This window comes from Citrobacter amalonaticus Y19 (assembly GCF_000981805.1).
Lineage (GTDB): Bacteria > Pseudomonadota > Gammaproteobacteria > Enterobacterales > Enterobacteriaceae > Citrobacter_A > Citrobacter_A amalonaticus_C.
In genome coordinates, this window is record NZ_CP011132.1 from 1,379,593 (window position 1) to 1,494,935 (window position 115,343).

The 115,343-nt window shown below is 54.3% G+C and carries 113 protein-coding genes, 2 tRNA genes and 1 pseudogene (2 of these 116 only partly in view); 44 read left to right on the forward strand and 72 right to left on the reverse strand.

The annotated features are described in order from the left end of the window. The 4 genes in view from F384_RS06335 to F384_RS06350 are tightly spaced (at most 1 nt apart) and all read right to left on the reverse strand, a layout consistent with a single transcriptional unit that may run on beyond the window. Positions 1-117, reverse strand: partial view of an amino acid ABC transporter permease gene (locus F384_RS06335; RefSeq protein ID WP_046480457.1) — the 5' portion only. The gene continues 561 nt to the left of window position 1, outside the view; only the first 117 of its 678 coding nucleotides appear in the window; its start codon is at positions 115-117; its stop codon lies off the left edge, out of view. Then, positions 107-889, reverse strand: coding sequence for an amino acid ABC transporter permease (locus F384_RS06340; protein ID WP_162200262.1), 783 nt, complete (start codon positions 887-889; stop codon positions 107-109). The genes F384_RS06335 and F384_RS06340 overlap by 11 nt, the downstream gene beginning before the upstream one ends. Next, positions 886-1,704: an amino acid ABC transporter ATP-binding protein gene (locus F384_RS06345; RefSeq protein WP_046480460.1), complete on the reverse strand. Its 819-nt coding sequence runs from the start codon at positions 1,702-1,704 to the stop codon at positions 886-888. Before F384_RS06345 ends, F384_RS06340 begins: the two co-directional genes overlap by 4 nt. Before the next feature lies 1 nt (position 1,705). After that, entirely contained in the window at positions 1,706-2,539 is an 834-nt protein-coding gene (locus tag F384_RS06350; RefSeq protein WP_046480462.1) for an ABC transporter substrate-binding protein, read from the reverse strand. 231 nt (positions 2,540-2,770) lie between these two features. Between F384_RS06350 and F384_RS06355 the strand changes: the two genes are divergently transcribed. Beyond that, the gene (locus F384_RS06355; protein WP_046480464.1) at positions 2,771-2,962 is read left to right on the forward strand and encodes a hypothetical protein; all 192 of its coding nucleotides are present in this window, start codon (positions 2,771-2,773) and stop codon (positions 2,960-2,962) included. Between the two features lie 118 nt (positions 2,963-3,080). Here the strand turns inward: F384_RS06355 and F384_RS29780 are convergent, their stop codons facing one another. Both F384_RS29780 and F384_RS06360 read right to left on the reverse strand, forming a co-directional pair. Further along, positions 3,081-3,221 (reverse strand): hypothetical protein, encoded by a 141-nt coding sequence (locus F384_RS29780; RefSeq protein WP_155403979.1) that lies wholly within the window; start codon positions 3,219-3,221, stop codon positions 3,081-3,083. 83 nt (positions 3,222-3,304) lie between these two features. Continuing rightward, positions 3,305-4,915 (reverse strand): FAD-NAD(P)-binding protein, encoded by a 1,611-nt coding sequence (locus tag F384_RS06360; protein WP_046480466.1) that lies wholly within the window; start codon positions 4,913-4,915, stop codon positions 3,305-3,307. A 164-nt stretch (positions 4,916-5,079) separates the two neighbouring features. Here F384_RS06360 and F384_RS06365 point away from each other — a divergent pair, with 164 nt between their 5' ends. Beyond that, positions 5,080-5,877, forward strand: a complete 798-nt coding sequence (locus F384_RS06365; protein WP_046480467.1) for an MBL fold metallo-hydrolase — start codon at positions 5,080-5,082, stop codon at positions 5,875-5,877. Between the two features lie 36 nt (positions 5,878-5,913). Here F384_RS06365 and F384_RS06370 read toward each other — a convergent pair whose 3' ends face one another. Further along, entirely contained in the window at positions 5,914-6,219 is a 306-nt protein-coding gene (locus tag F384_RS06370; protein ID WP_046480469.1) for a monooxygenase, read from the reverse strand. A gap of 241 nt (positions 6,220-6,460) precedes the next feature. Between F384_RS06370 and F384_RS06375 the strand changes: the two genes are divergently transcribed. Both F384_RS06375 and F384_RS06380 read left to right on the forward strand, forming a co-directional pair. Then, a complete protein-coding gene (locus F384_RS06375) occupies positions 6,461-7,525 on the forward strand; it encodes a hypothetical protein (protein ID WP_046480470.1) in 1,065 nt (354 codons plus the stop codon). Positions 7,526-7,570: 45 nt separating this feature from the next. After that, complete coding sequence (locus tag F384_RS06380; protein ID WP_046480472.1) at positions 7,571-9,301, forward strand: phospholipase D-like domain-containing protein; 1,731 nt, start codon at positions 7,571-7,573, stop codon at positions 9,299-9,301. Positions 9,302-9,338: 37 nt separating this feature from the next. On the opposite strand, the gene F384_RS06385 is transcribed toward F384_RS06380, so the two are convergent. From F384_RS06385 to mdtK, 3 genes are all read right to left on the reverse strand, one after another. Next, a tRNA-Val gene (locus F384_RS06385) sits at positions 9,339-9,415 on the reverse strand. 14 nt (positions 9,416-9,429) lie between these two features. Beyond that, a tRNA-Val gene (locus tag F384_RS06390) sits at positions 9,430-9,506 on the reverse strand. Between the two features lie 151 nt (positions 9,507-9,657). Next, the gene (gene mdtK / locus F384_RS06395; protein WP_046497819.1) at positions 9,658-11,031 is read right to left on the reverse strand and encodes a multidrug efflux MATE transporter MdtK; all 1,374 of its coding nucleotides are present in this window, start codon (positions 11,029-11,031) and stop codon (positions 9,658-9,660) included. Positions 11,032-11,249: 218 nt separating this feature from the next. Between mdtK and F384_RS06400 the strand changes: the two genes are divergently transcribed. Then, positions 11,250-11,891 (forward strand): riboflavin synthase, encoded by a 642-nt coding sequence (locus F384_RS06400; protein WP_046480473.1) that lies wholly within the window; start codon positions 11,250-11,252, stop codon positions 11,889-11,891. A 38-nt stretch (positions 11,892-11,929) separates the two neighbouring features. Here the strand turns inward: F384_RS06400 and cfa are convergent, their stop codons facing one another. Together cfa and punC are read right to left on the reverse strand one after the other, a co-directional pair. Beyond that, the gene (gene cfa, locus F384_RS06405; RefSeq protein ID WP_046480475.1) at positions 11,930-13,078 is read right to left on the reverse strand and encodes a cyclopropane fatty acyl phospholipid synthase; all 1,149 of its coding nucleotides are present in this window, start codon (positions 13,076-13,078) and stop codon (positions 11,930-11,932) included. Positions 13,079-13,369: 291 nt separating this feature from the next. Continuing rightward, on the reverse strand, positions 13,370-14,575 hold the full coding sequence (punC, locus tag F384_RS06410; protein WP_046480477.1) for a purine nucleoside transporter PunC: 1,206 nt from the start codon (positions 14,573-14,575) through the stop codon (positions 13,370-13,372). Positions 14,576-14,686: 111 nt separating this feature from the next. Between punC and punR the strand changes: the two genes are divergently transcribed. After that, positions 14,687-15,619: a DNA-binding transcriptional activator PunR gene (gene punR / locus F384_RS06415; protein ID WP_046480479.1), complete on the forward strand. Its 933-nt coding sequence runs from the start codon at positions 14,687-14,689 to the stop codon at positions 15,617-15,619. Here the strand turns inward: punR and purR are convergent. Further along, positions 15,616-16,641: an HTH-type transcriptional repressor PurR gene (gene purR, locus F384_RS06420; protein WP_046480481.1), complete on the reverse strand. Its 1,026-nt coding sequence runs from the start codon at positions 16,639-16,641 to the stop codon at positions 15,616-15,618. The two genes, punR and purR, sit on opposite strands and share 4 nt — an antisense overlap. Before the next feature lie 294 nt (positions 16,642-16,935). Here purR and F384_RS29785 point away from each other — a divergent pair, with 294 nt between their 5' ends. Then, positions 16,936-17,025, forward strand: a complete 90-nt coding sequence (locus F384_RS29785; protein WP_086512609.1) for a YnhF family membrane protein — start codon at positions 16,936-16,938, stop codon at positions 17,023-17,025. Positions 17,026-17,193: 168 nt separating this feature from the next. Then, positions 17,194-18,360, forward strand: a complete 1,167-nt coding sequence (locus F384_RS06425; protein WP_046480483.1) for an MFS transporter — start codon at positions 17,194-17,196, stop codon at positions 18,358-18,360. Positions 18,361-18,406: 46 nt separating this feature from the next. On the opposite strand, the gene sodB is transcribed toward F384_RS06425, so the two are convergent. Continuing rightward, entirely contained in the window at positions 18,407-18,988 is a 582-nt protein-coding gene (gene sodB, locus F384_RS06430; protein ID WP_046480484.1) for a superoxide dismutase [Fe], read from the reverse strand. A 126-nt stretch (positions 18,989-19,114) separates the two neighbouring features. Further along, a complete protein-coding gene (locus F384_RS06435) occupies positions 19,115-19,948 on the reverse strand; it encodes a C40 family peptidase (protein WP_046480486.1) in 834 nt (277 codons plus the stop codon). Between the two features lie 335 nt (positions 19,949-20,283). On the opposite strand from F384_RS06435, the gene grxD reads away from it, so the two are divergent. Then, entirely contained in the window at positions 20,284-20,631 is a 348-nt protein-coding gene (grxD, locus tag F384_RS06440; RefSeq protein ID WP_042319226.1) for a monothiol glutaredoxin 4, read from the forward strand. Between the two features lie 74 nt (positions 20,632-20,705). On the opposite strand, the gene F384_RS06445 is transcribed toward grxD, so the two are convergent. From F384_RS06445 to F384_RS06465, 5 genes are all read right to left on the reverse strand, one after another. Next, positions 20,706-25,385 (reverse strand): ATP-dependent helicase, encoded by a 4,680-nt coding sequence (locus F384_RS06445; protein ID WP_046480488.1) that lies wholly within the window; start codon positions 25,383-25,385, stop codon positions 20,706-20,708. Positions 25,386-25,530: 145 nt separating this feature from the next. Further along, entirely contained in the window at positions 25,531-26,178 is a 648-nt protein-coding gene (gene rnt / locus F384_RS06450) for a ribonuclease T (protein WP_046480490.1), read from the reverse strand. A gap of 103 nt (positions 26,179-26,281) precedes the next feature. Next, the gene (gene gloA, locus F384_RS06455; protein WP_043000807.1) at positions 26,282-26,689 is read right to left on the reverse strand and encodes a lactoylglutathione lyase; all 408 of its coding nucleotides are present in this window, start codon (positions 26,687-26,689) and stop codon (positions 26,282-26,284) included. Positions 26,690-26,786: 97 nt separating this feature from the next. Further along, positions 26,787-27,884: an alkene reductase gene (locus F384_RS06460; RefSeq protein WP_046480492.1), complete on the reverse strand. Its 1,098-nt coding sequence runs from the start codon at positions 27,882-27,884 to the stop codon at positions 26,787-26,789. Between the two features lie 57 nt (positions 27,885-27,941). Further along, a complete protein-coding gene (locus tag F384_RS06465; protein ID WP_046480494.1) occupies positions 27,942-28,541 on the reverse strand; it encodes a TetR/AcrR family transcriptional regulator in 600 nt (199 codons plus the stop codon). A gap of 101 nt (positions 28,542-28,642) precedes the next feature. On the opposite strand from F384_RS06465, the gene F384_RS06470 reads away from it, so the two are divergent. The 3 genes from F384_RS06470 (at position 28,643) to sodC (ending at position 30,432) form a co-directional block, all read left to right on the forward strand. Beyond that, positions 28,643-28,882 carry a DUF1289 domain-containing protein gene (locus F384_RS06470; RefSeq protein WP_046480495.1) on the forward strand — a complete coding sequence of 80 codons (240 nt, stop codon included), beginning with the start codon at positions 28,643-28,645 and terminating at the stop codon, positions 28,880-28,882. Positions 28,883-28,931: 49 nt separating this feature from the next. Next, complete coding sequence (locus F384_RS06475) at positions 28,932-29,828, forward strand: aldo/keto reductase (protein WP_046480497.1); 897 nt, start codon at positions 28,932-28,934, stop codon at positions 29,826-29,828. Positions 29,829-29,910: 82 nt separating this feature from the next. Further along, positions 29,911-30,432, forward strand: coding sequence for a superoxide dismutase [Cu-Zn] SodC (gene sodC / locus F384_RS06480; RefSeq protein WP_046480499.1), 522 nt, complete (start codon positions 29,911-29,913; stop codon positions 30,430-30,432). On the opposite strand, the pseudogene F384_RS06485 reads toward sodC, so the two are convergent. The 3 genes and pseudogenes from F384_RS06485 to F384_RS06495 all read right to left on the reverse strand — a co-directional run bounded on the left by F384_RS06485 (position 30,375) and on the right by F384_RS06495 (position 33,518). Then, positions 30,375-32,448, reverse strand: a pseudogene (locus tag F384_RS06485) (FUSC family protein). The gene sodC and the pseudogene F384_RS06485 sit on opposite strands and share 58 nt — an antisense overlap. After that, positions 32,449-33,306 carry an HlyD family secretion protein gene (locus F384_RS06490; protein ID WP_046480502.1) on the reverse strand — a complete coding sequence of 286 codons (858 nt, stop codon included), beginning with the start codon at positions 33,304-33,306 and terminating at the stop codon, positions 32,449-32,451. Between the two features lie 2 nt (positions 33,307-33,308). Beyond that, positions 33,309-33,518: a DUF1656 domain-containing protein gene (locus F384_RS06495; RefSeq protein ID WP_046497824.1), complete on the reverse strand. Its 210-nt coding sequence runs from the start codon at positions 33,516-33,518 to the stop codon at positions 33,309-33,311. Between the two features lie 222 nt (positions 33,519-33,740). On the opposite strand from F384_RS06495, the gene slyA reads away from it, so the two are divergent. Further along, on the forward strand, positions 33,741-34,181 hold the full coding sequence (gene slyA / locus F384_RS06500; protein ID WP_080949892.1) for a transcriptional regulator SlyA: 441 nt from the start codon (positions 33,741-33,743) through the stop codon (positions 34,179-34,181). Between the two features lie 44 nt (positions 34,182-34,225). On the opposite strand, the gene slyB is transcribed toward slyA, so the two are convergent. Further along, positions 34,226-34,693 carry an outer membrane lipoprotein SlyB gene (gene slyB, locus F384_RS06505; protein WP_046480503.1) on the reverse strand — a complete coding sequence of 156 codons (468 nt, stop codon included), beginning with the start codon at positions 34,691-34,693 and terminating at the stop codon, positions 34,226-34,228. A gap of 272 nt (positions 34,694-34,965) precedes the next feature. Between slyB and anmK the strand changes: the two genes are divergently transcribed. The 5 genes from anmK to pdxY all read left to right on the forward strand — a co-directional run bounded on the left by anmK (position 34,966) and on the right by pdxY (position 39,547). Beyond that, entirely contained in the window at positions 34,966-36,087 is a 1,122-nt protein-coding gene (anmK, locus tag F384_RS06510) for an anhydro-N-acetylmuramic acid kinase (protein ID WP_046480505.1), read from the forward strand. 93 nt (positions 36,088-36,180) lie between these two features. Beyond that, the gene (mliC, locus tag F384_RS06515) at positions 36,181-36,504 is read left to right on the forward strand and encodes a C-type lysozyme inhibitor (protein ID WP_044254665.1); all 324 of its coding nucleotides are present in this window, start codon (positions 36,181-36,183) and stop codon (positions 36,502-36,504) included. A 58-nt stretch (positions 36,505-36,562) separates the two neighbouring features. Beyond that, positions 36,563-37,219, forward strand: coding sequence for a pyridoxamine 5'-phosphate oxidase (gene pdxH / locus F384_RS06520; RefSeq protein WP_046480507.1), 657 nt, complete (start codon positions 36,563-36,565; stop codon positions 37,217-37,219). 126 nt (positions 37,220-37,345) lie between these two features. Beyond that, positions 37,346-38,620 (forward strand): tyrosine--tRNA ligase, encoded by a 1,275-nt coding sequence (gene tyrS, locus F384_RS06525; RefSeq protein ID WP_046480508.1) that lies wholly within the window; start codon positions 37,346-37,348, stop codon positions 38,618-38,620. A 66-nt stretch (positions 38,621-38,686) separates the two neighbouring features. Further along, positions 38,687-39,547 carry a pyridoxal kinase PdxY gene (gene pdxY / locus F384_RS06530; protein WP_046480510.1) on the forward strand — a complete coding sequence of 287 codons (861 nt, stop codon included), beginning with the start codon at positions 38,687-38,689 and terminating at the stop codon, positions 39,545-39,547. Positions 39,548-39,595: 48 nt separating this feature from the next. Here the strand turns inward: pdxY and gstA are convergent, their stop codons facing one another. The 12 genes from gstA to blr all read right to left on the reverse strand — a co-directional run bounded on the left by gstA (position 39,596) and on the right by blr (position 49,843). Further along, a complete protein-coding gene (gene gstA / locus F384_RS06535; RefSeq protein ID WP_046480511.1) occupies positions 39,596-40,201 on the reverse strand; it encodes a glutathione transferase GstA in 606 nt (201 codons plus the stop codon). A 105-nt stretch (positions 40,202-40,306) separates the two neighbouring features. Further along, entirely contained in the window at positions 40,307-41,812 is a 1,506-nt protein-coding gene (gene dtpA, locus F384_RS06540) for a dipeptide/tripeptide permease DtpA (protein WP_046480513.1), read from the reverse strand. 608 nt (positions 41,813-42,420) lie between these two features. Beyond that, positions 42,421-43,056 carry an endonuclease III gene (gene nth / locus F384_RS06545; RefSeq protein WP_046480514.1) on the reverse strand — a complete coding sequence of 212 codons (636 nt, stop codon included), beginning with the start codon at positions 43,054-43,056 and terminating at the stop codon, positions 42,421-42,423. After that, positions 43,053-43,751 carry an electron transport complex subunit E gene (locus F384_RS06550; RefSeq protein ID WP_046480516.1) on the reverse strand — a complete coding sequence of 233 codons (699 nt, stop codon included), beginning with the start codon at positions 43,749-43,751 and terminating at the stop codon, positions 43,053-43,055. The genes nth and F384_RS06550 overlap by 4 nt, the downstream gene beginning before the upstream one ends. 3 nt (positions 43,752-43,754) lie before the next feature. Then, positions 43,755-44,375: an electron transport complex subunit RsxG gene (gene rsxG, locus F384_RS06555; protein WP_046480518.1), complete on the reverse strand. Its 621-nt coding sequence runs from the start codon at positions 44,373-44,375 to the stop codon at positions 43,755-43,757. Positions 44,376-44,378: 3 nt separating this feature from the next. Then, on the reverse strand, positions 44,379-45,437 hold the full coding sequence (rsxD, locus tag F384_RS06560) for an electron transport complex subunit RsxD (protein ID WP_046480519.1): 1,059 nt from the start codon (positions 45,435-45,437) through the stop codon (positions 44,379-44,381). Next, entirely contained in the window at positions 45,438-47,474 is a 2,037-nt protein-coding gene (rsxC, locus tag F384_RS06565; RefSeq protein WP_046480521.1) for an electron transport complex subunit RsxC, read from the reverse strand. Next, positions 47,467-48,045: an electron transport complex subunit RsxB gene (rsxB, locus tag F384_RS06570; RefSeq protein WP_046480523.1), complete on the reverse strand. Its 579-nt coding sequence runs from the start codon at positions 48,043-48,045 to the stop codon at positions 47,467-47,469. Before rsxB ends, rsxC begins: the two co-directional genes overlap by 8 nt. Next, the gene (rsxA, locus tag F384_RS06575; RefSeq protein ID WP_005121199.1) at positions 48,045-48,626 is read right to left on the reverse strand and encodes an electron transport complex subunit RsxA; all 582 of its coding nucleotides are present in this window, start codon (positions 48,624-48,626) and stop codon (positions 48,045-48,047) included. Before rsxA ends, rsxB begins: the two co-directional genes overlap by 1 nt. 76 nt (positions 48,627-48,702) lie before the next feature. Then, positions 48,703-49,143 carry a DUF2569 domain-containing protein gene (locus F384_RS06580; RefSeq protein WP_046480527.1) on the reverse strand — a complete coding sequence of 147 codons (441 nt, stop codon included), beginning with the start codon at positions 49,141-49,143 and terminating at the stop codon, positions 48,703-48,705. 78 nt (positions 49,144-49,221) lie between these two features. Next, the gene (gene ydgT, locus F384_RS06585; RefSeq protein ID WP_046480529.1) at positions 49,222-49,437 is read right to left on the reverse strand and encodes a transcription modulator YdgT; all 216 of its coding nucleotides are present in this window, start codon (positions 49,435-49,437) and stop codon (positions 49,222-49,224) included. 280 nt (positions 49,438-49,717) lie between these two features. Continuing rightward, a complete protein-coding gene (gene blr, locus F384_RS28565) occupies positions 49,718-49,843 on the reverse strand; it encodes a division septum protein Blr (RefSeq protein ID WP_193388319.1) in 126 nt (41 codons plus the stop codon). Between the two features lie 240 nt (positions 49,844-50,083). Between blr and F384_RS06590 the strand changes: the two genes are divergently transcribed. After that, a complete protein-coding gene (locus F384_RS06590) occupies positions 50,084-51,124 on the forward strand; it encodes an oxidoreductase (protein WP_046480531.1) in 1,041 nt (346 codons plus the stop codon). Positions 51,125-51,163: 39 nt separating this feature from the next. Here F384_RS06590 and add read toward each other — a convergent pair whose 3' ends face one another. From add to malX, 3 genes are all read right to left on the reverse strand, one after another. Beyond that, positions 51,164-52,165, reverse strand: coding sequence for an adenosine deaminase (add, locus tag F384_RS06595; RefSeq protein WP_046480532.1), 1,002 nt, complete (start codon positions 52,163-52,165; stop codon positions 51,164-51,166). A gap of 103 nt (positions 52,166-52,268) precedes the next feature. Beyond that, positions 52,269-53,441: a MalY/PatB family protein gene (locus F384_RS06600; RefSeq protein ID WP_046480534.1), complete on the reverse strand. Its 1,173-nt coding sequence runs from the start codon at positions 53,439-53,441 to the stop codon at positions 52,269-52,271. Positions 53,442-53,450: 9 nt separating this feature from the next. Then, the gene (malX, locus tag F384_RS06605; protein ID WP_046480536.1) at positions 53,451-55,043 is read right to left on the reverse strand and encodes a PTS maltose transporter subunit IICB; all 1,593 of its coding nucleotides are present in this window, start codon (positions 55,041-55,043) and stop codon (positions 53,451-53,453) included. Between the two features lie 176 nt (positions 55,044-55,219). Between malX and F384_RS06610 the strand changes: the two genes are divergently transcribed. Next, the gene (locus F384_RS06610; protein ID WP_046480538.1) at positions 55,220-56,248 is read left to right on the forward strand and encodes a Mal regulon transcriptional regulator MalI; all 1,029 of its coding nucleotides are present in this window, start codon (positions 55,220-55,222) and stop codon (positions 56,246-56,248) included. A gap of 26 nt (positions 56,249-56,274) precedes the next feature. On the opposite strand, the gene F384_RS06615 is transcribed toward F384_RS06610, so the two are convergent. Then, positions 56,275-57,756: a YdgA family protein gene (locus F384_RS06615; protein ID WP_046480539.1), complete on the reverse strand. Its 1,482-nt coding sequence runs from the start codon at positions 57,754-57,756 to the stop codon at positions 56,275-56,277. 100 nt (positions 57,757-57,856) lie between these two features. Further along, positions 57,857-59,032, reverse strand: coding sequence for a mannose-6-phosphate isomerase (gene manA / locus F384_RS06620; protein WP_046480541.1), 1,176 nt, complete (start codon positions 59,030-59,032; stop codon positions 57,857-57,859). A gap of 217 nt (positions 59,033-59,249) precedes the next feature. On the opposite strand from manA, the gene fumB reads away from it, so the two are divergent. Both fumB and fumC read left to right on the forward strand, forming a co-directional pair. After that, positions 59,250-60,896 carry a class I fumarate hydratase gene (gene fumB, locus F384_RS06625; RefSeq protein ID WP_046480542.1) on the forward strand — a complete coding sequence of 549 codons (1,647 nt, stop codon included), beginning with the start codon at positions 59,250-59,252 and terminating at the stop codon, positions 60,894-60,896. A 141-nt stretch (positions 60,897-61,037) separates the two neighbouring features. Continuing rightward, complete coding sequence (fumC, locus tag F384_RS06630; RefSeq protein WP_046480544.1) at positions 61,038-62,441, forward strand: class II fumarate hydratase; 1,404 nt, start codon at positions 61,038-61,040, stop codon at positions 62,439-62,441. Here the strand turns inward: fumC and tus are convergent. Further along, on the reverse strand, positions 62,438-63,367 hold the full coding sequence (gene tus / locus F384_RS06635) for a DNA replication terminus site-binding protein (RefSeq protein ID WP_046480545.1): 930 nt from the start codon (positions 63,365-63,367) through the stop codon (positions 62,438-62,440). The genes fumC and tus overlap by 4 nt on opposite strands. 73 nt (positions 63,368-63,440) lie before the next feature. Further along, entirely contained in the window at positions 63,441-64,742 is a 1,302-nt protein-coding gene (gene rstB, locus F384_RS06640; RefSeq protein WP_046480547.1) for a two-component system sensor histidine kinase RstB, read from the reverse strand. 213 nt (positions 64,743-64,955) lie between these two features. On the opposite strand from rstB, the gene F384_RS29790 reads away from it, so the two are divergent. After that, positions 64,956-65,585, forward strand: a complete 630-nt coding sequence (locus F384_RS29790; protein WP_155403981.1) for a hypothetical protein — start codon at positions 64,956-64,958, stop codon at positions 65,583-65,585. An 18-nt stretch (positions 65,586-65,603) separates the two neighbouring features. Here F384_RS29790 and rstA read toward each other — a convergent pair whose 3' ends face one another. Beyond that, the gene (rstA, locus tag F384_RS06650; protein WP_046497833.1) at positions 65,604-66,338 is read right to left on the reverse strand and encodes a two-component system response regulator RstA; all 735 of its coding nucleotides are present in this window, start codon (positions 66,336-66,338) and stop codon (positions 65,604-65,606) included. Between the two features lie 127 nt (positions 66,339-66,465). On the opposite strand from rstA, the gene F384_RS06655 reads away from it, so the two are divergent. Further along, on the forward strand, positions 66,466-66,801 hold the full coding sequence (locus F384_RS06655) for a GlpM family protein (RefSeq protein WP_042319174.1): 336 nt from the start codon (positions 66,466-66,468) through the stop codon (positions 66,799-66,801). On the opposite strand, the gene folM is transcribed toward F384_RS06655, so the two are convergent. The 3 genes from folM to ydgH all read right to left on the reverse strand — a co-directional run bounded on the left by folM (position 66,798) and on the right by ydgH (position 70,092). Then, positions 66,798-67,520, reverse strand: coding sequence for a dihydromonapterin reductase (folM, locus tag F384_RS06660; RefSeq protein ID WP_046480552.1), 723 nt, complete (start codon positions 67,518-67,520; stop codon positions 66,798-66,800). The genes F384_RS06655 and folM overlap by 4 nt on opposite strands. A gap of 58 nt (positions 67,521-67,578) precedes the next feature. Then, positions 67,579-68,961 (reverse strand): amino acid permease, encoded by a 1,383-nt coding sequence (locus F384_RS06665; RefSeq protein WP_046480553.1) that lies wholly within the window; start codon positions 68,959-68,961, stop codon positions 67,579-67,581. Between the two features lie 186 nt (positions 68,962-69,147). Continuing rightward, the gene (ydgH, locus tag F384_RS06670; protein ID WP_046480555.1) at positions 69,148-70,092 is read right to left on the reverse strand and encodes a DUF1471 family protein YdgH; all 945 of its coding nucleotides are present in this window, start codon (positions 70,090-70,092) and stop codon (positions 69,148-69,150) included. Positions 70,093-70,618: 526 nt separating this feature from the next. On the opposite strand from ydgH, the gene pntA reads away from it, so the two are divergent. Together pntA and pntB are read left to right on the forward strand one after the other, a co-directional pair. Further along, complete coding sequence (gene pntA, locus F384_RS06675) at positions 70,619-72,148, forward strand: Re/Si-specific NAD(P)(+) transhydrogenase subunit alpha (RefSeq protein WP_046497835.1); 1,530 nt, start codon at positions 70,619-70,621, stop codon at positions 72,146-72,148. Between the two features lie 10 nt (positions 72,149-72,158). Further along, entirely contained in the window at positions 72,159-73,547 is a 1,389-nt protein-coding gene (gene pntB, locus F384_RS06680; RefSeq protein ID WP_046480558.1) for a Re/Si-specific NAD(P)(+) transhydrogenase subunit beta, read from the forward strand. Between the two features lie 48 nt (positions 73,548-73,595). Here the strand turns inward: pntB and F384_RS06685 are convergent, their stop codons facing one another. After that, complete coding sequence (locus F384_RS06685; protein WP_046480560.1) at positions 73,596-74,630, reverse strand: AI-2E family transporter; 1,035 nt, start codon at positions 74,628-74,630, stop codon at positions 73,596-73,598. Between the two features lie 414 nt (positions 74,631-75,044). On the opposite strand from F384_RS06685, the gene mdtJ reads away from it, so the two are divergent. Together mdtJ and mdtI are read left to right on the forward strand one after the other, a co-directional pair. Then, positions 75,045-75,410, forward strand: coding sequence for a multidrug/spermidine efflux SMR transporter subunit MdtJ (mdtJ, locus tag F384_RS06690; RefSeq protein ID WP_162200263.1), 366 nt, complete (start codon positions 75,045-75,047; stop codon positions 75,408-75,410). After that, entirely contained in the window at positions 75,397-75,726 is a 330-nt protein-coding gene (gene mdtI, locus F384_RS06695) for a multidrug/spermidine efflux SMR transporter subunit MdtI (protein WP_046480564.1), read from the forward strand. The genes mdtJ and mdtI overlap by 14 nt, the downstream gene beginning before the upstream one ends. Positions 75,727-75,765: 39 nt before the next feature. Here mdtI and F384_RS06700 read toward each other — a convergent pair whose 3' ends face one another. The 4 genes from F384_RS06700 to F384_RS06710 form a co-directional block, all read right to left on the reverse strand. Next, complete coding sequence (locus tag F384_RS06700) at positions 75,766-76,587, reverse strand: trypsin-like serine peptidase (RefSeq protein ID WP_046480565.1); 822 nt, start codon at positions 76,585-76,587, stop codon at positions 75,766-75,768. Positions 76,588-76,688: 101 nt separating this feature from the next. Beyond that, complete coding sequence (locus tag F384_RS29795; protein ID WP_099434124.1) at positions 76,689-76,772, reverse strand: hypothetical protein; 84 nt, start codon at positions 76,770-76,772, stop codon at positions 76,689-76,691. A 94-nt stretch (positions 76,773-76,866) separates the two neighbouring features. Beyond that, positions 76,867-77,193, reverse strand: a complete 327-nt coding sequence (asr, locus tag F384_RS06705) for an acid resistance repetitive basic protein Asr (protein WP_046497839.1) — start codon at positions 77,191-77,193, stop codon at positions 76,867-76,869. A 149-nt stretch (positions 77,194-77,342) separates the two neighbouring features. Next, positions 77,343-78,827: a carboxypeptidase M32 gene (locus F384_RS06710; RefSeq protein WP_046480567.1), complete on the reverse strand. Its 1,485-nt coding sequence runs from the start codon at positions 78,825-78,827 to the stop codon at positions 77,343-77,345. A 132-nt stretch (positions 78,828-78,959) separates the two neighbouring features. On the opposite strand from F384_RS06710, the gene F384_RS30730 reads away from it, so the two are divergent. Next, positions 78,960-79,052: a KPN_01571 family protein gene (locus F384_RS30730; RefSeq protein WP_216525544.1), complete on the forward strand. Its 93-nt coding sequence runs from the start codon at positions 78,960-78,962 to the stop codon at positions 79,050-79,052. 54 nt (positions 79,053-79,106) lie between these two features. On the opposite strand, the gene F384_RS06715 is transcribed toward F384_RS30730, so the two are convergent. Next, positions 79,107-80,360, reverse strand: a complete 1,254-nt coding sequence (locus F384_RS06715; protein WP_046480568.1) for an MFS transporter — start codon at positions 80,358-80,360, stop codon at positions 79,107-79,109. A 121-nt stretch (positions 80,361-80,481) separates the two neighbouring features. Between F384_RS06715 and F384_RS06720 the strand changes: the two genes are divergently transcribed. The 3 genes from F384_RS06720 to bioD all read left to right on the forward strand — a co-directional run bounded on the left by F384_RS06720 (position 80,482) and on the right by bioD (position 83,551). Then, positions 80,482-81,381 (forward strand): LysR family transcriptional regulator, encoded by a 900-nt coding sequence (locus F384_RS06720; RefSeq protein ID WP_046480570.1) that lies wholly within the window; start codon positions 80,482-80,484, stop codon positions 81,379-81,381. Positions 81,382-81,509: 128 nt separating this feature from the next. Beyond that, positions 81,510-82,730 (forward strand): sugar metabolism global transcriptional regulator Mlc, encoded by a 1,221-nt coding sequence (mlc, locus tag F384_RS06725; protein WP_046480571.1) that lies wholly within the window; start codon positions 81,510-81,512, stop codon positions 82,728-82,730. Between the two features lie 125 nt (positions 82,731-82,855). Beyond that, positions 82,856-83,551: a dethiobiotin synthase gene (gene bioD, locus F384_RS06730; protein WP_046480573.1), complete on the forward strand. Its 696-nt coding sequence runs from the start codon at positions 82,856-82,858 to the stop codon at positions 83,549-83,551. Positions 83,552-83,629: 78 nt separating this feature from the next. Here bioD and osmV read toward each other — a convergent pair whose 3' ends face one another. The 10 genes from osmV to F384_RS06780 form a co-directional block, all read right to left on the reverse strand. Then, positions 83,630-84,778: an osmoprotectant ABC transporter ATP-binding protein OsmV gene (osmV, locus tag F384_RS06735; RefSeq protein ID WP_046480574.1), complete on the reverse strand. Its 1,149-nt coding sequence runs from the start codon at positions 84,776-84,778 to the stop codon at positions 83,630-83,632. Continuing rightward, positions 84,778-85,425: an osmoprotectant ABC transporter permease OsmW gene (osmW, locus tag F384_RS06740; protein WP_046480576.1), complete on the reverse strand. Its 648-nt coding sequence runs from the start codon at positions 85,423-85,425 to the stop codon at positions 84,778-84,780. Before osmW ends, osmV begins: the two co-directional genes overlap by 1 nt. A 9-nt stretch (positions 85,426-85,434) precedes the next feature. Further along, on the reverse strand, positions 85,435-86,337 hold the full coding sequence (osmX, locus tag F384_RS06745) for an osmoprotectant ABC transporter substrate-binding protein OsmX (RefSeq protein WP_046480577.1): 903 nt from the start codon (positions 86,335-86,337) through the stop codon (positions 85,435-85,437). A 28-nt stretch (positions 86,338-86,365) separates the two neighbouring features. Further along, positions 86,366-87,076: an osmoprotectant ABC transporter permease OsmY gene (osmY, locus tag F384_RS06750; protein ID WP_046480578.1), complete on the reverse strand. Its 711-nt coding sequence runs from the start codon at positions 87,074-87,076 to the stop codon at positions 86,366-86,368. Positions 87,077-87,369: 293 nt separating this feature from the next. Continuing rightward, positions 87,370-87,984 carry a Tat proofreading chaperone DmsD gene (gene dmsD / locus F384_RS06755; RefSeq protein WP_046480580.1) on the reverse strand — a complete coding sequence of 205 codons (615 nt, stop codon included), beginning with the start codon at positions 87,982-87,984 and terminating at the stop codon, positions 87,370-87,372. A gap of 42 nt (positions 87,985-88,026) precedes the next feature. Further along, positions 88,027-88,884, reverse strand: a complete 858-nt coding sequence (locus F384_RS06760; protein ID WP_046480581.1) for a dimethyl sulfoxide reductase anchor subunit family protein — start codon at positions 88,882-88,884, stop codon at positions 88,027-88,029. A 1-nt stretch (position 88,885) separates the two neighbouring features. Next, complete coding sequence (locus F384_RS06765) at positions 88,886-89,503, reverse strand: DMSO/selenate family reductase complex B subunit (protein ID WP_046478668.1); 618 nt, start codon at positions 89,501-89,503, stop codon at positions 88,886-88,888. A gap of 10 nt (positions 89,504-89,513) precedes the next feature. Further along, positions 89,514-91,949 (reverse strand): selenate/tellurate reductase subunit YnfF, encoded by a 2,436-nt coding sequence (gene ynfF / locus F384_RS06770; protein WP_046480583.1) that lies wholly within the window; start codon positions 91,947-91,949, stop codon positions 89,514-89,516. A 273-nt stretch (positions 91,950-92,222) separates the two neighbouring features. Further along, the gene (locus F384_RS06775) at positions 92,223-92,528 is read right to left on the reverse strand and encodes a DUF1161 domain-containing protein (protein ID WP_046480584.1); all 306 of its coding nucleotides are present in this window, start codon (positions 92,526-92,528) and stop codon (positions 92,223-92,225) included. Positions 92,529-92,698: 170 nt separating this feature from the next. Continuing rightward, positions 92,699-95,293, reverse strand: a complete 2,595-nt coding sequence (locus F384_RS06780) for an autotransporter outer membrane beta-barrel domain-containing protein (RefSeq protein WP_080950057.1) — start codon at positions 95,291-95,293, stop codon at positions 92,699-92,701. A gap of 627 nt (positions 95,294-95,920) precedes the next feature. Between F384_RS06780 and F384_RS06785 the strand changes: the two genes are divergently transcribed. Continuing rightward, the gene (locus tag F384_RS06785; RefSeq protein WP_046480586.1) at positions 95,921-96,631 is read left to right on the forward strand and encodes a YnfC family lipoprotein; all 711 of its coding nucleotides are present in this window, start codon (positions 95,921-95,923) and stop codon (positions 96,629-96,631) included. A gap of 16 nt (positions 96,632-96,647) precedes the next feature. On the opposite strand, the gene speG is transcribed toward F384_RS06785, so the two are convergent. Both speG and F384_RS06795 read right to left on the reverse strand, forming a co-directional pair. Continuing rightward, entirely contained in the window at positions 96,648-97,208 is a 561-nt protein-coding gene (gene speG, locus F384_RS06790; protein ID WP_046480587.1) for a spermidine N1-acetyltransferase, read from the reverse strand. 21 nt (positions 97,209-97,229) lie between these two features. Next, positions 97,230-97,571 (reverse strand): DUF1283 family protein, encoded by a 342-nt coding sequence (locus F384_RS06795; protein WP_046480589.1) that lies wholly within the window; start codon positions 97,569-97,571, stop codon positions 97,230-97,232. A gap of 152 nt (positions 97,572-97,723) precedes the next feature. Between F384_RS06795 and F384_RS06800 the strand changes: the two genes are divergently transcribed. From F384_RS06800 to F384_RS06825, 6 genes are all read left to right on the forward strand, one after another. After that, positions 97,724-98,050, forward strand: coding sequence for a YnfA family protein (locus tag F384_RS06800; protein WP_046480591.1), 327 nt, complete (start codon positions 97,724-97,726; stop codon positions 98,048-98,050). Between the two features lie 107 nt (positions 98,051-98,157). Next, a complete protein-coding gene (locus tag F384_RS06805) occupies positions 98,158-99,177 on the forward strand; it encodes a Zn-dependent oxidoreductase (RefSeq protein WP_046480593.1) in 1,020 nt (339 codons plus the stop codon). Between the two features lie 74 nt (positions 99,178-99,251). Beyond that, positions 99,252-100,625 carry an MFS transporter gene (locus F384_RS06810; RefSeq protein ID WP_046480595.1) on the forward strand — a complete coding sequence of 458 codons (1,374 nt, stop codon included), beginning with the start codon at positions 99,252-99,254 and terminating at the stop codon, positions 100,623-100,625. A 183-nt stretch (positions 100,626-100,808) separates the two neighbouring features. After that, positions 100,809-102,023, forward strand: a complete 1,215-nt coding sequence (gene rspA / locus F384_RS06815; RefSeq protein WP_046480597.1) for a starvation-sensing protein RspA — start codon at positions 100,809-100,811, stop codon at positions 102,021-102,023. 58 nt (positions 102,024-102,081) lie between these two features. Further along, positions 102,082-103,419, forward strand: coding sequence for an MFS transporter (locus F384_RS06820; protein ID WP_046480599.1), 1,338 nt, complete (start codon positions 102,082-102,084; stop codon positions 103,417-103,419). 223 nt (positions 103,420-103,642) lie between these two features. Further along, positions 103,643-105,109, forward strand: coding sequence for a mannitol dehydrogenase family protein (locus tag F384_RS06825; protein WP_046480600.1), 1,467 nt, complete (start codon positions 103,643-103,645; stop codon positions 105,107-105,109). Between the two features lie 49 nt (positions 105,110-105,158). On the opposite strand, the gene ydfZ is transcribed toward F384_RS06825, so the two are convergent. The 3 genes from ydfZ to ydfG all read right to left on the reverse strand — a co-directional run bounded on the left by ydfZ (position 105,159) and on the right by ydfG (position 107,068). Beyond that, entirely contained in the window at positions 105,159-105,362 is a 204-nt protein-coding gene (ydfZ, locus tag F384_RS06830; RefSeq protein WP_046480602.1) for a putative selenium delivery protein YdfZ, read from the reverse strand. A 185-nt stretch (positions 105,363-105,547) separates the two neighbouring features. Beyond that, positions 105,548-106,234, reverse strand: a complete 687-nt coding sequence (locus tag F384_RS06835; protein WP_046480603.1) for a GntR family transcriptional regulator — start codon at positions 106,232-106,234, stop codon at positions 105,548-105,550. A gap of 87 nt (positions 106,235-106,321) precedes the next feature. Further along, entirely contained in the window at positions 106,322-107,068 is a 747-nt protein-coding gene (ydfG, locus tag F384_RS06840; protein ID WP_046480605.1) for a bifunctional NADP-dependent 3-hydroxy acid dehydrogenase/3-hydroxypropionate dehydrogenase YdfG, read from the reverse strand. Between the two features lie 138 nt (positions 107,069-107,206). Here ydfG and dcp point away from each other — a divergent pair, with 138 nt between their 5' ends. Next, positions 107,207-109,252, forward strand: coding sequence for a peptidyl-dipeptidase Dcp (gene dcp / locus F384_RS06845; protein WP_046480607.1), 2,046 nt, complete (start codon positions 107,207-107,209; stop codon positions 109,250-109,252). 206 nt (positions 109,253-109,458) lie between these two features. Further along, the gene (locus F384_RS06850) at positions 109,459-110,544 is read left to right on the forward strand and encodes a serine hydrolase domain-containing protein (RefSeq protein ID WP_046497847.1); all 1,086 of its coding nucleotides are present in this window, start codon (positions 109,459-109,461) and stop codon (positions 110,542-110,544) included. Between the two features lie 541 nt (positions 110,545-111,085). Here F384_RS06850 and mgtS read toward each other — a convergent pair. Both mgtS and ftrA read right to left on the reverse strand, forming a co-directional pair. Next, complete coding sequence (gene mgtS / locus F384_RS29800; RefSeq protein WP_000901367.1) at positions 111,086-111,181, reverse strand: protein MgtS; 96 nt, start codon at positions 111,179-111,181, stop codon at positions 111,086-111,088. A 104-nt stretch (positions 111,182-111,285) separates the two neighbouring features. Further along, positions 111,286-112,257: a transcriptional regulator FtrA gene (gene ftrA, locus F384_RS06860; RefSeq protein WP_413541462.1), complete on the reverse strand. Its 972-nt coding sequence runs from the start codon at positions 112,255-112,257 to the stop codon at positions 111,286-111,288. Positions 112,258-112,351: 94 nt separating this feature from the next. On the opposite strand from ftrA, the gene F384_RS06865 reads away from it, so the two are divergent. Continuing rightward, entirely contained in the window at positions 112,352-112,753 is a 402-nt protein-coding gene (locus tag F384_RS06865; RefSeq protein ID WP_046480768.1) for a rhodanese-like domain-containing protein, read from the forward strand. A 151-nt stretch (positions 112,754-112,904) separates the two neighbouring features. After that, positions 112,905-114,008, forward strand: coding sequence for a cobalamin-independent methionine synthase II family protein (locus tag F384_RS06870; protein WP_046480769.1), 1,104 nt, complete (start codon positions 112,905-112,907; stop codon positions 114,006-114,008). Between the two features lie 68 nt (positions 114,009-114,076). Here the strand turns inward: F384_RS06870 and F384_RS06875 are convergent, their stop codons facing one another. Continuing rightward, the gene (locus F384_RS06875; RefSeq protein WP_046480771.1) at positions 114,077-114,394 is read right to left on the reverse strand and encodes a DUF1493 family protein; all 318 of its coding nucleotides are present in this window, start codon (positions 114,392-114,394) and stop codon (positions 114,077-114,079) included. Then, positions 114,394-114,846 (reverse strand): STM2901 family protein, encoded by a 453-nt coding sequence (locus F384_RS06880; RefSeq protein WP_046480772.1) that lies wholly within the window; start codon positions 114,844-114,846, stop codon positions 114,394-114,396. Before F384_RS06880 ends, F384_RS06875 begins: the two co-directional genes overlap by 1 nt. Before the next feature lie 270 nt (positions 114,847-115,116). Here F384_RS06880 and urtA point away from each other — a divergent pair, with 270 nt between their 5' ends. Then, positions 115,117-115,343 carry the 5' end (the start) of an urea ABC transporter substrate-binding protein gene (gene urtA / locus F384_RS06885; protein WP_046480774.1) on the forward strand. It continues 1,045 nt past the right edge of the window, so 227 of the gene's 1,272 nt are visible here — the first part of the coding sequence; it begins with the start codon at positions 115,117-115,119; its stop codon lies off the right edge, out of view.

Genomic DNA, 115,343 nt, shown 5'->3' on the forward strand with positions numbered 1-115,343 from the left:
CGCCGCCCCCAGCGCCATCATCAGAGTCAACAGCACGCCGCCGGGCTGTCCATCAGCCAGTCGTCCCCACAAGAGATAATCCAGGTTGTCGGTTATCACTGCAATATTAGCGATCATGCTGTGGACTCCTGAACCGTAACCGACGGGCTGGTATTTTTTTCTCCTGTCGGGGGGCGGGACCCAGACGGGTCAGCAGCAGACCGAGAGCCACACCGGTGAACAGATAAAGCCCCGTACCTACGGCAAAGGCTTCCAGCGCATGGGCGTTATAGCTTTCAATCTGGCGAACCTGGTAGGTGAGTTCCGCAAAGCCAATGCCGCTGGCTAATGACGACAGTTTCATCAGGTTGAGATATTGTCCCACCACCGGTTGCCAGGCGTTGGTCAGCCCCTGCGGTAACAGGATATGGCGGAAAGTCTGCCACGAGGAAAACCCCTGTGAGACGGCGGCTTCGCGCTGTCCGGCTGAGACAGCCTGTAACCCGGAGGCCACTTCCTCGACCAGGAACGCCGAGGTAAACACGCCGAGTCCCCATGCCGAGCAGAGAAATTCAGGCGTCAACCACCAGACGTTGCCGGGCAGGATTGACCAGCCGTGTTCTGCGTTAACAAAATCAACAAATCCACGCGGCAGCAGATTCCAGCCAGCGAAGTACCAGAACAACAACTGGACCAGCAGCGGGGTGTTACGAAACAGCGATACCCAGCAAGCCACGACACGGCGGCCAGCCATATGGCCGGAAAGGCGCAGGGCTAACAGAATAATCGCCAACAGCGTGGCGAGGAGGATCCCTGCAGCGCTAACCCACAGCGTGGTGAGAAATCCGGAGAGGATCCATTGCAGGGGAAGGCCGGTGAGCACCCCCTGCCAGTCCATTGACGGCATTATTGTGATGACTCCTGATGCAGCGGATCCAGTACCTTTTGCAGAAAGCGCTGAGTTCGCGGGTGCTGTGGTCGGGTAAAAAAGTCATCCGGAGGCGCGACCTCAAGAATGTCGCCGCCGTCGATAAACACGACCCGGTCGGCAATTTCGCGGGCGAAATGCATCTCGTGTGTTACCACAATCATCGTAATGCCGCTGTGCGCCAGGCGTTTCATCACCTGCAAAACCTCACCGATCATTTCCGGATCGAGTGCAGAGGTGGGTTCATCAAACAGGATAATTTGCGGTGAGGAGGCCAGCGCGCGGGCGATTGCCACCCGTTGCTGTTGACCGCCGGAAAGCTGTGCCGGATAAGCATCAGCCTTTTCTTCCAGGCCGACCTGCTCCAGCAAGGCACTGGCACGCTTCGTGGCATCGGTTTTATTCCAGCCGTGGACGTACTCCAGCGCGAGGGTGATGTTCTGCTGCGCGGTCAGATGGGCATACAGATTGAACTGCTGGAAAACAAAGCCTATACGGCTGCGCAGGTGTCGCAGCGCGGCTCCCTTAAGCTGACCGATCGGTTTGTCATCAATAAAAATGTCGCCACCACTCAGTGACTCCAGTTGGTTGATCAGGCGAATCAGGGTTGATTTTCCCGATCCCGAGGGGCCAAGAATGGTCACGACTTCGCCAGGCTCGACGGTGAGACTGACGCCGTTGAGTACCCGGTGATCGCCATACGCTTTCACGACATCACGTAACGCAACCCGTGCCTGGCGTAACTGGCTGAAATCCGCAGCCTGAGCTGCGGAAGGAGTGAACAAACCCGCCAGCATCTTATCTGGCCTCAATTTTAAAAGCGCGCGGCTGCGGATTTTTCGTTTCCGGGCCAAACCAGACGTCATAAATTTTGCTCGCCTGCTCGCTGGATTCGAGCCTCAGCAATTCATCGTTAACGGCTTTCAGCAAAGCCGTTTCACCTTTCTTCACGCCCACGCCAATCTCTTCTTTGCTGAGTAAATCCGGCAGGATTTTGAACTGTGCTTTGTCCGGTGCGCCGCCAAGCAAGCCCGCCAGAATAGTGGAGTCCTGAGTGATGGCCTGCACGTTGCCGTTACGCAGTGCGGTTAACGCCAGCGGAATATCGTCGTAAGCCAGAACGCGGGATTGCGGGAACCGCTGATGCAGCGCCTGCTCACCGGTAGTTCCCTTCACCGCGCCGATGCGGGCGCGGCTGTATTCATCCAGTTTATCGGGTGACGAGACCGGCACCAGGAACTGCTGTCCGGTGACAAAGTAGGGCACGGAAAAGTCGATAACCTGGGCGCGCTCGGGGGTGATCGTAATATCGGCGACGATCAGGTCGGCTTTGCCCGATTGCAACAGCGGAATACGATTGGCGGGGTTGGTGGCGACCAGTTCCAGTTTCACACCCAGCGACTTCGCCAGCGCCTGGGCGAAATCGACATCGTAGCCGACAATCTGATGCGTTTTCGCATCAACGGAGCCAAACGGCGGGTTGGCGTCAAACGTCGCGACTTTGACCACGCCCGCGGCTTTGATATCGGCGAGTTGGTCGGCCTGTACCTGAACGCTGATGACGCTCGCGGCGAGCATGACGCCGAGAGCGAGGATCGTTTTTTTTGAGCTGTGTATTTTCGTTGCCATCATTTTCTTTGATATCCCTGGAGTTATTGGTTTGTCCTTTTACGCTCCCACAACCCAAACCCAGGACAAAAGAAGAAAAAAGACTTACTTATGTGCAAAAAGTTATTAGTGAACAGTGTGTTAACGAAGCGTTACTAACGAACAAAAACAGATAACGGTGAAAAAAAATCGCATTTCATTTTTCACGCCGTTTGCGCTGCAATGAAAAACACCTGACAAGCAAAGGAGCGGGAGATGGAGAAGATAAAAATGTGGATGGCGCGTCTTTCGGCGCGTGATGTCATCACGCCTGACCCGACCCGACAGCCTGGTGCAGAGGTCAATCTGCAGCGCGTTGTGGAGTCGATTCTTCCTGTCGCCAGCCTGTACGGCGTGGACATTGCTAACATTGACCCGGAGTGGTTTCGTGATCAAACAACACGCTGAACATCGTCGGATGCGCGAAGTGTACTGGAATGAAATCTGCAATAACGGCGGAAAGACTGAGGAATTAAAAAGCGCTTACAGACCTGCCGCACAGAACTGCGCGGCAGGGTGAACTAAATCAGATTTTGCAGGCGTCGCCGCAGTCGTCATCGGCAATCACCGATTCCGCTTTTTTATCCGCATCTTCCAGACGCTCTGCGTTACGTTCCTGTGCTTCTTCCAGTCCGCTAAAGACCAGATTATCGAGATCAATTTCCATCGTTCATCCTTCTTCATTCATTTTTGACATCCGCCAAGTATAGGGCAAATACAGCACCTGATGCATCCACAATGCGTGCGGCGTTACGCATCATAAAGGGATAAACGTCTGCGCAGGCGGGTTGCGGGTTTCGATACCGCCCTGGCCATCGCAGTGCCAATTTCCTGGCAGGCGACTAACCCCTGAATAAATGGCCGGTCATGCATCAAATAGGGCAACGCGCCAAAGGCAATTCGTCCGCGAACACTCTCAGACGCCTGAAGCGTATAGTCATCACCAACTTCCGGAATGTCATCACCACACGACAGTAATTGCCTGCGTAATCGCGGGAACGGCAAATCCGCTGTCTTCAGGGGTTTTTGACCTCGGGCGTCGATGAAAACGTCAAATGTCAGACGATCGTTGTGCGTCGTAATCTCGGTACGATCCGCTTTTATCTCCTTCCCGTAATTTTGTCCCAGCGTGAGAATGCGCAGAATACCGGCGGCGTGCAACGCCAGCATACGGCGAATGGACTCTGACGGGATTGCCGCATAATTATCAATAAACACGCGGGCGAGTCCTGAACTGAATCGTCTGCTGTCTTTTTCATCCAGATGGGCAACGATATCCTGAACCCCTTCATGTAAACGCAGCAGGGTATAGCGCCAGGCGACGGTGTGTTTGTCTCGCTTGTTCGCTTCGACTTCCTTCAGATTGGCGGCCGCCCAATCGAACGGATCGCTGTGCGTTCTGTCGGCAAACAGCGCTGTGGGAAAGCTATCCGCATCCAACAAGGAGAGCGATATTTTCTGAGCCCATTTCGGGTCGGCTAATGTGAGTTCTTGCTGCATAAGGGTAAAAACGCGATCGAGGAGTCCTGCTGAACCCGCATCGATTTCGCGCGTAATGGCCTCATCAGTAGCGCACGCTAACGGTTCATAGGGAATGGGGCAGTAGAAGTCGGCTTCCGGCAAAATGCCGGAACGGGACATCAGCGTAATCTCCAGCGCTTCACTGTCTTTATCCAGAGAGAAATGGACCTGATTTTCCTCCGTCTCGTGAAACGTTCCATGCTGTACCGCAACGGCCATTGCGGCATCCAGGGCGCTCAGTGAGGTTCCCAGAATACCTACCCGGACGGCTGGCACGTCAGCCTCCATCAAGCCGGACCAGGGGCTGGGATAAAAGGCGCGTGTGGATTCGTCATCGTCCGGCCAGACATGTCCAGTGGCGATAATCGCTAAGTCAACGTGCAGCGCCGCCGCGTGTTGATCCGTCCAGAGTTGTACGCCAGTGGGACCCGCGGCAACATCCGTGACTTCACAGGATTCATACAACGTTATTTTAAAACCCTGATTTTCTGCCTGGCGGACGGCGTGTAAAAACTGCGCGCGGAAATAGTCGCCCAGTAAAATGCGTGGCAGAAACTGGCGCTGGTGCAGAGACTCCTTCTTAACGCCGTATTGTGCGAGGTACTGTGCCTCCTGAGTTTGCAACCACTCAAGCCAGGTGTCGAAAAGCGGGGGGACCTCGATACTGGCAATATTTGCCAACATTATTGGGGTATTTTCAGAATGGCCATAAGGCATTCCAATTCCTGCTTCACGCCCGCGTTCGAAGATGGCGATCTCCAGTGGCTGATCCTCTTTTAATAATGAGAAAAAGGTATAAACCCCCGTCGGGCCAGCCCCGATAATTGCGATTTTTTTCATATCCCTGTCCGTCCCGTTCTTCTTATTCTGCCGCTGAAACGCGTGGTACATCGTGTAAGTGTAGATGAGTCAGGTACGGGGTTTGGTCTGGAATAGCATTGTGTCCCTGACAGGCTGCATCCTCTGCCATACTTATCGTTGTTTGAGTCAGGTCAGGAGAGACGATGATAACGCTGTGTAAAGCCTGTGGTACTTCATATGACGCCAGTCAGCGTCCCGTCGAACGCTGCAAGATTTGTCAAGATGAGCGGCAATATGTGCCGGTATCCGGGCAGTCGTGGATTGATTTTGACGACCTGACTCGCAGCCACACCAACAGGTGGCAGCAACATACGCCGCACCTGTTTAGCCTGACAACCATTCCGGCTTTTGCGATAAACCAGCGGGCGTTTCTGCTCAGAACGCCGGTGGGAAATGTCCTCTGGGATTGCATTGCGAATCTGGATCCGGCAACCCGAACGATCATCCGCGCATTAGGCGGATTGAGCTCCATCGCTATCTCACATCCTCACTACTACACCACGATGCAGAACTGGGCGGAGGCGTTTGACGCTCCCGTCTGGCTCCATGCCGCTGACAGTGGCTGGATCATGCGTGACAGTCCCTGGATCCGCTTGTGGGAAGGGGAGGAGCACAGTTTGCTTCCCGGCATCACGTTGCTGCGTCTGGGGGGCCATTTTGCCGGTGGAACTGTTCTGTACCAGGATGAGGGGGAAGGAACTCTCCTCAGCGGAGATATCTTGCAGGTGACCCCGGGTGCCGACGCGGTATCATTTATGTGGAGTTATCCCAACATGCTGCCCTTGTCGTCTGGTACGGTGGCAGGCATTATGCGTCGGCTCGAAGGTGTGAAATTCGCCAGTTTGTACGGCGCGTTTGAAGGACTGAATATTGTTAGCGATGCCCACGAGATAGTGCAGCGTTCGGGAGCAAAATATCTCTCCTGCCTGACGTCTCGTTAAGTCACATGAGGGGGAGAGCCCCCTCATCACTATCCGTTAGCCGAGCTTCGCGTTATTGATCTCACTTAACGGGATATTCACATCAAATATTTTGGCAATCACGTCCTCAACGCCGAGATTTTTTAAGCGTGCGGTATGCTTGTCCAGATAGGCCAGCGCGGTCTCTTCATTTTCGAAAAGATAAATCCCTCCCGCTTCCTGATTTTGCTCGCTTTCTGTCCACACCTTCCATAAAAAGCCCGGTTCCTGATTAATTGATTCCGCCAGACCACGCAGTTGGTCTGCCATTTCTTGACCAAACGGTCCATCAAATGCGAAGTGAAGCTGTAATAATTTAGGCATAATCCTGCTCCCTCTAAATACTCAACGATTAATTGTGTCATGGATTGTATCAGATTCAGGGGGAACAATAATGCCGACACATTTTCTCTGACTGGAATATTACTTTTCGATCACCTCAACGGGTGAAAGATTCATGCTTACATCATGGATTACGCTTAGCCCCGATACTTTTAAACCCCACTATTCTCACAAAAGCAAGTCAATCACGTGATATTCCTTCATTATTCGTCACGAGGCCACAATGCGACTACTGCTTATTTTACCCATCAGCGCATTATTATTGTTACCTCCCACAGCCGAATTACAGGCGGCGTCGAGTGCCATTGTCCCGGTCCAGCCGGGCGTCGCCACACCGATTGCCCGCGCCCCCTGCATCACGCCGCCGGAGGCTTCTCCTGTTGGTACGATAACCGTGGAAAAGGACGGTGCGCTATTCGTTGCCAGCATCACGGTACCCGAGACACAACAGGCCCCCTTCCTGGTCACGCTTAATACCGGAGAGACCAACGTTGCCCCTTGTTCAGGGGACAAACCGCTGCTGGTGCAGGTCATTCCGAAGCAACAGGCCCAGATCTCATCAGCCTCCGTCCAGCAGGCCTTCATGGTGCTGATGGCGGCCTTTGTGCTGGCGCTGCTGATGGAAAGCGCTTTTGCGCTACTGTTTAACTGGCGTCTTTTTCAGGCGCTTGTGGTGGGACGCGCCTGGCGTACCCCCATTATGCTGGTGGGCTCCTGGCTCGTCGTTAGTTCATTTAAGCTCGATTTGATTGTTGAATTGTTTTCCGCCTACCGTGGATTCACGGTGTCCGGGGGCGTGTTCACCGAGATCCTCACCGCGATGATCGTCAGTGGTGGCAGCGTAGGGGTAAACAAAATCCTGACAGGGCTTGGTTTTCGCTCTGCGATCCCCCGCCAGGATCCGAATACCGATCGGGCATCACTGGCACAAAACGAAGCCTGGGTTTCTCTGGATATTTCGGCAGTTCTGCCTGGACGGCGTCTGAGTGTGGAAATGCAGGAAGACGTTGCACCCGCGGGGACCGCTCCGACCCTGGCGATATTTACGCCACCGGGTGAGGGGCGGTTGAAGGCGATAATGTTTCCGTCGCGCGGCCGTCTTCCCGCCAGCGGCGGTATGCGAGTCTCCGCATTGGACAAACTGTACTACTTCGCGATTCGCGATCTCAACAGTAACCAGCTTTATGACGTGAACGGCAATAAGATCCCCGATATCAGACATTCGGCACCTTACTGTTTTGCCGCAAGGGCGATTGTGGATTTCTCCGTCGTTAAATTGCAGCCGTAATATCGGCGCGCTGAAAAGTATAATTATTTAACCATCGAGGTCACTATGTCTGAATATACCTGCTATGCCACGGATAACGGTTTTCATTTTAAGCTATGGCGTGGAGAAAGAATGGTACTGCTGGGTTTCGATGTCGATGAACCCGAACCTGACTTTGTTGGCTTTGCCGTAAAAGTGTGCCCGCCGAACAGTAAAAAATATACCTGCCTTAAAAATCGTATCGCTTTTGATTATACGGATGCGAAGGTAACGGGCGATCGGTTGTTTGATACCAACGTCGCACCGTTGCAACGATTTCGTTGGATCCATTTTCCCTGGCAACCGGTAGCAGGAATTTATCACTATCAGGCAACTAAAATGCATATGGAGCCTGACGGGAGTTTACGCGAGGGAATTACCCTGGAAAACAGTATTGAGCTTTCGCCGGTCACATACGACGATATTGTTGATATTGGTTTTACGCGCAACTTCGCGTCGTCGCAGGCATATCGTGACCAGTTTAATAATAACTCTGACATTATTCCCGGCGCAGGTGAGGATGGGCTTAATTTTAAACTGCGCGACGATGTGAAAAATAGTCGGGGTGAAACCGTTTATGACTGGCTGGGATTTGAAGCAAAAACCCTGATTGATACGTTTATTCAGGAGGTAGTAGACAATCCTGATCTCCATCTCGATTTCATGGCCTTTGATCTGGATCTTCCGGATCTGGTCGAAAAACTGGAGGCGATCGGCCCACGCCTGCGCGCGGTGATTGATGATTCTTCAAAGAAAGATAAAGAGACGGGTATCCCGGAAGGGCACGGCGCGAAGAACAGCAGCGAAAGCGTGGCGTCGCAGCGACTGACTGCCGCTGGGGCACAGGTCACACGTACCCGCTTTTTTAACCTTCAGCACCATAAGGTCCTGATCCAGCGCGATAAGCAAAATCAGGCGGTTAAAGTGCTGTGCGGCTCAACCAATTTTTCTTTCCGCGGGCTCTATATCCAGGCGAATAATGTGCTGGTCTTTCATTCCTCTGGCGTTGCGGCATCGTTTGGTCAGATGTTTGAGGAGGCGTTTACTAAGCCTGAAGCATTCCGCCACTCGCCGTTATCGCAGAGTATACAGACAATAAAACATGCTAATGGTCCGACGGTTAACATCTCTTATTCTCCCCATCGCGAAACGTCGCTTTCGCTGGACCCGGTGGTGAACGCCATTAACCAGGCGAGTTCGTCTGTGTTCTATTCCATTGCTTTTCTTAATAATATGAAGGAATCACCGGTGGGCGTTGCGCTTACAGAATTACTGAATCGTCCTGTCTTCAGCTATGGCACGGTGAATACGGCGGGAGAATTGCAGGTAATTAAACCGGATGGCACGCTGGCCGTTGCCGATTTTGCCTACCTGGCGAAAAAAGCGCCAGAGCCATTTCGAACTGAATGGGCAGGGGGTAAGGGAATCAATATTCACCATAAATTTGTGGTGACCGATTTTAATCTGGCAAGCGCCAAAGTGTTCACCGGATCGAGCAATCTGGCCCCCTCGGGTGAGAAGAATAATGGTGACCACCTGATCATGATTGAAGATCAAAAGATCGCGACGGCTTATGTTATTGAAGCCATCAGGGTGTTTGATCATCTGCAGTTTCGTCAGCGGATGCAGGGGGCTGCCGACGTTCAGGTGATTACGTTGCTCAAACCTGAAGCGATGACAGGGCAACCGGCTTGGTTTACCCGATTCTACGTAGCAGGCAGTCAGGCGAATAATGACCGTTTACTGTTCAGTCGTTAACAGGGAATTGATGGATAATTGCGGGATAACAGCAAAATGGTGCGTCTGAATGGACTCGAACCATCGACCCCCACCATGTCAAGGTGGTGCTCTAACCAACTGAGCTACAGACGCATATAAAGATGAGATGGTGCGTTCAATTGGACTCGAACCAACGACCCCCACCATGTCAAGGTGGTGCTCTAACCAACTGAGCTATGAACGCAATGTTGTGTGTGACAACGGGGACGAATATTAGCGGCAGAGCCGGGATGAGGCAAGAGGGAAATGGTAATTTTCTTCCGGATTTCACCCGATTGCGGAGGAAGTGCGCAAAATGTCGAGAGAATAGCCGCCAGCTGGCGGCTATTGCCGTTTTATCGCGCAGCGCGTTGCAGAATGACCGTCGACGGCTGGCGTTGCAGGAAACGCATCCGCAACATCATCATGATTGCTGCCGAGGTCAGACCGATGATAAAGCCTATCCAGAATCCAGCCGGCCCCATGCGGTCCACCACCAGGTCGGTCAGGGCGAGGATATAACCGCTCGGCAGTCCCAGCACCCAGTACGCGGTAAGGGTGATAAAGAAAATCGAACGCGTATCTTTATAACCACGCAGGATCCCGCTACCGATGACCTGGATGGAGTCTGAAATCTGATACACCGCCGCCAGCAGCATCAGCTGCGCCGCCAGTGTCACTACTTCAGGATTGTCGTTATAGAGCAGGGCGATATGCTCACGCAGCGTTACGGTAAAGATTGCAGTGAGACACGCCATGCAGACGCCAACGCCTAAACCCGTACGCGCGGCGGTTTGCGCATCCAGCGTAGAGCCTTGTCCCAGACGATAGCCCACGCGAATAGTCACCGCCGCCGCCAGCGACATCGGCAGTACAAACATCAGCGAGCTGAAATTCAGGGCAATCTGGTGACCCGCAACATCGACAATGCCCAACGGCGAAACCAGCAGCGCCACGACGGCGAACAGCGTGACTTCAAAGAACAGCGCCAGCGCAATCGGCAGACCCAATTGCACCAGGCGTTTCATCACTGCGCTATCCGGCTTGCTGAAGCGCTGTTCATTGCGAATATCGCGCATCGAACGCGCATGTTTGACATACCAGAGCATCGCGCAGAACATCACCCAATAGACCGCAGCGGTGGCTACGCCGCAACCGACACCACCGAGTTCCGGCATGCCGAAGTGACCATAGATAAAGATATAGTTCACCGGAATGTTGACCAGCAGACCAAGAAACCCCATCACCATGCCGGGTTTGGTTTTTGCCAGACCTTCACACTGGTTACGCGCAACCTGAAAAAACAGATAACCCGGTGCGCCCCATAACAATGCGCGCAGGTAACCGACGGCCTTATCCGCCAGGGCCGGATCAATATTGTGCATCGCGCGGATGATGTAACCGGCGTTCCACAGGACAACCATAATCAGTACCGAGACGAAACCTGCCAGCCAGAACCCCTGGCGAACCTGATGCGCAATGCGCTCGCGGCGCCCGGAACCGTTGAGCTGAGCAATCACCGGGGTCAACGCCAGCAGCAACCCGTGACCGAACAGAATGGCGGGCAGCCAGATGGACGTCCCGATGGCGACGGCGGCCATGTCGGTGGCGCTGTAGCCACCCGCCATCACGGTATCGACGAACCCCATTGCGGTTTGGGCGATTTGCGCAAGAATCACCGGTATTGCCAGAGCCAATAACTGACGCGCTTCACTGATATACTTCTGCACGTGTACACCTATCATTTTGTTTTTATTTGAGAGACTAAAAAAGCCGCCACGAGTGGCAGCAAGAAGAAGATGCAGGGGAAATTTCAGTCTATTGTAGCGATGAATACATATTTCTCCAGTGAAAAAACAGGCGCAATGGGCGCTTGACTGGCAACCTGATTTTCCAACTGCTATTGTGGCAGGCTGAAATGGCTTAACTGAATTCAGGAGTTGCAGGTATGTTTACGGGTATTGTGCAGGGCACCGCAAAACTGGTGTCGATTGATGAAAAACCAAATTTTCGCACCCATGTAGTGGAATTACCTGAATACATGCTGGACGCGCTGGAAACGGGCGCATCGGTGGCGCACAACGGCTGCTGCCTGACCGTGAAAGAAATTAACGGTAACCGCATCAGTTTTGATCTGATGAAGGAGACGCTGCGTATTACCAATCTGGGCGATCTGAACGTGGGCGACCTGGTGAACGTCGAGCGCGCGGCAAAATTCAGCGATGAGATTGGCGGGCATCTGATGTCCGGTCACATCATGACCACGGCGGAAGTGTCAAAGATTTTGACTTCAGAGAATAATCGTCAGATCTGGTTCAAAGTCCAGGATCCGACGTTAATGAAATACATTCTGTATAAAGGATTTATTGGCATTGACGGGATCAGCCTGACCGTTGGCGAAGTCACTGCGACGCGTTTTTGCGTGCATCTTATTCCGGAAACACTGGAACGCACGACGCTGGGTAAGAAGAAACTGGGCGCGCGCGTCAATATCGAAATCGACCCGCAAACGCAGGCCGTGGTGGATACGGTGGAACGCGTGCTGGCTGCGCGTGAAGCCGTGGTCGCAAAAACCGCCAGCGAAGCGTAAGGCCGCGCTACCCCCGCAGAACAGCGGGGGGATGAGGTTTATCGGGCAATCCGCAGGCCGTCTTCGACGCCGCGCGAGAACACCACCTGCCAGAGTTGAATATCGCGGGCGCGAAACGCGCCGGCGCAGGCGTTCAGGTAGTAGCTGAACATCCGCTTAAAGCGCTCGGTGTAGTTATCGGCAATGTCAGGCCAGGCGGCGAGAAAACGTTCGTACCACGCCATCAGCGTTGTGTCGTAATCCGCGCCGAAGTTATGCCAGTCTTCCATCACAAAGTGCGCTTCGCTGGCATTGGCTATCTGACGCACTGACGGGAGACAACCGTTGGGGAAGATATATTTGTTGATCCACGGATCGACATTGTTGTCGGTTTTTTTCGAACCGATGGTGTGCAGCAAGAACAGACCTTCTGGTTTCAGGTTGCGATCCACCACCTGGAAATAGGTCGGGTAGTTTTTAGGACCGACGTGTTCAAACATACCGACTGATACAATGCGGTCAAACTGATCGTGCAAGTCACGATAGTCCTGCAGCAAAATTGATACATCCAGTCCCGCGCAGCGTTCCTGCGCCATCTTCTGCTGTTCAGCGGAAATTGTCACGCCAACCACGCTGACGTCGTAGTTCGTCGCCATATAGTGTGACAAACCGCCCCAGCCGCAGCCAATATCCAGCACCCGCATGCCAGGTTGCAGTTGCAACTTCTCGCAGATTAACCGCAGTTTGGCCTGCTGCGCCGTTTCCAGGGTGTCAGCCTCTTTCCAGTAAGCGCAGGAATACTGCATGTAGGGGTCGAGCATGCGGCTGAACAAATCGTTACCGAGATCGTAATGTTCTTTCCCGACGATCCACGCGCGTTTTTTACTTTGCAAATTGAACAGGCGAGCGCCAGCGATGCGGAGGGTATCTTTGAAATGGTGCGGAAGTTGGTTTTCCAGTCCTGCACGCAGGACTTTGCAAAAAAACTGATCCAGCCGATCGCACTCCCACCAGCCATCCATATAACTCTCACCCAGACCGAGCGACCCCTCTTGTAGAACGCGCTTGAAAAAATCGGGGTTTTTAACGCGTATATCAGCGGGTGATGAGCCGTTGATGGCAATGCCTGCGCGGCTTAATAATTCGTTAGTGATACGGTACCAGTCGTCATCCGGTACGCTGACTTCTTCTATACACGATGAACTCATAGCTTCTCCATCACTGGTCGGTGATCAGAACCTTAAAACAGCGTAGACGCTTTTTGGGCTTTGTGAGAAATCTCGCGGAATTATTCCGCGAGTCTATTATCCGACGTAGAACAGAGGAAGGGAGGACCCCTTGCCGAAAAGGCCATCCGTGGTGAACCGGGAACGCTCCGGTTCCCGTTAACACATAATAATTATCGTAATTTTAACAACCGAAATTTAGTATAGGCCTCAAAAATTGATGATTCAACCAAAAATTGTTAGCCAACTAATTAACGGTGGTTGTCAGTGATATCAATGGGATTCGCCGTGGGCAACTTCGCGATTATCACGCTGTTCACCAACGTCCGAAGGCTGGAGCTGCATCTTGTAGCCCAGGCCTGCCAGTACGACCGTCGACAGCATTACGCTGGTTGTGGTCAGCAGCGGTGTGCTGATAAGCCAGGACACGACAAGGCTTGCCAGGAAACACAGACCCAATTGCAGGGTATTTTGCAGGGCAGCGGCACGACCGGTTGCCTGTGGGAAAGGGCGCAGCGCCTGCGCGACCACTATCGGGTAGATAGCCCCGTTGGCAATCGCCATTACGCAGAAGGGGATCAGGATCTCTGCAAGCGTGATGTGATGGATAAAGCTTGCGGCCCACGTCGCCACCACGCTCAGCGCATAGATAACCAGTAGCCAGGGCAGAAGCTGTTGTCCCTGCCATTTTTGCAGAGCGGCGCGACAGCCATAACCGCCAATCAGAAACGCGATGGTCTGCGGCACATAGCTCAGTCCAATCACCGCCGGGCTGTAGCCCATTTCACTCAGAATAAACGGCGAGCCGGTCAGCCATGCAAAGAAGCTGGCGGAACAGGCGGCGTAAATCAGTACGTTGCCGCGGTACACTTTCGCGCGCAGCAGCGTCGTGAAGGTCAATTTGTCGTTGCTGTCATCACGCGCCCGGGTGGTCGGTTTTAAAAACAGCGCAGGCAGCATCAGCAGCAGCGTGATGAAAAACAACGTGGCAAAGATCGCCTGCCAGGAAAGATGGGTCAGGATCCAACTGCCTAATAACGGCGCCAGTGCAGGGGACAGCCCGACCAGCGGCATAATCGTCGCGAAAATACGGTTAATTCTATGCGAAGGATAGTAATCGGTGACCAGTGCCTGCCAGATGACGGTCGCCGCACAGACGCCCACCGCCTGAATAAAGCGCAGAACCAACAACCCTGTCGCGCTTTCGACCCACAGCATACCCAGGCTGCCGAGGGCGAAGATGGACAGACCCAGCAGCAGGATCGGTTTGCGACCGTAGCGGTCTGAGAGCGGGCCCCACAACAGTTGCGCGATGGCAAAGCCCGCTAAAAACAGACTCAGGCTGGCGCTGACGGCAGATGCCGGTGTTTGCAGGTCAGATTGAATGGCGGCAAAAGCGGGCAAATACATGTCGGTTGCCAGAAAACCCAGCACGCTGAGCCCTGCCAGCCAGACTAAAAACCCTTTTCCTGGTTGCATAGTTGTTCTCTAATTTTAATGAATAACACTGGCGCAGAGTGTAGGGAGTGAATTTCGGCTTGTGAAACGGTAATATTTGTTTATTGCATTCAAAAATTTTGTAGGCAGATTATGTGGTCAGAATATGCGCTGGAAGTGGTCGATGCCGTGGCGCGCAACGGGAGTTTCAGTTCCGCCGCTCAGGAGTTGCACCGGGTGCCCTCGGCGGTCAGTTATACGGTCCGTCAACTGGAAGAGTGGCTGGCGGTCCCGCTCTTTGAACGTCGTCACCGCGATGTGGTGCTGACCCCAGCGGGAGCCTGGTTTTTGAAAGAGGGCCGCTCTGTCATCAAAAAAATGCAGATCACGCGCCAGCAGTGTCAGCAGATAGCCAACGGCTGGCGGGGGCAACTTCCCATTGCAGTAGACAATATCGTGCGCCCGGAGCGCACGCGGCAGTTGATAGTCGATTTCTATCGCCACTTTGATGACGTGGAGTTACTGGTCTTTCAGGAGGTGTTCAATGGCGTCTGGGACGCGCTGTCAGATGGCAGGGTCGAACTCGCTATTGGCGCCACTCAGGCGATCCCGGTCGGAGGGCGATACACCTTCCGCGATATGGGCAAGCTGAGCTGGTGTTGCGTCGTTGCCAGTACGCACCCGCTGGCCGCCATGAGCGGTCCCTTAAGCGATGACACGTTGCGCAACTGGCCGTCACTGGTACTGGAAGACACCTCCCGCACGTTGCCAAAACGGGTGACCTGGCTGCTGGATAACCAGAAGCGGGTGGTGGTTCCGGACTGGGACTCCTCCGCGACCTGTATCAGCGCCGGACTGTGTGTCGGCATGGTGCCGACGCATTTTGCCAAGCCGTATCTCAATAAGGGGCAGTGGGTGGCGTTGGATCTGGAAAATCCTTTCCCGGATGCAGCCTGTTGCCTGACCTGGCAGCAAAACGATATGTCACCTGCGCTGATCTGGCTGCTGGACTATCTGGGAGACAGCGAAACGCTGAACAAAGAGTGGTTGCGGGAGCCTGACGAGACTCCCGCAAAAGAGGCTTAACGGCGGTAGTCGCGGAAAGGGCCATCCGCAACGGAGCGGCGCTCCACCAGGCGCGGGTGGACTTCAATGGACTGCGACTCTTCGCGCTTATTGACGATACGGTCCAGCAACATGTTAAAGGCCGTCTCACCCAGCGAATCTTTCGGCTGGTGGATGGTGGTCAACGCGGGCGTAAAGAAGCGGGCGTTGCGCACATTGTCATAGCCTATCAGCGACACGTCCTGCGGAACGCGCAAGCCCATCTCATCCGCGGCGCAAAGGGCGCCCATCGCCATGATATCGCCGCCGCAGAAAACCGCGGTCGGGCGATGCGCCTGTGACAGAATTTGCTGCATAGCGCGGTAGCCGGATTCCGGCTCGAAGTCGCCCTGCACAATCCAGTTTTCAGGCACTTTAATCAGCGCTTCATCCATCGCCTTCATAAAGCCAGCCAGACGGCCTGCGCCGGTGTTGCGCTCCATCAGTCCCGGGATCACGCCAATTTCACGATGTCCGCGTTCGACAAGGTAACGGCCAGCCATATAGCCGCCCTCAAAGGCGTTATCAATCACCGTGTCGGTGAAGTCGGCTTTGGCTTCGCCCCAGTCCATGACCACCATCGGGATATGACGATACTCTTCCAGCATCGCGAGCAGGGGATCGGGGTATTCGGAACACATCACCAGCAGGCCATCAACGCGCTTTTGCGCCATCATGGACAAATAGGCCCGCTGTTTTTCCAGATTGTTCCAGACGTTACCGAGGATCAGGGTATAGCCTTTCTGGAAGCAGTTCTGCTCAACGGCTTCAATAATTTCGGCAAAGTAGGGGGCTTCGCTGCTGGTCGCCAACAAGCCGATAGACTTGGTATGGTTAACCTTCAGACTACGGGCAACAGCGCTGGGGGAATAGTGCAATTCTTTGATTGCCGCCCACACTGCATTGCGTGTTTCTTCAGCGACGAAACGCGTTTTGTTAATTACGTGTGATACGGTTGTAGTGGAAACGTTTGCGCGCTTCGCTACATCTTTAATTGTTGCCATTAAATCTCACTCCAGACCCAACCTGAACATTAAAATATGTTAAGTAAACGTTTGCCTTTAATCATCCTGTGCGCAACATCGGGGTTGCGGCATGCCGGGAAAACGCCACAGAGCGTCAGGAAGGGGTCAATGGCCGGTACGCTAATCAAGTAAGCGTCGAATTTTGGCTGATCTTAACGAAAAGGGGAAGTATTAAAAGCACATATCACTCTAAATCGTGGGAGATTTTTGCACTCAAGTGTGCAAAAATGCGCTATATCACTTTTTGTGTGGGAATAAAAAGGAGAAAAGTTGATGAGCACCGATCTGAAATTTTCATTAGTGACCACGTTTATTGTTCTGGCTTTAATCGTTGCTGGCGGTCTGACAGCGGCACTGCATTGATTTCCCTCGGGGGAGTGCCTGCTCCCTCGAACCTCCCGCCATATTGTTATTGAATCTGCAAAAGTCTTTTGTATTTTTGTTAACTTCTCTTTTTTTGTGATTGATGTCATGCTTTTGACTCTTAGTTAAGCCTCGCGCCTTGTCGCGAAGAGTCGGAGTCATCACTGCATGAAAATTAATTATCCGTTACTGGCGCTGGCCATCGGCGCGTTCGGCATTGGCACGACCGAATTCTCGCCAATGGGTCTGCTGCCTGTCATCGCGCGTGGCGTTGATGTGTCCATCCCCGCAGCAGGCATGTTGATTAGCGCTTATGCTGTCGGCGTGATGGTCGGGGCTCCGCTGATGACGCTGCTGTTGTCACATCGTGGACGTCGTAATGCGCTGATTTTTCTGATGGCAATTTTTACGCTTGGTAACGTGCTCTCGGCGATTTCCCCGGATTACACCACGCTGATGCTGTCACGCATTTTAACCAGTCTTAACCACGGCGCGTTCTTCGGTCTGGGTTCGGTTGTGGCAGCCAGTGTAGTGCCGAAACACAAACAGGCCAGCGCCGTTGCCACGATGTTTATGGGGCTGACCATCGCCAATATCGGCGGCGTTCCAGCAGCGACCTGGTTGGGTGAAACCATTGGCTGGCGAATGTCGTTTATGGCAACCGCCGGTCTGGGCGTCATCTCTATGCTGAGTCTCTTTTTCTCGTTGCCGAAAGGCGGTGCCGGGGCGCGTCCGGAAGTGAAAAAAGAACTGGCGGTACTCATGCGTCCTCAGGTGCTCTCCGCGTTACTGACGACCGTACTGGGGGCGGGCGCTATGTTTACGCTGTATACCTATATTTCGCCTGTCCTGCAAAGTATCACCCATGCGACCCCCGCCTTTGTGACCGGGATGCTGGTTCTGATTGGTGTGGGCTTCTCCATTGGTAACTACCTCGGCGGCAAACTGGCCGATCGCTCGGTTAACGGTACGCTGAAGGGCTTTTTGCTGCTGCTGATGGTGATCATGCTGGCCATCCCCTTACTGGCACAGAATGACGTGGGGGCGGCGGTCAGTATGGTGGTATGGGGGGCGGCGACCTTTGCGGTGGTGCCTCCGCTGCAAATGCGCGTCATGCGTGTGGCTCACGAAGCGCCCGGTCTGTCGTCTTCCGTGAATATCGGTGCCTTTAATCTCGGTAATGCATTGGGTGCTGCCGCAGGTGGGGCCGTCATTTCAGGCGGGTTAGGCTACAGTTTTGTGCCGGTGATGGGGGCGATTGTGGCCGGTTTGGCGCTGTTGCTGGTGTTTGTTTCGGCAAGAAAACAGCCTGAACAGGTGTGCGTCGCAGGTTAAGGGCAGAGCAAAAACGCAGAAGGGAATCCCTTCTGCGTTATCTTTTTTACGCGGCGAAGTTCTTCGCGACAAACTCCCAGTTCACCAGCGCCCAGAAGTGCTCCAGGTAGCCAGGACGCGCATTGCGGTAATCAATGTAATACGCATGCTCCCACACGTCGACGGTCATCAGCGGGGTGGCGTCAGTGGTTAGCGGTGTACCGGCGTTGGAGGTCGAAACGATAGCCAACTTGCCATCCTTTCCTTTCACCAGCCAGGTCCAGCCAGAACCGAAGTTCTTGATAGCCGCATCGGTAAACTGCGCTTTGAATTGTGCAAAGCTGCCGAAAGAGGCGGTAATCGCGTCAGCCAGTTTGCCGGTTGGCTCGCCGCCCGCATTCGGCGCCAGGCAGTTCCAGTAGAACGTGTGGTTCCAGACCTGTGCAGCGTTGTTGAACACGCCACCTTCCGAGCTGCGAACGATCTCTTCCAGTGATTTTCCTTCGAAGGCGGTGCCTTTGATCAGGTTGTTCAGGTTGGTGACATAGGTCTGATGGTGTTTGCCATAGTGATATTCCAGCGTTTCGGCGGAAATGTGCGGCGCAAGCGCGTCTTTGGCATACGGTAGCGCAGGTAATTCGAACGACATTGCTTCTCTCCTTATTATTAATAGTATTTCGCGCAATAACCTTATTGTGCGTAAGGATAGGGTAGCAAATTGAAAGGTGAGACAAAAGATGAACTTACCCTGTTGCGCTAACAACAGGGTAAAGTTTTAACGAATGGTTTTGGGGGTCATGACCCGGCGAGCGCCGACGTAGTGGCGTTGCCAGTAATCTTCGCTGAGCGACGTTATCTGGATTTCCTGACCGCTGCGCGGCGACTGGATAAATTTGCCGTTGCCGACATAAACGCCAACGTGATCGGCGGTGCCGCGTCCCTGAGTACGGAAGAACACCAGATCGCCATTCATTAATTCCTGACGGTCAATCGGTGCAGCATCACGCAGGTGATACATTTCATTCGCCGTGCGCGGAATACGGAATTTCACGAGATCTTTATAGGCGTAATAGACCAGACCGCTGCAATCGAAACCGGTGCGTGGCGACGTGCCTCCCCAGCGATACGGTTTGCCAATCTGGCTCATTAATTTGTTCATTGCCGTGCTGGTCGCTTTTTGCACTTTGACTTTATGTGCATCCGCCATTTTTCCTGGCACGGTATTCTTCACTTTCACACACGTCGGCTTGTGCCCTTTACGTGGGGTACATTTTTCGCTCCAGGTGACGGAGGCTATCTTTTTCGTCGCGACGGTTTTTCCCTTACGACTGGCTGTTTTGCTGACTTTAGCGGGAGCGGTAAGTTTTTTCTTAGAAGAAGAGGCGGTTTTGGTACTGGTTTTGCTGGTGGTTTTCTTGACGGTTTTTTGACTGGTTTTATTCGTTTTTTTTGCTGTCGCCGTACTTTTCTTTTTATCGCTGGCTTTCTTATTATGCGAAAGATCAGCGGTGTCCCTGGCTTGCTTGGACGCATGTGCCATTGGCATAAAGGGAATCGTTGTAAATAGTAAAGCACAGAGCGTGAGGGAAAGTCGGTTTATCCGCGCCACTGAGCATTCCTCTGTTAAGGCAGGTCGCAATCATACCTGCGTGTGATTTACAAAACCTGATGATTCTAATCTATAGAAACGGATAAAGTTAATAGCTTTTATTGTTAAAAATGCGGTTTCGCTATTGAGTGCAAAAAAAAACAGCAGCCAAAGCTAAATTTGGTTGTTTGGCGCGCACTTTTGACATCAGCACCGGGGAAACCATTATTGAGAATGCAACTTAAGCGTTCAGACGATAAAATAGTAAAGCGTAATGAAAATGTTATTTTCCGATGTCGCTCTGACCCGCTACAATGTCAGACGACTGCCGTAAAAGAAGTTAAGGAAGCAAGACAATGAGCACCACTATCGAAAAAATCCAGCGCCAGATCGCTGAAAACCCGATTCTCCTGTACATGAAAGGTTCTCCAAAACTGCCAAGCTGTGGGTTTTCAGCCCAGGCTGTGCAGGCACTTTCCGCCTGTGGTGAGCGTTTTGCCTATGTGGATATTCTGCAAAACCCGGATATTCGCGCTGAACTGCCGAAATACGCGAACTGGCCGACCTTCCCGCAGCTGTGGGTTGACGGTGAACTGGTTGGCGGCTGTGACATTTTGATCGAAATGTACCAGCGTGGCGAACTGCAGCAGTTGATCAAAGAGACCGCTGCAAAATACAAATCTGAAGAATCAGACGCTGAGTAATCAGTAGACGGTTAAGAGGAGCTTTCCTGTATCAGGGTAAGCTCCTTTTCATTTCTGCCGTACTCCCGGCGGTCTTATCCCCAGTCCAGTCCCTGTGGCGAACTGGAAAACCCAACCTCCCGCAGCAGGGTAAACAGTGTGGTTTGCCGGACCGGTTTATCGTTGACTTCCGACAGCGTAAAACGAAGTCGCGGTTCACGGCGTAAGGCACTTGCCAGCGCCCTGAAAATCTCCGGTGAGGGCATCTCCTCATTTTCGCCCCAGACCATCATCTTTTTCCCACCCTGAGCAAGATACAGCCGCAATTGACCGGCAGAAATGACGACAAATGCGCCATTACGTCGTCCAGGGGCCAGAGATGACGGATGCGTCGGCCACGGCAGCAGTGCGCCCCAGGGATTGGCCGGGTCGTTCGCGGATAACGCCACCGCCGTAAAAGCCTGATGTTCAGACGTCGACGAGGTAAGATCGCGAAGACGATCGATAGTATGCCGCTCGGCAAACTGCGCACCGCCCATGCCTTCAACGAAACGCCCACGTAGAATACGCCCCGAATCCTCCATGCTTCGACACAGTGTCTGCATGGCTGGAAACCCTCCAGGGACATTCTCAGCCATCACCGCCTGCCGACCAATCACACCGTAGCGATCGAGCATATTCTCCGCGCAGGCCAACATTCGTTCGGTATCATTTAACGTCTCTCGCGGCAGTAGTGACCAGCGCCCGGCCAGCGCAGGGGTGGTGTAAGAAACCGGTACGGAAACAGACGCGGGACGCGGTGAGGCGTAGATCGGGCGTCCACGACGCATACGCGGCGAGCGTCGAGACGGCTGGCGCGATGCGGCGACCGTGCGCGACAGACCACGCAGCGGAGCCCAGATATCGGTCGTGATGTACCCTTGCCAGACCAGCCCCCACAGGGCCTCATGCAGAGTCGCTGGCGTAATCCACGCATCATCGCCAGACCTTTGCGTCCGGGCCTGAATCAACGCACTGAGTTGCTGCGCAAACCATGCGCCGCCGCCTGAGAGGACGTCTAAAATCGCGCGCTGTAAGTCTGAAAGCGCCTCGCTGTCACCGGATGGCGGAGAAAGCGTCTCCGCCAGATAATCCCGTAAATGCAGCACCACCCGTCCGTCATCTTCACCCAGTTTCTGTTGTCCTGACCAGATGACTTCACCGGTCGCCAGCAGCTCATCGAGCATGTCCGGTGAATAATCGCGGACCCGGGCAGGGAAAATCTGACTTTCCCACAGTGAGGCGGGCAGGCCGACGCCGGCAAGTTGTTCAATAACTCTCGTGACACCGTCACTTCCCTCCAGCGTTCCCGCAGAGGACGCAGGGGAACGTGCCGGGCTGCCGTCGGCGGGTGAAATGAGCCCCTGACGTTCCAGCAGCAGGCGGGTGTAGCTCGTTGCCGGAACCGGGCGGGTTGCCTCTCTGGCGGCATGCAGCGAGCGGATGCGCAGCCGATGAAATATATCTTCATTCACCCACGTTGACGATCGCGCGTCGTCGGGAGTGGATGACGCCCCTGTACGCAGTTGAATCAGGACGCCCTCATCGCGTAACTGGCGCAGGAGGTCATCGGCGACGGCTACACCCAACCCGAACGCCTGCGCAATCTGCGCGCCGGTAAAGAGCGTATGGGTGCGGCTGAAACGCATGAAGAGATCCCGCAGCGGTGTATTCACCGGATGCAACCATGCAGGCGAAAGGGTCGCAGGCAGGCGGACAGCCAGCGCATCACGTAGCCTGGCTGCGTCATCCATGCAGGCCATCTGTGTCGTGTCTGCAATGACAACCGGGAAAATACGCTTGTCAGCGGACAGGTTATCGAGCCAGCCCCTGATGTCAGCGATCGTCGCCTCGTGTCTGAGGGCAATATCCTCGATGGTCATTGGCCCCAGTTCGCGCAGCAAATCGTAAACGCCTTCCATCCCCTGGGCCTTTCTGCCCGCAGCCCGTCGCTGAAGTTCATCCTCAACCTGGCGGATGATCTCCGGGTCGAGCAACTCCAGCGGATCGCCCTGGCCTAACAGGCTGCCCAGCAGTTCGCTGTCCAGCGCCAGTACCGAGGCCCGCCGCTCCGCCAGCGGCACATCGGTGGCATACATAAATTCCGCGACATAGCCAAATAACAGATCGGTCGCGAACGGCGAAGGGGTTGGCGTGGTGACTTCAGAAATCTGGATCTCGCCGGTGTTCAGTCGGCGTATGACCTGCTCAAGCGCGTCGAGATCGTAGACGTCCTGGAGGCACTCGCGGGCAGTTTCCAGAATGATGGGGAAATCAGGATAGCCCGCAGCGATTTCCAGAAGCTGGCTTGCGCGCAGGCGCTGCTGCCAGAGCGGAGAGCGGCGTCCCGGCGTGCGGCCAGGCATCAGCAGGGCGCGAGCGGCGCATTCTCTGAAGCGGGCGGCAAACAGTGCCGTGCTGCTGACGGCTTCCCGGACAATGCGCAACAGTTTTTCCGGATCGAACAGAAAAATGGCGGCATCCGGCAGCTTTCCGTCGCTGTCCGGAATGCGGGCGACAATCCCGTCATCGCTGGCAACAATCGACGCATCAGCCCCCCACAGTGCGTGGAGACGTCCGGCAATCGCCAGAGCCCAGGGGGCGTGCACCCGACGGCCGTATGGGGAATGCAGAATGACTCGCCAGTCACCCATTTCATCTCGACAGCGTTCAAGTACCAGATGGCGACTCCAGGGGAGTACACCCGTGGCATTTTTTTGATCGTCAATTAACCCTTTGATATTTGACAGAACATTGTCATCGCGCAGGCGAGGGGAGAGCTGCAGTTCCGCGTTGTCATCGGACAGGGTATGGATAAAATCGCCAATACGTTCCCCCAGTTCCGCTGGCCGCCCGACGCCTTCGCCGCGCCAGAACGGAAGTCTGGCCGAGCGTCCCGGCGCAGGGACGACGATAACCTGATCGCGGGTGATCTGTTGAATACGCCACGAACTGGCACCAAGCGTAATGATGTCGTTGACGCGAGACTCATACACCATCTCTTCATCCAGTTCGCCCACGCGTCGCGATCCTGCCTGTTCATCCCCTTCGGGGAGCAGTACGCTGAACATGCCACGGTCCGGAATGGTACCGCCGCTGGTCACGGCCAGAAGTTGTGCGCCGGGACGGGCCGTTAATAGCCCGGTTTCGCGGTTCCAGATAATACGTGGTCGGAATACCGCAAAATCGCCAGAGGGATAGCGTCCCGCCAGCATATCCAGCGTGGCGTCAAACGCCTCTCTTGGCAGATCTTTCCACGGGGAAGCCCGACGGACGAGGGCATACCAGTCATCGACATTGACGGGATCCATTGAAACGGCGGCAACGGTTTGTTGCGCCAGAATATCCAGCGGGTTACGCGGAGGCGTCAGGGTCTCCAGTTGCCCGGCGTACATGCACTCGACAATCACCGCAGAATCAATCAGATCCCGGCGAGTTCTGGGATAAAACAGCCCCTTCGAGACGCCGCCGACCTGGTGGCTGGCTCGCCCGATGCGCTGCAGGCCGCTGGCGACGGAAAGGGGCGTTGCCACCTGAATCACCAGATCAACCGCGCCCATGTCGATCCCCAGTTCCAGACTCGAGGTGGCCACCACACAGCGAAGTTCACCGGATTTCAGGGCATGCTCCGTGACGGCCCGCTGCTCTTTGGAAACCGAACCATGATGTGAACGGGCAATGTATTCTTCGACGCCCTGCGCCCGATTGCTGGTGGAACCGGTTGACGAGTCATAGTGCACCGGTTCCGCCTGCGGTTCAGGGAACGCTTGCTGGCGCGAAAGATACAGTTCGTTCAGGCGAGCGGTCAGTTTTTCCGCCAGCCCGCGCGAGTTGGTGAAGACAATCGTGGAGCGATGGCGAAGGATTTGATCGAGAATACCGGCTTCAATGCGCGGCCAGATGGAACCTTCTCTGCCTTTGTGAATGGCATCATTGCTGTCGCTGTTATCGGCCAGCACGTCATCGAGATTGGCGACAGGGGCGACGATGTGGATGTCCGGGTGACGGGTGGCGGGGGGATTGACGACGGTAACCGGACGATCGCCTCCCAGAAAAGCGGCAACTTCAGTAACGGAACGCACCGTCGCCGACAGACCAATGCGCTGCGCCGAGCCCGCCAGAAGCGTATCCAGTCGTTCAAGACTGAGCGCGAGGTGCGCACCACGTTTTGTGCCTGCCACCGCATGCACTTCATCGACGATCACCGTTTCAACCCCGCGCAGCGACTCTCTGGCGCGCGAGGTGAGCATCAGATATAGCGACTCCGGCGTGGTGATCAGAATATCGGGCGGATGACGACTGAGCTTCGCTCGCTCCTGAGGCGGTGTATCGCCTGTACGGATACCGACCCGAATGGCCACCTCAGGCGCGCCGCATTGCTTCCGTTCTTCGCTAATCCCCTGAAGGGGAATTTGCAGATTGCGCTGGACATCCGTGCCCAGGGCTTTAATCGGGGAAATATAGAGGATTCGGGTGACTTTCTTTTCTTTGCCGGAGGGCGGCGTCGCGTGTTTTTCCTCGCCTTCACGAAATAAGCGATCCAGTGCGTAGAGAAACGCCGCAAGGGTTTTCCCCGAACCGGTCGGGGCTATCACCAGCGCATGCTGATTTGCCGCGGTAACGGCCCACGTTTGTGATTGCACCAGCGTGGGGTGCTGAAATGCCGAGGTAAACCAGTCGCGGGTCGCCTGTGAAAAAATATCCGGCAGCGGCGGCGACGCATTGTTTGCTGACATGTTCCCTGTCCCTTTTGCGGTGTGGGCGGATCAAGACCTTTTTACAGAATAGCGGGAAATGAGCAGGATACATTGATACTGGTCAAATATACAGTGTCAGGGGGAGGGGGGACGGCCTGATAAACGGCGTTATCAGGCCATATCATCAGGCTTCTTCAGGCAGGGGTAACGGCCAGCCGCCCATGCGCTTCCAGCGGTTGACTATTTCGCAAAACAGCACGGCGGTGCGCTCGGTATCATACAGCGCAGAGTGCGCCTGGGTACCGTCAAACTCCATGCCTGCCGCAAGACACGCTTTGGAGAGCACCGTTTGTCCCAGAGCCAGTCCGCTCAGGGCGGCGGTATCAAACGTCACGAAAGGATGGAACGGGTTGCGCTTGAGCGAGGCGCGCTCGGCAGCAGCCATCATAAAGCTATGATCGAATGTCGCATTATGCGCCACCATGATGGCGCGACTGCAACCGCTGTCTTTAATGCCTTTACGCACCATTTTGAAAATGGCGTGCAGGGCGTCATATTCGCTTACCGCGCCGCGCAGTGGGTTAGACGGGTCGATACCGTTAAAAGCCAACGCTTCTGGCTGCAAATTCGCGCCTTCAAACGGCTCCACGTGGAATTGTAGCGTGCTGTCCGGCATCAGCCAGCCTTGTTCATCCATTTTCAGCGTGATGGCGGCTATCTCAAGCAGCGCATCGGTTTTGGCGTTAAATCCAGCCGTTTCGACATCAATGACGACGGGATAAAAACCACGAAAACGGTCGCACAGACCGGTAAGTTGAGCGTTATCGGACATCAGGGTCTCTTAGTACGGAAAAATAGCAGCGCGCATTATGCCAAAAAAAGCGGAGTGATGCAGTAAAACTACGGGCGCAGAAAGCGACTGCGCCCGGCAGGAATCAGTTTCCGAGACCTTTCCCGGCGTCTTTCTCTTCGATCAGTTCGATTTTGTAACCGTCCGGATCTTCAACAAAGGCGATCACGGTCGTGCCGCCTTTCACCGGACCGGCTTCACGGGTAACGTTGCCGCCATTCTGGCGAATGCGCTCGCAGGCTTCGGCGGCGTTATCAACGCTCAGGGCAATATGACCATAAGCGGTGCCCAGTTCATATTTATCGACGCCCCAGTTGTAGGTCAGTTCAATCACCGCCTCGTCACTCTCTTCGCCGTAGCCGACGAACGCCAGAGAGTATTTGTATTCGGTGTTTTCGCTGGTGCGCAGCAGCTTCATGCCCAGCACTTTGGTGTAAAAATCAATGGAGCGTTGCAGATCGCCAACGCGCAACATCGTGTGAAGTAAACGCATGTTTTGTCCCCTTAAAAATGGTCAATACATTCAAAATGTTGTTTTAGTATAGCGGCGTTTTTACGCCGCTATCAATGCAGTAATGCGAAGGGGGATATCAGAGCGTCGGGTAATCGGTATAACCTTCCGCGCCGCCGCCATAGAAACTTTCGCTGCGCTGCGGGTTGAGTTCCGCTTTACGTTGCAGGCGTGCGACCAGATCCGGGTTGGCGATGTAATCGCGCCCAAAGGCGACAGCATCGATCAAACCTTTCCCGATTAAGGTCTCTGCTTTCTCTGGCGTATAGGCGCCAGCGCCGATGATCGGGCCATGGAAACGCGCGCGCACTTTTTCACGGAACGCGTCGGTATACGGCTTGCCGCCCGCCCAGTCTGGCTCAGACATGTGCAGATAGGCGATGCCGCGTTTACCAAGTTCTTCAATCAGGTACAGCGCGTCGGCTTCTTCGTTTGGACCATTATCGACATTCTGGAAAGTGCCAACAGGCGAGACGCGAATACCGATACGATCCGCACCCCATTCTTTAATCCCGGCATCGACGACTTCCAGTACCAGACGTGCGCGATTCTCCACGCTGCCGCCGTACCGATCGTTACGATGGTTAGAAGAAGGGGAAAGGAACTGGTGCAGCAGGTAACCGTGCGCAGAGTGCAGTTCAACCAGATCAAAACCGGCTTCCCGCGCATTGGCGATGGCCTGGCGGAAATCATTGACGATGCCTGGGATCTCTTCGGTTTCCAGCGCGCGAGGCATTGAGGTATCTACGCGGATCGCATGGCCCTGTTCATCACGCAGGGACGTACGAGTACCGGCACTGATAGCCGATGCCGATACCGGCGGTTGGCCGCCCGGTTGCAGGCTGGAGTGAGAAATGCGGCCTGTGTGCCATAACTGAACGGCGATATGACCGTTTTCAGCATGGACGCCTGCGGTGATTTTCTTCCACGCGGCGATTTGCTCATCGCTGTGCAGACCCGGCGCACCGGCGTAACCTTTCGCCTGGGCGGAAATCTGCGTTGCTTCGCTGATGATCAGACCCGCGCTGGCGCGTTGGCGATAATACTCGGCCATTAACGGAGTCGGAATGTCGCCAGGCTCAATGCTGCGCAGACGCGTCAGCGGAGCCATGAAGATACGGTTTGGTGCGGTGATCGCGCCCACTTTCAGTGGGGTAAACAGTTTATCAGATGACATAATATTTCCCGTTATAAATAGACCGGTCGTCTAGTGAGAGAGTAAATAAAACGCCTGTTAAGCACCAGGCGTTGCAATAATACGTTCCACATGTGCCAGCGCATTTTCCAGCGGGGTGGCACTGCGCGAAATTTTGGCCTGCAGGTTCGCCCCCAGCCACAGCGCATAAAGGATTTGCGCCTGTTGTAGCGGTTCACCGGCAAACGTCAAACAATGACTGTCGCGACCTTTTTCCAGCGCCAGCGCCAGGAGTGCCATAATTTTTCCGGCACCCTGGTCCATCGCGGTGCGCATATCTTCCGACAGATCGCACACCTCGGCGGAGAGTTTTACCGTCAGGCAACCGCTGATGATCCCTTGTTGGCAAAACTGGTTCAGGGTTTGCTGATAATAAGCCAGAATGCGATCGCGATAATTGCCAGGCCCCGTGTCAAAATGCACCGCCAGTCGCTGATGATAACCCGCAAAATGCCGTTCCAGCATCGCGACGCCAAAGGCTTCTTTGGAGCGAAAATAGTGATAAAACGATCCTTTCGGCACACCAGCGGTTTTGAGCAACTCGCTCAGACCCATGCCGGTAAAGCCTCGCTGCATGCAAAGATGCTCACCGGTAGCCAGTAAGTGTTCGCGAGTATCGTATTCAGTTTGCTTGTTCATGGCAGGGAGTGTAATAGACCAGTCGGTCTAATGCAAGTCAGGTTGCCAGAAAGCCTGTTTACGTCTTCAATAGAGTGAAGACCTGATGAAGAGGAAAGGGCGTGGCAGAGCAGTTAGAGTTTTTTCCCGTACAGAGCCCGTGTCGGGGAATTTGCCAGTCGGATGAGCGCGGTTTTTGCCGGGGATGTCTGCGCAGTAGAGATGAACGGTTTAACTGGCAAAACATGAGCGACGGGCAAAAACAAGACGTGCTGCGGTTATGCCGCCAGCGTCTGCTGCGTAAATTACGCGCAAATAAACCCGCAGCGCCAGAAGAACCTCAACAGCCTTCACTCTTTTAAGCGACTAATTGTATATACTCGCAGTAATTTACTTCACGAGGAAGCAGTTATGGTTCAGCGTATTACTCTTGCGCCACAAGGCCCGGAATTCTCCCGCTTTGTCATGGGATACTGGCGACTGATGGACTGGAAAATGTCCTCCCGGGAACTGGTGAGCTTTATTGAAGAACACCTGGATTTAGGTGTCACGACCGTGGACCATGCGGATATTTATGGCGGCTATCTGTGCGAGGCGGCCTTTGGTGAAGCGCTGAAACTGGCTCCTCATCTGCGTGAGCGCATGCAGATCGTCACCAAATGCGGTATCGCCACCACCGCCCGCGCGGAAAACGTGCTCGGCCATTACATCACCGACCGCGATCATATTGTGAAAAGCGCGGAACAGTCGCTGACTAATCTGGCGACCGACCATCTGGATCTGCTGTTGATCCACCGTCCGGATCCGCTCATGGATGCCGACGAGGTGGCGGAAGCCTTCAAACATCTCCATCAGAGCGGAAAAGTGCGCCATTTCGGCGTCTCCAACTTTACGCCTGCGCAGTTTACGCTGCTGCAATCGCGTCTTCCTTTCACGCTGGCGACCAATCAGGTGGAGATTTCGCCGGTTCACCAACCGCTGCTGTTAGATGGCACGCTCGATCAGCTTCAGCAACTGCGCATTCGTCCGATGGCCTGGTCCTGCCTCGGTGGCGGACGTCTGTTTAATGACGATGCGTTCCAGCCATTGCGTAACGAACTGGCGGTCATTGCACAAGAACTCAACGCCTCATCCATTGAACAAGTGGTTTACGCCTGGATACTGCGTCTGCCGTCACAACCGCTGCCGATCATTGGCTCCGGTAAAATTGAACGCGTGCGCGCGGCGCTGGAAGCTGAGTCGCTGAAAATGAGCCGTCAGCAGTGGTTCCGTATTCGAAAAGCGGCGCTGGGGTACGACGTACCGTAACCACTAAATCGCGGATCTCCGTTCAAAATGGTGTCACTGGTTTACACTTAACCGACATGCATACAGAACGGAGATCCTGTCAATGAAGCGATTGAGTCTGGCTGTGTTAATCCTGTTAGCCTGTTCGGGCGCGCAAGCCGCCAGTGAGACAGTGGCGATGAATCTGGTCACTTCGCAAGGCGTCGGGCAGTCTATCGGGGAGGTGACCATTGCGCAAACAGAGAAAGGGCTGGAGTTTACGCCGGATCTGAAAGCGCTGCCGCCGGGAGAACATGGTTTTCATATCCATGCCAACGGTAGCTGTCAGCCCGCCATTAAAGACGGTAAAGCCTCTGCCGCCGAATCCGCAGGCGGACATTTTGATCCGCACAAAACCGGTAAACATGCCGGGCCGGATGGCGACGGACACCTGGGCGATCTGCCCGTGCTGGTGGTGAATAACGAAGGTAAAGCCATTATTCCCGTCACGGCAACGCGGCTGAAATCTCTCGACGACGTTAAAGGTAAAGCGCTGATGATCCATATTGGCGGCGATAATATGTCCGATCAGCCCAAACCGCTGGGCGGCGGTGGAGCACGCTTCGCCTGCGGGGTTATTAAGTAATCAGGACGTCAGTGTCCCCTCTGGCGGCGCTTGTTCCAGTTGAGAAAGTGAGCAATGCAGTCGCCAGATAATCGCCGCCAGTTCTTGTGCGGCCGGTTGATGGTGATGCGAAAGCGTCTCGCAAATGCGCAGGAGTTCAGTCAGCGTCGCGGCAAGCGGTCGCTGCTGGACGCCGCGCTCACTCATCACATCGCGCAGTAACGAAATACAGATGTCCCGCACCCGCGACAGCGGATCGGAACGCGATTCCCAGGCGCGAAGCTGCCAGACCACGTGTGAACAGTTGAGCAGCACCACTCCCCAGCGTAAAAGCCAGCGTCTGGCCAGCGCATCCTGGCTGTTGCTTAACTGGCTGATATGGTGATAGGTCAGTGACTCGTACTCGTTTTCACTGTGCGCAGGATGGCGGCTTAGTTGATCGACAAAGCTCCGGCGTAACGCGCGGATATGACGGCGACTTTTACGCGCATCCGATCCTGGTCGCAAAATGGCGAAAGCCAGCCAGGACAAGGCGACGCCGACGATCTTTGCGGTATTGTCATTCAGGAAATCAGCAAAGTCATAGACCGGCGGGTTGGTCACGGCGATAAACGAACCCATAAAGACGATGAGTTGTCCCCAGAGTCCCGCCAGTTTTGGCATCTGTAGCTTAAGAAGCTGCATCGTGGTGAGCAGGGGAAACAAAAACAGTAAGAACTCCCACAGTTCACTGATCTGCACCATCAGGCCAAACTTCACCACAAAGCTGAACAGCGATAGCAACACCAGCGTACGCATCAGTAACGTCAGTGATTTAAACGGCGTGGCAACGGCAGAATAAAGCACGCAACTGATAGCTGCCAGCGTCAGCGCCGCCGACCCCGATTCCCACTGTGAGCCAATGCTCCATGCGCCAATCACCACCAGCGTGACGAAGGTGCGCAAACCGCTCCAGAGCGCTTCTGCATTATCGGTGTGTCGTGCCAGCGCTGGCGCACGGGGAATATGTACAGGCGTCAGTGCCCCACCATGTTCGATCTGGTGTAACTGATGGCTGGTGCGCAGATAGAGACGGCAGAAGTAGCGTAATCGCTGCCAGAAGGCGACGTGACGATAGTCGCTCACATCGTTGGGCGCGAGTGGCGCAATGATCCGCGCGACGGCATAACTGTCGGTCTGTGAACGCGCCAGCGCGATCAGAAGTTGGTCAATGACTTCCCGCGTGTGAGCAGGGGGATTGGGCCAGTTCAGCAACATCCTGCGCAGGCTTGAGATGACACTGGTCAGGCGCAACTGGTTATGCAAAAGGGCATTCAGCAGCGCATTCTGGCGACGGAAGCGGTAATGGCTCCAGAAGGCCTGGATTCGCAGTAAGTTCATCGTCAATATCTGGCCGATCACTCCTTCGTGGGCCGAGCGGATGGCATCGGTCGTCTCGGGTTGCCACAGCAGACTGGCATGCTCCAGCAAGCGCGCATGCATATTCTTCAGTGCGGTCAGCAGCGCGGTGCCATCGGAGGTGCTGGGCAGGATCATCATCATCGTGCCGCCGCAGAGGATCCCGACAATCACTTCGCAGACCCGCGCCTGCGCGATATCCCAGAGTTGAGTGATGTCGACAATGTTGACCATTGGGAAGGCAATAATTGCCGCCGTGTAACCTGCAAGCTGAAAGGCGTAGGCCACGTTATTGGTGAACTGCGCGCAGGCCCAGGTACAGAAGCCTATCCAGGCAGACATGCTCAACAGAAAAAGCCACGGCTCGTTGAGAGTATGCCCGGCGAGAATCAACGCGGCGGTCGCGCCAAGCAGACTGCCGGCAATGCGCCCGAAGCTCTTACTGATCACGCCGCCGACGGTGGGAAAACTGACCACCGCGGCAGAGGTCATGGCCCAGTAGGGTTCATCCAGGTTCAGATAGTAGGCAAACGTCAGCGCAAGACACATCGCGAGGGTATTACGCAATGCATAGCGCCACTGCCCGGCAGTCGCTTTCAGCCACGGCGTTTTGCCCAGAGAGTGGTACAGGCGGTTCATTTATTTGCCGATCGCCACGCTACAGGTCGTACCGGAAACGAGCGTCACGTCATGGGGGAGTTGATCAAATTCGATACGTACCGGAACGCGCTGCGCCAGACGCACCCAGGGGACGTTAGGTTTGATATCCGGCACCAGTCCGGAATCGCTCTCCACGCTTTGGTCGTAAATGGCGCGACCAATGCTGGATACGTGACCCTGTAACTTAATATTACCACTGTAAAGCGTAATTTGGGCAGGCGCGCCCACGCGGATATGACGCAACTTGGTCTCTTCAAAATAGCCCATCACATAGAAGGAGTGGCTATCCACGAGGGCAAACAGCGGTTGCCCGGTGGTAGCGAAGTTACCGGTACGCGTTGACAGATTGGTTATCCAGCCGGAGACCGGGGCATGGACATCCGTCTGCGCCAGTTGCCATTGTGCCTGTCTGAGCGTCGCCTGAGCGACGTCTACACTTGCCTGCATCGCTTTGACGTTCAGATTAGCGGTATCTAACTCCTCAGCGGAAATCACGTTCTGCGATAAATGGCGGCGGCGGTTGGCTTCATTGTTGGCCTTTGCCAGTTCCGATTGCGCTTTAGCCAGTTGGGCCTGCGCATTGAGTTCGGCGATATGAAAAGGGGTCTTATCAATGCGGAAAAGCAGATCGCCGGCGTTGACGAACTGGTTATCCTTCACCTGGAGTTCGACAATGGTGCCAGACACCTGCGGTGTAATGCTGACCTGTTCAGCGCGCACCTTCCCGTCACGCGTCCAGGGCGATTGCATGTAATAATTCCACATAAACCATCCCGCCAGAACGGCGAGGGCGGCAATCACAATCGTGGAGAAATACTTCAGTGTTTTCAGCGTCATAATTACCACGCAACCAATAGAAAAAGACCCGAACAGACGCAGAGGGCAAAAATCGACAGATCCATTAATAAAGGATGCCAGATGTCGCCGGAATAGATGCGTTCACGCAGCAGGCGATGAATGAAAAGCCACAGGAGAAAGCCCAGCGCAAAGGCCTTGAACAGTGGTGGGAAGTAAACAGATGCGCCAATCACCAGGTCTTGTAAGGGCATCCCTGTAGTATTGAGTGTGGAGGTCACAAGCAATAGTCCTTTGCGTCAGGTTACGTGTATACAGGTTTAGCAAAAACCTCAACAACGTGCGCTTTTTTCGCGTAATGTCTGAAAAATATGTCTGGCGGTAACCAATTGCAGCAATACATTTGTTTTAGCAATACAATTGCTGCACACTATTCTAAAATCAGTATAATATCTTAGCAAGCTAATTATAAGGAGATGAAATTGGAATCGCCATTAGGTTCTGATCTGGCACGGTTGGTGCGCATTTGGCGTGCTTTGATAGACCACCGTCTTAAGCCTCTGGAATTGACGCAGACACACTGGGTAACGCTGCATAATATTCATCAATTGCCACCGGATCAATCACAGATACAACTGGCAAAAGCGATTGGCATTGAACAGCCGTCACTGGTACGCACGCTGGATCAGCTCGAAGAGAAAGGGCTCATTTCACGTCAAACCTGTGTCAGTGATCGTCGTGCTAAACGTATAAAGCTAACGGAAAAGGCAGAGCCGCTGATTGCCGACATGGAAGCGGTTATCAATAAAACGCGTGGTGAAATTCTGGAAGGGATTACTGCGCAGGAAATTGACCTGCTGATCAAACTGATCACCCGACTTGAACACAATATTATTGAGCTCCAGTCGCACGATTAATGTCATAAAACGTGTGGTCAGGTCCTGACCACACGTTAATTCACTTAGCGCGGAGAGACGGTAACCTGGCGACCGTTGCTGGCCAGTACGACACGTTGTCCTGCAGAGAAACGCGTATCCCCTTGTTTCTGAACAACCATAATGGTGTTGCCATCATCCTTGCGGATTTCCAGCTCAACGCCCTGCGTTTTGTTCATCGCGCCCTGTACGCCTTGACCGGCGACACCACCGGCGACAGCACCTGCCGCGGTTGCCAGGGAACGACCCGTACCGCCACCGACCGTATTCCCCAGGAAGCCGCCGAGCACGGCACCGCCAATGGCGCCGATCACGTTTTCATTATCACCGGCCTGAATTTTAACCGGACGGACGTTTACAATCGTACCGTAGGTGACATTCTGCACCTGCTTCGCTTCGGAGGCGGTGTAGACATCACCTGAAAGGCTATCTGTGTTGGAACAACCCACCAGAGACAAGCCTGCCAGTGAAACGATCAGCACACGTTTAATCATCTAAAAATCTCCTGTTCACCATGAAACGCTACCCAAGCATCCCTCATGGTCAAATTATATGGCATTTGTGCGTTTAAGGTTACATGTTCTGTCTTAGCGATGCAGAAATCATAATAACAGCCAGGTTAACCAACTTTAAACGAACTATTCAGCGAATTCATTTAATTGATATTGCGTACGCGCTTTCGGGGAAAAACGTGAATGAAGCGTAGCATTGACTGCGCGTTTGTGATGGAGTGTTGTCGCAACGTTATGCTTAAAAAGGAACATGTATGAAATCGGGCCGTTATATTGGCGTGATGTCTGGCACCAGTCTTGATGGTGTCGATGTAATACTGGCGACGATTGATGACACGATGGTGGCCCAACAGGGGAGTCTTACCTGGCCGATGCCTGTTTCTCTTAAACAGGCGATTCTCGATATCTGTCAGGGACAATCCCTGACGCTCTCTCAGTTTGGTCAGCTTGATGTCCAGTTGGGCATGCTGTTCGCAGAGGCGGTAAACGCGCTGCTGGCACAGGAAAAACTGCGCCCACAAGACATTGTCGCCATCGGCTGTCACGGGCAAACCGTGTGGCATGAACCAGGCGGCGTTGCACCGCACACGTTGCAGATTGGTGATAACAATCAGATTGTGGCGCGTACCGGTATCACGGTGGTCGGCGATTTCCGTCGTCGGGATATCGCGCTGGGCGGACAGGGTGCGCCACTGGTGCCCGCATTTCATCAGGCGCTGCTCGCGCATCCGACAGAGCGAAGAATGGTGCTCAACATTGGCGGCATTGCGAATCTGTCGTTGTTGATGCCGGGGCAACCCGTTCGCGGATACGACACCGGGCCTGGCAATATGCTGATGGATGCCTGGATCTGGCGGCAGTGCGGTAAGCCCTATGATAAAGATGCGCAATGGGCCTGCGGCGGCACGGTGATTATTCCGTTGCTGCAAAACATGCTCAGTGACCCCTGGTTCTCGCTCCCCGCGCCGAAAAGTACCGGGCGGGAATACTTCAACTACGGCTGGATCGAACGCCAGCTGGCGGCGTTCCCGGGGATTAGCCCGCGAGATGTCCAGGCGACGCTGACGGAACTGACGGCGGTCACCATCTCCGAACAGGTGCTGCTGAGCGGGGGTTGTGAGCGCCTGATGGTTTGCGGCGGCGGCAGTCGAAATCCGTTGCTGATGACACGCCTGGCGGGACTGCTGCCGGGAACCGAAGTGACCACCACCGATGAAGCCGGGATTAGCGGCGATGATATGGAAGCGCTGGCGTTTGCATGGCTGGCGTGGCGCACGCTTGCCAGTCTTCCGGGCAATCTGCCGTCGGTCACCGGTGCCCGTGAAGCGAGTGTGTTGGGTGCTGTTTTCCCTGCCAACCCGCGAACTCAGAGTTAACTGAATTTTTCTTTCGTCTTCTGACGTTACACTGTGGAAATTAAGGAGGGTGAATTCACCCTCCCGGACCAGGAAAGTCTTCAGGATACGTCTATGAAAAAACTGCTACTCATCTGTTTCCCGCTTATGCTGTCCGGTTGCAGCGTCTACAACCAGTTTGTTGAGCGCATGCAAACGGACACGCTGGAATACCAGTGTGATGAAAAACCGCTGACGGTGAAATTGAATAATACCCGTCAGGAGGTGAATTTTGTTTATGACAACAAACTGCTCAATCTGAAGCAGGGCATCTCGGCGTCAGGCGCGCGTTATACCGACGGAATTTATGTGTTCTGGTCGAAAGGCGACGGTGCGACCGTCTACAAACGTGACCGTATCGTGCTGAATAACTGCCAGTTACAAAACCCGAAGCGTTGAGATTTCCAGCAGGGCGGCGCACAATAGCGCCACCCACTGACAATCCGTAGCGAACCTCATGTCTGATAACGACGAATTGCAGCAAATCGCGCATCTGCGCCGTGAATATACCAAAGGCGGTCTGCGCCGCCGCGATCTTCCCGCTGAGCCGTTAACCCTTTTCGAACGCTGGCTGGCTCAGGCATGTGATGCCAGACTCGCGGATCCCACCGCCATGGTCGTGGCGACCGTTGACGAAAATGGCCAACCTTATCAGCGTATTGTGTTGTTGAAACACTACGATGAAAAAGGTCTGGTGTTCTACACCAACCTCGGCAGCCGTAAAGCACATCAAATCGAAAAAAATCCGCGGATCAGCCTGCTGTTTCCCTGGCATATGCTGGAACGTCAGGTGATGGTCACTGGCAAAGCCGAGCGCTTATCGACGCTGGAAGTGGTGAAGTACTTTCACAGTCGTCCGCGTGACAGCCAGATCGGTGCCTGGGTGTCGAAACAGTCCAGCCGCATTTCCGCGCGCGGGATCCTCGAAAGCAAATTCCTCGAACTAAAACAGAAATTCCAGCAGGGCGAAGTGCCGCTGCCCAGTTTCTGGGGCGGATTCCGCGTCAGCATTGAGCAGATGGAGTTCTGGCAGGGCGGTGAACACCGACTGCATGACCGCTTTCTCTACCAGCGTGAAAATAACGCATGGAAAATTGACCGTCTCGCACCATAAACCCGGAAAATTGTTGTTTTAAGCGCTAGCGCTGTGTGCGCCAGCGCTTTATTCTATAGAGCTTTCGCGTCTGGCGAAAAGTCGTGTACCGGCAAAGGTGCAGTCGTTTTATACATGGAGATTTTGATGGCAAGCAGTAACTTGATTAAACAATTGCAAGAGCGGGGGCTGGTCGCCCAGGTGACGGACGAGGAAGCGTTAGCAGAGCGACTGGCGCAAGGCCCGATCGCGCTCTATTGCGGCTTCGACCCAACCGCTGACAGCTTGCATTTGGGGCATCTGGTTCCCTTGTTATGCCTGAAACGCTTCCAGCAGGCAGGTCACAAACCTGTGGCGCTGGTCGGCGGCGCGACCGGTCTGATTGGCGACCCGAGTTTTAAAGCCGCCGAGCGTAAACTGAACACCGAAGACACCGTTCAGGAGTGGGTAGACAAAATCCGCAAACAGGTTGCTCCGTTCCTGGATTTCGACTGCGGCGACAACTCCGCTATCGCGGCGAACAACTATGACTGGTTCGGCAACATGAATGTGTTGACCTTCCTGCGCGATATCGGTAAGCATTTCTCTGTCAACCAGATGATCAACAAAGAAGCGGTGAAGCAGCGTCTGAACCGTGACGATCAGGGGATCTCCTTCACCGAGTTCTCCTACAACCTGTTACAGGGTTATGATTTTGCCTGCCTGAATAAACTGCATGGCGTGGCGCTGCAAATCGGCGGTTCCGATCAGTGGGGTAACATTACTTCCGGGATCGACCTGACGCGTCGTCTGCATCAGAATCAGGTCTTCGGTCTGACCGTTCCGCTGATCACGAAAGCCGACGGCACCAAGTTCGGGAAAACCGAAGGCGGCGCAGTGTGGCTGGATCCGAAGAAAACCAGTCCGTACAAATTCTACCAGTTCTGGATCAACACGGCGGACGCCGACGTGTATCGTTTCCTGAAGTTCTTCACTTTCATGGATCTTGAAGAGATCAATGCGCTGGAAGAAGAAGACAAGAACAGCGGTAAAGCGCCGCGTGCTCAATATGTGCTGGCCGAACAGGTCACGCGTCTGGTGCACGGTGAAGAAGGTCTTGTTGCGGCGAAACGCATCACGGAGAGCCTGTTCAACGGCACGCTGAGCGATTTGAGCGAAGCAGACTTCGAACAACTGGCGCAGGATGGCGTGCCGATGGTTGAGATGGATAAAGGCGCGGACCTGATGCAGGCGCTGGTGGATTCCGAACTGCAGCCGTCTCGTGGTCAGGCGCGTAAGACCATTGCGTCAAACGCGATTACCATTAACGGTGAGAAGCAGTCAGATCCGGAATACACCTTCGTTGACGGCGATCGTCTGTTTGGTCGCTATACGCTGTTGCGTCGTGGTAAGAAGAATTACTGTCTGGTGTGCTGGAAGTAATCGAAAGTTAGCAGGGGCGTGGGAAACCACGCCCTTTTCTATTTTCAGGGTTGTGGTAAGCAAAAAATGAAGAATATTCTCGCCATCCAGTCCCACGTTGTTTTTGGACATGCTGGCAATAGCGCCGCGGAATTTCCGATGCGCCGCCTGGGTGCCAACGTCTGGCCCCTCAATACGGTTCAGTTCTCTAATCACACGCAGTACGGAAAATGGACGGGCTGTGTCATGCCGCCCTCACATCTGACGGAGATTGTGCAGGGCATCGCCGATATCGATCAACTCAAGCGCTGCGATGCGGTGCTGAGCGGTTACCTGGGCTCAGCCGAACAGGGCGAGCATATTCTGGGGATCGTGCGGCAGGTGAAAGCGGCCAACCCGGCGGCGAAATATTTTTGTGATCCGGTGATGGGACATCCGGAAAAGGGCTGCATCGTCGCCCCCGGCGTCGCCGAATTTCATGTTCGTCACGCGTTGCCTGCCAGCGATATCATTGCGCCGAATCTGATCGAGCTGGAAATCCTCTGCGAACACGCGGTGAACAGCGTGGACGACGCCGTTGCCGCCGCCCGTGAGTTAATCGCGCAGGGACCGGAGATTGTGCTGGTAAAACATCTGGCGCGCGCGGGTTACAGTCAGGATCGTTTTGAAATGCTGCTGGTCACTGTCGACGACGCCTGGCACATCAGCCGTCCGCTGGTGGATTTCGGCGCACGTCAACCGGTCGGCGTTGGCGATGTGACCAGTGGGTTGCTGTTAGTGAAGTTGTTGCAGGGAGCGACAAACCAGCAGGCGCTGGAGCATGTCACCGCGGCGGTGTATGAGATTATGATTGCCACCAAAGCGATGCAGGAATATGAACTGCAGGTGGTTGCCGCACAGGACAGGATCGCTAAACCAGAGCATTACTTTAGCGCCACACAACTCTGACTGACATGCCGGATGCGGCGTCTACCGCCGCCATCCGGCACAATTCGCTTACTGTATTCCTTCCGCCTTCAACGCTGCCGCAACGCCCGGACGCTCAGCCATGCGCTTCATATACGCCGCGATATGGTCTAACCCATCCATATTGAGTTTCACCGCATACGCCCAGCGCAGCACGGTGAACAGGTAGGCATCTGCGATAGTGAAACGCGAGCCGCAAATCCATTGTCCCTCTTTGAGGGAAGCATCAACGTACTGCATTTTCTTCTCCAGCAGCGCGCGAACGGTCGGTTTGTACTCTTCTGGCGTATCAGGGCGAAACAACGGCGTGAAGCCTTTGTGCAACTCGGTTGCAATGTAGTTAAGCCACTCCAGCGTCTTATAGCGCGAGATGCTGCTCACGGGAGCCAACAGCTGGCGGTCAGGAACGCTATCGGCGAGGTACTGCATAATCGCCACGCCTTCGGTCAACAGCGTGCCGTCATCAAGCAGCAGGGCGGGAACCTGTCCTTTTGGGTTGACCGCGAAAAAATCATCGCCGTTTTCCAGACGCTTCTTCATCAAATCCACGCCATCCAGCGTGAAATCTTTCCCACTCTCGCGAAGGGTAATGTGGGAAGCAAGAGAGCAGGCGCCTGGCTTGTAGAACAGTTTCATCGATAACTCCTTTCAACTGAGGTTTAACGTATCCTGGTTCGGGTACAGGCAAAAAAAAAGCCGCTAACGCAAAGTTAGCAGCTTCATTATGCGTTTCCCAGAAATTTACGCGGCAGCGGTTTTAGACGCGTTTTCGCGAGGCTCGTCGTCCTGAGTCATGCGGTTCAGTTTCGGCGCCGTCAGCAGCATCAGAACAGCGATCACGGCGGTCGCCACACCAATCTGCAGGAACACGCGACCATACACTTCCAGAGACATCAGCGGATCGGTCACGTTTTCAGGAACTGCCATCATGCTGGCGACATAACCGCCAATGATGTTGGCGCCGGCGGTAGTAAGGAACCAGCTACCCATGATGAAGCCCATCAGACGCTGTGGAACCAGTTGTGCCACCATGGCCAGACCCAGACCGGAAATCATCAGCTCACCGATACTTTGCAGACCGTAGCAGATGATCAGCCAGTTCACGGATACGATGCCCGCATCGGTCGCGAATTTTGCGCCCAGCGGCAGGATCAGGAACGCGCCAGAACACAGCACCATACCAATGGCAAACTTCGTCGGCATCGGCAGGGTGTCGCCCATCTTGTTATAGATAGCGGCGAGGATAGGGCTACCGATGATGATCCAGAACGGGTTCAGCGCCTGATACTGTTCAGGTTCGAACGCGATGCCAAGGATAGAGTGCTCAACGTTACGAATAGCGAAGAAGTTCAGCGACGTCGGCATCTGGCTGTACAGTACGAAGAAGATGATCGCTTCCAGCATCAGGATGAACGCCACGATCATTTTACGACGCGCGGCACCCTGCATCGCGAACGCTTCTTTACCGAAGATAAAGACGATACCGAGTGCGATCACACCCAGAACCATACGGGCGATTTGCTGGTTGTGCAGCAGCCAGGTCGCAATCGCGACCAGCGCGATAACGCCGACGATGGTCAGCAGCAGGTTGCGGATGTTGATGGGTTCGAAGTCAGGTTTAGAACCGTAGTTTTTCACCCAACGCTGGCAGAACGCGAAGTTCACTACGGTTATCAGCATACCGACGACGCTCAGCGCGAACGCGGTGCTCCAACCGTAATGCGCGGCCAGCCACGGTGTTGCCAGCATAGAGAAGAATGAACCGATGTTGACGGACATGTAGTACATCGTAAAGGCGCCATCAAGACGCGGGTCATCTTTCGCGTAGCAGGTCGAAAGCAGTGAGGACGGGTTCGCTTTAAACAGGCCATTACCGACGGCAATGGCGGCCATCCCCATATAAACGACACCGGCATCGTGTCCGGACCATGCCACCAGGGCATAACCGATAGCCAGTACTACCGCGCCGAGCATAATGACGCGTTTGGTACCCAGAACTTTGTCACCTAACCAGCCACCAATGGCGACCAGACCGTAAACCAGGGCGCTAAAGGATGAGAAAAGAGTGATTGAATCCGCTTCAGACATACCCAGTTGTTTAACCAGGTAAACGGCCATAATTCCTTGTAAGCCGTAATAACCGAAACGCTCCCAGAGCTCAATCGAGAAGATGAGATAGAACGCCTTCGGTTGTTTGAAAGCGTTAAGACTGACGCTTTCCGTTGGTTTCTTGTTTGCAGTAGACACTTTAACCTCTTTTTTTACATCCCATATTAACGGGGGTGTTCTGTCACGTGATACCTCTTGGGTAGCCGCGAAATTGTTATAGTGGGAGGGGAAACGGCGAGTAATGTTCACTATCTTGCACTTTCAGACAAGTCTTTTGTAATAATCTGTTACATATATCCTGGGCGGTGGATTCAACGGGGTGGGTAAATGTTATCTAGCGTTAAATTTTACTAATTGAGTAATGGCAGTTTATTACGCTGTCGCCTTGCCCTGAAAATGGCTGTATGGCGATATGTTCTGCTATTTGTCGTTTTATGTAGTGATAAAGGCCAGCATCTAAAAAATAGCCAGTGTAATGTTTTGTGTATAAAAACTGACTCATTGTCATTTGATTGTAGAATTAACCAAAATGAGCAAAAAAATTTACACATAGTTATCACTATGATCGGGATCACAATTGGATAGAAATTTTCGTTATTAAAAAAAGGATTAACCTGAATAAGTGCTTATAGCCAGGATGATTCATTTGCATAAGTCGGACAGAGTGGAATCATTGACGGGTTGTGGCGAAAGAAGCAGAGGATAACAAAAACTGATGACGGGGCGATGATACCCGCCCCTGGCGGTCAGATATCCACCTTCTCTTTGAATTCACAAAGATCTTCGATGATACAGGAACCACAGCGTGGTTTGCGGGCAATACAGGTATAGCGTCCGTGCAGAATAAGCCAGTGGTGACAGTCGACCTTAAATTCAGCAGGAACCACCTTCAGTAATTTCTCCTCCACCTGCTCAACGTTCTTGCCGGGGGCAAACTGGGTACGGTTACAGACGCGAAAGATATGCGTGTCGACGGCGATGGTTGGCCAGCCGAAGGCCGTATTCAGCACGACGTTCGCCGTCTTGCGGCCCACACCCGGTAGCGCTTCAAGCGCCGCACGATCTTCTGGCACCTCGCCATGATGTTGCTCAAGCAGGATACGGCAGGTCTTAATCACATTCTCGGCTTTGCTGTTAAACAGGCCGATCGTTTTGATGTAGGATTTGACCCCTTCAACGCCGAGTTCCAGCATGGCGGCGGGGGTATTGGCAATCGGGTAGAGTTTCGCTGTAGCCTTGTTCACGCTGACATCCGTCGCCTGCGCAGACAGCAGCACGGCTATTAACAGCTCAAAGGGCGAGCTGAAATTCAGCTCGGTGGTCGGATGCGGATTGTTCGCACGTAATCGGGTTAATATCTCTAACCGCTTCGCTTTATTCATGAGGCATTCCCTGGTTCACCGGAGGGCAACTCCGTCGCGACGGCCGCACTGGCGCGGCGTTTTTTCATCTTCTCATCAATGAGATATTTCACCGCCAGCATCAGTCCCAGTCCAATAAATGCGCCAGGCGGTAACATCGCCAGCAAGAAAGGAGAGTCGGTGTGGAAAATTTCCACGCGCAGCACCTTCGCCCAGTTGCCGAGCAGTCCATCCGCACCATCAAACAGCGTGCCATTGCCGATTATCTCGCGCAGGGAACCCAGCACAAACATGGCGCCGGTTGCCCCCATCCCAATGGAGAAGCCGTCCAGCGCCGACAGCGCCGGGCCCTTTTTGGCGGCAAAGGCTTCCGCGCGTCCCACCACAATGCAGTTGGTCACGATCAGCGGGATAAAGATCCCCAGTGACTGGTAAAGACCAAAGGCGTAGGCGTTGATCAGCATTTGTACCGCACTGACCACCGAGGCGATGATCATCACGTAAATCGGGATACGAATTTCGGCTGGCGTCCAGCGGCGCAGCGCGGAGATGGTCAGGTTGGTCAGCGTCAGCACCAGCGTCGTGGCAAGCCCCAGCCCGAGGGCGTTGGTGGCGGTTGAGGTAACCGCCAGTAACGGACACATCCCCAGTAGCTGCACCAGCGCAGAGTTGTTCTTCCACAATCCCTGAACGATGACGTCTTTAATTTCACTCATGACTTACTCTCCGCAGGCCGGAAGTTGGGGCAATTGCGCAGGCAGCGTTTGGGCATACAGCCCCGCACGCCTGACGGCATTGACCACCGCACGCGGCGTAATTGTCGCCCCGGTAAACTGGTCAAAATCGCCGCCATCTTTTTTCACGGCCCAGTGGCTGTCGTTATCACCCTGAATCTTTTTACCGCTGAAACCGGTGATCCAGTCTGACAGACGCAGTTCAATTTTATCGCCCAGACCCGGCGTTTCATGGTGTTCCGTTACGCGGGTACCCAAAACCGTGCCGCTGAAGTCGGCACCGACCAGTAACTGAATCGCGCCGGAATAACCATCCGGCGCCGTCGTCTCCAGCACGGCCGCCACGGGCGTACCGTCCTGCTCAGCAATATAGACGCGATGTTCGCCTTTCCCCAGAGCGGTCGCGCTGACCACGACGCAGCGATCCTGCAAACGGTTATTATAGCGATCGGCAGGCAGAACCTGATCAAACAGCGCCTTTTGCTGAATGGCCGCCTGCTCATCAATGGTGGTTTTGGTCATCAGGTTGATGGCGGCGGTCAGTCCGGTCGACCCTGCCGCAAACAGCGCCAGGGTGATGCCATGTTTACGAATCGTTTTCAGCATGGATTATCCTTTGCGGTGTCCGTACACCCGCGGACGCGTGTAGTAGTCAATCAGCGGGACCGTAATATTGGCCAACAGCACGGCAAAGGCCACGCCATCCGGATAGCCGCCGAAGCTGCGGATTAACCACACCAGCAAGCCCGCCAGCGCGCCGAATACCAGACGACCGCGATTGGTCGTCGACGCTGTCACCGGGTCAGTCAGAATGAAGAATGCGCCCAGCATCGTTGCCCCGGAGAGCAGATGAATTTGCGGGGAGGCGAGTGCCTCAGGCGCAAACAGCCAGCCCAACGTCGCGCAGACGGTTAATGAGAGCAGGAAGCTAACGGGAATATGCCAGCGAATGGCTTTTTGTTGCAGCAGAAAAACGCCACCTGCCAGCCAGGCCAGGTTGACCCACTGCCAGCCCGCACCGGCAAACATACCGCTGTAAATGGGGTACTGCATGATCTGCTCAACGGAATGACCGGCATGCAGGGAGGTTTTGAAGGTGTCCAGCGGCGTGGCCTGGCTTATCCCGTCAATCCCCATACGCAGCGTATTCATGTCACCGCCGCTGGCGGTATGTCCGGTAAAGATTATCTGCAGGGCATCGAGTAATCCTGGCGTTGTGGCGGCAATATCCTGCGGTGGCAACCAACTGGTCATCTGCACCGGAAAGGAGATCAGTAGCACCACATAGCCAATCATCGCCGGATTGAACGGGTTTTGTCCCAGACCGCCATACAGTTGCTTGGCGATGATCACCGCGAATACCGTACCGAGGATCACCATCCACCAGGGGGCGAGGGGAGGAATACTGACGGCAAGCAGCAGACCGGTCAGCAGCGCGGAGTTGTCTTTTAAAATCGTCAGCACCGGTTGCTTACGTAATCTGAGCACGGCGGCTTCAGCCAGCAGCGCACTTGCACAGGCGAGTACAATCTGCAACAGCGTTCCCCAGCCGAAAAACCACCATTGCACGGCAATTCCCGGCACGGCGGCCAGCAAGACCAGCAGCATGATGCGTGAGGTTTGACGCTGATTATGCGTATAGGGAGAGCTTGCGATTCTGAATACCATTTATTCCTCGTTAACAACCTGCTGCTGAGCATCTTTTTTGGCTTTTGCACGCGCGATGGCGGCGGCGATGGCCGCTTTGCGCGGATCCACCGGTTCATCAGACGCGGTGGGTTCGTTGCTGGTCTGCTGCTCCTGTTTGCGCGCCTTCGCCCGGGCAATCGCGGCTTCAACGGCCGCTTTGCGCGGATCCACCGGTTCATCAGACGCGGTGGGTTCGTTGCTGGTCTGTTGTTCCTGCTTGCGCGCCTTCGCCCGGGCAATCGCGGCTTCAACGGCCGCTTTGCGCGGATCCACCGGTTCATCAGACGGGGTGGGTTCGCTGCTGACCTGTTGTTCCTGTTTGCGCGCCTTCGCCCGGGCAATCGCGGCTTCAACGGCCGCTTTGCGCGGATCGGTGTCGGTTGCGGTAGCGTTCTCGGCCTGTTTTGCTCGTGCCAGCGCTTTACGCGCTTCGCGGGCCGCAATCACCGCGCTGTTATCCGGCATTTCTCCTGCTTTGATGATGACCGGTTTTGTTGCCTGAGCCTGTTTCTCTTTGACGCGAGCCAGGGCGGCGGCAATGGCATCCTGATCTTTCGCCGCTGGCTGTACGGCAGCTTTCTTATGACGTTCCAGACGCGCGGCTTTCTCACGCTCCAGGCGAGCCTGACGCGCTTCGAAACGCGCTTTGGCCTCCGCCGCGCGTTTTTCTTCCTGGCTTATTGCATAAAGCTCAGCTTTTTCCTGACGGAAATATTGCACCAGCGGAATGTTACTTGGGCAGACCCAGGCGCAAGCGCCGCACTCAATGCAGTCGGCAATGTTATGCGCCGTGGCTTTGTCATGCTGCTGTCCTTTACTGAACCAGTAAAGCTGCTGGGGCAGAAGATCGGCCGGGCAGGCGTCGGCGCAGGCGCTACAGCGAATGCAGCCTTTCTCTTCCTGCGGTTCGCCCATTTCTGTTGCCGACGGCGCCAGCAAACAGTTGGTTATCTTCACCACCGGGACATCGAGCCACGGCAGGGTGAAGCCCATCAGCGGGCCGCCCATGATCACCATCTGATCGGCAGAAGGGCAGAAACCCGCATCATTTAGCAGATGTCGCACCGGCGTACCGAGCCTCGCCCAGACGTTGCCCGGATGAGTGACCGCTTCACCGGTGAGGGTCACAACGCGCTCGGTAATCGGTTCGCCGTCAATGACCGCGCGTTTTACCGCATACGCCGTGCCGACGTTTTGCATCAGTACGCCGATGTCGGAAGAACGACCGCCGTGCGGAACTTGTTTTCCGGTCAGGATTTGGGTCAGTTGCTTTGCGCCGCCCGACGGATATTTCGTTGGGATCACGCGCAGCGCAATATCCTGCGCGCCTGCCAGCACCGCACGCAGCATCGAGATCGCCTGCGGCTTGTTATCTTCGATACCGATGAGGATTTCACGCGGTTGCAGAATATGCGCCAGAATACGGATACCCTCGACGACCTGCGCCGCGCAGTCCTGCATCAGACGATCGTCGGCGGTAATATAGGGTTCACATTCCGCGGCGTTGATGATCAGCGTTTCAATTTTGTCACCGCCGCCCTGCAATTTATTCCCGGTCGGGAAACCCGCGCCGCCCAGCCCGGCGACGCCGAACTGGTGAATGCGGGCTATCAAGTCTTCTCGACTGTGCGAACGGTAATCCTGCCAGCCTTCACGCTCAATCCAGCGGTCTTCACCGTCGGCATCAATGATCACACTCAGCTCGGCTAATGCTGAAGGGTGCGCCGTCGAGTGGGGCGCAATCGCTACTACCGTTCCGGAGGTGGGGGCATGAACCGGGAGCATTCTTCCCCATCCACGGGTCAGCGGCTGTCCGCGCAGTACGTGCTGTCCTTCGGCGACGCACAGTTCCCCTTCAGCACCGATATGCTGTTTGAGCGGCATAACGAAACGCTGCGCGAGGGGGACCTGGCGCAGCGGCGTGCCGTTCGACTGGGTTTTCATTTCCGGCGGATGGATGCCACCGTTGAAATCCCAAATCTTATCTTTTCTGAAAGCAGAGAATAACTTAAGCATGTTGTTCCACGGGGATAATACGCACGGGGATCGTATTCAAATCCCACTTCCAGTTGTCAGGCGTTTCGGCGACCGGACGCAGTTCAATACAGTGAGTCGGGCAGGGGTCAACGCACAGATTGCAGCCCGTGCACAAATCGCTCATCACCGTGTGCATGGCGCGCGTTGCGCCAATAATGGCGTCCACCGGACAGGCCTGGATACATTTGGTGCAGCCAATACAGTTGGCTTCATCAATCACCGCCAGCATGCGAACCGGCGTAACGTCCTGTTCATCGCCATCAATCGGTTGAGGGTCGACGTTCAGCAGTTCCGCAATTTTCAACATCACCGCTTCGCCGCCGGGCGCACAGCGGTTAATTTTTTCCCCCTGGCCACCAATCGCTTCCGCGTAAGGTCGACAGCCAGGATAGCCGCATTGCCCACACTGGCTTTGCGGCAGAATTTCATCAATTTTTTCAACGACAGGATCATCCTCCACCGCGTAACGACGGGAGGCATAACCCAGGATAGCGCCGAACACCAGGCCCAGCAGGCTCACGGCGGCAACGGCAATCCAGATAGCATTCATTACAACTTCACCAAACCACTAAAGCCCATAAAGGCCAGAGACATTAACCCGGCGGTAATCAGCGCAATGGCGTTACCGCGAAAGGGCGCTGGTACATCCGCGACGGCGAGACGCTCGCGAATCGCCGCAAACAGCACCATCACCAGCGAGAAGCCGACGGCGGCGGAAAAACCGTACAGCGCCGACTGCAAAAAGTTGTGGCCGAGATTGATATTCAACAGCGCCACACCGAGGACCGCACAGTTGGTGGTGATCAGCGGTAAGAAGATCCCCAGCAGGCGATAGAGCGCCGGACTGGTTTTACGCACCACCATTTCGGTAAATTGCACCACGACCGCAATAACCAGAATAAAGGCCAGCGTGCGCAGATAAATGAGATCGAGCGGAATCAGGATCCAGGTGTCAATCAGCCAGGCGCAGATTGAGGCCAGCGTCATCACAAACGTGGTCGCAAGCCCCATCCCCATCGCGGTTTCCAGTTTTTTGGAAACACCCATAAAGGGGCAAAGACCCAGAAACTTAACCAGTACAAAGTTATTGACCAGTACAGTTCCGACAAACAGCAGCAGGTAATCAGTCATTTTTCGGCCTGAAATAAAAAAGCCGCCTATTATCTGACAATCTACAGCAGGCGACAACAGGTTAACTGTAGGGTTATTACGGATTCACAAAGGTGGTTTTCACACGTACAGAGCGCTTGAAATAGGGCACTAACAGCGCCGCCGCCAGCAGTGGAAAAAGCAACTGGCGTACCGCGAGTGCGTCAGGCACCGGCGAAAAGGCGAAAGCTTTAACCGCCAGTAAGACGGAGACCAGTAGCCAGATAATATAATGTTTCGGGACACTGCGTCTGCGCTTAAAGAACGCAATCGTCAACCACAGGGTGTAATACCACATAGCGATTGCGGTGAGAAAAGAGACGCCCCACAACAGCAGATTGCCGGTACTTTGCTCTGCCAGCATCGCAAACGTTTTGGGAGAAGCGAGTGCAGTGGCATACAAAAACAGGGCCAGCGACGCACTCAGCAAGGCCACTAAAAGCCAGGCCAGCGGGCCCAGTAACCAACCGCCAATGCGCTGTGCCGGTGTTGTGGTCATAAAATCTCCGGAATTGCCATACGTACCGTTCTTTTTGGGGCGGTTATTATAAAGCTTTTACCGGCAAGCGCTACTTTCTTATTGCACGTAACGCCAGACTGATTTCGGTACCTGGCCAACATCAAAAAGACGGCCGCCGGAGACCAGTTCTGCGCGACGGTGATCGGCAGCGCGATACATATTGATAATGTCCCGCTCATCGGTAAGGGTGTAATGCAGATGGTCAAACAGTTTTTCCAGGCTTTCGAGCGAGCTAATTTTGCGAAATTTTAATAAATAATCCTGAACAGTCATAAACAGGGATCCCTATTATAAAAATAAAGCCGACGAGTCGTGAACGTAAATAAACCTTTCCGGCGAAAGGAACCGGCAGGCAAATGCCAAAAAGTATTTTCTTAAGCGGTGTTTGATGTGTCAGACGACACCAGAGCGAAGGGTAACGCGCTTCGCCATTACTGGCAATAAGCGCAAAGGCAGGATACCGCACAATCCGCTTTTTCAGATAATTTTACGGCTTTTTCTGCAATTAACATGGGAAAACAGGCCTGCCAGGCGACATACGTCGCCTGGCACACTATTTCGGCTGAACCGCGGCGGTCGGTTCGGGAGGTTGATAATTATCGATATGATTAGCGACCCCGAGGAGGACCACAGAGACCGCAAGAACCACCCAACCTGTTAATTCAATAAGACGATCGATGACTGACGACATTTGCGTTGATTTATCCTTAAATACAGGCAGCAGATGTTACTTAGCAATAATTATCCCGGCAAGTGTTTCGGGAACGATTTCAGCGACTTTATACCGACAAAATGCACGAAAGTGACATTTATTTGACTTAAGTTAAATAACAGCCTTTTTCACGGCAGGTGAGTAAACTATTGTGAGTGGTTCATGGATAGTGTGAAATGGTCACAGACTGAAACGAGAGGCATAGATATGAGTGACAACATCCGTGTAGGACTGATTGGCTACGGATACGCCAGTAAAACGTTCCATGCTCCCCTGATTGACGGCACTCCGGGACTGGAACTGGCGGCAGTTTCCAGTAGCGATGCAGCGAAAGTGAAGGCGGACTGGCCTTCCGTGGCCGTTGTCTCTGAGCCGAAGCATCTGTTTAATGACCCCAATATCGATCTGATCGTCATTCCCACGCCCAACGATACCCACTTCCCGTTGGCCAAAGCGGCGCTGGAAGCGGGCAAACATGTGGTGGTGGATAAGCCTTTTACCGTGACACTGTCACAAGCGCGTGAACTGGATGCACTGGCGCGCAGCCTGGGACGGGTGCTTTCTGTTTTCCACAATCGTCGCTGGGACAGTGACTTTTTGACCCTGAAAGCGATGCTGGCAGAAGGCGTACTGGGCGAGGTCGCCTATTTTGAATCGCATTTCGACCGTTTTCGTCCGCAGGTGCGCGACCGCTGGCGTGAGCAAGGTGGGCCGGGGAGCGGTATCTGGTACGATCTGGCGCCGCATCTCCTTGATCAGGCGATTAATTTGTTCGGCCTGCCTGTTAGCATGACGGTCGATTTGGCGCAGTTGCGTCCGGGAGCGCAGTCAACGGACTATTTCCATGCAACGCTTTCCTATCCACAGCGTCGGGTGATTTTACACGGTACGATGCTGGCGGCTGCGGAATCGGCACGTTACATCGTGCATGGTTCGCGCGGCAGCTACGTGAAGTACGGTCTGGATCCGCAGGAAGAGCGCCTTAAAAGCGGGGAACGTCTGCCGCAGGAAGACTGGGGCTATGATATGCGTGACGGCATCGTCACACGCGTTGAAGGTGAAACGCGAGTGGAAGAGACCTGGCTGACCGTGCCGGGGAATTATCCGGCGTACTATGCCGGGATCCGCGACGCGCTGAATGGTAACGGCGAAAACCCGGTGCCGGCGAGCCAGGCTATCCAGATTATGGAATTGATCGAGCTGGGAATTGAGTCGGCAAAACATCGTTCGACGTTATGCCTTGCCTGATGTCTGAAAGGCCCGATGAGATTCATCGGGCCTTATTCTTTACGCTGTGGCGACTTTATCACGCAGCGCCTGTTTTTCCGCCGCGCTCAGGAAGGCGCTTTCCAGCCCGTTGATCTGCGCCTGACGAATCTGCTCGCGGCTCAGTCCCGCAGCCGGTGCCGCGACCGTATATTCGTGAATAATATCCACGCCCTGGACCGCCGGGTCGTCAGTGTTCAGGCTGGCGAGGACGCCATGCTCCAGGAACGTCTTCAGCGGATGGACGGACAACGACGCCACGGTGCTGGTCTGAATATTTGACGTCAGACAGGATTCGATACCAATACGCTGTTCGGCGAGGAAGTCCATCAGCGCCGGATCTTCTACCGCTTTGACGCCGTGACCGATGCGTTCCGCACCCAGTTCGCGAATGGCCTGCCAGATGCTTTCAGGACCGGCGGCCTCACCAGCGTGTACCGTAATATGCCAACCGGAGTCGCGCGCGCGGTTAAAATGGGACAGGAACAGACTGCCAGGAAAGCCCAGTTCATCACCGGCAAGGTCGAGGGCGATGATCCGATCGCGGTGCGCCAGCAGCGCTTCCAGTTCCTGCAGGCAGGCGGCTTCACCGAAGGTGCGGCTCATGATGCCAATCAGTTGCGCCTGTACGCCAAAGGTTTTGCAGCCTTCACGCACGCCGTCAATAACGGCTTCAACCACGCCAGCGATCGGCAACTGATGCGTCATTGCCATGTAGCCCGGGGAAAAACGCAGCTCAACGTAGTGCAGACCATTACGCGCGGCATCTTCGATATTTTCAAAAGCCACACGGCGACAGGCGTCAAGGGAGGCTAAAACCTTTACGCCCCAGTCCAGTTTCGACAGAAAGCTGACGAGATCGGGTTCTGTGGCTGTCACCTGCACATGCGGGATCAATGCGTCAAGGGTTTGCGCGGGGAGGGCTAAATTGAACTGGCGGCCTAGATCCAGGATGGTTTGTGCGCGGATGTTACCATCAAGGTGGCGATGTATGTCAGTTAACGGCAGGGAAATATCAATCATGATCGCACTCATTATTCGAATATAAAAGTGCGCTCTATTATAAAAACAAAAGCAGGGGAAAAGCTATGTTGCGCAATGATTAATTCCATTGCGCAACGGGTTGTCAGCGTACTGAACGGATCGCGTTAATTAATCCGTTCACGCCTTTTTCCAGTTTTGAGCGTGGACAACCGGCATTCAGACGCACAAAACCACACCCTTCATCACCGTAGGTGTAGCCGGGCATAATGGCAACTTTTTCCTGCTGAATCAGCGCATTCTGCAATGCCCGGTCGTCAACATTCAACGCCCGCAGATCAATCCACGCGAGATAGGTCGATTGGGGTATCTGCCAGTTGAGTTCAGGAAAGGCGTGGTTCAGCGTATCGGCAATGTAGCGCAGATTATCCCTGAGATACTCCCGCAGCGCATCCAGCCACGGCGCGCCCTGTTCGTAAGCCGCAATATGCGCCGTCAACGCCAGTACGGCGGGAGACGACAGGCCATCGCGGCCTTTTAGCGCATTCAGATAAGCATCGCGACTGTCAGCGTCTTCAATCATCCCGTAAGCGCCGGTCAGCGCCGGAATATTGAAGCTTTTGGAGGCGGAAGTGAACAGCGCCCAACTGTCGCGTGCTACGTTGCTCCATGGGATGTGCGGCTGTTCGCTCCAGACCATATCCATATGAATCTCATCAGATATCACCCGCACGCCGCGACGCTGGCAGCGCTCCGCCATGGTTTCCAGTTCTTCGCGTGTCCAGACTTTCCCGGTTGGGTTATGCGGACTGCACAGCAGCAGAATTTTACTTTCCGGGCGTGCCAGCGCCGCATCCAGTTTCTCCATGTCGCAATGCCAGTCGCCATTTCGCTGTTCCAGCGCCACCGGCACAACCTGGCGCTCATTACCTTCGATGGCCTTATAAAAGGCATCATAGGCCGGAGTATGGAGCACAACACCGTCACCGACAGAAGACCACTGGCGGATGAGTTGCGACACCATATAGATCACGGAAGGGCCATACACCAGCGATCCGGTATCGATTCGCGTGTTGTGACGCCGCGCAAACCAGTGGGCAACCGCGCTGAGAAACTCATCATTCTTCCAGCGACTGTAGCCCAGCACGCCGTGTGTGAGGCGCTGACTCAGCGCCTCCAGAATGCAGGGGGCCGTCGCGAAATCCATATCAGAGATGGTAAACGGCAACAGGTCGGCACTGCCAAAGCGGTCAGCCACGTAATCCCATTGCGTGCACCACGTACCGTGACGGTCGACAACCTGTGAAAAATCAAACATCGCGTGTCCTTATGCCTGAACGGTGTTCATCAGACCTGCCATTTCGTCTTTAACCGACTGGACCTGTGGGCCAATCACCACCTGTAGATTATGCTGATTCAACTGAACGACGCCAATGGCGCGGTTGTCCTTCAGCGCCTGCACATCGACCCGCGACATATCCTTTACAGAAAGACGCAGGCGGGTAATGCAGTTATCCAGACTGACGATGTTATCGGCACCACCCAGCGCGGCCAGAATGGCAGGAACGTTATAACCCGATTTCCCCGGTGTCCCGGCAACGGCTTTTTCGATCGTACTGGCGATCTCACTGTCGCGACCTGGTGTTTTGAGATTAAAGCGGGTGATAGCGAAGCGGAAGATGGCGTAATACACCACGAACCAGACTGCCGCCACGACCGGAACCAGATACCACTTGGTGGACAATCCGTGCAGGATCCCAAAGACCACAAAGTCGATAATATTGCCGTCGGTATTACCGATAGTCACGCCCAGGACCGACATCATGGTAAAGCCCAGACCGGTCAGCAACGCGTGAATGACATAGAGCACCGGTGCGACAAACAGGAACAGGAACTCCAGCGGTTCAGTCGTGCCACCGACGACGCAGGCAATCAACCCAGAGATCAGCAGTCCTTTGATCTTGTGACGGTTCTCCGGACGTGCGCAATGGTACATCGCTAACGCAGCCCCCGGCAAGCCGCCGAGGAACGCTGGCATCTTACCCTGTGACAGGAAGCGGGTCGCGCTTTCCGAGAAGCCTTGCGTGGTCGGGCAACTCAACTGCGCCTGGAAAATGGTCAGTGCGCCACTCACTGAATGACCGCACACTTCCTGGGTGCCACCGGCGTCGGTAAAGCGAATCAGCGCCACCAGAATGTGATGCAAACCAAACGGCAACAGCAGGCGTTCGCCGGTGCCAAACAGCATCGGACCAAAATCACCCGCGCTGTTAATCATATGGCCCAGACCGCTGATTCCCATCGCGAAAACCGGCCACACCAGCGGGATCACCAGACCGACCAGACCCATTACCACCGAGGAGACGATAGGGACAAAGCGGGTGCCGCCGAAGAACGCCAGCGCATCCGGCAGGCGGATGTTATGGAAACGTTCGTGCAGCATCCAGACGATAATACCGGCGATGACCGCGCCGAGGATCCCGGTATCGATTGACTGGATGCCGAGAATATTCTGGATATTGTTGGCTTTCAGAACCGCCGCATCGGTGGTTGGCAGGATGCCTTTCGCGGTCAGCCAGAAGTTAACGGCGAGGTTCATTACCGCATAACCGACAAAGCCGGCGAACGCCGCAACGCCTTTGTTCTCGCGCGCCAGTCCGAGCGGGATAGCAATACAGAACATTACCGGCAGGAAACTAAAGGCGAAGGAGCCCACTTTGCTCATCCAGGTAAAGATGGCCTGCAGTACCGGATTACCCAGTGCCGGAAGCAGGGTGATCACATCGTGACTGCTTAACGAACTGCCAATCCCGAGCATAATCCCGCAAAACGAAAGCAGCGCCACGGGCAACATAAACGTTTTCCCCAACTGCTGGAAAAACTCCCACAACGTGATTTTTGGTGTTGTCTTCGCCGTCATCTAACGACTCCTTGTGCAAATCCATGGGTAATGAGAAAATTTGAGCACGAAGATAAAACGTTTTACCATTTTTTAGTGCGGTGAAAGTCACATTATCAGCGGATGATTACGCGTATAAATATAAGTTATAGATAAAACGTTTTATCTGTCACATTATCAGGGAGTCCGGCGTTTTTATGGCTATAGCCAAAAAAATCACTATCCACGATGTCGCCCTTGCGGCAGGCGTCTCCGTCAGTACGGTTTCACTGGTGCTCAGCGGCAAGGGTCGCATTTCAACCGCCACCGGCGAACGGGTGAGTGCGGCAATAGAACAACTGGGTTTTGTGCGTAACCGTCAGGCCTCGGCGTTACGGGGGGGACAGAGCGGCGTGATCGGACTGATTGTCCGCGATCTGTCGGCGCAGTTTTATGCGGAACTGACGGCGGGGCTGACCGAAGCGCTGGAAGCGCAGGGCCGGATGGTGTTCTTGCTGCACGGCGGTCAGGATGGTGAACAACTGGCGCAGCGCTTTGCCATGCTACTGAATCAGGGCGTAGACGGGGTGGTGATAGCCGGAGCGGCTGGCAGCAGTGACGACCTGCGCGTGATGGCGGAAGAAAAGGGCATTCCGGTGGTTTTTGCCTCGCGAGCCAGCTATCTGGATGACGTGGATACCGTGCGTCCGGACAATATGCAGGCCGCGCAGTTGTTGACCGAGCATCTGATTCGTCACGGTCATCAGCGCATCGCGTGGCTGGGTGGGCAGAGTTCTTCATTAACGCGCGCGGAACGCGTCGGCGGCTACTGCGCGACGCTGCTGAAATACGGTTTACCGTTTCACAGCGACTGGGTGATGGAGTGCGCGTCCAGCCAGAAGCAGGCCGCCGAGGCCATTGGCGCGTTACTGCGGCGTAACCCGACCATCAGCGCGGTGGTGTGCTACAACGAAACCATTGCGATGGGGGCGTGGTTTGGCCTGATGCGGGCGGGACGACAGAGCGGTGAAGTGGGGGTCGATCGCTACTTTGAACAGCAGGTTTCGTTAGGCGCCTTTGCTGACGTGGCGGAAAACGCACTGGACGATCTGCCGATTGTCTGGGCGACAATACCTGCCCGGGAAATGGGGTACAGCCTGGCGGAGCGCATGCTGCAACGTATTGCGCACGAAGAGAGTCACTCCCGTAATCAGACGCTGTCTGCGCGACTGGTAGTACAAAAATAAACCCCTCCGAAGAGGGGCTTTAGCGATTATTGCTGCGGCAATACCATACCGAACATTGCGACAAACTCTTCCAGCGGCATTTTCTTACCGTTCAAGGTTACCTGACCGTTGGCGTACTGCAGGCTGGTGCCAATGGTGTTGTCCTCGAGGGTGGTAATGCGGAACATCTGTCCCATTGCGGCCAGCCCCTTCACCTGCTGGTTGGCAAGCTTCGCGGCTTCATCCTGTTGATAACCTTCCAGTCTGGCTACCTGAGTCATGAACTCAACGGCCATGTCCACCGGAATCGACAGTTTACCGTCGAGCGATTTCACTGTGCGATCGACTTCATCAGCCAGCGTCTGCGGCTCGCCCTGCGCGGTGGACGGATCCTTCAGGAACAGGGAGACATTCAGCGCGGTTTCGCCTTTGGCGTTTTTCCAGCTCAACGGCGCAATGGTGATCGTCGGTTCACCTTTCATCAACAGCGGTAGGGCACCGAAGAAGGCTTCAAACACTTTCTGCTGATACAGTTCCGGGTTACTCACCACATCCGGTTGAGATAACAGCGCCTGAGTCTGGGCGTTATACTGTTGACTGAACTGATGCAAGGCCGCGCCGTCAATCTGACCCACTTTCAGCGTCAGTTTGCCGCTGCCCAGATCCTGATTCTGAACCTTCAGGCTGTTCAGAGCGTAATCCAGTTGGCTGTTGATGGTTTTACCGTCATCCACGAGATCGGTTTTACCGCTGATCTCCATGCCTTCCAGCAGCGCCATTTCTTTGCCTTCAACGCTGAGCGCCATTTTCCCAATCGTGATTTTCTGATCGCCGACGCGCTCACCAAAACTGGCCAGCGTGCTGGAACCTTCCGTTTTCAGGTCATTAAAGGAGACCTGGACCTTCTGATCGTATTCATTCACCGCATCGACCAGACCGCTCTTCGCTTCACCGGAAAGGGAAACTACCTTGCCTTCTTTATCGGCATTAAAGATAAATTCGCCACCGCTGAAGGCGACTTTCTCAGCCCCTTTCTCATAGTTCAGCGGCTTCAGCGACAGGGCGGAACGGGTATCACCGCTGTAGCTAATGCGCGAATTGATCTCAAAAGGCGTTTCACCTTTCGCCATCTCAAAGAGCGGTTTGCTGACGTCGTTGTTCACCAGGCTGGTTTTCACCGAGGCCATCGACGGCAGGAGATTAAAGCTTTTCAGTTGGGTTAACGGGAAGGGGCCATGATCGACGGATTCGTCAAGCACCACGCTCTGGCCCGCTTTTAGCCACGGATTCTCTTTTCCTGCCACCGGCTTAAGCACTAACTGTAACTGGCTACTGAATACGCCACGCTGATAGTTCTGATAAGCGAGTTCCACGTTTGCTTCCGGCGCAGTGAGTTTAATATGCGCATTGGCCAGGCTGACCATCTCCGCAAGATGGGCTTCCAGCTTTTTACCTGTGTACCACGCACCGCCTGTCCAGACGACGCCGAGTGCGACGATCACACCTGCAGCTACCAGCGATTTTTTCATATTGTTTGTCCATAAAATGAAGCCAGGCGGTAGAGGCCGCCTGGCAAAGTCTAAGCCATTTACAAGCTTAGCAAGAGTTACTACAAAATTCAGTAAGTTGCTAGAGTTTGTTGTAAACCCGCGCCACACGGCCCACGCCACTCACGCTCACCGGTGACTCTTCGGCGCTGATAAACGCCGATTCACCCGCTTTCAGTACCAGACGCTGTTCGCCTTTGCTCAACACCGCTTCGCCTTCAACGCAGAACAGGATCGCGGCGCTGTGCTGGTCAATTGCTGTCTCTTTGGCTGACAGCGTGTGCAGGGAGAACGCGAAATCATCGACCGGGATCGGGAAATCGAGTTCCGCGCCGTTTTTCATCGGTGTGGTCAGCAACTGGTTTGCCGGTTTGGCGTCGAACTTCACATTGGCGACCAGTTCCGGGATGTCGATGTATTTCGGCGTCAGACCCGCACGCAGCACGTTATCGGAGTTCGCCATCACTTCCAGCGCCACGCCCTGCAGATAGGCATGCGGCGTTTCGGCGAACAGGAACATCGCTTCGCCTGGATTGAGTTTCACCACGTTCAGCAACAGAGGCGAGAAGAGACCGCTGTCGTCCGGGTAAAATTCCGCGATAAGGCGGATGGTCTGCCACGGTTCGCCTTGTAGGGTTTCCAGCGCCGCTTTCAGAATCGCCAGCGCCCGGGATTTCTCTTCACCCTGCATGCTCAACAGGCCGGCAAACAACTGGCTCAGTCGCTCCGCGTTGGGCTGTTCGAGGAAATGGGCGATGGCGGTGTGAGCGCCAGCCACCGGTTGCAGCAGCGAAACGATCTCAGAGAACTCGCGGAATGCGTTCATGGCAAGGAACGGGGTCAGAGCGAAAACCAGCTCCGGCTTATGGTTCGGATCTTTGTAGTTGCGCTCGGCGGCATCCATCGGGATTCCGGCGGCGTTCTCTTTAGCAAAGCCGATTTCAGAATTCCGCTTGTTTGGGTGTACCTGAATGGAGAGCGGTTGCGCGGCACACAGCACTTTAAACAGGAACGGCAGTTCCCCGAAGCGTTTCGCCACGGCGTCGCCGAGCAGGGCGGATTGTCGGCTGTCGATCACCTCACGCAGCGACACGATGCGGCCGCTGGCATCTTCAATCTTCGAACTGCTCTTCGGGTGTGCGCCCATCCACAGTTCCGCCATCGGTAGCTGCTGCGGATTCGCCAGACCATAGAGTTCCGTCAGCGCCGTTTTACTTCCCCAGGCGTAGTTCTGCACGGAGTTGATGAGTTTTTGCATGTTCAATGCCCTGTTACAAGTTGGAAGTCAGTGAAAACTTAATTCAACTATTAAAGCAAGAAACCTGTGGGAAGTAACCTGCGGGCGCAAAAAGTCGTACTTGTCTCAGTTTTTGTTAAAAAATTGTGTAGGATAGTGTGACTCGCTTTTAACGAGGGCAATGGAACATCTGCCCTGAAGCCTAAGAAAATCAGACCGAGCAGTAAGTGAGAGAACAATGTCAAACAAACCCTTTCATTATCAGGATCCTTTTCCCCTTAAAAAGGATGATACCGAATACACCCTGCTGACCAGTGAATATGTTTCCGTCGCCGAATTTGAAGGACAAGAGATCCTCAAAGTCGACCCGCAAGCGCTGACGCTGCTCGCGCGCCAGGCCTTCCACGACGCCTCATTCATGCTGCGTCCTGCGCACCAACAGCAGGTTGCTGATATTCTGCGTGACCCGCAGGCCAGTGAAAACGACAAGTATGTGGCACTGCAGTTCCTGCGTAACTCCGACATCGCGGCGAAAGGTATTCTGCCAACCTGTCAGGACACCGGCACGGCGATAATCGTCGGGAAAAAAGGTCAGCGCGTCTGGACCGGCGGCGGTGATGAGGCGGCGCTGGCGCGTGGGGTGTACAACACCTACATCGAAGATAACCTGCGCTACTCGCAAAATGCCGCGCTGGATATGTATAAAGAGGTGAATACCGGCACCAACCTGCCTGCGCAGATTGACCTCTATAGCGTCGATGGCGATGAGTACAAATTTCTTTGCATCGCGAAGGGCGGCGGTTCAGCGAACAAGACCTATCTCTATCAGGAAACCAAAGCGCTATTAACCCCGGGCAAGCTGAAAAACTACCTGGTCGAGAAGATGCGCACGCTGGGAACCGCAGCCTGTCCGCCATACCACATCGCTTTTGTGATCGGCGGGACGTCGGCGGAAGCGAACCTGAAAACCGTGAAGCTGGCGTCGGCAAAATACTATGACGAACTGCCGACCGAAGGAAATGAGCACGGTCAGGCGTTCCGCGATGTCGAACTGGAAAAAGAGCTGCTGACGGAAGCGCAAAACCTCGGCCTAGGCGCGCAGTTTGGCGGTAAATACTTTGCCCATGATATTCGCGTGATCCGCCTGCCGCGTCATGGCGCGTCTTGTCCGGTCGGGATGGGCGTTTCCTGCTCGGCGGACAGAAACATCAAAGCGAAGATCAACCGCAAGGGTATCTGGATCGAAAAACTGGAGCACAATCCGGGCAAGTACATTCCTGAAGAACTGCGTAAAGCGGGCGAAGGGGAAGCGGTACGCGTTGACCTGAACCGTCCCATGAAAGCGATCCTTGAACAGCTGTCGCAATACCCGGTGTCGACCCGTCTTTCCCTGAACGGCACGATCATTGTCGGCCGTGATATCGCGCACGCTAAATTAAAAGAGCGAATGGATAATGGCGAAGGGCTGCCGCAGTATGTAAAAGATCACCCGATTTACTACGCAGGCCCGGCGAAGACACCGGAAGGTTATGCCTCTGGTTCGCTCGGCCCAACCACCGCCGGGCGCATGGACTCGTATGTCGACCAGCTTCAGTCGCAGGGCGGGAGTATGATCATGCTGGCGAAAGGTAACCGCAGCCAGCAGGTGACCGATGCCTGTCAAAAACATGGCGGATTTTACCTCGGCAGCATTGGCGGCCCGGCAGCCGTTCTGGCGCAGGGCAGCATCAAGAGCCTGGAGTGCCTGGAATATCCGGAACTGGGAATGGAAGCAATCTGGAAAATCGAAGTTGAAGATTTCCCGGCCTTTATTCTCGTTGACGATAAAGGCAACGATTTCTTCCAGCAGATTCAGACGTCGCAGTGCGCACGCTGCGTTAAGTAACGTCAGCCGCCCTTAGGGGCGGTTTTTTTTATCGCACAAACCACCAAACGGTGGCGCTGTCATCGTTGATACTCATAAGACCGCAAGCACGTGTGCAATGTCGAACATAACCTAATCAATTCATTATCTAAGGAGCAGGTCATGGTAACGGTACGCAGCGAGAAAGACTCGATGGGCGCGATTGATGTCCCGGCAGATAAGCTGTGGGGAGCGCAAACCCAGCGTTCGCTTGAGCATTTTCGGATCTCCACCGAGAAAATGCCCGTCTCGCTGATCCACGCGCTGGCGCTCACCAAGCGTGCAGCGGCAAAGGTTAACGACGATTTAGGGCTGCTGGCGCCTGAAAAAGCCGCGGCTATTATGCAGGCTGCCGATGAGGTGCTGGCAGATAAACACACACAAGAGTTTCCGCTGGCTATCTGGCAGACCGGGTCAGGTACGCAAAGCAACATGAACATGAACGAAGTGCTGGCAAACCGGGCCAGCGAACTGCTTGGCGGCGTTCGTGGCATGGCGCGCAAAGTCCATCCGAATGATGACGTCAACAAGAGCCAGAGTTCGAACGACGTCTTTCCGACGGCGATGCATGTCGCTGCGCTGCTGGCGCTGCGCACTCATCTTATTCCGCAGGTGCAGGTGTTAACGACGACGCTGAACGAAAAATCGCACGCCTTCGCCGATATTGTCAAAATTGGCCGTACTCATCTCCAGGACGCCACGCCGTTGACGCTGGGGCAGGAGATTTCCGGCTGGGTGGCGATGTTAGAACATAACCTGCGGCACATCGAAAACAGCCTGCCGCACGTGGCGGAACTGGCGCTGGGCGGTACAGCCGTTGGCACCGGGCTGAATACCCATCCGGAATATGCCCACCGCGTTGCCGATGAACTGGCGGCCATTACCCACGCTCCCTTTGTCACGGCACCGAACAAGTTTGAAGCGCTGGCAACCTGCGATGCGCTGGTTCATGCCCACGGCGCGCTGAAAGGGCTGGCGGCGTCGCTCATGAAAATCGCCAACGACGTGCGCTGGCTGGCATCGGGGCCGCGTTGCGGCATTGGCGAAATCGCGATCCCGGAAAATGAACCGGGTAGTTCTATCATGCCGGGCAAGGTCAACCCGACCCAGTGCGAGGCGCTGACGATGTTGTGCTGTCAGGTGATGGGGAACGATGTGGCAATCAACATCGGCGGGGCGTCAGGCAATTTCGAACTGAACGTCTTCCGACCTGTGGTGATCCACAACTTCCTGCAATCGGTGCGTCTGCTGGCGGATGGGATGGAGAGCTTCAATGCCCATTGTGCGGTCGGTATTGAGCCAAATCGCGAGCGGATCAATCAGTTGCTCAATGAATCGCTGATGCTGGTCACCGCGCTGAATACCCATATTGGCTACGACAAAGCGGCGGAAATTGCCAAGAAAGCGCATAAAGAGGGACTGACGCTGAAAGTCGCGGCTCTGGCGCTGGGCTATCTCACCGAAGCGGAGTTCGACAGCTGGGTGCGGCCAGAGCAGATGGTCGGCAGCATGAAACCGGATCGCTAATCTGCCACATACAGGTGCAGTCGTGGAATGATCAGATGCAGCGGCTGCGCCTGCGGTTTAAATCGATGCTGTACGTTTTCGGCGTCGTAGTTCAGTAGCTCACCAATATCCGGCATGCCTGCGCCGTTTTCCGTATTGATCAACGCGATAAGCGGCGTCGGGCAGGCATGCTGTACCTGCTTTTGCTCACCTTTGTACCAGACTCTGGCGATGGGCTGGACCTTTACCGGACGCTTAATTTTCAGTTTTGCCTGCTGCGGCAGGGCGGCGATATCCTGATATTCGCGCTCCAGTTTTGCCTGCCACTCCTCGCGGGTCCAGGGATGCACGCTGCGCGGGGTATTCAGACTCTTTTCCAGTTGTGCCAGCACCTCGTCGCGCTTCAGATTCTTGATGATATGTTTGTTCGCCCAGCCAAAGCGCAAAGTCGCCGGATCGTTTATCACCGTCAGCGTCCGGTAGGCATTGAGCGTAATCAGCCCCGGCAGATGGCGATGGACCCATTCAAAACGCGCGGCGGAGGGTAAACCGGACTCAACGGTGACAATATGCTCAAAGGTGGTTTTCAACTGATTGATACGCTGCACCTGGTTTTCCAGCGCGGCCTGGCTGGCACTGTCAACCTGGTAGCACAGCACGCCCGGCAGACGCACCGCCGCTTTACTGCTGCGGGTTTCGGACTGCTGCTGAATAAACAGATGACGATAATGCGCCAGCGCCAGCGTTTCGGCCTCTTTGCCCAGATGCTGTTTCACCGCAATGGTATCCAGCGGGGAGTGCTCGGCCTCTTTGGTCACTTCCGGTAGCGAAAAGACGCGGGCAATCATCAGATGATGTTGTCCGAGCGTTTGTGTCAGTTCGGCCAGCGCCTGCTCCATCTGGCGAAACGTAGTATTCAGTCTGTCGACGAGATCGTAACGGGCCATTGCGCACCTCATTAGTTACAACATACTTACTATATAGCACGTTATTTCGCCTGCGACTACGGTGCGGGTAGCGTCAGCCAGCGGTTAATTCGGGAAGTGTGCGCCGGATCGGCCAACAAAAGCTGAAGCGGGCCCCGCCCAGTTCGCTTTCTCCACAACTGACCGTGCCACCCATCGCCTGGGCGATGGAGTAGACGATAGCCAGACCCAGACCACAACCTCCGGTGGCGCGATCCCGACTTGGATCCAGGCGGACAAAAGGCTCAAAAACGCTCTCCCTGGCCTCCGGGGCAATGCCTGGCCCGTCATCGTCGACAACCAGCGTGGCGAAGCGATCGCTGAGTTGCAGGCTTATCTGCACGGTGGACTGACAATAGCGCAACGCGTTGTTCAACAGATTATCCAGCACGCGCTCCATGAGTCGCATATCTAACGCACCGTAATCGCCGCTGGCGAGGTGCGAAACCTGAAGCGTGAGATCAGGGTTCACGCTCTGCACATCGTCAATGTGCGCCGTGAGCCAGACCGGGAGGTCCGGTTCGCTCAGATGCAGTTCATTCTGTGGCCTGTCGAGTCGGGCGTAGGTTAACAGTTCCTCAATCAAGGCTTCGAGTTGCCCGATATCACGATTAAGCGCCAGAGACTCCTGCTCGGTGAGGTTTTCACTCATCTCCAGTCGGTAGCGAAGTCGAACCAGTGGGGTACGCAGTTCATGGGCAATCCCGTCAATTAGCTGTTTTTTACTGGCGATCAGCGTATTGATATTGTCCGCCATCTGATTAAAAGCAATGCCCAGGCGTTCAAAACTGGAACCGCTGTCAAAATGCAGCCGTTCACTGAGATGACCTTTACCGAACCGCTGAGCGGCGGCCTCCAGTCGCAGCATTTCCTGCCAGTGGGGACGCATCCAGATAAACACCGGAAAGGCCAGTGAAATGGCGATAAACGCCATTAGCGCGATATCCAGCAGGCGCATCTGATGGAGGAAATAGAGATAGGGAACCGGGCCAACGGCCAGGACATAATGACTGCGCGGAATACGCTGAATGAAGGTGTACTGATCGTCGAGCGCAATGATATCGCCTTCACGCAGACGCTGCATACTCGGGGCATCCAGCCTGAATTTCGTCAGTGGCTCAACGCGCAGGTCAAAAGAGAGATTGAGGTCCATCTCTTTGAGCGTTTTACCCCACTCATGCGGGGGGATCTCGCGCAATTCGCTGCGCATCAGATAGAGCGAGCTTTTCATCAAATCATCGAGCGACTGCCTGCCAGCCCGTTCTGCGGTGAATTTATAAACCAGCCCGACCAACAGGGTCATCACCAGAAAGCAGACAAACAGCAGGAGATAAAACTGCACGAACAGTTTCTTCATTAAAAATCACCGAATGTTCAATGTAGTGTCTGATGCAAACAGCTTGCAGGCACGTTGCTCTGTGGTCCTGGCCGCCATCATGCGCATCCCGCCTGGCAGTGTACACCGTCCTGTCCTGCGTGAAAATTTTGTGATGGGGAGGGAAACGTCTCTCCTGGCTAAAGTATATGGTGTTGTAATAACAGAAATGGATCTTTTAAAGGGAGAAAACCGATGCTGGTGCGTAATACTTTGACGGAAGCCTTACCATTACGTACGCGGGCTGGGGCAGTCGGTCTGGTGCTGAGTCTGGAAGGCGCGCGTTATTATATTTTTCATAGTCGCCAGACCCGCGATCAGCTGGCTAGCACCGTCCTGCAAAGGAGGCTGGCATTGCAACATGACTTGCAGCAGCGAGGACGCGAAATCCCTCAGCCTTACGATCCTGTACAAGGCCAACTGCGTTACCAACAGCTGATTGGCTTCGCGAGGGATATGACAGCGAGAACCGCTATGGACCCCGAGGGACGACATGCGGAAGAAGCAATGATCGAACACTGGGATGAAATATTGCGGGATTTCGCGAATCATCGACATCATCCTCCCCGGCGCGCCGACGTCTTCCTCACCTATTGTCCCTGTCAGGTGACTAATCACGATCCCAGCCCTGTACGTCAACTGGGACGTATTCATTATCCACTGTCATGCCACGAAAAATTACGTCGGTTCTGTACAACAGAAAACCGTTCGCACATGCGCTGGACGGTTTACTATGAGCATCCGTTTCAAACGGTCCCGGGACTGGATATTCATGATGGCAATCTCCGGATCCTGAGACTGCCTCCTCATATCATCATGCCGTAACGGACGAAAGGCGTCGTCTTACTGGCCTTGCACATCATCCCAGGCGTGCGGGGCAAACAGATAGCCCTTGTTACGTATTGTTTTAATACGGTAAGGTTCCGCCGCGTTATCCAGCAGTTTCTTGCGCAGACGCGAGATGGCGACGTCCACACTGCGATCCATGCCGTCATAGCTTACGCCACGTAGATTTTTCAGCAGCGCGTCGCGATCCATAATCTGTCCGGCGTGGGTGGCGAGCTCCCATAACAGTTCGAAATCGGCGGTGGACAGTATGACTTGCTCGCCGCTGAGTAAGACGACACGATTGATGGGGTCGATGGACAGGGAACCAAAGCGCAGCGTTTTATGCGGCGAGACGGTGGCAGGCTGAAACCCTTTGCTATGGCCAGATTGATCGTTCTGACGCAGATGTAGCCGCAGTCGGGCCAACAGCACCGCAGGCGGCGTGGTCTTCAGAATGTAGTCACAGGCACCCATTTCCAGCGCCAGGATATGGTTCATGTCGCTGTCCAGCGAAGTGAGCAGGACGATGGGTCCCTGCCATTGCCCCTGCAGGTCACGACAGAGGGTCATGCCGTCTTTGCCGGGGAGCATAATATCCAGCAGCACCAGGTCCGGTTGAACCTGCAATATCCGCGCCTCCGCCAGATCGCCGCGCGGCTCGACAACCACCTCGAAATCGTGTTTTGCCAGATAGGCCGCAATGAGCGCACCGACTTCTGGATCGTCTTCAACAAATACAATCGTGTTCATCGTCTTGATTGCCGATCGGAAAACGTCAACATACACCGCCGGGGCGTTGCCTTCCATTAATCTTTCCTAAATGGGGACGCTTCCGTTATGCTGGTTGCCGATGTTATTGATGTGTAAAGGCAAGGTAATGGGACTCGTGATTAAAGCCGCGCTAGGAGCGCTGGTGGTGGTGTTGATTGGGTTGCTGGCAAAAACGAAGAATTACTACATCGCAGGGTTAATCCCACTGTTCCCGACATTCGCGCTGATTGCCCATTACATCGTGGCCAGCGAACGGGGAATTGACGCACTGAGAACGACCATCGTGTTCAGCATGTGGTCAATTATTCCCTATTTTGTCTATCTCGTTTCGCTGTGGTATTTCACCGGTTTTCTGAAGCTGCCGGTGGCGCTGGGCGGGGCGGTGATCTGCTGGTGCCTGAGCGCCTGGCTGCTGATTTTTTGCTGGGTCAAACTGCACTAACGCAGATGACGACCGCCGTCTACGGCGAAACTGCGACCGGTCACAAAGCAACTGGTCAACAGATAATCGATTAAATCGATCACCTCTTTTTCGCCCGGCGCCGTTTTCATCAGCGATTTGTTCAGTGCCTGCTGGCGGTACTCGGCATCGTCACCTTCGTTAAACAGTATCAACGAAGGGGCGATGGCGTTGACCTTCACCTCCGGCGCGAGCTTTCGGGCGAATGAGCGGGTCATATTATCCAGCGCCGCCTTACTGGCCGCATAGGCGATATGCTTGTCGCTGCCTTTCTCCACAACGTAATCGGTAAAGTGAATGATGTCACCGGCGGCGTGCCCGTGCCCGCGCAGCATGCCTTCCAGCGCATGGTTAAGCAGATAGGGGGCATTGACGTGGATTTGCATCATGCAGGCCAGTACATCAGAGAGCGACGTTCCGGGTTTCTCCGCCATCCATGCGCTGGCATTATGCACGATGGCGCGCAGACCGCTGGCGCGTTCTTTAACGGTATCGGCGAAAGCCAGAATGCCTTCATCGGTGGAGAAATCAGCCTGAATGCACAGGGCACCCGCCTGGGTCAGCCCGTCAATGGCCGGATAATGCGTACGATAGCTGACGATCACCGGCTGTTTCTGGTTGAGAAAGTGCCAGGCAATGGCGAGGCCGATGCGGCGACCACCACCGGTCACTAAAATGGGCAGAGGATGTTGGGTTCCCATCGAAAAACTCCTTATGCGCCTGCGAATCAGGCAATTAGCGTCAAACGATGGGATGCGTTTACCCCACCAGCAACCAGGTCGCCGGTACGGCGGCAACCAGTAACAGACCAATCAGAACCAATTCCTGACGATTCAGAACGTTATCATGCGTATGCGTCTTACGTGCATACAGGAACACCAGCAGACCCGGCGCATAAAGCACCACCGAGAGCAGCAGGTGCATTGGCCCCGAGGCATACAATAACCATAAGCCATAAATGCACGCACCGACACCTACCGCCTGGTGAAGCGGACGGGTGGCAATTTTCAGCAGGAAGGCGCCGACAAGGAAATAAGGAACCAGAATCATCTCTGAGGCGATGGTCAGCAGGGTGTTGTAATCCGAACCGGTAAGCCAGATAAGCACAAGACAGACCTGGACGCAGAGGTTGGTGAGCCACAACGAGGCCGATGGTGCACCTTGCGCATTCTGACGGGCGAAAATCCGCGGGAAGGCTTTATGGGTTGAGGCGAGAAACGGAACTTCCGCCGCCATAATCGTCCAGCTCAGATAGGCCCCGCAGACAGAGACAATCAGGCCCGCCGCAATGATAATCTCACCCCACGGCCCCATCATTTTGACCATCAGACCCGCCATTGACGGGTTACGGATCTCCGCCAGTTCCGGACGGGCAACCACGCCAAGCGAGAGCAGAGTCACCAGCAGATAAACAGCAAGCGCGGAGAGCACTGCCAGCAGTGTCGCGCGACCCACATCGTGCTTATTGCGCGCCCGCGCCGAGACCACCACTGCGCCTTCCACACCGATGAACACCCATAGCGTGATGAGCATCGTGTTTTTAACCTGTTCCCAGACCGGGACACCCAGCGCAATGCCAGTGAAATCGAGGCTGAAAACCTCCAGTTTGAACGCCATAAAGGCCAGCACGATAAACAGACCGAGCGGCAGCAATTTTGCCAGCGTCGCCACCAGATTGATGCTGGCCGCCGTTTGCACACCGCGTAGCACCAGAAAGTGCACCACCCACAGCAGCACCGAAGCGCCCACGATCGCCTGCCAGGTGTTCCCGTCGCCAAACAGACGCAGCGCGGGCGTATCGGTAAAGAAACTGAGGGCAGAGAAGACAATGACGAGGTAGGAGACGTTGGCAATCACCGCGCATAACCAGTAACCCCAGGCAGAGCAGAAACCGATTAGCTCCCCGAATCCTTCACGGGCATAGGTGAAGATGCCGCCATCCAGTTCGGGACGGATACGCGTCAGAATCAACATGGCAAACGCCAGCAGCAATATCCCGGCGCCGGTGATCGCCCAGCCGATGAGTAAGGCCGACGGACTGGCAACCGCGGCCATGTTCTGCGGCAGACTGAAAACACCTGCGCCAAGCATTGAGCTTAAAACCAGCGCGGTGAGTGCGCTCAGTCCCAGTTTCTTTTCCATGGTTATCCCGTGGTAAAAACGAACGATGAAGAATAATTATTGTGGCAAAACGCATAAAAATGGTGAAAGCCACTAAGGCGCGGGATTTTACGGAGAGAAGAGACTGCATGCAACGATCAGAGAAAGATTTGTGACTAATAAAACGAAAGGCGGCATAAAGCCGCCTTATTTTACTACCGGAGCGCGTTATTTATACAGATCGGCGCTGATGGTCATGTTGTTACCACGTTCCTGCCACTGGCGGGTAATGTGGTAATACTTGGCCCCTTGTTTCGCCGCACGCTTGGCGACCTGATAAGAGACGTCGGTCATGCTGCTGTAGTTGCCGGTGAACTTGATGCTGTCGAACGGTACCATCATGGCCGCCGTCGCTTTGTTCAGTTCTTCGACTTTCGTGCCATCCGGCAGGGTGACAGTGTAACGTCCACCTTTAGTGGATTGCGTTTCGAAGAAGCGGCCCACTTCCGAGCTCGGAGAGGCGGTGGTGGCGACACCCGGGATCTCGACATTCTTCGCCGCTTCGCCGCCAGCAGCGAGCGCTGCGCGACCTGCATCGGAATCCGCCGGGATAGCGTCAGGGCTCTGCACTACGCGTTTCTTCGCATCTTCTTTGTAGATAAAGGCAGTGATGCGCTGGTTGCCACCCTGGTTCGCATCAATCTGACGCACGATGTAGAAGGAGTAAGCGCCTTTTTCACGTGCGGCTTTGGTAATGGCGTCATTCACTTCTGGCTGGCTGCGGTAGAAACCCTGAACCGTGACGGTGTCAAACGGTTCCAGCATGACGGCTTCAGACTTCGGCAATTCCACCACGCCATTGATCACGCGGTTTTTGCTGTCTTCCGCTTTTTCGGCGTCGGCCTTGTAGAAGTCTGCAACAACACGCCAGTTACCACTGTTACCAAAATCAGATGTATCAACGACATAAAATGAGGCAGCGCCTTCTTTATCTGCGCGGCGGTTAACGGCCTTCACCGCGTCGCCAATCGCATTAAAACGGCCAGTGACCGTGACACGGTCATAAGGTTTCAGTGCTGCCGCTTGCTCCGGCGTCAATTCTGTTGCTGCGTTTACGGAAAAAGCCGTCGCAGAAAGAAGTGCGGACGCCAGGAGAGTGTTCTTAAGCTTCATAAAAATAATCCTTCGCCTTGCGCAAACCAGGTACTGGTATTGTTATTGACTAGAAACGTGGCTGATTATTGCATTTAAACCCGGTGACTGTCTGCGTCATTTTTCAATCGGCATGACAGATGACGTCACAAGGTCGATAACAAATTATGATATGTCGAAAAAATGGTCATTTCACAGTAAAAACTGATGAACATACTGAATTTTATAAGTTAATTTAATGTTAATTAGTTGATCTGCTGTGGCGCTTAATCATGTTTTGCCGCGTCGTCTGAGCGATTTATTGGCTTTTCGCAAGGAATTGAAGGTCATTATCCCGGTCAGAGGGCTGAATCGTTCCTGTTTTGCTGATAACCCGACAAATACTGTTTTTTGGCGCTAGATCACAGGCGCTATTTTCAGTACGTTATACGGAGTTTGTTACTGTTTTATTTTTCCGGGGTAACCTGTACCTCCTGCGTGAAATTGCCTGCGCAATTCCACGATCACTGACAAACCATCATCAAAAATACCGATGGAAGGGAACATGATGCGAATTGGCATACCAAAAGAACGGTTTACCAATGAAACCCGCGTAGCAGCGACGCCGAAAACGGTTGAGCAACTGCTGAAGCTGGGTTTCACCGTCGCGGTAGAGAGCGGCGCGGGTGGACTGGCAAGTTTTGACGATAAGGCTTTTGTAGAAGCGGGCGCGGAAATTGTCGACAGCAGCGCTGTCTGGCAATCAGAGATCATTCTGAAGGTCAACGCACCGGAAGATGAGGAAATTCCGTTACTCAATCCGGGCACCACGCTGGTCAGCTTCATCTGGCCTGCGCAGAATCCAGAGTTAATGCAAAAGCTCGCCGAGCGTAATGTGACGGTGATGGCAATGGATTCTGTACCGCGTATTTCACGTGCGCAGTCGCTGGATGCATTGAGCTCCATGGCAAACATTGCCGGTTATCGGGCGATCGTTGAAGCGGCGCACGAGTTCGGACGCTTCTTTACCGGGCAAATCACCGCAGCGGGCAAAGTGCCGCCGGCCAAAGTGATGGTGATCGGCGCAGGCGTCGCGGGTCTGGCCGCCATTGGCGCGGCGAACAGCCTGGGCGCGATTGTACGTGCTTTTGACACCCGTCCCGAAGTGAAAGAGCAGGTCCAGAGTATGGGCGCTGAATTCCTCGAACTGGATTTCAAAGAGGAAGCGGGTAGCGGCGACGGTTATGCCAAAGTCATGTCCGAAGCGTTTATCAAAGCGGAAATGGCGCTGTTTGCCGCGCAGGCAAAAGAGGTCGACATTATTGTCACCACCGCGCTGATCCCCGGCAAACCGGCACCGAAACTGATCACCCGTGAGATGGTTGACTCTATGAAAGCGGGCAGCGTCATTGTCGACCTGGCCGCCCAAAACGGCGGCAACTGTGAATACACGGTTGCCAATCAGGTCACGACCACCGCAAATGGCGTCAAAGTGATCGGCTATACCGACTTGCCAGGGCGTCTGCCGACGCAGTCCTCGCAACTTTATGGCACCAACCTCGTTAACCTGCTCAAACTGCTGTGCAAAGAGAAAGACGGTAATATCACCGTTGATTTCGACGACGTGGTCATCCGCGGCGTAACGGTGGTGCGTGACGGTGAAATTACCTGGCCTGCGCCGCCGATTCAGGTGTCCGCACAACCGCAGGCCGCCGCGAAAGCCGCGCCAGCAGCAAAAGAACCGGAAAAACCCGCTTCACCGTGGCGCAAATATGCGCTGATGGCGCTGGCGATCGTTCTGTTTGGCTGGCTGGCTGACGTCGCGCCGAAAGAGTTCCTCGGGCACTTTACGGTATTCGCTCTGTCCTGCGTGGTGGGTTACTACGTGGTCTGGAACGTCTCTCATGCTCTGCATACGCCGCTGATGTCCGTGACCAACGCCATTTCAGGGATCATCGTGGTTGGCGCGCTATTGCAGATTGGCCAGGGTGGCTGGGTTAGCTTCCTGAGCTTCATCGCGGTACTGATTGCCAGCATCAATATTTTCGGTGGCTTCACCGTGACTCAGCGCATGCTGAAAATGTTCCGGAAAAACTAAGGGGTAACACATGTCTGGAGGATTAGTTACAGCTGCATACATTGTTGCCGCGATCCTGTTTATTTTCAGTCTGGCGGGACTTTCAAAACATGAAACGTCTCAGCAGGGTAACAACTTCGGTATCGCCGGGATGGCGATTGCGCTGATTGCCACGATTTTTGGCCCGGATACCGGCAATGTTGCCTGGATCCTGGTGGCGATGATCATCGGCGGCGCGATTGGTATTCGTCTGGCGAAGAAAGTCGAAATGACCGAAATGCCGGAGCTGGTGGCGATTCTGCACAGCTTCGTCGGTCTGGCTGCGGTGCTGGTCGGCTTTAACAGCTATCTGTATCACGAAGCGGGCCTCGAGCCGATTCTGGTGAATATTCACCTGACCGAAGTGTTCCTTGGCATCTTCATCGGTGCGGTGACCTTCACCGGTTCGGTGGTGGCGTTTGGTAAACTGCGCGGCAAGATTTCGTCTAAGCCGCTGATGCTGCCGAATCGCCATAAAATGAATCTCGCGGCGCTGGTGGTCTCTTTCCTGCTGTTGGTGGTCTTTGTACGCACCGAAAGCGTTGGCCTGCAGGTTCTGGCGCTGCTGGTGATGACCATCATCGCGCTGGCGTTCGGCTGGCATCTGGTGGCCTCCATCGGCGGGGCGGATATGCCGGTCGTGGTCTCCATGCTGAACTCCTACTCCGGTTGGGCGGCAGCGGCGGCGGGCTTCATGCTGAGCAACGACCTGCTGATCGTGACCGGTGCGCTGGTCGGTTCTTCCGGTGCAATTCTGTCTTACATCATGTGTAAGGCGATGAACCGCTCGTTCATCAGCGTCATTGCAGGGGGCTTCGGTACCGATGGTACGGCGTCCAGCGGTGATGAAGAAGTGGGTGAACACCGTGAGATCAGTGCGGAAGATACTGCCGATATGCTGAAAAACTCGCATACGGTGATCATCACCCCGGGCTACGGCATGGCGGTGGCGCAGGCACAGTATCCGGTTGCGGAAATTACCGAGAAACTGCGCGCGCGCGGTATCAAAGTGCGTTTCGGCATCCATCCGGTTGCCGGACGTTTGCCTGGCCACATGAACGTACTGCTGGCGGAAGCGAAAGTGCCTTACGACATCGTGCTGGAAATGGACGAGATCAACGATGATTTCGCCGATACCGACACCGTGCTGGTCATTGGCGCGAACGACACCGTGAACCCGGCGGCGCAGGACGATCCGAACAGTCCGATTGCCGGTATGCCGGTACTGGAAGTGTGGAAAGCGCAGAACGTTATCGTCTTCAAACGTTCAATGAATACCGGCTACGCTGGTGTGCAGAACCCACTGTTCTTTAAAGAGAACACCCATATGCTGTTTGGCGATGCCAAAGCCAGCGTGGATGCGATTCTGAAAGCGCTGTAATCGGTTGTTCCCTTGAAACGGCCTCTGCGGAGGCCGTTTTTATGTCGATCACGTCTTGTTCACATCGCCCAACAGAATGGCAATACTTTGCCCGCCAACGGATTGCTCCAGTGCAATCTTGACGATAATGGTCAATGGAACCGAAAGCAGCATGCCCACCGGTCCCAGCAGCCAGCCCCAGAAGATCAACGACAGAAACACCACCAGTGTAGAGAGCCCCAGACCGCGTCCCATGATGCGTGGCTCAAGGATATTACCGAACACCAGGTTGATAATCAGATAGCCCGCAAGTACCACCAGCGCGTCGTACAGGCCGCCAAACGCCAGTACCTGAATGATAGGGGGGATAGCCGCCAGCACCGAGCCGATGTTCGGGATGTAGTTCAGCGCGAAGGCCAGAAGCCCCCAGATAAAGGCGAAACGAACATCCAGCGCCGCCAGCATGCCCCAGACCACCAGCCCCGTGACGAGACTGATTGCCGTTTTCAGTACCAGATAGTGCGACACGCTGTCGATGGCGCGCTGAATGGCCGCCATCCCCACGACCGGGCGGACCATAATCTGCTGGAATTTGGTGGGAAGTTGCGGCACTTCCAGCAGCATGAAGACCACCGTCAGCAGCAGCAAAAATATCGACGACATGGCATTGGTTAACTGCGTCAACAAATTGGTGATAAGCGTCATCGCCGCGTTGGGATCGATGTACTTCACCATCTCATCCACGGAGACGTCGATGCCTGAGCGGACCAGCCAGGGCTCCAGATTTTTCAGCGGGATGACCAGTGACGAACGATACTGGGGCAGGGTGCGCGCCAGTTCGTTGAGGGACGTTCCCAGGTAGGCCAGCAGCAGGACCATCGCCATCACAATGATGATAACCAGCAAGGAGATCGCCAGCACGCGTGGAACGCGCAGTTTCACCATCCGCTGCACCAGTGGACTGAGGACGACGGCAATAAATAAGGCCAGAATAAAGGGAACAATAATATCCGCCGCAAAGCGGATACCGGTAAGAATGATCACCAGCATTCCCAGCATAATGACGATTTTGAGACCGTTCAGCGTGATGATTGGTTTTGCCATGGAGCGTCCTGTATTTTTCTGCTTGCCGCGTATAATAAGGTGATTCCTGTCGACGTGTCCTGGTAAAAATCAAACGATTCGGGTAAAGAAGTGAAAAGGTTTTGAGTTAATTCCTGGCCTATGATACAAATCAGGCGTGTTCAACTACCGAGGACAATTATCATCCGCGATGACGAGAAGCAACACTGCGGATAATTGTAATATTATGGACAATATGTTCAGGACGTTTTTTTCTACACAGACTCTTCTTCGTACTTCCTCCTCTTTCCTGCTTGCAGGTGAGCAGCACTGGCGCAACGCGCTGTAGTCCCTTCTTCTGCCCGAGCTGACGCCACGCGTCTGGCTAACTGATTTTATTTTCTGGTTTGCTGCATCCGGCAAGCCCAAAGGATTATATTCTCAAGCAGGAGAAGCATCATGTTTTACTGGATTTTATTAGGCCTGGCGATTGTCGCTGAAATTACCGGCACGCTGTCGATGAAATGGGCAAGCGTGAGCGATGGCAACAGTGGATTTATTTTAATGCTGGTGATGATCGCCGCCTCGTATATTTTTCTCTCTTTTGCCGTTAAAAAAATCGCCCTCGGTGTGGCTTATGCGCTGTGGGAAGGTATCGGTATTTTATTTATTACGCTGTTTAGCGTGCTGTTATTTGATGAGTCGCTGTCGGCCATGAAAATTGCCGGTCTGGCGACGCTGGTGCTGGGGATTGTGTTGATTAAATCCGGTACCCGCAAGTCGCGTCAGGGCGCGAAAGAGGTGACGCATGCAACAGTTTGAGTGGGTTCACGCTGCGTGGCTGGGGGTTTCGATCGTTCTGGAAATTATCGCCAACGTCTTTTTAAAATTCTCTGACGGTTTTCGGCGCAAGCTGTATGGCATCCTCTCGCTGGTCGCGGTACTCGCCGCGTTCAGTGCGCTGTCTCAGGCGGTAAAGGGCATTGACCTGTCCGTTGCCTATGCGCTGTGGGGGGGATTTGGTATCGCCGCGACGCTTGCCGCCGGATGGATACTGTTTGGTCAGCGCCTGAATCATAAGGGCTGGATAGGCGTTGTTCTGCTGCTGGCCGGTATGGTGATGATTAAGCTTGCCTGATGTTTCGCTGCCCGCGCCCTGCGGGCAGCATGATGAGTCTTATTGTTCCACGGCCAGAGCATCCAGTTTTTCACGAAAACCGGTCACCGAGATAGCCCGGTTGTCAGCGCGCCAGCGATCTTTCGCCGCCGGGGCGGAACTCTGAACGCCAATTAACTGCCAGCCAGCGTCGGTTTTCAACATCAGCGGCGAACCGCTGTCGCCCGGCAGGGTGTCACACTGATGCGACAACACCGAATTCTGCGCCCAACCGGTGACAATGCAGTCCTGATGCGAATAGAGCGTATCCAGATGGTCTTCCGGGTATCCCGACTGTGTGACCTTGCGTCCGGTTTCCTTGAGTGCGGCGGTCAGTGCGGCTTTGTCCCCTTCAAAGAGCGGCAACGGCGTGATGCCGGAAGGCGGATAGCGCAGGACGACCAGGCCAAAATCCCACGGCGCGGCAGCCGGCGGCACAATCCAGCCATCGCCATCGGGCTTCAGACGTTTTCCCAGACCCGGATCCACGCGTCCTTCAATGCCGTGAATTTCATAACGCCAGAGACCTTTTTTAGAGACAAAACGCAGGACCACGGCTTTATCCGGTTTCCCTTTCGGCGGGGTTAATAAGCAATGTCCGGCGGTGAGCGCCAGATGCGGGGAGATCAACGTCGCAGTACACAAGTTTCCGCTGGCGGTTTCCAGTTGTCCGATAGCATCCCACGGCGATTGCGTAGGATCGCTTACCGGCACGCGATCGTCCTGACCAAAAAATAACGTTTTGACTTCACTGGTCCCGGTGTCCTCGTCGGGCTTATCCGCATGCGCAATACCCGATGAAAAGCACAACGACCCCAGTAATACAGCAACGGTTTTACGCATATCACACTCTGTGTGGGTAATTATGATTATTAAAAGAAAACCCTCAGTAATTACTATAGACGCAACGGCGGGAAAGTGAGAGCAAAATCAGAGTACTACGATCAGGAAAGATAAAAGCGGGCAGCAATGAGAGCACATAAAATAAGCGTGATAAGAATGAACTCAAAGCGATAACGGCGCACCATGTTACCCTCCGAAAAAGACGGCGCTAAACCGGGAAAGCGTTCAGCGCCGTTGAATAATGGCGCGAGGGGGCGCGCCAGTTTACAGAGTCAGGACTTAAGCTGCCGGTTGAGCGGCGGGCTTAGCAGCCGATTGTTTGGTGTGTTTTTTGACGTGCTTTTTAGCGGCTTGCGCTTTTTGTTCTGGCGCTTTCTGCTCAGTCGTGGCTTTGGCTTTTTTCGGGTGTTTTTTAGCGGCCTGCGCTTTTTGCTCTGGCGCTTTCTGAGTGGTCGCTTTGTGATGTTTTTTGTGGTGCATGGTTTTTGCCGGAGCCGCTTTTGCGGTCGGTGCGGCAGCCGGTGCAGTTGTCGTAGTGTCAGCAGCAAAAGCGGCAGAAGACAGACCCATAGCAGCGGCAACAACCAGAGCTAATACTTTTTTCATTCTCATACCCTCGATTTGGTTTTTCATTCAACCCCACTGCGGGGCCGTTGAAATAACTATATCGCTGGATTATGGGTGCTTCCGTGAGTCATTGGTTTCGGCGTGTAACGATATGTACAATGCCGGGCACAACGGCCCGGCAGGGCGGTTTACAGATAGCGAGATTCAAGGTGGGCGCGGAAATGGCGACTGCTCAGAGCTTCTCCGGTGGCCTGGGTGATCAACTGCTCCGCGGTAAAACGACTGCCGTGTTGCCAGATGTTCTGTCGCAGCCAGTCAAACAGTGCGCTGAAATCACCGCTGGCAATCTGCTGGCCAAGATCCGGCAATGCGCGATTCGCGGCGCTGAACAACTGTGCGGCGTACATCGCGCCCAGCGTGTAAGAAGGGAAGTAGCCAAACCCGCCGTCGGTCCAGTGAATATCCTGCATACAGCCGTCGCGATAATTCCCTTTGGTCGACAATCCCAGCCAGGCCTGCATTTTTTCGTCCCACAACGCAGGAATATCGTCCACCTCGATGTCGCCATTGATTAACGCTCGCTCAATCTCATAGCGCAGAATGACGTGCGCCGGGTAGCTGACCTCATCGGCATCCACGCGGATATAACCGGGTTTCACCCGCTGGTTCCAGGCGATGAAGTTTTGCTCTTCAAAGGCCGCCTGAGAGCCAAAATGACGCTTCACGGCGGGCAGCAGTCGCTGTAAAAACGCCTTGCTGCGGCCCACCTGCATTTCAAAAAACAGACTCTGGGATTCGTGGATCGCGGTGGAACGGGCAAGGGCCACCGGTTGCCCCAGCCAGTGACGCGGCAGGTTTTGCTCATAGCGGGCGTGTCCGGTTTCGTGGATAACGCCAAACAGGGCGCTGAGTAACTCGTTTTCGTCATAGCGCGTCGTGATACGCACATCTTGCGGCACGCCGCCGCAGAACGGATGTGCGCTGATATCCAGGCGACCGGCGTTAAAATCGAAACCGAGTACCGCCATGGTCTCCAGCCCCAGTTCACGTTGAGCGGCCGTCGGGAAGGGGCCGACGGGGGCAACCAGCGACTGCTGCGACTGCCGGGCAACCACGCAACTGAGGAGATCCGGCAGCCACGATTTGAGATCGGCAAACAGTCCGTCCAGTTGTGCACTGGTCATTTCTGGCTCATAAATATCCAGCAGCGCGTCATACGGCGAACCGCCTTTGATCTGCGCACGCAGTCTGGCCTCTTCACGACTCAGTTTCACCACTTCTCGCAGATTCACTGAAAATCCCTGCCAGTCGTTAGCGGGACGCTGACTGCGCCAGGCGTGCTCGCAGCGACTTCCGGCGAGCGATTTAGCCTCCACTAATGACTCCGGTAACAACGCGGCCTGGGTATGCAGCCACGTCATTTCCCGCAGATTGGCTTGTTCCACATCATTGAGATCTTCCTCGGCGGCCGCGGCAAGCCATTGCGCCACTTTCGGTTCGGTCAGAATTTGGTGTTCCAGTACGCTCAGTTCAGCCAGCGCTTCACCACGCGCCGCGCTGCCGCCTGGCGGCATCATGGCGAACATATCCCAACTGGCGATGGCGGAAAGGTGAGAGAAGCGGGAGAGCCGCAGGAAGGTGCGAGCAAGTTGTTGATAGCTTTTGTTATCCATGTATCCTCTTCGACGAAACAGGCAGGTTGAATGCCCCCACCATAATGGGTAGTTATGTTTATCGATAGCCTTTTTTATAGTAGCCAACGGGAACGTCGTACCCGTCCAATAACAATAAACACACACAGCAAAATGAATCCACTTCACTGGGTCGTCTTTGCTCTTCTGGCACTGGATGCCGTCAGAGAATTGATGGGGTATTCATCAATCTTAGGAATTTGGTAACCACTGTTGGTCGAGAGGCGAAAAGCCCGGTGAGACCCGGGCTTTTCTTTCAGACTAGACGTGAAGACGATGATGCAGTCGTGTGCCGACCAGAATGGCCAGTATCAGCATAATCGCGATAAATCCCCCCACGCCATTCCAGCCATAGTTATGCCAGAACACGCCGCCGAGCGTACCGGCGATACTCGATCCCAGATAGTAACTGAACAGATACAGCGAAGAGGCCTGGCCTTTGGCGCGACGTGCGCGCGGGCCAATCCAGCTACTGGCGACGGAGTGGGCACCAAAGAATCCTGCCGAGAAGAGCAGCATGCCGGCGAAAATCAACCATAGCGAGCTGAATAAGGTCATGAGCAGACCGACAAGCATCACGGCGGTGGAAAAGAGCATCACCGGGCCGCGCCCATAGCGCACCGTCATCGAACCGGCTTTCGGCGAACTCCAGGTCCCGGTCAGATAGGCGACGGAAAGCAGGCCGACCACGGCCTGGCTGAGCTCCCACGGTGAAAGCATCAGGCGATAGCCGATGTAGTTAAACAGGGTGACGAACGACCCCATCAGCAGAAAACCTTCCGCAAACAGCAGCGGCAGCCCCTGGTCGCGCCAGTGGAGTCGAAAGTTAATGAACAGCGTTTTGGGGCGTAGCGACGTGGGACGGAAGTGGCGTGATTCCGGCAAAATTTTCCAGAACATCAGGGCCGACGCCAGCGCGAAGCAACCAATGGCCGCCAGCGCTATGCGCCAGCTAAAGAAATCCGTAAACACGCCGCTAATCAGACGTCCGCTCATTCCGCCAATCGAGTTACCGCTGATGTACAGTCCCATTGAGAACGCGACAAAACTGGGGTGGATCTCTTCGCTCAGATAGGTCATTCCGACGGCCGCGACGCCGCTGAGCGAGAGGCCAATCAGCGCGCGCATCACCAGAATGCCGTGCCAACTGGTCATCATCGTCGAGAGCAACGTACAGCAGGAGGCAAGCAGCAGCGCGGTCACCATCACCGGCTTGCGCCCGATGGCATCCGACAGCGGACCGGTAAACAGCAGGCCAACGGCTAACATACCTGTGGAGATCGACAGTGAAATACTGCTACTGGCAGGCGATACGCCAAATTCATGGGACAGCACTGGCAGAATAGGCTGGACGCAGTACAGCAGGGCGAAGGTCGCCAGTCCGGCAGAAAAGAGCGCCAGCGTGACGCGCATGAAGGCAGAGGTACCGCGTTGAATAAACTGAACCGGCTGAGAAATGCGTTGGTCGTCAATATCGCTCGCCGTCGCGTCATTGACTGTAGTAGTACGACTCACTGGAAATCCTTGCGCAACAAACCCGCGTTTTGAGGGAACGGGCATAACCTTGTTGTGTAGAGTAGGAAAATCTCATTATTCTGTCTAATATATTAATAGTCTCAAATAATACTTTTAAAATATGAATATTGAACTTCGTCATCTTCGCTACTTTGTTGCCGTGGCGGAAGAACTGCATTTTGGGCGTGCCGCAGCCCGACTGAACATGTCGCAACCGCCGTTGAGTCAGCAAATTCAGATGCTTGAGCAGCAGGTCGGTGCGCGTCTGCTCGCGCGAACGAACCGTAGCGTCGCGCTGACCGCCGCAGGCAAACAATTTCTTGCCGACAGTCGACAGATCCTCGGGCTGGTCAATGATGCCGCAGCCCGCGCAGAGCGTCTGCATCAGGGAGAGGCCGGGGAACTGCGCATCGGTTTTACCTCGTCGGCGCCGTTTATCCGCGCCGTGTCGGATACCCTGTCGTTGTTCCGGCAGAAATACCCGGATATGCATTTACAGACCCGCGAAATGAATACCCGCGAGCAACTGGCCCCTCTGAGCGAAGGGGCGCTGGATCTGGGGCTGATGCGAAATACCCTGTTGCCGGAGAGCTTACATTATGAGGTTATCCTGCATGAACCGCTGATGGCGATGATCCCCCGGGTGTATCCGCTGGCGCAAAAGCCGGTGGTGACGCTGGCTGAACTGGCGAAAGAACCGTTTGTCTTCTTTGACCCACACGTCGGAACCGGTCTGTATGACGATATCCTCGGCATGATGCGGCGCTACCAGTTGTCGCCAGTGATTACCCAGGAGGTCGGCGAGGCGATGACGATCATTGGGCTGGTCGCGGCGGGTTTAGGCGTGTCGATCCTTCCGGCGTCGTTTAAAAAAGTACAACTCAATGAGATGTGTTGGGTACCGATTGCGGAAGAGGATGCGGTATCGGAAATGTGGCTGGTCTGGTCGGCGCATCATGAACAGAGTCAGGCGGCGCGACGTTTTCGTCAGCAGCTAATTCAGGCTGTCAGGGGCGCTTAAATTAATTTAATAACGGCTGAAAATGTGCAGTTAATCACACGGCTAAGTAAAAAGTTGACGTCGTGTATTGAAGTACTTCACCATAGCCCGCAGATTATTTCGGAGCGCGAAAATAAAGGGAGTCAGAGGTGGTTGCTGATAGTCAGCCTGGGCACATCGATCAAATAAAGCAGACCAATGCGGGTGCGGTTTATCGCCTGATTGATCAGTTGGGGCCGGTATCGCGTATTGATCTTTCGCGTCTTGCGCAACTGGCGCCTGCCAGTATCACGAAGATAGTGCGCGAAATGCTTGAGGCGCACCTGGTCCAGGAACTGGAAATTAAAGAAGCCGGCAGTCGCGGACGCCCTGCGGTAGGACTGGTGGTGGAAACCGAAGCCTGGCACTATTTGTCCATTCGTATCAGTCGTGGGGAAATCTTTCTCGCCCTGCGCGATCTCAGCAGCAAGCTGGTGGTGGAAGAGTGTCTTGAACTGCCGCTGAACGACGAGACGCCGCTGCTGGCGCGTATTGTCACGCTGGTCGATCAGTTTTTTATTCGCCATCAGCAGAAGCTTGAACGTCTGACCTCCATCGCCATTACCTTACCCGGCATTATCGATACCGAGAATGGGGTAGTGCATCGCATGCCGTTTTATGCCGATGTGAAGGAGATGCCGCTCGGCGATACGCTGGCGCAGCACACCGGTGTGCCGGTCTACATTCAGCATGATATCAGCGCCTGGACGATGGCTGAGGCGCTGTTCGGCGCGTCCCGCGGGGCGCGCGATGTGATTCAGGTGGTTATCGATCATAACGTTGGCGCCGGGGTGATTACCGACGGCCATTTACTGCATGCGGGCAGCAGCAGCCTGGTGGAGATAGGCCACACCCAGGTCGATCCTTACGGAAAACGCTGTTACTGCGGCAATCACGGCTGTCTGGAAACCATTGCCAGCGTCGAAAGTGTGCTGGAACTGGCGCAGGTGCGGCTGGCACAATCCATGAGTTCGTCGCTCCACGGCCAGCCGCTGACGGTTGATTCGCTGTGTCAGGCGGCGATGCAGGGCGATCTATTGGCTAAAGACATTATCAGCGGCGTGGGAGCGCACGTTGGCCGTATCCTCGCCATTATGGTCAATCTGTTTAACCCGCAAAAAATACTGATTGGGTCGCCGCTCAGTAAAGCGGCGGACGTGTTATTCCCGGCGATAGCGGACAGCATCCGCCAGCAGGCGCTACCGGCCTACAGCAAGAATATGGTCGTTGAGAGCACGCAGTTCTCTAATCAGGGGACAATGGCGGGCGCTGCGCTGGTAAAAGACGCGATGTATAATGGTTCTTTGTTGATTCGTCTATTACAGGGTTAACATTTTTTAACTGTTCTACCAAAAATTGCGCTAACTCAAGCTGATTCTACCTGGCATACCTTAGACTTTCTCCACTGTATTATTTTCCTGGCTTATATTTTCGAAGCATAACGGTGGAGTTGGTGATGCTGAAGCGTTTCTTTATTACAGGTACAGACACTTCTGTTGGGAAGACGGTTGTTTCCCGCGCATTGCTACAAGCGTTAGCGTCGGGGGGTAAAAGCGTTGCGGGATATAAACCGGTCGCGAAGGGCAGTAAAGAGACCACTGAAGGGTTTCGTAACCGGGATGCGCTGGTGTTGCAAAGCGTATCAACGCTGGAATTGCCCTATGAGGCCGTTAACCCTATCGCTCTGAGCGAAGATGAAAGTAGCGTAGCCCACAGTGGCCCGATCAATTACACCTTACTGTCTAACGGTCTGGCTAGCCTGAGCGAAAAGGTTGATCACGTCGTGGTTGAAGGCACCGGCGGCTGGCGCAGCCTGATGAACGATCTGCGTCCGTTGTCTGAATGGGTGGTGCAGGAGCAGTTACCGGTGTTGATGGTGGTCGGTATTCAGGAAGGCTGCATTAACCATGCGCTGCTGACGGCCCAGGCGATCGCCAACGACGGTTTGCCGCTGATTGGTTGGGTCGCTAACCGTATCAATCCGGGTCTGGCACATTACGCAGAGATTATCGATGTGCTGAGCAAAAAACTGCCCGCGCCGTTGATTGGCGAACTGCCTTATTTACCGCGTGCCGAGCAGCGCGAACTGGGACAATACATTCGTCTGTCAATGCTGGGAAGCGTGCTGTCGGTAGACAGAATCATGGCCTGATCCACGACGATATACCAGATGGTGAAACCGGGGAGAGCAAACGCGCTCCCCGGTTTTTTTGGACCGTCAGAACCTTTCTTAGCTGCTTTCGTGAATGTTCAGCGCCCGGCGGGTACGTCCTGAGCTCAGATAATCGGCGATGTAATCCTGTGAGATCTCGCCGTTGTAGCGGCCTTCCTCGTCAACAATCGGCATCCAGCTGGTATTACTTTCATACAGTTTGGACAGCACAATGCGCAGGTTATCTTCGGCCTTGCCGGTAATGCGGAAGGGATGAATGATGTCTGCGCAGGTGCCGGTTGCCTGACGCGCCTCGCGACGTTTCACAAAGCCCAGCGGCTTGCCTTCGCCATCCACCACCGTAATCGCGCGGATGTCGTTGTCATCCATAATGCCAAAGGCTTCATTCAGCGACGTGGAGGGTTGCGCGGTCAGCGTCGGTTGCCGATCGGTCACGTCGCCCGCAGAGACCAGCAGCAAACGCTTAAGCGTGCGGTCCTGACCGACGAATGACCCGACAAAGTCGTTGGCCGGTTTGGCCAGCAACTCATCCGGGCTGGCACACTGGACAATGCGTCCCTGGCGGAATACGGCAATACGATCGCCGAGTTTCAGCGCCTCATCGATATCATGACTCACCAGCATCACTGTCTTTTTCAGTGCGCGCTGCATCTCCAGGAACTGATTCTGGATAACCTCGCGGTTGATCGGGTCGACGGCGCCAAACGGCTCATCCATCAGCAGAACCGGCGGATCCGCAGCCAGGGCGCGAATGACGCCAATACGCTGTTGCTGGCCGCCGGACATCTCTTTCGGATAGCGATGCAGAAACTTCTTCGCATCCATTGCCACCATCTCCATCAACTCTTCGGCACGACGTTTACAGCGGGCTTTATCCCAGCCCAGCATACGGGGGACGACCGTAATGTTCTCTTCAATGGTCATGTTAGGAAACAGACCAATCTGCTGGATAACATAGCCAATGTTGCGGCGCAGGGTCACGGTATCCATCTCACCGGTATTTTCACCGTTAATCAGGATGTTGCCGCTGCTCGGGGTAATCAGGCGGTTAATCATCTTCAGGGTGGTGGTCTTGCCGCAGCCCGACGGCCCCAGCAGAACGCACATTTCCCCCTCTGGTACGTTCAGATTGACGTTATCGACGGCCTTAAGCGGCTGACCATTTTTCTGTGAAAATTGTTTGGTGAGGTTTTCCAGTTTTATCATTATCGTATCCCCTTTGGTGTCAGGACGACTTGCAGGCGGTGTAACAGCCAGTCGAGAACAATCGCTAAAAGACAAATCATCAGTGCGCCGGCAATCAGCATGCGAATATCGCTACCGCCGATGCCGTTCAGTAACAGCAATCCCAGACCGCCTGCGCCAATCACTGCGGCAATCGCCATCACGCCGATGTTCATGACCACGGCGGTGCGGATCCCGCCAAAAATCACCGGTAAAGCCATCGGGATTTCAACCCAGCGCAGGCGCTGCCAGAATGTCATGCCAATCCCGCGACCCGCTTCGCGTAACCCCGGCGGGATGCTGTCCAGCGCGGTATGGGTGTTACGCACGATAGGCAGCAGCGAGTAGAGGAACACGGCGGTAATGGCGGGCAGCGCGCCAATTCCGTGACCGATCAGCGAAAACAGAGGGATCATCAGCCCGAAAAGGGCAATGGACGGAATCGTCAGCAGCAGTGTGGCGGCGCTCAGCACGGGTGTTGCCAGCCATTTGTGGCGGACAATCAGGATCCCCAGCGGCACGCCGGTCACAATCGCCAGGCCAACTGCCAGCGCCACCAGCCACAGATGCTGAAAAGTGAGCGTCGCCAGATAACCCGCGTTATCGATCATGTAGTGAATCGTATCCATATGCGCTCCTTACAGCAGGTTCTTTTGTTGCAGGAATTCACGAGCAACCTGCTGAGGTGACTGGTGATCGATATCAACCTTCGCATTCAACGAACTGATCACGTCATTATTCAACTGGCCCGAGAGGGTATTGAGCGCCTCGGCGAGTCCCGGATTGGCCTCCAGCGTATCTTTACGCACCACCGGCGTGACAGCGTAACTTGGGAAGAAGCCTTTATCATCTTCCAGCACCTTGAGATCAAAACCCTTCACGCGACCGTCAGTGGTATAGATAAGACCGGCGTCAACAAAGCCATCACGCACGGCATTGTAGACCAGCCCGGGGTCCATCTGGCGGATTTGCGGTCGGTCAAGACTCATCTGATAGGCCTGTTGCAGCGGCTTCATGCCGTCACTGCGCCCGGCAAATTCCAGGTCGAGCCCCAGCAGCCAGTTGTTGTCGGGATCGGTCTGGCGGATGTGTTCAATTTTCGCCACCATCTCCGACATGGTGTTGATGTTTTCCGCTTCGGCGCGCTTGCGCTGCATGGCGAACGCGTAGGTGTTGTTCATATCTGCCGGTTTCAGCCATACCAGTCCCAGTTTGGCATCAAGGCGTTTTACCGTGTCATACGAGGCCTGCGGGCTCATGCGCTCATTGATATGGTTGAAAATAATCAGCGAAGTGCCGGTGTATTCCCATGTCATATCAATCTGTTTATTGATCATCGCATTACGTGAGATGACCGTGGCGATGTTGGTTTGCGGCTGAACCTGAAATCCCTTTTTTTGCAGATACTGCACGGTCATGGCCGAGAGAATATGCTGTTCGGTAAAGCTCTTGGTGGCGAGGATAATGGGGGCGGCCTGGGCCTGCACGCTCACCAACAGCGCGGCAGCGAGCCATCCCAGCCATTTATTCTTGAGATTCATTTAGCGCTCCTTGTTTTTATCATTGTCATCAGGCCGTGTGCGGGCTCAGGGCGCGCCCAAGCCAGGCGAGCAGACTGTCGAGGATCAGGGCGAAAAGTGCGGTGGCGGTCGCCCCCAGAATCAATGTCGGGAAGTCGTTAAGATAGATGCCGGGGAAAATCAGCTCGCCGTAGCTGCTGGCGCCAATCAGGAATGCCAGCGGGGCGGTCCCGACGTTAATCGCGGTGGCGATGCGGATCCCGGAAAGCATCACCGGCCAGGCGTTGGGGATTTCCACCTGACGCAATCGCTGCCATTTCGTCATACCGATGCCGTTTGCCGCTTCAATCAGCGACGGCGGAACAGAACTCAGTCCGGCATAGGTGTTACGCACAATCGGCAGCAGCGACGCCAGAAACAGCGCAACAATAGCGGGCATGTCGCCAATGCCGATAATTACCATCGCCAGCGCGAGAACGGCCAGCGGAGGGAGCGTGTTGCCAATGTTGAAGATTTGCATGACATATTCGGCAACGCCTCTTGCGGCGGGGCGGCTGAGCAGGATACCGCTTGGAATACCGACCAGCAGGGCGAAGAACATGGAGGTAAGGACTAAAATCAGGTGCTGTTGACCGAGATAGAGTAAATCGACCTGACGCGATTTGAGCGTTTCGACGCCAATTCCCCAGATCAGTAGCGCCAGTAGCGCAATGATGACAAAACTAAAGCCCAGCACGCGTTTTAACGTGGATGTGTGCATTGCAGTGTGTCTCCCTGTTTGCATGCGTTATGGCGGCGAATAATCGTCGCATGTTGTTATGCCATGGTTCGGCAGGGTGTTTTGAGCTATAGCAACAGGGTGGGAAGGATTCCAGCGTGGAGGCCATTTAGATTCGCAGACTATTAATCGCGAAACGCGATTTGGCCTTATGCCGTAAAGGATAAGCAGGGTATGTAAAGAATTGTCTTAAAAACGTGAATGAAAAGTGACGCCGTAACAATAAAGAATAATGCAGGTATCAGAAAAGGCAGGAAAAACCTGCCTTCAAAGGATTAGCGGAATAACGGTTTTTCGGCGACCGGCATCAGCAACTGAGACTGCCACTGCGCCAGGGTGTGACGGGCCAGTTCACCAAGAGCCCGATAAAAAGGATGACCGGCGTTCTCAATGAAAACGTCGAGAAAGCGGGATGACCACGGGAACAGATGCCACGCCAGCAACTGTTCACATTCACTGTGTCGGCCACTTTCCGCCAGCCACGCCGCCATCAGCAATAACGAACCGAAATGATCTTCGGGTTCATTTTGCGTTGCCTCGACGTGAATACCGTTATCGCGCATCCACTGACGCAGGGCCAGAGTGGACTCGCCAAACAGGACATTTTCGCGATCTAACCAGACGGATCCCCAGGGTGGCGACGGTAACGCATACGGACCCACAAACAGGCGCTGGAATGCTTCGGGCAGTGATTCATCGCTGACGCGTCTAAAGTCCGTCGCCAGCGGGGCCAGCGTTTCCGTGGCCAGCGGCCATTGTGTCTGCCAGTCATCTGCGGTTAACGCTGATACCAGAGGGGCGGCTTCGGCGCTGTCGGGCGCGTAGTAAAACAGTGCCCCCAGCACGCGTGCTGTCATCGTAAAATCATCACGTTGAGTAAAATCAGTCATCTGAAACATCCTGAAAAGTGCGGGTTTCCCCGCACGGATTTGTTAACCTGCCACCGCCATACCGACGGTCATATGCAGGCCATAAAACAGGCCGCGACCTATTATTTCGCCGCCAAGCACGAGGAGTAACCCCAGCAGCAACCCGGCGACATGCGGCTCTTTACGGCGTACCAGCGGGCAGATCCAGCAGCCCAGTCCGGCGGCAAGCAGCACCACACGCCATACCTGCAAAGAGGCGTAATCCGGCACCAGCGCAGAAGCCTGCTGAACCGAACTGTGAATCGTCGCCAGCGACATGCCTTGCAGGACAATGACGGCCACGCTGACCAGCAGCGCCAGTACGCTGATACTGGCGAACACGGTTCCGCTAAAGGTGACGCGGGACACTCGTAGCAGTAATGCCGCAAACAGTGGGCCGCTGAGCAATACCGTCATGAAGAATGCCAGCGTCGTATAGCCAGTATACCAGGTCGGCACGGTATCAATCAGGTAAACACGGGTCATTGCCCAGACGAAGACGATCCCCAGCGCCATGCTGATCAGCAGCCAGAGTTTTCCCAGCGCGGGCGGCATTTTACCCAGTACGGCGACCAGCCACCAGATACCCCCCACGGCGAAAAAGACCGAGCCTGCGGCGATTTCATTGCTCAACCCGGATGCACCAATGCGGTTGAGTGAGTTGAATGCCCGCATCGGCGACCCGAGATGCATAATCGACGCCAGGAATCCCAGCCCCATGACCAGCCAGAGGAAAAATAGACTGCGAACCAGGCGTTGCCGGGCGGCGGCATCGTTCTTCATCGCAAACCAGCCGAGTCCACTGACAATCAGCGCGCCCACGACGCACTGGCCGAGTACCGTAAACAGCACCAGCGGCCATTCATGCCATCCACTTCCCATTTTATACCTCCTTCGGATTTGCCAGATAACCGGTGGTATCCCCGGTCGGACGGCTGTTGGCATTCGGTTTGATCACAATACTCGGCTTCGTGAAGTGCGCGCCCGGCAGCGGGGCAACGGCAGCCAGTTCACCGTGTTGCTTGCGCAGTTCGTCGATGGGGCCGAAATCCAGCGCGCGCAGTGGACAAGATTCCACGCAGATCGGTTTTTTGCCATCGGCCACGCGGTCATGACAGCCATCGCACTTGGTCATGTGACCTTTGGCGGCATTATACTGCGGCGCGCCGTACGGACAGGCCATATGACAGTAGCGGCAGCCGATGCAGATATCTTCATCCACCACCACAAAACCGTCTTCCCGTTTGTGCATCGCGCCGCTCGGGCAGACCTTGGTACAGGCCGGATCTTCGCAGTGGTTGCAGGCAATGGACAGATAGTAAGCAAATACGTTCTGATGCCAGACGCCGTTGTCTTCCTGCCAGTCTCCGCCCGCGTATTCATAAATGCGGCGGAAGCTGACGTCCGGGGTTAAGTCTTTGTAATCTTTACAGGCCAGTTCGCAGGTTTTACACCCGGTGCAACGGCTGGAGTCAATAAAAAATCCATACTGAGTTGTCATCGGTTACTCCTTAGACCTTTTCAACCTGAACGAGATTACTGTGCGAAGGATTCCCTTTCGCCAGCGGCGAAGGGCGGTGTGACGTCAGGATGTTGATGGAGCCGCCGTGGTCTACCTGATCGCCAAACATGTCAGCCTTGAGCCACGCCCCCTGACCAATGGCAGTGACGCCAGGCAGAATGCGTGGGGTCACTTTGGCGGGGATCAGCATCTGACCGTTATTGTTAAATACCCGGACTGTGTCGCCGTGTTGGATCCCACGCGCCCTGGCATCAATCGGGTTAATCCAGATCTCCTGCGGGCAGGCCTGTTGCAGGACGTCAATATTGCCGTAACTGGAGTGGGTGCGCGCCTTGTAGTGGAATCCGGTGAGTTGCAGCGGATACGTTTTGCGGATTGGATCATCCCAGCCGTCAAAACCGGGCGCATAGGCGGGAAGAGGATGGATAATCTCATCCTTCTTCAGTTCCCAGGTCTCGGCGAGAGTGGCCAGTCGCGCAGAGTAAATTTCAATTTTCCCTGACGGTGTTTTCAACGGATTAGCATTGGGATCTTCACGGAACGCGCGGAAGGCAACATAGTGTTCCTCCGGGCATTTTTTCTTAAAGATTCCGATTTGCTTCATCTCTTCGTAATCCGGCATTTCCGGATTGCGCTCTTTGGTCTTCGCATACAGGTATTTGATCCATTCCTGCTGCGAACGCCCTTCGGTGAACGTCTGGTAGACGTCCGGGCCGAGTCGGCGGGCGATTTCACTGAGCGTCCAGTAGATAGGCTTTCTTTCAAACTTCGCTGAAGTCGCGGGCTGACCGAGGATCACATAGCCCATGTTGCCGGCTGATTCGTGGGAGATCAGATCTTCCTGCTCCGTTGGCATTAAATCTGGCAGCAGAATGTCGCAGTACTTCGCCGAGGCCGTCATGAAATGTTCAATGCCGACAATCATTTCACACTTGCTGTCGTCCTGTAGCACCTCATGGGTATGGGCGATATTGCCGTGCTGGTTAATCAGCGTATTACTGGCGTAGCACCACATGAATTTGATGGGAACATCCAGTTTCTCTTTGCCGCGTATGCCGTCGCGCGTGGCGGTCATTTCGGTACCGTGATCGATAGCGTCGGTCCAGGTGAACACGGAGATTTGCGTTTTCACCGGGTTATCGAGCATCGAAAACCACTCCACGCCGAGATCCCAGGTCCCTTCACGTACGCCTGAGTTACCGCCGTTGATGCCGACGTTGCCGGTGAGTACCGACAGCATGGCGATAGCCCGTGCGGTTTGTTCGCCGTTGGAGTGACGCTGGGGTCCCCAGCCCTGGCAGATATAGGCCGGTTTCGCCGAGCCAATTTCACGGGCCAACTGGATGATTTTATCCGCCGGAATACTGGTGATGCGGGAAGCCCATTCCGGGGTTTTGGCGATGCCGTCCGGACCTTCGCCGAGGATGTACGCCTTGTAGTGCGCATTGCGCGGCGCACCGGCAGGCAGGGTGGTTTCATCGTAACCCACGCAATATTTGTCGAGGAACGGCTTATCGACCAGATCTTCAGTAATCAGCACCCAGGCGATCGCTGCCGCCAGCGCGCCGTCCGTGCCGGGACGGATGGGCAGCCATTCGTCTTCGCGTCCGGCGGCGGTGTCGTTGTAACGCGGATCGATAACGATCATTCGCGCATTGGAACGTTCACGCGCCTGTTCGACGTAATAGGTGACGCCACCGCCGCTCATGCGGGTTTCCGCGGGGTTGTTGCCAAACATCACCACCAGTTTCGTGTTGGCAATGTCATCCGGGCTGTTGCCATCGTTGCTGCCAAACATGTAGCTCATGGCGGCGCTGATTTGCGCGGTACTGTAACTGCCGTAACGGCTAAGGTAGCCGCCGCAGGCGTTCATCAGACGGTAAGGGACGTTGGAGTTGGTAATGTTTCCGCCGTCAACGCCGGTGCCATACAGCACGTGGACCGCCTCGTTGCCATACTCTTTAAGGATCCGCTTTAAGTTGTCACCGATGGTATCCAGCGCTTCATCCCAGGTGATGCGCTCAAACTTGCCTTCGCCGCGTTTGCCAACACGCTTCATCGGGTATTTCAGTCTGTCCGGATGATTCATGCGTCGACGTATTGAGCGACCGCGCAGGCAGGCGCGAACCTGATGGTTGCCGTACTCATCGTTGCCGGTGGTGTCAGACTCCACCCAGTAAACCGTGTCATCTTTGACGTGCAGACGCAGCAGACAGCGGCTTCCGCAGTTAACGGTACAGGAACTCCAGACCGCTTTTTCGTCGACTGGCGCAGGCATCATGCCGTCTGCGGCACGGGCGATTCGGGTGAAAGGAAGGGTGAAAGCGCTACTGGCAAGCGCAAGGCTGCCAATGGCGGATGATTTCACCAGACTACGACGGCTGATACTGGCCGTCATAAGGGCCTCAGGCGTGGTGATTTTCATGGTTGCTCACTTTGCTAATGTCAAAAATTGACATGGTTGCATCCCTGTCGTCGGGAACAGCCATTTATACTTTGTCCGTATTAATCAGTGTGGTGTCGAAGGTGTTGCACTGATGCCACACCTTCAAACAAAGCGCTGTATAATATTTTTTATAGCGATATCATAGACATGCTAAACCGGAAGGGATTTTACTCCTTCATAAGTAGAGGTTATTAATCCATATCAAAGGGAGGGGGAACCCTCCGTTGCCAGAGGGGGATACAGCGGGCGAAATTACTGCGGTTCGGTGTTGACACCTTCCTGAGAGGGTGCAGTGCTGGCAGGTTCATTACCACTGTGGGTTCGGGTGTAGAGAATTTTGTGTGTGTCGTTGGCACAGTGACCGACAACCTGTGAGTCCGGTTGGTCAGCCTGATCGTTTGGCACGATACTCAGAGAGAAATTGGCTTCCGGCACGCCGTTATTGATGATGCGCTGCTCAATATCACTCCTGACACGTTCGCAGGATTCGGGGGCGGCAAAAACCAGCGGGGAGGCGGTCAGCAGGACGCCTGTCAGTATTCCTCGGGAAAATTTCATCATCAGCTCCATTGTTGAGATGCACAGAATAAGCATAGCATTGGTAGTGTAAGCAATTGTCATCGCCAGCAACCGGTTGAAGAATCTGAAAGATCTCTCTCTTCCGCAAAAGAAAAACCCTGACGGTGTCAGGGTTTGTGATAAATCCTCCGTGTCGCCACGCGGAGAGATTAGAAGCTGTATTTCAGCCCCAGCATACCTTGCGTATCTTTATAACCATTGTCGCCAATCTGCTGAGCGACGTTACCCCACAGGGTGACGTTCTTCGTCAACTGTCCTTCAACCCCGGCTTTAAGTTCACCTATGTTGCGGCTGCCTTTCACCTCATTGCGGATGTCATCCATCTGCACGCTGTAATTCTGCGTGTTGTGGATCCAGTTGGCTTCGACGAACGGCTGGAAGGTGCGGTCTTTACCGTCATCCATCGCGTTATGCCCCTGCAGGTACGCTTTCACGCCCAGGCGCGTTTGCAGATTGCCGTCGGTTTTATCCACCACCCGGGTGCCGTTTTTCTCGATGTGCGTATCGGCCTGCACGTCCATCCAGGTCAGTTGTGCCTTGGGCTGAATGTACAGCGCATTACGCTCGCTGAATTCGGCCAGTTTCCAGGTGTAGCCCGTCTCGACAGAGGCAGTGATACCGTCCGAGTCATACTTTTCAGACGCCAGTCCCTGCCCGGAAACAGTGTTGTCAAACCAGTTGTAGAGCAGCCAGCCGTCAACATAAGCACCGGTTTTATCAGCATCGTTGGCATACCAGGTGCCGTACAGACCGGCGCTGTAGCCGCTGATTTCCCCGCGAGAGGTGTATCCGGTCAGGCTGGAGTGGCTGCGGCTTTTGCTGTTGGCGTAACCGGCCATCAGACCCAGATGCCAGCGATCCAGACCGTCGGTGCTCCACTGTGCAATGTCGCCTCCCAGTTGCATCACATAACGGTTGCTCTGGGTGCTTATCTGCCCGGAACGCTCTTTAAAGCGGTTATGCCCGCCGATATGGCGCATCCACAGACTGGTGACCTTCCGCTCGCCGGTTAACGCGTCGGTATACTGCGTTTCCCCCAGACGATCGTGGAGGCGGGTGGTGAACAGGGTGTTAGCGGCAAGGGTGTTCGCCAGATAGCTGCCGGTTTCCGGGCGATACTGGTGTTTACCTTCCGGGGCGGCAGGTGACTCCGGAACCGGCTGTTCCGGTGATGCTGGCGCGGGCTCATCTGGCGGTAACGGTTCGGGAATTACCTCGCTGGTCAGATGCCAGTTCTGGTTGTTCTTTTTGATGATGTTGTAGTCGTAAGCGCCTGCGACGATACGACCTTCTTTCACAAAGGTACCGTTGGAGGCTCCTTCCACTTCCACAATCGGGATGCCTTCTACCGTCTGCGAACCGCCGCCGCCAGCGTTGCTGACGCTGACACGCGTGGTGCCACTGCTATCACCACGAACAACCAGCTTATCGGTCGCCGAAAGGTCATCGCCTAATACGGTACGTAAGGCCAGCAGACCGTTGTTGCCGGTGTAGTTACCGTTGATGGTTAACGTGGTCGGGCTAAAGGCCGCTTTCACTCGCGGTGGGGAAGAGAGTGTTGTCATGCCTGCCAGTACCAGAGAATTCAGGGTTTGCGAATAGCCATTAAGATCCAGACTGGCACCATCGTTGACGACGTAATCTGATGCGGCGCTAAAGGTATTTTCCGCGCCTGCGCGCAGCGTCCCTCTGGAGACAAGCGTGTTGCCGCTGTAGGTATTAGCCCCCGTCAGCGTGGTCACCCCCGAACCAACGTGGTTAACTTCACCATTGCCGTAAATTCGCGATGCCAGCACGAAGTCCTCACTGGAATGGTTGAAGTTCAGAATGGCGGTGCTCTGACCGCTGTTATTCATCAGATAAATTCGTGACGCCTCAATGTTGCCTGCCGCCTGTTCGGCTTCTCCCTGCGCGCCGCCGATATTTAAAATCCCGGTACTGCCGTTGCCATAGGCCAGGCGGATCAACGTGCCGGCCTTAACGGTTGCGCCATTGCTGACGGTGAGGATCCCTTTGGCGGTATTATTTTCGGTTGAGAATCCGCCCAGATTGATGGAATCAGCAACATCAAGGGTGGAATTAGCCCCATCGACCCGGGTTTCACCAAAGCCTTCAGCATCGCTATTATCCGTCACACCGACGTAGCCAATACTCATGTGCCTGGTCGTTGAAAGCTTACCACCGTTGGTAATCAATAATTGACCGTGTCCCTGGTCGCCAACAACGGTCCAATTAGTCTCAATTGAAGAATTAGCGCCATCAATGGTTACCACTCCCCTGGCATCTTCGTATGCTTCACCAATGCGTAAATCATCAAGTCCGGTAATTTTACTGCCATTAAGCACATTCAGCGTGCCGGAACCATTATTTGCTCCAAGCCGGATATGCCAGTTATTCGTTCTCCAGGTGGCGCCATTGGTCAGGGTGACGATACCGGTCCCCCTGTAACCAATGATAGCCCCTTCGGCAACGAGGATATCCCGACCATCAATAATCAATGTCCCGACGCCGGTACTCCCCACGGTTACTGCGCGAACCTGATTCCAGTTGTCTGAGGTATTTTCGGTTGAGGAAAGGGTGAGGGAGTCATTATTATCGATAATGAGATTGCTCGTGATATCCGTCGGAGGGGTCACGGCAAACAGATTGATATTATCCGCATTCGCTGCGGCAGCGGTTTGTACGGCGAAGGCAATAGCGATTGCCAGCATTGATTTTGGATGGTGCAATTTTCTGTTATTCATAATTATCTCTTCCATAAGAGAGCGCCTGGTACACGCAATACCTTTTTATCTTGAAGAACAATCCGTTAGTGCATGATGATGAGCAAAATGCAATTTATAAAATAAATTGTTTTGCTGAGGGGTATTCTATTTTCATGATTTAAAATTAAAAAATGGTTTTCTCAACCAATTGTTGCACTCTTCAATCGGTCTTATCTATTTTATATGTCTTACATTTTCTTATATAAGATCTTAAATGTTCTTAGCCAACAATGGATCTTATTAAAGTCATTTAAAATACCAGGAATAGTGCAAATAATTATCCTTATGCAATGAGATAACGGGCGTGGAGGATGAGTGATTTTTATTACAGAGCGAATGACTAACCTGCTAGTCATTTGTCAGGCAATCATTGCTTAACTTCAGCGAACGGGGTGATTTAGGAAATTTGCGAAAATCTGATGCATAATCGTTTGATTTTGATCAGGTTTACCGTTGAGATAAGTGAAGCCAGGATGCGTTGTACTCAGAATTTTGCCACCAGACGCGGTGTCCGGTTGGCACTCAATGGTTTTTTCGCTTTGCTGTCGTGTAAGCGTCAGTCTTTGCTAATATGACTGGAGATCATCCTTTTCTTTCGGGGAACCTGTGAAAAAACAGATATTTCTTTTCGCGCTCTGTACTGCGCTGGTGGGATGCGACAACGGTACGGCACCGCTCTCCTTTACGCCGGAAATGGCCAGTTTCTCTAATGAATTTGACTTTGACCCTTTGCGTGGGCCGGTAAAGGACTTCAGCCAGACGTTGCTCAACGAGAAGGGCGAAGTGGCGAAGCGCGTCAACGGCACCCTGTCTGAGGAAGGCTGTTTTGACTCGCTGGAGTTGCACGATCTTGAAAATAATACCGGCGTGGCGCTGGTGCTGGACGCGAACTTTTATCGTGATGCCGAAACGCTGGAAAAAAAGGTGCGCCTGCAGGGGAAATGCCAGCTCGCAGAACTGCCTTCAGCCGGCGTTGTCTGGGATACCGATGATAATGGCTTTGTGGTCGCGGCGACCGGAAAAGAGATGAAGGTCCAGTATCGTTATGATGCCGAAGGTTATCCGCTCGGCAAGACCACCGTCAGCAAGGACCAGACGTTATCCGTCAGCGCAAAGCCCTCCAGCGATCCGCGTAAGAAGCTGGATTATACTGCGGTAAGTCTGCTTAACGATCGCCCACTGGGGAACGTTAAGCAAACCTGTGACTATGACCGTCATGCTAATCCCACGGACTGTACGCTGGTCATCGTTGATGAAAGCGTTAAGCCGGCGGTCGAGCACAATTACACGATCAAAAATACCATTGATTACTATTAAGATGACCGCGCAGCGATTACTGCGCGGTAGGTTTTAACATCGCCGGACCGGGCGACCGATGTTCTGCCAGGTACTGATGCTGGAAGATACACATCCGGATAGTATTGCGGTATTCACCGTTAATAAAGAATTCATGAATCAGTTCACCTTCGACCATAAAGCCCAGCTTACGGTAAATGTGGATCGCTTTTTCGTTCTCTTTATCAACGATGAGGTACAGCTTATAGAGGTTAAGTACGGTAAATCCATAGTCCATCGCCAGTCTGGCGGCTCGTGAGGCAAGACCTTTTCCCTGGTATTCCGGGGAAATAATGATCTGAAATTCCGCCCGACGATGGACATGGTTGATTTCAACCAGTTCAACCAGTCCCGCTTTTTCACCGTCGCATTCGACAACGAAACGGCGCTCGCTCTGATCGTGAATGTGCTTATCGTAAAGATCGGACAACTCGACGAAGGCTTCGTAAGGCTCTTCAAACCAGTAGCGCATCACGCTGGCGTTGTTGTCGAGTTGATGGACAAAACGTAAATCTTCACGCTCCAGCGGGCGCAGCTTGACACTGAGGGCGTTTGTCATACCCAATCCTTAACCTCTGTATCAGGGGGCAACCACGCGACCGGTGCGACGATCCAGACAGCGCAGGGTGTTCGGCTCCCAGTACGCATTCAGATTGGCGCTCTGTTCGCAGCTGTCGCGGTTATCAAAAGCAGCATCCGCTTTATCCCACTCTTTTTCCGCGCGCTTGTTGATTTTTTGACGCAGACTACGCGTGTCATCCCATTGTTCTTTTTGCATAGCTGCCTGTTGACGACTCAAGGCGCTGTCACCTGATTCGATCACCAGTCGGCTGGTCTCAGCCTGGGCGGTCGCGATGTAGACGACGGCACCCAGCAGCAGCATTGCCGTCAGGCACAGACGTTTGCGAAGCGTAATGTTCATGGCAAGTTCCTTTTATGAGCGACGCAAAAAGCATCATTGACAGACAAATTCTACACGATTCCTCGCACAGGGCATACCCGCCGCAAGGTTATGGATAAGATAAGGCGATTATGGCGTATCATGCCTGAACCTTAGGTAAATGAACGATTCAGATGATCAAAACAACGCTGCTTTTTTTTGCCACCGCGCTTTGCGAAATTGTCGGCTGCTTTCTCCCCTGGCTCTGGCTAAAGCGGGGAGCTAGCGTCTGGTTGCTGTTACCTGCAAGCGTTGCGCTGGCGCTGTTCGTCTGGTTGTTGACGCTGCATCCTGCCGCCAGCGGCCGGGTGTACGCTGCGTATGGTGGCGTTTATGTTTGTACTGCGCTTATCTGGCTGCGCGTGGTGGATGGGGTAAAACTCAGCCTGTACGACTGGAGCGGGGCGCTCATTGCACTCAGCGGAATGCTGATTATTGTGGCGGGATGGGGACGCGGATAAGCGTCTCATTTTTGTGATCGCCTGGTGATTTTTTGATCATTATACTTGTATGGTAGTTGTAGGAAGAATAAGTTTCTTGCATCACTAATTTGATGTAAGGAAAACGCATGGAAAGTATAGTGATTCAACAACCCAATAATTTACGTATTGAACAACGTCCATTACCCTTGCCAGAACCTGGAGAAGTAAGGGTTAAGGTAAAAATAGCAGGCATTTGCGGATCGGATAGTCATATATATCGTGGACATAATCCTTTTGCGCAATATCCTCGCGTCATTGGTCATGAGTTTTATGGCATTATTGATGCGGTCGGTGAGGAGGTGGAGAATAAACGCCCCGGCGAGCGTGTTGTGGTGGATCCGGTAATAAGTTGCGGCGTCTGTTATCCCTGCACTGTCGGTAAACCCAATGTCTGTACCTCGTTAACGGTATTAGGTGTCCATCGTGATGGTGGTTTCAGCGAATATGTCACGGTTCCGGAAAGTAATGTTTATCGTATTCCGGATTCGGTCAGTGACCGACAGGCGGTAATGGTTGAACCCTTTACGATTGCCGCGAATGTCACCGGCCAGGTTGCGCCAGAAAAAAATGATATTGCCTTAATTTATGGTGCCGGTCCGATGGGGTTAACCACCGTCCAGGCACTGAAAGGCGTATATCAGGTCAAAACGGTTATTGTTGTTGATCGGATTGACGCGCGCCTGGCAATGGCAAAAGCGTGCGGCGCCGATGAAACAATAAATAATGCCCGGCAGTCATTAGCGGAATATCTGGCGGAAAAGGGCGTCAGGCCAACGCTGATTATCGATGCAGCCTGCCATCCCGCCATCCTGTCTGAAGCCATTGACCTGGCGTCACCCGCGGCGCGTATTGTGATAATGGGCTTTTCCAGTGAGCCCTGCCAGATAACCCAACAGGGAATTACCGGAAAAGAACTCACGATTTTCTCATCCAGACTGAATGCACATAAATTTCCAACCGTTATTGAGTGGATGCAAAAAAAACTAATCGACCCTGAGAAACTCATCACGCATCAGTTTAACTATCGCCAGGTTATCGATGCCATAACACTATTTGAAACCGATCAGCAGAGCTGCTGTAAAGTATTACTCACTTTTTCCGCTTAAAATTAATTCATGCGATGGACACCTGACGATTCGGGTATTCCGTGGTACGCATTTACTCTGTAGAGACAGACGATATGAATACAACAAAGCATGAAAGAAGCACCCGGGATCTGGTGCGCGCCGCGATTTCTGGTTGGTTAGGAACCGCATTAGAATTTATGGACTTTCAGTTATATTCTCTGGGTGCTGCGCTGGTTTTCCATGAAATATTTTTTCCGGAACAATCGGCGGCAATGGCGTTAATTCTCGCAATGGGAACTTACGGCGCAGGCTATATCGCCCGTATTATCGGGGCCTTCTTTTTCGGCAAAATGGGGGACCGGATTGGGCGTAAGAAGGTGCTGTTTATCACCATCACATTAATGGGAATGTGTACGACCTTAATCGGTATACTTCCGACGTATGCACAGATAGGCATTTTTGCACCTGTGTTGTTAGTGACATTACGTATTATTCAGGGACTCGGCGCCGGGGCAGAAATATCCGGCGCCGGAACCATGCTCGCAGAATATGCGCCAGTCGGTAAACGGGGAATTATTTCATCACTGGTCGCGATGGGAACAAACTGCGGCACGCTTAGTGCCACCGCGATTTGGGCGGTGATGTTCTTTGCGCTCGATCGCGAAGCCTTGCTGGCATGGGGTTGGCGTATTCCCTTCCTGGCAAGCGTCGTCGTGATGATTTTTGCTATCTGGTTGCGGTTGAATCTGAAAGAGAGTCCCGTCTTCGAGCAGGTCAATGAGGGAGATTCTCCGGCGACATCCCCGCAGGAGGCGATTTCAGCAGGAACGATGTTTACCAGTAAATCTTTCTGGTTGGCGACAGGATTACGCTTTGGTCAGGCCGGTAACTCGGGGTTGATCCAGACGTTTCTTGCCGGATATCTGGTACAGACGTTGCTGTTTAATAAGTCCATCCCGACGGATGCGCTGATGATCAGTTCGGTGATTGGCTTTATCACTATCCCGCTCCTGGGCTGGTTATCCGACAAATTTGGCCGTCGTTTACCTTATATCGTGCTGAATATTTCGGCGATTATTCTCGCGTACCCAATGTTATCCATCGTGGTGGATAACACTTATCACCCTGGCGTTATCATGACGGCCCTGATCGTCATTCATAACGTCGCGGTGCTGGGATTATTTGCCCTGGAAAACATTACGATGGCAGAAATCTTTGGCTCACGTAATCGCTTTACCCGTATGGCGATCGCCAAAGAAGCAGGGGGACTGGTGGCGGTCGGCTTTGGACCGGTGCTGGCAGGGATTTTCTGCAACATGACGGGAAACTGGTTGCCGATTCTGGTGATGATCGTGATTTATTCCCTGATTGGTCTGCTCTCGGCACTCCTGATGCCAGAAGTGTGCGACCGCGATCTGCGGATACCTGAAGACGCCGCGCAGTCGGTGACCGGGAAGCGGCGTTCTGCGGCAGCCAGTCGCGTCTGACGTTGTTCAATTGTGACGGTTCCTGTTCTTCAGGGCCGTCTTTTCACCTTTCTGAAGTCAACATTCCATTAGCTGATCCGCGAGTTTTGTGATCTGTCCAGAAAAACAGATCATTTATACTTGTATGGTAGTATGCGAATTGCATAGATTCTCACCATCACCACACAGAACCAGGAAGAAAAAATGAAGATTGTAGGGGCTGAGGTTTTTGTCACCTGTCCAGGGCGTAACTTTGTCACGTTGAAAATTACGACCGAGGACGGCATCACCGGTCTGGGAGACGCAACGCTGAATGGACGTGAGCTGTCCGTCGCATCGTACCTGAAAGATCATCTTTGCCCGCAGTTAATCGGCCGTGATGCCCACCGCATCGAAGATATCTGGCAGTTCTTTTATAAAGGCGCGTACTGGCGTCGCGGACCGGTGACCATGTCTGCCATCTCCGCCGTCGACATGGCGCTGTGGGATATCAAAGCCAAAGCCGCCAACATGCCGCTGTACCAGTTGCTCGGTGGCGCATCGCGTGAAGGCGTGATGGTTTACTGCCACACCACGGGTCACACCGTTGATGATGTGCTGGAAGACTATGCGCGTCATAAAGAGATGGGATTCAAGGCCATTCGCGTACAGTGCGGCGTGCCGGGCATGAAAACCACCTACGGTATGGCGAAGGGGAAAGGGCTGGCTTATGAACCGGCGACAAAAGGGCAGTGGCCAGAAGAACAGCTGTGGTCAACCGAAAAATATCTCGATTTCACGCCGAAATTGTTCGAGGCGGTGCGCAATAAGTTCGGCTTTAACGAACATTTGCTGCACGACATGCACCATCGTCTGACGCCAATTGAAGCGGCGCGCTTTGGTAAAAGCATCGAAGATTATCGCCTTTTCTGGATGGAAGACCCGACGCCTGCCGAAAACCAGGAGTGTTTCCGCCTGATTCGTCAGCATACGGTGACCCCGATTGCCGTCGGTGAAGTCTTTAACAGCATCTGGGACTGCAAGCAGCTTATTGAAGAACAGCTCATCGATTACATTCGCACCACAATCACCCATGCGGGTGGGATCACCGGTATGCGTCGTATCGCTGACTTCGCCTCTCTGTATCAGGTGCGGACAGGATCGCACGGTCCGTCCGATCTTTCTCCGGTCTGTATGGCCGCTGCGCTGCACTTCGACCTGTGGGTACCGAACTTTGGCGTTCAGGAGTTCATGGGCTATTCCGAGCAGATGCTGGAAGTGTTCCCGAACAACTGGACCTTCGACAACGGCTATATGCACCCGGGCGAGAAACCAGGACTGGGTATTGAGTTCGATGAAAAGCTGGCAGCGAAATATCCCTATGACCCCGCCTATCTGCCGGTTGCCCGGCTTGAAGATGGCACCTTGTGGAATTGGTAAGTTAAAATTTATACGACATGGATGTTGTTCACCTCTGAACCAACGAAGGTAATTATTTATGGTTAGTTCCGTTGATATTAAAAATGATGTTGATAGCAAACCTGTAGTTCGTCGTGTCGCCTCGGCTTCAGCGATTGGTACTGCCGCCGAATACTATGACTTTTTTGCTTATGGCACCGCAGCGGTACTGTTCTTTGGACATCTGTTCTTCCCCAGTGACGATCCGCTAATCAGTACGCTGGCGGCATTTGCCACTTATGCGGTGGGCTTCCTGGCGAGGCCACTGGGAGGAATTGTCTTTGGTCATATCGGCGATAAAGTGGGTCGTAAAAAAGCGCTGGTTATCACGATATTGATCGTCGGGCTCGGGACATTCTGCATTGGCTTATTGCCGACGTACGAAAAAATCGGCGTATGGGCACCAGCACTGTTGATCTTTATTCGCGTACTCCAGGGATTTGGTGTCGGCGGTGAACAGGCAGGGGCTGTATTGATGACGGCTGAATATGCAGAACCTAAACGCCGGGGATTCTTTGCCAGTTGGGTACAAATCGGTGCACCGGTCGGTTTCCTGTTGCCGATGGCGCTGTTTGCGTTGCTCAATGCTACGTTATCCCCTGAAGCGATGATGGATTACGGTTGGCGTATCCCATTCCTGCTCAGTCTGTTGCTGGTGATCGTCGGTCTGTTCATTCGTCTGAGAATCGATGAATCACCGGTCTTTGCACAGATACGTGAGACGAAAGCGGAAGAATCCCGTCCATTGATCGAGGTCATTCGCGATTTCCCTGGTATTGTGGTGAAAGGTGTCTGCGCAAAACTGATTGAAGCCTGTACTTTCGCGATGTTCACAGTGATCGTCCTGGCGTATGGCAAAGCCAATAATCTGGATGCCAACATCTTAATGGAAACCATGATTATTGCAGTGGTGATAGAAGTCTTTGCCATACCGATGATGGGCGCGCTCTGCGACAAAATTGGTCGTAAGCCGGTGTATATAATGGGAGCGCTGATCCAGGTCGTCATGATCATTCCGTTCTTCCTTGCGATTAATCAGGATAATTTCTGGTTAACGCAACTGGTGATGATTATCGTCATTAGCTTTGGTCACAGTATGTGCTACGCACCACAGGCGTCATTCTTCCCGGAGTTGTTCCCGACCCACATTCGTTGCAGCGGCATCGCCTTAATCTGGCAATTGGGTTCTCTGATTGGCAGCGGGGTATTGGGTCTGGTGGCAGTGAAGATTTTGCAGATGACAGGCGGGCATTACTACGGGCTAGCAAGCTATGTGATTGTTCTTGGTGTCATTTCTATTATCGGCTTGCTCACGATGCCTGAGACGGCGCCTCTGCGACTCAAGCGCGAATATCAGGAGTGGCATAAGCACGATTAAGAGATGGATCCTCCCGGAATGGCTGCATGGATGCAGCCAACTTTCATTTCAGCCCAGAGGGCTTTCACCCTGGTCGCCAGGCACAGTATCCGGGAAAATATCTTGTCACATAACTTTTAAATGATGTTATACCAATTAGCAAAATATTAATTCAAATCAAAACATACAACCATACAGGCGTTACTCTGGGACCGTCCTGATTTCATTCAAAGTAGGTCATACAATGCAAAACAAGCTCTTAACGGCAAAGGCGACGCTTCCTGACTACGATCGCAACCGACTGATCCCGCGTATTGTTCATCTTGGTTTTGGTGCTTTCCACCGTGCGCACCAGGGCGTCTATACCGACATTCTGGCGGCAGAGCACAACAGCGACTGGGGTTACTGCGAAGTGAACCTGATTGGTGGCGAGCAGCAGATCGCCGATCTCAAGCAGCAGGATAATCTCTATACCGTGGCGGAAATGTCTGCCGATGCCTGGACCGCGAGAGTCGTGGGCGTGGTGAAAAAAGCGCTGCATGCGCAGGTTGACGGGTTGGAGAGCGTGCTGTCGGCGATGTGTGAACCGCAGGTTGCGATTGTTTCACTGACGATTACGGAGAAAGGGTATTGTCATTCCCCGGCGACCGGACAACTGATGCTGGATCACCCAATGATCGCCGCCGATCTGCAAAACCCTCATCAGCCGAAATCTGCGCCGGGCGTGGTGGTTGAAGCGCTGGCGCGTCGTAAAGCGGCAGGCTTAGCGGCCTTTACCGTGATGTCTTGCGACAACATGCCGGAAAACGGTCACGTGATGCGTAACGTGGTCACCGCCTATGCACGTGCGGTGGATGCAGAACTGGCTGCGTGGATCGAACAACACGTCACGTTCCCGTCGACGATGGTTGACCGTATCGTTCCGGCCGTCACCGCCGACACGCTGGATAAAATCGAAAACCTGACCGGCGTGCGCGATCCGGCGGGCGTGGCCTGCGAGCCGTTCCGTCAGTGGGTGATTGAAGATAACTTTGTTGCCGGTCGTCCGCAGTGGGAAAAAGCAGGGGCAGAACTGGTCTCTGATGTGATCCCGTTTGAAGAGATGAAACTGCGTATGCTTAACGGCAGCCACTCATTCCTCGCGTATCTGGGTTATCTTGCCGGGTATCAGCATATCAACGACTGCATGGGTGATAAAAATTACCGCGTGGCAGCCCGCGCGCTGATGCTTAACGAGCAGGCGCCGACGCTGAAAGTGCAGGGTGTGGATCTTACCCGTTATGCCAGTCTCCTCATCGAACGCTACAGCAACCCGGCGCTGCGTCACCGTACCTGGCAGATTGCGATGGACGGTAGCCAGAAACTGCCTCAGCGGATGCTGGATTCTGTGCGCTGGCATCTGGCACATAACAGCCGCTTTGATTTACTGGCGCTGGGCGTGGCGGGCTGGATGCGCTATGTCGGCGGCGTGGACGAGCAGGGGAATGCTATCGAAGTGAACGATCCGCTACTGCCGGTTATCCAACAGGCGGTACAAAACAGTGCAGAAGGTGAAAGCCGCGTTGAGGCACTGCTGGGTATCGACGCGATCTTTGGTAACGAACTGCCACAGGTAGCGCTGTTCACGCAGGCGGTGAAAGCGGCGTATCGGACGTTGCTGGCGGAAGGGGCGAAAGCCACCGTGGCGAAATATGCGGAAAAAGTGAAGTAACTGCCTCAGGACTGCCGGATAATCAAGGCATTATCCGGCACTCACACCATTAGTTCATGCCGAGCCGAATCAGTTCTACCGGAGCAAATTTGCCTTCACAGCCTTCCACTTCGACTGTTTTTTCACGACGAATTTGCGCCGCATCCCGACCCTCGGTATCAATCGCTTTGATGCGACCGGTATGGCCGGTGCCACTGATCATCACACGACTGCCTGTGGTGATTGCGTTACGGTTACGATCGTATGTCATCATGGTATTTTCTCCTTTCTAACTTACCGTCAAAGCCCGCGGGCTCAGGTCCCACGTAACGGGCGCTATATAAATACGCTTATCAGTCAGGATTTTTTTTGTTTTTGATCAATCTCACATCTTTTTTGATGTGGACATGCAGAGGAGAAAACGGGGAAACCTCATCTCACAGGAGATGAGGGGGAGAATTACTCTTCGCTGAACCAGTCGCTGTTTTCCTGGCGGATCAGCAGGACCGATTCGCCAATTTCTTGCAGATGTTGGGTCATGGCCTGCTCAACGGCATCGGCGTCGTGCTTTTCCAGGGCGGCAAAAATATCGAGGTGTTGACGGAGCAACATTTCCGGTGGAGAGACGTGATCGAGGCTCATGTAACGCACACGGTCGATAGTGGCCTTGATATTTTCGATGGTGTCCCAGGCCAGCTGACAGTCCGCAATGGTTGCCAGTTTCTGGTGAAAATTGTCATCCAGCTCGAAGAAATCGTTCAGCTGTTTGCGCTCAATGGCAATCCGCTGCTGATTGAGATTCTGCTCAAGCTGATAGCATTGACTGTCGGTGATCTGGGTTGCGGCCCGTCGCGCCACCGCGCATTCGATAGCCTGACGGACAAAACAGCCGTTTCGCACCTGCGAGAGGGAGATCTTGTTAACGTAGCTGCCGCGCTGCGGACGGATCTGGATCAATCCATTTTCCGCGAGCTTAATAAACGCTTCACGCACCGGTTGGCGAGAGACATCGAAGCGAACAGACACCTCTTTTTCGGACAGCGGCGTACCTGGCGCAATGAGGCAGTGCACGATGTCACGGCGAAGAATGCGATAAATCTGCTGATTTACGGGCTGTGTAGGGTTGAGTTGCGTTTCGACGGTCATTCGCTCTTACTTTTGAAAAAGTTAACCCACAAATTCTACCACTTTTTTGTCGCGAGCTATACCCGGCCCGCAGGCCGGGAGGCAAAATTAACCGCGATGAACGCTCAGTCCGGCAAAAGACTGCGTCACAGGCATCATTTCTACCGTATTGATGTTCACATGAGCAGGCAGGGTGGCAACCCACCAGACCGCTTCGGTCACATCTTCCGGCGTCAGCGCCGTGGTGTTCTCATAGGTTTTGCCCGCTTTGTTGTCGTCGCCTTTAAAGCGCACATTAGAAAACTCCGTACCGCCGACCAGACCCGGTTCGATATCCGTGACGCGAACCGCCGTGCCGTGCAGGTCGGTGCGCAGGTTCAGGCTGAACTGACGAACAAACGCTTTGGTCGCGCCATAGACGTTGCCGCCAGCATAAGGCCAACTACCAGCCGTAGAGCCGATATTGATGATATGACCCCGGTTACGTTCTACCATGCCTGGCAGTACGGCGCGGGTCATGTAAACCAGTCCTTTGTTGTTGGTATCGATCATGGTTTCCCAGTCTTCCACGCTGGCTTTATGCGCCGGTTCCAGACCCAGCGCCAGCCCGGCGTTGTTGACCAGCAGGTCGATGTCACGCCACCCGGCAGGCAATGAAGCCAGCATCTCTTCAATGGCCGCGCGGTTGCGGACATCCAGTTGGGCGGTCAGGACGTTATCACCCAGCGACTCTTTTAACTCTTGCAGGCGTTCCTGGCGACGGCCAGTGGCAATGACTTTATGCCCGTTCTCAACAAAACGACGTGTAATGCATTCACCAAAACCTGCTGTTGCTCCGGTTACTAAAACGATCATCTCACTGTTCCTCAACGCTTTTTACGTTTAACTACCATAGCACGCGATCCGCTCACGCGGGTAATGCTGGTTTTACAGGATTGCGGTCTTTTACCCTGAAGCCTACTCTATTGAACAAATCGTTTTCAGGAGTGAAAGATGTCGTTAACGAATCCGTTCTTTAGCCACAGCCTGCTACCGTATCAGGCATCGCGTTTTGATCTGATTGAGATCGGTCATTATCGTCCCGCATTTGATGAGGGGATGAAGCAAAAGCGCGAGGACATCGCCGCCATTATTGCCAGTAACGATGCCCCGGATTTTGCCAATACCGTTCTCGCGCTGGAGAAAAGCGGTGAACTGCTAACCCGCGTCACCAGCGTCTTCTTCGCCATGACCGCCGCCCATACCAATGAGGAACTGCAGCGTCTCGATGAGGCGTTTTCTGCCGAACTCGCCGAACTGGCGAATGATATCTGGCTGAACAGCGTGCTGTTTTCCCGCATCGACCACGTCTGGCAGCAGCGCGATGCGCTGGGACTCGACAGCGAATCCGTTCGTTTGATTGAGGTGACACATCAGCGCTTTGTCCTTGCCGGTGCGCAACTGAGCGACGCCGACAAAATGCAGCTCCGGCGACTGAATACCGAAGCGGCGACGCTCACCAGCCAGTTTAACCAGCGGCTGCTGGCAGCGAATAAATCCGGTGGTCTGGTGGTGGACTCTGCCCATCAACTGGAGGGACTCAGTGAGGAAGAGATAGCCAGCGCGCGGCAGGCGGCGAGTGAAAAAGGGCTAACCGAGGGATGGCTCATTGCGTTACTGAATACCACTCAACAGCCGGCGTTGAGCGCGTTGCGCGATCGCCAGACGCGGGAAAATCTGTTTAACGCCGGATGGCGTCGCGCTGAGAAAGGGGACGACAATGACACGCGAACGCTGGTTCAGCGACTGGTCACCCTTCGCGCCCGCCAGGCGCAACTGCTGGGCTTTGCGGATTACGCGTCGTGGAAAATCGCCGATCAGATGGCAAAAACGCCAGACGCCGCGCTGGCCTTTATGCGCGCGATCGTGCCTGCCGCACGTCAGCGGGCGTTGAATGAACTGGCCGATATTCAGCAGGTCATTGATGATGAACAGGGCGGGTTTACCGCGCAGGCCTGGGACTGGTCGTTTTATGCCGAGCAGGTGCGCCGTGCGAAATATGCGTTAGATGAATCGCAGCTAAAACCGTATTTCGAACTGGATACCGTACTGCACGAAGGGGTGTTCTGGACCGCCAACCAACTCTTTGGCATTAAATTCATCGAGCGCTTTGATATTCCGGTCTACCATCCGGATGTGCGCGTCTGGGAAATCTTCGATCATAACGGCGTCGGGCTGGCGCTTTTTTACGGTGATTTCTTTGCCCGTGATTCGAAAAGCGGCGGTGCCTGGATGGGCAATTTTGTCGAGCAGTCGACGCTTAACGAAACCCAACCGGTTATCTACAACGTCTGTAATTATCAGAAGCCCGCGGCGGGACAGCCCGCGCTGTTACTCTGGGATGATGTCATCACGCTGTTCCATGAGTTCGGTCATACCCTGCACGGACTGTTTGCCTCACAACGCTATGCCACGCTCTCGGGAACCAATACGCCGCGTGATTTCGTTGAGTTTCCATCGCAGATCAACGAGCACTGGGCAAGTCATCCGGTGGTATTTGAGCGCTATGCGCGCCATGCCATCACCGGTGAGAAAATGCCCGCGGCGTTACAGGACAAGATGCGTAAGGCAAGCCTGTTCAATAAAGGCTATGACATGAGCGAACTGCTCAGCGCCGCGCTGCTGGATATGGGCTGGCACAGGCTGTCTGTTGACGAGACCGACCAGGACGTTGAGCGGTTTGAAAAGCAACTGCTGGCGGCAGAACAACTCAGTCTTCCGGCAGTACCGCCGCGCTATCGCAGCAGCTATTTTGCGCATATTTTTGGCGGTGGCTACGCGGCAGGCTATTACGCTTATCTCTGGACGCAGATGCTGGCGGATGACGGCTTTCAGTGGTTTGTGGAGCAGGGCGGGCTGACGCGCGAGAACGGCCAGCGTTTTCGCGAGGCGGTTTTATCGCGGGGAAACAGTGAAGATTTAGAGCATCTTTATTCGGCCTGGCGAGGAGATGAACCGCAGATCGACCCCATGCTCAAACACCGTGGTTTAGCGGGATAACACGATCGACAACCCAATGCTGACAACTTGATGTACAATGCGGGCTTCTTTTTTCGGAGCCCGCGGTTGCACATGTCTGTTTTCCTTCCTTTCTGCGCTGTTCCCCCTCAGGCGACGTTCCGCCTGTGAAAGGATCCACGCCACTCCTTCTTTCCTCTGTCCTGCTGCTGGCCGGTTGTGGCAACAGCACCTTATCGCAGATGAATATGCCCGCCGAACAGCGTGCGCAGGCGGTGGTGGGATACTATGCGCGCGGTATCGATCCGATGATCCGCCAGTATATGCAGGAAAAACAGGTAACCGGGATGGTGGTTGCGGTCATTCAGCACAACGGACCGGTGGAGTTCCACAGTTACGGAGTGACCGACAGCCGACACCGTTATCCGATTACCCCGGACACGCTGTTTGCCCTGGGGTCGCTGAGCAAAGGGGTGACCGCGGAAGTCACTACCATTCTGGTGAATCAGGGCGTGCTTCAGTGGGATGACACGCTGGCACAACTGCTGCCGATCAATACGCCGCTGAGCGAGGACGCCAGAAAGATTACCCTGCGACAACTGGCGACGCACACCTCCGGTTTGCCCAGACAGCCGATGGATCTGCTGACCCTGGAAAATCTCCTGTGCTATTTCAGTACGGGTGAAAATTTTTATACCCAACTGGATAACGATACGGTGCTGACATTTCTCAGTGACTTCACCGCGCCTGAGACGCGCGTGCCGCGCTATTCCAATATCGGATACGCGCTGCTTGGCTACATCGTGCAACGTCAGACCGGAGAGTCGATCCCGTCACTGGCGAATCGTCTGATCTTCCAGCCATTACAGATGCGCAACAGCAGTTTTGTGCCGACGACGCTCAAAGCCTATCCGTATCGCGCATTAGGCCACGCGGGAGATCAGCCGAAGCTCATTCCACGCGGTGAACTGACGCCGGACTGGACGTTTAATCACAACATGGTCGGGGCGGCGAGTTTATACAGCAGCGCACGCGATCTGGCGGGCTACGCACGGGCCCATGTTGCGCCAGGGGACAACGCCGTGCTCGCCCGCGCATTTGCGGATGTTTCCCGTACCCAGTTTTATCGTCAGAAAGAAGCGGCAAATATTGCGTGGGTAACCGATACGTTAGCCGATCGTCAGGTCACTTATCAGGTCGGATATATTGGCGGCTATTCCAGTTATATTGGCTTTGACAAGCGGAATCAGAATGCGGTGGTGGTGCTGCAAAATAGTTTTAACTGGAGTAATTATTTGGGGCACACCATTCTCAGTCAGTTAGCTACGCAGTAAATTAAACTGTTTGTTGACGTTCCCGGTTTAAATAATTCGTTGTGGGTTGCCCGTCTTTACAAAACAGATGTTTTATTGACATTAACCTGCACTCGATATGCTAAATTTCCATCAACAAGTTGATTAATGGACTAAAACAGTGAAACCCGGAGGTAATATGCAGCTGTTCATGCGCAAGAAATTACAGAGAAAACGCTGGAATTCGCGTCCCGAATCGCAGGACTTACAAAATACGCGTTCGGCTGAACCGTGGTCTTCCCGCACTGCATGTTGCCAGAGTAAAAAAGAGTGGAAACGAGAAACACCGGAATCTTAATCTTTGTCGTTTAACGTTCATTGAGAATCGGCATGGTAGGGTGTTTGTGATCCATTGTCGCTGCCGGGACTGGCGGGACGGTGGAAAAAGTAAAACACAAATCTATCCATGCAAGCATTCACCGTCGGTTATCCGGCGGTTTTTTTTGCCGGTCAGACATAAAAAATGGCCCCTTGTGCAGTGATGCGACAAGAGGCCTTATCGGTTCAGGACTTTCTCCGTTCATTAGTCATCCCATTTGTGGCTGAAATAAGCGGCCAGAAATCCAGAAAATAAAATGATTCCCAGAACGGCCATAAAAACGTTCATATTACCCAGCATTGTTGCCTCCATTTAATTGGTGGTGTGTTTCCTCGCTTACCTTAATTTCGGTTGGTGAAAGAGATAATAGCAGCTTTAACCTAAACAAAAGCTGAATTAGGTGATTATTTAGCGATAAAAGTAAATTTCTTTCGATATTGTGAAGGGGACTGACAATACATGTGTCGAAAGTGGTGGCGAAATAGCGCGGCGCTGCTAAAACCGGTTTGTTCTGCGATCAATTCCACGCTGAGCGGTGAATTTTCCAGGTAATCGCGCGCCCGTAATAAACGTTCGTTAAGGATCCAGCGCGCTGGCGTAGTACCCGTACAGTCGGTAAAACGGCGTAAAAACGTACGCGGACTCATCCCGGCGCGTTTGGCCAGCGAGGCGGTGTCGTGATTCATCGTCAGATTCTGATGCAGAAAATCAAACAACGGGCCCAGTGTCTGGCTTTCACGCTGCCGGGCAACGGGGCGCAGAAGTTGCTGTGGCTGCGCGCCGTCGCGATGGGGCTGCACCACCAGTCGTCGGGCAACGCTGTTGGCAACCTCAAGCCCGTAGTCTTCCCGGATCAGATAAAGACAAAGATCGATCCCCGCGGCGCTGCCCGCCGAGGTCAGCAACAGCCCGGCATCATGGTAGAGAACGTCATCCAGCACCTCGATAGCCGGAAAACGCTGCCGAAGCGTGTCCGTGTAGCGCCAGTGGGTGGTGGCCTTGCGCCCGTCCAGTAACCCAGTGGCTGCCAACACAAACACGCCAGAACAGATCGACAACAGACGGCAACCTCGCGCCCATGCGGCACGCAGCGCGGCACACAAGGCTTCGGGTACCGGCGCGTCGCTGTCCCGCCAGCCGGGAACAACAACGATATCGGCCTCAGCCAACAGTTCCAGCCCTCCATCCACCATCATCCGCACGCCGCCGGTCGCGCGCAGAGGCCCGGCATCGACAGACGCGACGGCAAAACGATACCAGTCGGCGCCCAGTTCCGGGCGCGGCAGACCAAAGATTTCGACTGCTACACCAAATTCGAAGGTGCACAGTCCGTCATAGGCGAGCACGACCACAAGCGGGCGTGGCGATTTTGGCATGATCCTGGTGTTTTTTGGCATGGTCGAAGGCGGTATGTGAGCGCAGGGATGGTTAAATTATTGTAAACACAATCATCCCTGAGGAGAAAGTAGAATGAGTCATGTCACGGAGTTTCCTGCCGCCGCATCCCCCGTTGCGGTCAATCATTTCCTGTCGCGTCTGAGTCTGGAGACCGATTGTGCCGATGTTTATGAAAGCATCCACAGCGGGGAACCAGATTTCGTCTTACTCCATGTGGTAGGAAAACCGGAGACGTTTGCACGTCGGCATATTCCGGGGGCTATTCATCTGCCGCATGCCATGATGACCGCCGAACGCATGGCACAGTGGCCTGCGGATACGCTGTTCGTGGTTTACTGCGCCGGGCCTCATTGTAACGGTGCCGACCGCGCGGCGCTGAAGCTCGCCAGACTGGGCATACCAGTGAAGGTGATGATTGGTGGTATCACCGGATGGGCAGATGAAGGCTACGCGTTTGCCGGTCCCGCTGACTGAAGATGAATTATTTTCATCATCCATGAATTTATCTCGTTTGCCTGCACGACCATTGCATGTCAATTTGGACGCATAGACATCCAGAAGTCTAAATGTTCAAATAAGAAACTATCACGTCAGGCAACCTTTGCCTGACGACGAAGGAGATCACATGCAAAGACAACAGGCCCCATTTCGCGCAGAAGTCGTTGGCAGCTTTTTACGCCCCGACGACATCAAAGTTGCCCGCCAGCAGTTCTCGCGCGGAGAATTAACCGCACCGCAGTTGCGCGCCATTGAAGACGAAGCGATTCGCCGGGTGGTCGAACAGCAGTGCGCCTGCGGTCTGCACGTGGTTACTGATGGTGAATTCCGCCGCGCCTGGTGGCATTTTGATTTCTTCGACGGCCTGCAAGGGGTTGAGCGTTATGATTCACAGCAGGGCATTCAGTTTAATGGTGTGCAGACCAAAGCGCATGGCGTACGGGTTACCGGCAAGCTGGCGTTCGGCGATCACCCGATGCTGGAAGATTTCCGCTATCTGAAGAGCATTAGCGGGAACGCACAACCGAAGATGACCATTCCCAGCCCCAGCGTGCTGCACTTTCGCGGCGGGCGTAAGGATATCGATGCGACGGTCTATCCGGATCTGGAGGCCTATTTTGACGATCTGGCGACGACCTGGCGCGATGCTATCCATGCTTTTTACGCCGCAGGCTGTCGCTACCTGCAACTGGATGACACGGTGTGGGCTTATCTCTGTTCCGATGCTCAGCGCCAGCAAATTCGCGAACGTGGTGATAATCCTGACGCCTTGGCGCGGATTTATGCCGATGTTATCAACCGCGCGCTGGCGGATAAACCGGCCGATCTGACGGTGGGCCTGCACGTCTGTCGCGGTAACTTCCGCTCAACCTGGATCTCCGAAGGCGGCTATGAGCCGGTTGCGGAGATCCTGTTCGGCAGCGTCAACGTCGATGCTTTCTTCCTGGAGTACGATAACGACCGCTCCGGTGATTTTGCGCCGCTGCGTTTTATCCGCCCAGGTCATCAGCAGGTGGTGCTGGGACTGATAACCACTAAAAATGGCGAACTGGAAAATCCGGAGGGTGTAAAATCACGCCTGCAGGAAGCCGCACACTATGTCGATAAAGCGCAAATTTGCCTCAGCCCGCAGTGCGGTTTTGCGTCAACGGAAGAGGGGAACACCCTCACGCACGCCCAGCAGTGGAACAAAATCAAACTTATCACCGAAATAGCTCAACAGGTCTGGTAAGTTGCCTCAATAATGCACACCGCGTTGCACATAAATAATGCAACGCGGGTTCATTGTGGTTCACTTTCTTAGTCATACAGCCAATATCCGGCCTTTGCTGATTCAATAATCATTTCGAGCGTCAAAGGTTTAAGTTGCCGACCACGCCACTCCTTTTTGCGCTTCCACTGCCACCAGAACAGCTCAGGTTCAAAGTAGTTGTCGAGTGCAAAATTATTGTGCTCAATGCCATATCTCGTGAATAAGTCAATGAGCATATCCTCCAGATCTTCAGGCACAAGATTAAAAAACTCCTGAAACGTCCATTCCTTGCTGGCAGGGCGTTTACGCTCGCTATAGTGCTCTGTGATGTAATTTAAAAACTCTTGTTCATCGGGTAATAGCATCAGAAATATATCCAGGCAATACGATCTTTTGGCCGTGCTATCAGGTTGTATTTATGTCTCGTTTCTCTGGCTACGAGGCTAAATACTACCGCTGCTTGTGCATAACCAACATACGGAACGGCTCGGCCTATTGCAGTTCCTATTTTATTAGTGAATCGGCTCTTGCCCATACCTATCGTGGTTTCAACTCTTAGGCCATCAGGGAATCGGGCGTCCTTGAAAATTTTACGTGCTAGCTTCGAAGCTATACTGGTTCGGGAACCTGATGCTCCAAGGACTTTACGCTTAGGTATAAGGGGGAGTCCGGTTAAAATTGTTGCAGCTGTCTCTACTGATATACCCAAATGACTTGCCAGGCCCTCGGCGAATATCAGCCAGAACAGTTCTTGCGGTGTTACATTTGTGTTTCCCTGATAAAAATAGGTACTGCCCAGTTCTTCTGTTGTGTCCATAACCTGACTCCATTCAAATGATTACGTCAGGTTAAAACTTCTATTCTTTGTAGCAATAAGACTAATTTAGGGCAATTGTAAACAGATTTTCGTGCAACTTATGGTTTTCACACCACATGGAATAAGAACCAATAGCCCGATAAAGCAATTTGGACCCTGGAAAAATATTTTGGCATCTTTTTTGCTTCATTCCTCCTGAACTTTTTTGCGCCGTGTTGTTTGTCGGGTCGCACCAGAACTCACCGCATTTTTATTTTCAGGAGTGAAATTATGCAGCGTCGTACCTTACTTAAAGCGTTTGCCCTTTCGGCCTCGGCTGTCGCGATGGGCCTCAGTTTTAGCGTTCAGGCCGCCGACACCATCAAAGTGGGCATTATGCATTCACTTTCCGGCACGATGGCTATCTCCGAAACGCCGCTGAAAGACGTGGCCCTGATGACGATTGATGAGATCAACGCTAAAGGGGGCGTATTAGGTAAAAAGCTGGAACCGGTGGT

Coding starts and splice junctions, on each gene's coding strand:
- F384_RS30730 (WP_216525544.1), top strand. CDS start 78,960: ATGAATCCACTTCACTGGGTCGTCTTTGCTCTTCTGGCACTGGATGCC.
- nth (WP_046480514.1), bottom strand. CDS start 43,056: ATGAATAAAGCGAAGCGGTTAGAGATATTAACCCGATTACGTGCGAAC.
- F384_RS06795 (WP_046480589.1), bottom strand. CDS start 97,571: ATGAACATTACGCTTCGCAAACGTCTGTGCCTGACGGCAATGCTGCTG.
- F384_RS06760 (WP_046480581.1), bottom strand. CDS start 88,884: ATGGGAAGTGGATGGCATGAATGGCCGCTGGTGCTGTTTACGGTACTC.
- F384_RS06365 (WP_046480467.1), top strand. CDS start 5,080: ATGATAACGCTGTGTAAAGCCTGTGGTACTTCATATGACGCCAGTCAG.
- F384_RS06610 (WP_046480538.1), top strand. CDS start 55,220: ATGGCTATAGCCAAAAAAATCACTATCCACGATGTCGCCCTTGCGGCA.
- pdxY (WP_046480510.1), top strand. CDS start 38,687: ATGAAGAATATTCTCGCCATCCAGTCCCACGTTGTTTTTGGACATGCT.
- osmW (WP_046480576.1), bottom strand. CDS start 85,425: ATGGATACGATTCACTACATGATCGATAACGCGGGTTATCTGGCGACG.
- ydgH (WP_046480555.1), bottom strand. CDS start 70,092: ATGAAGCTTAAGAACACTCTCCTGGCGTCCGCACTTCTTTCTGCGACG.
- F384_RS06805 (WP_046480593.1), top strand. CDS start 98,158: ATGGAAAGTATAGTGATTCAACAACCCAATAATTTACGTATTGAACAA.
- F384_RS06835 (WP_046480603.1), bottom strand. CDS start 106,234: ATGACCGTCGAAACGCAACTCAACCCTACACAGCCCGTAAATCAGCAG.
- punR (WP_046480479.1), top strand. CDS start 14,687: ATGTGGTCAGAATATGCGCTGGAAGTGGTCGATGCCGTGGCGCGCAAC.
- ydgT (WP_046480529.1), bottom strand. CDS start 49,437: ATGACTGTTCAGGATTATTTATTAAAATTTCGCAAAATTAGCTCGCTC.
- F384_RS06350 (WP_046480462.1), bottom strand. CDS start 2,539: ATGATGGCAACGAAAATACACAGCTCAAAAAAAACGATCCTCGCTCTC.
- rsxA (WP_005121199.1), bottom strand. CDS start 48,626: ATGACTGATTACCTGCTGCTGTTTGTCGGAACTGTACTGGTCAATAAC.
- rstB (WP_046480547.1), bottom strand. CDS start 64,742: ATGAAGAAACTGTTCGTGCAGTTTTATCTCCTGCTGTTTGTCTGCTTT.
- rsxC (WP_046480521.1), bottom strand. CDS start 47,474: ATGCTTAAGTTATTCTCTGCTTTCAGAAAAGATAAGATTTGGGATTTC.
- F384_RS06400 (WP_046480473.1), top strand. CDS start 11,250: ATGTTTACGGGTATTGTGCAGGGCACCGCAAAACTGGTGTCGATTGAT.
- ftrA (WP_413541462.1), bottom strand. CDS start 112,257: ATGCCAAAATCGCCACGCCCGCTTGTGGTCGTGCTCGCCTATGACGGA.
- F384_RS06375 (WP_046480470.1), top strand. CDS start 6,461: ATGCGACTACTGCTTATTTTACCCATCAGCGCATTATTATTGTTACCT.
- F384_RS06875 (WP_046480771.1), bottom strand. CDS start 114,394: ATGCTATTACCCGATGAACAAGAGTTTTTAAATTACATCACAGAGCAC.
- F384_RS06800 (WP_046480591.1), top strand. CDS start 97,724: ATGATCAAAACAACGCTGCTTTTTTTTGCCACCGCGCTTTGCGAAATT.
- F384_RS29780 (WP_155403979.1), bottom strand. CDS start 3,221: ATGGAAATTGATCTCGATAATCTGGTCTTTAGCGGACTGGAAGAAGCA.
- fumB (WP_046480542.1), top strand. CDS start 59,250: ATGTCAAACAAACCCTTTCATTATCAGGATCCTTTTCCCCTTAAAAAG.
- F384_RS06810 (WP_046480595.1), top strand. CDS start 99,252: ATGAATACAACAAAGCATGAAAGAAGCACCCGGGATCTGGTGCGCGCC.
- rsxB (WP_046480523.1), bottom strand. CDS start 48,045: ATGAATGCTATCTGGATTGCCGTTGCCGCCGTGAGCCTGCTGGGCCTG.
- F384_RS06345 (WP_046480460.1), bottom strand. CDS start 1,704: ATGCTGGCGGGTTTGTTCACTCCTTCCGCAGCTCAGGCTGCGGATTTC.
- F384_RS06490 (WP_046480502.1), bottom strand. CDS start 33,306: ATGACGCTGAAAACACTGAAGTATTTCTCCACGATTGTGATTGCCGCC.
- mgtS (WP_000901367.1), bottom strand. CDS start 111,181: ATGCTGGGTAATATGAACGTTTTTATGGCCGTTCTGGGAATCATTTTA.
- F384_RS06370 (WP_046480469.1), bottom strand. CDS start 6,219: ATGCCTAAATTATTACAGCTTCACTTCGCATTTGATGGACCGTTTGGT.
- tus (WP_046480545.1), bottom strand. CDS start 63,367: ATGGCCCGTTACGATCTCGTCGACAGACTGAATACTACGTTTCGCCAG.
- F384_RS06600 (WP_046480534.1), bottom strand. CDS start 53,441: ATGTTTGATTTTTCACAGGTTGTCGACCGTCACGGTACGTGGTGCACG.
- F384_RS06665 (WP_046480553.1), bottom strand. CDS start 68,961: ATGGAAAAGAAACTGGGACTGAGCGCACTCACCGCGCTGGTTTTAAGC.
- anmK (WP_046480505.1), top strand. CDS start 34,966: ATGAAATCGGGCCGTTATATTGGCGTGATGTCTGGCACCAGTCTTGAT.
- rstA (WP_046497833.1), bottom strand. CDS start 66,338: ATGAACACGATTGTATTTGTTGAAGACGATCCAGAAGTCGGTGCGCTC.
- add (WP_046480532.1), bottom strand. CDS start 52,165: ATGATTGATATTTCCCTGCCGTTAACTGACATACATCGCCACCTTGAT.
- F384_RS06445 (WP_046480488.1), bottom strand. CDS start 25,385: ATGTCAGCAAACAATGCGTCGCCGCCGCTGCCGGATATTTTTTCACAG.
- F384_RS06700 (WP_046480565.1), bottom strand. CDS start 76,587: ATGCGTAAAACCGTTGCTGTATTACTGGGGTCGTTGTGCTTTTCATCG.
- grxD (WP_042319226.1), top strand. CDS start 20,284: ATGAGCACCACTATCGAAAAAATCCAGCGCCAGATCGCTGAAAACCCG.
- F384_RS29790 (WP_155403981.1), top strand. CDS start 64,956: ATGCTGGTGCGTAATACTTTGACGGAAGCCTTACCATTACGTACGCGG.
- purR (WP_046480481.1), bottom strand. CDS start 16,641: ATGGCAACAATTAAAGATGTAGCGAAGCGCGCAAACGTTTCCACTACA.
- rnt (WP_046480490.1), bottom strand. CDS start 26,178: ATGTCCGATAACGCTCAACTTACCGGTCTGTGCGACCGTTTTCGTGGT.
- gstA (WP_046480511.1), bottom strand. CDS start 40,201: ATGAAACTGTTCTACAAGCCAGGCGCCTGCTCTCTTGCTTCCCACATT.
- F384_RS06460 (WP_046480492.1), bottom strand. CDS start 27,884: ATGTCATCTGATAAACTGTTTACCCCACTGAAAGTGGGCGCGATCACC.
- F384_RS06550 (WP_046480516.1), bottom strand. CDS start 43,751: ATGAGTGAAATTAAAGACGTCATCGTTCAGGGATTGTGGAAGAACAAC.
- F384_RS06820 (WP_046480599.1), top strand. CDS start 102,082: ATGGTTAGTTCCGTTGATATTAAAAATGATGTTGATAGCAAACCTGTA.
- F384_RS29795 (WP_099434124.1), bottom strand. CDS start 76,772: ATGGTGCGCCGTTATCGCTTTGAGTTCATTCTTATCACGCTTATTTTA.
- fumC (WP_046480544.1), top strand. CDS start 61,038: ATGGTAACGGTACGCAGCGAGAAAGACTCGATGGGCGCGATTGATGTC.
- F384_RS06710 (WP_046480567.1), bottom strand. CDS start 78,827: ATGGATAACAAAAGCTATCAACAACTTGCTCGCACCTTCCTGCGGCTC.
- F384_RS06765 (WP_046478668.1), bottom strand. CDS start 89,503: ATGACAACTCAGTATGGATTTTTTATTGACTCCAGCCGTTGCACCGGG.
- osmY (WP_046480578.1), bottom strand. CDS start 87,076: ATGCACACATCCACGTTAAAACGCGTGCTGGGCTTTAGTTTTGTCATC.
- F384_RS06685 (WP_046480560.1), bottom strand. CDS start 74,630: ATGGCAAAACCAATCATCACGCTGAACGGTCTCAAAATCGTCATTATG.
- manA (WP_046480541.1), bottom strand. CDS start 59,032: ATGCAAAAACTCATCAACTCCGTGCAGAACTACGCCTGGGGAAGTAAA.
- malX (WP_046480536.1), bottom strand. CDS start 55,043: ATGACGGCGAAGACAACACCAAAAATCACGTTGTGGGAGTTTTTCCAG.
- F384_RS06775 (WP_046480584.1), bottom strand. CDS start 92,528: ATGAAATTTTCCCGAGGAATACTGACAGGCGTCCTGCTGACCGCCTCC.
- pdxH (WP_046480507.1), top strand. CDS start 36,563: ATGTCTGATAACGACGAATTGCAGCAAATCGCGCATCTGCGCCGTGAA.
- sodB (WP_046480484.1), bottom strand. CDS start 18,988: ATGTCGTTCGAATTACCTGCGCTACCGTATGCCAAAGACGCGCTTGCG.
- sodC (WP_046480499.1), top strand. CDS start 29,911: ATGAAGCGATTGAGTCTGGCTGTGTTAATCCTGTTAGCCTGTTCGGGC.
- dmsD (WP_046480580.1), bottom strand. CDS start 87,984: ATGACTGATTTTACTCAACGTGATGATTTTACGATGACAGCACGCGTG.
- F384_RS06425 (WP_046480483.1), top strand. CDS start 17,194: ATGAAAATTAATTATCCGTTACTGGCGCTGGCCATCGGCGCGTTCGGC.
- F384_RS06590 (WP_046480531.1), top strand. CDS start 50,084: ATGAGTGACAACATCCGTGTAGGACTGATTGGCTACGGATACGCCAGT.
- tyrS (WP_046480508.1), top strand. CDS start 37,346: ATGGCAAGCAGTAACTTGATTAAACAATTGCAAGAGCGGGGGCTGGTC.
- ydfG (WP_046480605.1), bottom strand. CDS start 107,068: ATGATCGTTTTAGTAACCGGAGCAACAGCAGGTTTTGGTGAATGCATT.
- cfa (WP_046480475.1), bottom strand. CDS start 13,078: ATGAGTTCATCGTGTATAGAAGAAGTCAGCGTACCGGATGACGACTGG.
- folM (WP_046480552.1), bottom strand. CDS start 67,520: ATGGGAACCCAACATCCTCTGCCCATTTTAGTGACCGGTGGTGGTCGC.
- osmV (WP_046480574.1), bottom strand. CDS start 84,778: ATGATAAAACTGGAAAACCTCACCAAACAATTTTCACAGAAAAATGGT.
- mliC (WP_044254665.1), top strand. CDS start 36,181: ATGAAAAAACTGCTACTCATCTGTTTCCCGCTTATGCTGTCCGGTTGC.
- slyA (WP_080949892.1), top strand. CDS start 33,741: ATGAAATTGGAATCGCCATTAGGTTCTGATCTGGCACGGTTGGTGCGC.
- F384_RS06355 (WP_046480464.1), top strand. CDS start 2,771: ATGGAGAAGATAAAAATGTGGATGGCGCGTCTTTCGGCGCGTGATGTC.
- asr (WP_046497839.1), bottom strand. CDS start 77,193: ATGAAAAAAGTATTAGCTCTGGTTGTTGCCGCTGCTATGGGTCTGTCT.
- dcp (WP_046480607.1), top strand. CDS start 107,207: ATGTCGTTAACGAATCCGTTCTTTAGCCACAGCCTGCTACCGTATCAG.
- F384_RS06850 (WP_046497847.1), top strand. CDS start 109,459: ATGCCCGCCGAACAGCGTGCGCAGGCGGTGGTGGGATACTATGCGCGC.
- rsxD (WP_046480519.1), bottom strand. CDS start 45,437: ATGGTATTCAGAATCGCAAGCTCTCCCTATACGCATAATCAGCGTCAA.
- gloA (WP_043000807.1), bottom strand. CDS start 26,689: ATGCGTTTACTTCACACGATGTTGCGCGTTGGCGATCTGCAACGCTCC.
- F384_RS06380 (WP_046480472.1), top strand. CDS start 7,571: ATGTCTGAATATACCTGCTATGCCACGGATAACGGTTTTCATTTTAAG.
- pntA (WP_046497835.1), top strand. CDS start 70,619: ATGCGAATTGGCATACCAAAAGAACGGTTTACCAATGAAACCCGCGTA.
- speG (WP_046480587.1), bottom strand. CDS start 97,208: ATGACAAACGCCCTCAGTGTCAAGCTGCGCCCGCTGGAGCGTGAAGAT.
- F384_RS06615 (WP_046480539.1), bottom strand. CDS start 57,756: ATGAAAAAATCGCTGGTAGCTGCAGGTGTGATCGTCGCACTCGGCGTC.
- ynfF (WP_046480583.1), bottom strand. CDS start 91,949: ATGAAAATCACCACGCCTGAGGCCCTTATGACGGCCAGTATCAGCCGT.
- pntB (WP_046480558.1), top strand. CDS start 72,159: ATGTCTGGAGGATTAGTTACAGCTGCATACATTGTTGCCGCGATCCTG.
- F384_RS06780 (WP_080950057.1), bottom strand. CDS start 95,293: ATGAATAACAGAAAATTGCACCATCCAAAATCAATGCTGGCAATCGCT.
- F384_RS06465 (WP_046480494.1), bottom strand. CDS start 28,541: ATGAACAAGCAAACTGAATACGATACTCGCGAACACTTACTGGCTACC.
- F384_RS06655 (WP_042319174.1), top strand. CDS start 66,466: ATGGGACTCGTGATTAAAGCCGCGCTAGGAGCGCTGGTGGTGGTGTTG.
- osmX (WP_046480577.1), bottom strand. CDS start 86,337: ATGAATCTCAAGAATAAATGGCTGGGATGGCTCGCTGCCGCGCTGTTG.
- slyB (WP_046480503.1), bottom strand. CDS start 34,693: ATGATTAAACGTGTGCTGATCGTTTCACTGGCAGGCTTGTCTCTGGTG.
- F384_RS06720 (WP_046480570.1), top strand. CDS start 80,482: ATGAATATTGAACTTCGTCATCTTCGCTACTTTGTTGCCGTGGCGGAA.
- F384_RS06360 (WP_046480466.1), bottom strand. CDS start 4,915: ATGAAAAAAATCGCAATTATCGGGGCTGGCCCGACGGGGGTTTATACC.
- mdtI (WP_046480564.1), top strand. CDS start 75,397: ATGCAACAGTTTGAGTGGGTTCACGCTGCGTGGCTGGGGGTTTCGATC.
- F384_RS06870 (WP_046480769.1), top strand. CDS start 112,905: ATGCAAAGACAACAGGCCCCATTTCGCGCAGAAGTCGTTGGCAGCTTT.
- ydfZ (WP_046480602.1), bottom strand. CDS start 105,362: ATGATGACATACGATCGTAACCGTAACGCAATCACCACAGGCAGTCGT.
- rspA (WP_046480597.1), top strand. CDS start 100,809: ATGAAGATTGTAGGGGCTGAGGTTTTTGTCACCTGTCCAGGGCGTAAC.
- F384_RS06580 (WP_046480527.1), bottom strand. CDS start 49,143: ATGACCACAACACCGGCACAGCGCATTGGCGGTTGGTTACTGGGCCCG.
- bioD (WP_046480573.1), top strand. CDS start 82,856: ATGCTGAAGCGTTTCTTTATTACAGGTACAGACACTTCTGTTGGGAAG.
- punC (WP_046480477.1), bottom strand. CDS start 14,575: ATGCAACCAGGAAAAGGGTTTTTAGTCTGGCTGGCAGGGCTCAGCGTG.
- F384_RS06825 (WP_046480600.1), top strand. CDS start 103,643: ATGCAAAACAAGCTCTTAACGGCAAAGGCGACGCTTCCTGACTACGAT.
- F384_RS06475 (WP_046480497.1), top strand. CDS start 28,932: ATGGTTCAGCGTATTACTCTTGCGCCACAAGGCCCGGAATTCTCCCGC.
- F384_RS29785 (WP_086512609.1), top strand. CDS start 16,936: ATGAGCACCGATCTGAAATTTTCATTAGTGACCACGTTTATTGTTCTG.
- F384_RS06865 (WP_046480768.1), top strand. CDS start 112,352: ATGAGTCATGTCACGGAGTTTCCTGCCGCCGCATCCCCCGTTGCGGTC.
- rsxG (WP_046480518.1), bottom strand. CDS start 44,375: ATGCTGAAAACGATTCGTAAACATGGCATCACCCTGGCGCTGTTTGCG.
- F384_RS06495 (WP_046497824.1), bottom strand. CDS start 33,518: ATGCCCTTACAAGACCTGGTGATTGGCGCATCTGTTTACTTCCCACCA.
- F384_RS06880 (WP_046480772.1), bottom strand. CDS start 114,846: ATGGACACAACAGAAGAACTGGGCAGTACCTATTTTTATCAGGGAAAC.